Origin of the sequence: Candidatus Kurthia intestinigallinarum, from assembly GCF_003991225.1 — a bacterium.
GTDB lineage: Bacteria > Bacillota > Bacilli > Bacillales_A > Planococcaceae > Kurthia > Kurthia populi.
The window spans coordinates 1-84,350 of the sequence record NZ_JTFC01000012.1 but is presented as its reverse complement, the minus strand read 5'-3'; the positions used below and the strand labels follow the sequence as shown (position 1 = coordinate 84,350).

General features: G+C 37.9%; 92 protein-coding genes. 54 read left to right on the top strand and 38 right to left on the bottom strand.

Annotated elements, in window-relative coordinates:
- Nucleotides 1–799: 799 nt before the first annotated feature.
- Complete coding sequence (locus QI30_RS04350; protein WP_126989729.1) at nt 800–1,477, bottom strand: DUF5776 domain-containing protein; 678 nt, start codon at nt 1,475–1,477, stop codon at nt 800–802.
- A gap of 194 nt (nt 1,478–1,671) precedes the next feature.
- Here QI30_RS04350 and QI30_RS04345 point away from each other — a divergent pair, with 194 nt between their 5' ends.
- Nucleotides 1,672–2,919 (top strand): hypothetical protein, encoded by a 1,248-nt coding sequence (locus QI30_RS04345; protein WP_126989728.1) that lies wholly within the window; start codon nt 1,672–1,674, stop codon nt 2,917–2,919.
- Nucleotides 2,920–2,940: 21 nt separating this feature from the next.
- Here QI30_RS04345 and QI30_RS04340 read toward each other — a convergent pair whose 3' ends face one another.
- The gene (locus QI30_RS04340) at nt 2,941–3,345 is read right to left on the bottom strand and encodes an Ohr family peroxiredoxin (protein ID WP_126989727.1); all 405 of its coding nucleotides are present in this window, start codon (nt 3,343–3,345) and stop codon (nt 2,941–2,943) included.
- Between the two features lie 108 nt (nt 3,346–3,453).
- On the opposite strand from QI30_RS04340, the gene QI30_RS04335 reads away from it, so the two are divergent.
- Together QI30_RS04335 and QI30_RS04330 are read left to right on the top strand one after the other, a co-directional pair.
- Entirely contained in the window at nt 3,454–3,876 is a 423-nt protein-coding gene (locus tag QI30_RS04335) for a MarR family winged helix-turn-helix transcriptional regulator (RefSeq protein WP_126989726.1), read from the top strand.
- Between the two features lie 120 nt (nt 3,877–3,996).
- The gene (locus QI30_RS04330) at nt 3,997–4,554 is read left to right on the top strand and encodes a GNAT family N-acetyltransferase (protein WP_233600516.1); all 558 of its coding nucleotides are present in this window, start codon (nt 3,997–3,999) and stop codon (nt 4,552–4,554) included.
- A 340-nt stretch (nt 4,555–4,894) separates the two neighbouring features.
- Here the strand turns inward: QI30_RS04330 and QI30_RS04325 are convergent, their stop codons facing one another.
- Nucleotides 4,895–5,227: a GNAT family N-acetyltransferase gene (locus QI30_RS04325; protein WP_126989725.1), complete on the bottom strand. Its 333-nt coding sequence runs from the start codon at nt 5,225–5,227 to the stop codon at nt 4,895–4,897.
- Between the two features lie 36 nt (nt 5,228–5,263).
- Nucleotides 5,264–5,458, bottom strand: coding sequence for a DUF4362 domain-containing protein (locus tag QI30_RS04320; protein WP_158620959.1), 195 nt, complete (start codon nt 5,456–5,458; stop codon nt 5,264–5,266).
- Between the two features lie 902 nt (nt 5,459–6,360).
- Here QI30_RS04320 and QI30_RS04315 point away from each other — a divergent pair.
- Nucleotides 6,361–6,783, top strand: a complete 423-nt coding sequence (locus QI30_RS04315; RefSeq protein WP_126989723.1) for a hypothetical protein — start codon at nt 6,361–6,363, stop codon at nt 6,781–6,783.
- A 115-nt stretch (nt 6,784–6,898) separates the two neighbouring features.
- On the opposite strand, the gene QI30_RS04310 is transcribed toward QI30_RS04315, so the two are convergent.
- On the bottom strand, nt 6,899–8,284 hold the full coding sequence (locus QI30_RS04310) for an NAD-dependent succinate-semialdehyde dehydrogenase (RefSeq protein ID WP_126989722.1): 1,386 nt from the start codon (nt 8,282–8,284) through the stop codon (nt 6,899–6,901).
- A gap of 3 nt (nt 8,285–8,287) precedes the next feature.
- Entirely contained in the window at nt 8,288–9,589 is a 1,302-nt protein-coding gene (gene gabT / locus QI30_RS04305; protein ID WP_126989721.1) for a 4-aminobutyrate--2-oxoglutarate transaminase, read from the bottom strand.
- Nucleotides 9,590–9,688: 99 nt separating this feature from the next.
- Here gabT and QI30_RS04300 point away from each other — a divergent pair, with 99 nt between their 5' ends.
- The 4 genes from QI30_RS04300 (at nt 9,689) to QI30_RS04285 (ending at nt 13,273) form a co-directional block, all read left to right on the top strand.
- Complete coding sequence (locus tag QI30_RS04300) at nt 9,689–11,101, top strand: PLP-dependent aminotransferase family protein (RefSeq protein ID WP_126989720.1); 1,413 nt, start codon at nt 9,689–9,691, stop codon at nt 11,099–11,101.
- A 147-nt stretch (nt 11,102–11,248) separates the two neighbouring features.
- Nucleotides 11,249–12,178 (top strand): M23 family metallopeptidase, encoded by a 930-nt coding sequence (locus QI30_RS04295; RefSeq protein WP_126989719.1) that lies wholly within the window; start codon nt 11,249–11,251, stop codon nt 12,176–12,178.
- A gap of 37 nt (nt 12,179–12,215) precedes the next feature.
- Nucleotides 12,216–12,632, top strand: a complete 417-nt coding sequence (locus QI30_RS04290; RefSeq protein WP_126989718.1) for a hypothetical protein — start codon at nt 12,216–12,218, stop codon at nt 12,630–12,632.
- A gap of 113 nt (nt 12,633–12,745) precedes the next feature.
- On the top strand, nt 12,746–13,273 hold the full coding sequence (locus tag QI30_RS04285) for a DDE-type integrase/transposase/recombinase (RefSeq protein ID WP_126989717.1): 528 nt from the start codon (nt 12,746–12,748) through the stop codon (nt 13,271–13,273).
- Between the two features lie 159 nt (nt 13,274–13,432).
- Here QI30_RS04285 and QI30_RS04280 read toward each other — a convergent pair whose 3' ends face one another.
- Nucleotides 13,433–14,200 carry a sporulation protein gene (locus QI30_RS04280; protein WP_370323581.1) on the bottom strand — a complete coding sequence of 256 codons (768 nt, stop codon included), beginning with the start codon at nt 14,198–14,200 and terminating at the stop codon, nt 13,433–13,435.
- A gap of 98 nt (nt 14,201–14,298) precedes the next feature.
- Between QI30_RS04280 and QI30_RS04275 the strand changes: the two genes are divergently transcribed.
- Nucleotides 14,299–14,781: a GNAT family N-acetyltransferase gene (locus QI30_RS04275; RefSeq protein WP_126989715.1), complete on the top strand. Its 483-nt coding sequence runs from the start codon at nt 14,299–14,301 to the stop codon at nt 14,779–14,781.
- 58 nt (nt 14,782–14,839) lie between these two features.
- Nucleotides 14,840–15,652, top strand: a complete 813-nt coding sequence (locus tag QI30_RS04270; protein WP_126989714.1) for a hypothetical protein — start codon at nt 14,840–14,842, stop codon at nt 15,650–15,652.
- 37 nt (nt 15,653–15,689) lie between these two features.
- Here the strand turns inward: QI30_RS04270 and rbsK are convergent, their stop codons facing one another.
- Nucleotides 15,690–16,592, bottom strand: a complete 903-nt coding sequence (gene rbsK / locus QI30_RS04265) for a ribokinase (RefSeq protein ID WP_126989713.1) — start codon at nt 16,590–16,592, stop codon at nt 15,690–15,692.
- A gap of 574 nt (nt 16,593–17,166) precedes the next feature.
- On the opposite strand from rbsK, the gene QI30_RS04260 reads away from it, so the two are divergent.
- Together QI30_RS04260 and QI30_RS04255 are read left to right on the top strand one after the other, a co-directional pair.
- Nucleotides 17,167–17,553, top strand: coding sequence for a DUF485 domain-containing protein (locus QI30_RS04260; RefSeq protein WP_126989712.1), 387 nt, complete (start codon nt 17,167–17,169; stop codon nt 17,551–17,553).
- Entirely contained in the window at nt 17,550–19,097 is a 1,548-nt protein-coding gene (locus QI30_RS04255; protein ID WP_126989711.1) for a solute symporter family protein, read from the top strand. The genes QI30_RS04260 and QI30_RS04255 overlap by 4 nt, the downstream gene beginning before the upstream one ends.
- Before the next feature lie 47 nt (nt 19,098–19,144).
- Here the strand turns inward: QI30_RS04255 and QI30_RS04250 are convergent, their stop codons facing one another.
- The 5 genes from QI30_RS04250 to QI30_RS21200 all read right to left on the bottom strand — a co-directional run bounded on the left by QI30_RS04250 (nt 19,145) and on the right by QI30_RS21200 (nt 22,172).
- Nucleotides 19,145–20,560 carry a phospholipase D-like domain-containing protein gene (locus QI30_RS04250; RefSeq protein ID WP_126989710.1) on the bottom strand — a complete coding sequence of 472 codons (1,416 nt, stop codon included), beginning with the start codon at nt 20,558–20,560 and terminating at the stop codon, nt 19,145–19,147.
- A 243-nt stretch (nt 20,561–20,803) separates the two neighbouring features.
- Entirely contained in the window at nt 20,804–21,343 is a 540-nt protein-coding gene (locus QI30_RS04245; RefSeq protein WP_158620958.1) for a DUF1697 domain-containing protein, read from the bottom strand.
- 51 nt (nt 21,344–21,394) lie between these two features.
- Nucleotides 21,395–21,676, bottom strand: coding sequence for a GNAT family N-acetyltransferase (locus tag QI30_RS04240; protein ID WP_126989708.1), 282 nt, complete (start codon nt 21,674–21,676; stop codon nt 21,395–21,397).
- The gene (locus tag QI30_RS04235; RefSeq protein WP_126989707.1) at nt 21,677–21,919 is read right to left on the bottom strand and encodes a (4Fe-4S)-binding protein; all 243 of its coding nucleotides are present in this window, start codon (nt 21,917–21,919) and stop codon (nt 21,677–21,679) included.
- Between the two features lie 76 nt (nt 21,920–21,995).
- Nucleotides 21,996–22,172, bottom strand: coding sequence for a GNAT family N-acetyltransferase (locus QI30_RS21200; protein WP_370323582.1), 177 nt, complete (start codon nt 22,170–22,172; stop codon nt 21,996–21,998).
- Between the two features lie 529 nt (nt 22,173–22,701).
- Between QI30_RS21200 and QI30_RS04225 the strand changes: the two genes are divergently transcribed.
- The 5 genes from QI30_RS04225 (at nt 22,702) to QI30_RS04205 (ending at nt 27,118) form a co-directional block, all read left to right on the top strand.
- On the top strand, nt 22,702–23,625 hold the full coding sequence (locus QI30_RS04225) for a DUF4097 family beta strand repeat-containing protein (protein ID WP_158620957.1): 924 nt from the start codon (nt 22,702–22,704) through the stop codon (nt 23,623–23,625).
- Between the two features lie 95 nt (nt 23,626–23,720).
- Complete coding sequence (locus QI30_RS04220; RefSeq protein ID WP_126989705.1) at nt 23,721–24,581, top strand: hypothetical protein; 861 nt, start codon at nt 23,721–23,723, stop codon at nt 24,579–24,581.
- A 253-nt stretch (nt 24,582–24,834) separates the two neighbouring features.
- Nucleotides 24,835–25,713, top strand: a complete 879-nt coding sequence (locus QI30_RS04215) for a hypothetical protein (protein WP_126989704.1) — start codon at nt 24,835–24,837, stop codon at nt 25,711–25,713.
- A gap of 125 nt (nt 25,714–25,838) precedes the next feature.
- Entirely contained in the window at nt 25,839–26,693 is an 855-nt protein-coding gene (locus QI30_RS04210; protein WP_126989703.1) for a putative zinc-binding metallopeptidase, read from the top strand.
- Nucleotides 26,690–27,118: a GNAT family N-acetyltransferase gene (locus tag QI30_RS04205; RefSeq protein ID WP_126989702.1), complete on the top strand. Its 429-nt coding sequence runs from the start codon at nt 26,690–26,692 to the stop codon at nt 27,116–27,118. The genes QI30_RS04210 and QI30_RS04205 overlap by 4 nt, the downstream gene beginning before the upstream one ends.
- Before the next feature lie 77 nt (nt 27,119–27,195).
- On the opposite strand, the gene QI30_RS04200 is transcribed toward QI30_RS04205, so the two are convergent.
- Nucleotides 27,196–28,335 carry a hypothetical protein gene (locus tag QI30_RS04200; protein WP_126989701.1) on the bottom strand — a complete coding sequence of 380 codons (1,140 nt, stop codon included), beginning with the start codon at nt 28,333–28,335 and terminating at the stop codon, nt 27,196–27,198.
- 305 nt (nt 28,336–28,640) lie between these two features.
- Between QI30_RS04200 and QI30_RS04195 the strand changes: the two genes are divergently transcribed.
- From QI30_RS04195 to QI30_RS04180, 4 genes are all read left to right on the top strand, one after another.
- The gene (locus QI30_RS04195) at nt 28,641–29,045 is read left to right on the top strand and encodes a hypothetical protein (RefSeq protein ID WP_126989700.1); all 405 of its coding nucleotides are present in this window, start codon (nt 28,641–28,643) and stop codon (nt 29,043–29,045) included.
- Nucleotides 29,046–29,114: 69 nt separating this feature from the next.
- Nucleotides 29,115–29,609, top strand: a complete 495-nt coding sequence (locus QI30_RS04190; RefSeq protein ID WP_126989699.1) for an NUDIX hydrolase — start codon at nt 29,115–29,117, stop codon at nt 29,607–29,609.
- Nucleotides 29,599–30,348, top strand: coding sequence for a GNAT family N-acetyltransferase (locus QI30_RS04185; protein WP_126989698.1), 750 nt, complete (start codon nt 29,599–29,601; stop codon nt 30,346–30,348). The genes QI30_RS04190 and QI30_RS04185 overlap by 11 nt, the downstream gene beginning before the upstream one ends.
- Nucleotides 30,349–30,436: 88 nt before the next feature.
- Nucleotides 30,437–31,225, top strand: a complete 789-nt coding sequence (locus tag QI30_RS04180; RefSeq protein ID WP_126989697.1) for a hypothetical protein — start codon at nt 30,437–30,439, stop codon at nt 31,223–31,225.
- 139 nt (nt 31,226–31,364) lie between these two features.
- Here the strand turns inward: QI30_RS04180 and QI30_RS04175 are convergent, their stop codons facing one another.
- The 4 genes from QI30_RS04175 to QI30_RS04160 form a co-directional block, all read right to left on the bottom strand.
- On the bottom strand, nt 31,365–31,913 hold the full coding sequence (locus tag QI30_RS04175; RefSeq protein WP_126989696.1) for a GNAT family N-acetyltransferase: 549 nt from the start codon (nt 31,911–31,913) through the stop codon (nt 31,365–31,367).
- A 167-nt stretch (nt 31,914–32,080) separates the two neighbouring features.
- Complete coding sequence (locus QI30_RS04170; protein ID WP_126989695.1) at nt 32,081–32,608, bottom strand: hypothetical protein; 528 nt, start codon at nt 32,606–32,608, stop codon at nt 32,081–32,083.
- 12 nt (nt 32,609–32,620) lie between these two features.
- Entirely contained in the window at nt 32,621–33,811 is a 1,191-nt protein-coding gene (locus tag QI30_RS04165) for a ParA family protein (RefSeq protein ID WP_126989694.1), read from the bottom strand.
- 197 nt (nt 33,812–34,008) lie between these two features.
- A complete protein-coding gene (locus tag QI30_RS04160) occupies nt 34,009–35,517 on the bottom strand; it encodes a primase C-terminal domain-containing protein (RefSeq protein ID WP_233600515.1) in 1,509 nt (502 codons plus the stop codon).
- A gap of 749 nt (nt 35,518–36,266) precedes the next feature.
- Between QI30_RS04160 and QI30_RS04155 the strand changes: the two genes are divergently transcribed.
- Together QI30_RS04155 and QI30_RS04150 are read left to right on the top strand one after the other, a co-directional pair.
- The gene (locus QI30_RS04155) at nt 36,267–38,120 is read left to right on the top strand and encodes an XRE family transcriptional regulator (protein ID WP_126989693.1); all 1,854 of its coding nucleotides are present in this window, start codon (nt 36,267–36,269) and stop codon (nt 38,118–38,120) included.
- A gap of 184 nt (nt 38,121–38,304) precedes the next feature.
- Complete coding sequence (locus QI30_RS04150; protein WP_126989692.1) at nt 38,305–38,859, top strand: hypothetical protein; 555 nt, start codon at nt 38,305–38,307, stop codon at nt 38,857–38,859.
- 130 nt (nt 38,860–38,989) lie between these two features.
- Here the strand turns inward: QI30_RS04150 and QI30_RS04145 are convergent, their stop codons facing one another.
- From QI30_RS04145 to QI30_RS04130, 4 genes are read right to left on the bottom strand one after another with little or no spacing between them, the layout of a single operon-like run.
- Nucleotides 38,990–39,916, bottom strand: a complete 927-nt coding sequence (locus tag QI30_RS04145; RefSeq protein ID WP_126989691.1) for an ABC transporter permease — start codon at nt 39,914–39,916, stop codon at nt 38,990–38,992.
- Nucleotides 39,894–40,805 carry an ABC transporter ATP-binding protein gene (locus QI30_RS04140; RefSeq protein ID WP_126989690.1) on the bottom strand — a complete coding sequence of 304 codons (912 nt, stop codon included), beginning with the start codon at nt 40,803–40,805 and terminating at the stop codon, nt 39,894–39,896. The genes QI30_RS04145 and QI30_RS04140 overlap by 23 nt, the downstream gene beginning before the upstream one ends.
- The gene (locus QI30_RS04135) at nt 40,806–41,504 is read right to left on the bottom strand and encodes an ABC transporter ATP-binding protein (RefSeq protein WP_126989689.1); all 699 of its coding nucleotides are present in this window, start codon (nt 41,502–41,504) and stop codon (nt 40,806–40,808) included. It abuts the gene before it with no gap.
- A gap of 51 nt (nt 41,505–41,555) precedes the next feature.
- The gene (locus QI30_RS04130) at nt 41,556–42,332 is read right to left on the bottom strand and encodes a hypothetical protein (RefSeq protein ID WP_126989688.1); all 777 of its coding nucleotides are present in this window, start codon (nt 42,330–42,332) and stop codon (nt 41,556–41,558) included.
- A gap of 311 nt (nt 42,333–42,643) precedes the next feature.
- Between QI30_RS04130 and QI30_RS04125 the strand changes: the two genes are divergently transcribed.
- The 6 genes from QI30_RS04125 to QI30_RS04100 all read left to right on the top strand — a co-directional run bounded on the left by QI30_RS04125 (nt 42,644) and on the right by QI30_RS04100 (nt 49,670).
- The gene (locus QI30_RS04125) at nt 42,644–43,306 is read left to right on the top strand and encodes an acetate uptake transporter (RefSeq protein WP_126989687.1); all 663 of its coding nucleotides are present in this window, start codon (nt 42,644–42,646) and stop codon (nt 43,304–43,306) included.
- Nucleotides 43,307–43,697: 391 nt separating this feature from the next.
- Complete coding sequence (locus tag QI30_RS04120) at nt 43,698–44,324, top strand: stage II sporulation protein M (RefSeq protein WP_126989686.1); 627 nt, start codon at nt 43,698–43,700, stop codon at nt 44,322–44,324.
- Nucleotides 44,325–44,422: 98 nt separating this feature from the next.
- Nucleotides 44,423–45,340: an ABC transporter ATP-binding protein gene (locus QI30_RS04115; RefSeq protein WP_126989685.1), complete on the top strand. Its 918-nt coding sequence runs from the start codon at nt 44,423–44,425 to the stop codon at nt 45,338–45,340.
- Complete coding sequence (locus QI30_RS04110) at nt 45,315–46,544, top strand: ABC transporter permease (protein ID WP_126989684.1); 1,230 nt, start codon at nt 45,315–45,317, stop codon at nt 46,542–46,544. The genes QI30_RS04115 and QI30_RS04110 overlap by 26 nt, the downstream gene beginning before the upstream one ends.
- Before the next feature lie 1,100 nt (nt 46,545–47,644).
- Nucleotides 47,645–48,811, top strand: coding sequence for an IS200/IS605 family element RNA-guided endonuclease TnpB (gene tnpB / locus QI30_RS04105; RefSeq protein ID WP_126989683.1), 1,167 nt, complete (start codon nt 47,645–47,647; stop codon nt 48,809–48,811).
- Between the two features lie 319 nt (nt 48,812–49,130).
- Complete coding sequence (locus tag QI30_RS04100) at nt 49,131–49,670, top strand: PadR family transcriptional regulator (protein ID WP_158620956.1); 540 nt, start codon at nt 49,131–49,133, stop codon at nt 49,668–49,670.
- Nucleotides 49,671–49,749: 79 nt separating this feature from the next.
- Here the strand turns inward: QI30_RS04100 and QI30_RS04095 are convergent, their stop codons facing one another.
- Complete coding sequence (locus tag QI30_RS04095) at nt 49,750–50,622, bottom strand: MerR family transcriptional regulator (RefSeq protein WP_126989681.1); 873 nt, start codon at nt 50,620–50,622, stop codon at nt 49,750–49,752.
- A 181-nt stretch (nt 50,623–50,803) separates the two neighbouring features.
- Here QI30_RS04095 and QI30_RS04090 point away from each other — a divergent pair, with 181 nt between their 5' ends.
- The 5 genes from QI30_RS04090 to QI30_RS04070 are packed head-to-tail and all read left to right on the top strand — an operon-like array spanning nt 50,804 to nt 56,143.
- Nucleotides 50,804–52,354, top strand: a complete 1,551-nt coding sequence (locus QI30_RS04090; protein WP_126989680.1) for a phytoene desaturase family protein — start codon at nt 50,804–50,806, stop codon at nt 52,352–52,354.
- Complete coding sequence (locus QI30_RS04085) at nt 52,341–53,069, top strand: carotenoid biosynthesis protein (RefSeq protein ID WP_126989679.1); 729 nt, start codon at nt 52,341–52,343, stop codon at nt 53,067–53,069. Before QI30_RS04090 ends, QI30_RS04085 begins: the two co-directional genes overlap by 14 nt.
- Nucleotides 53,050–53,652 (top strand): lysophospholipid acyltransferase family protein, encoded by a 603-nt coding sequence (locus QI30_RS04080; RefSeq protein ID WP_126989678.1) that lies wholly within the window; start codon nt 53,050–53,052, stop codon nt 53,650–53,652. The genes QI30_RS04085 and QI30_RS04080 overlap by 20 nt, the downstream gene beginning before the upstream one ends.
- Complete coding sequence (locus tag QI30_RS04075; RefSeq protein WP_126989677.1) at nt 53,646–54,731, top strand: glycosyltransferase; 1,086 nt, start codon at nt 53,646–53,648, stop codon at nt 54,729–54,731. Before QI30_RS04080 ends, QI30_RS04075 begins: the two co-directional genes overlap by 7 nt.
- Nucleotides 54,728–56,143: a phytoene desaturase family protein gene (locus QI30_RS04070; protein ID WP_126989676.1), complete on the top strand. Its 1,416-nt coding sequence runs from the start codon at nt 54,728–54,730 to the stop codon at nt 56,141–56,143. Before QI30_RS04075 ends, QI30_RS04070 begins: the two co-directional genes overlap by 4 nt.
- Before the next feature lie 198 nt (nt 56,144–56,341).
- Here the strand turns inward: QI30_RS04070 and QI30_RS04065 are convergent, their stop codons facing one another.
- The gene (locus QI30_RS04065; RefSeq protein ID WP_126989675.1) at nt 56,342–57,646 is read right to left on the bottom strand and encodes a putative sensor domain DACNV-containing protein; all 1,305 of its coding nucleotides are present in this window, start codon (nt 57,644–57,646) and stop codon (nt 56,342–56,344) included.
- Nucleotides 57,647–57,861: 215 nt separating this feature from the next.
- On the opposite strand from QI30_RS04065, the gene QI30_RS20320 reads away from it, so the two are divergent.
- Nucleotides 57,862–58,029 (top strand): hypothetical protein, encoded by a 168-nt coding sequence (locus QI30_RS20320; RefSeq protein WP_158620955.1) that lies wholly within the window; start codon nt 57,862–57,864, stop codon nt 58,027–58,029.
- A gap of 51 nt (nt 58,030–58,080) precedes the next feature.
- Here QI30_RS20320 and QI30_RS04060 read toward each other — a convergent pair whose 3' ends face one another.
- On the bottom strand, nt 58,081–58,263 hold the full coding sequence (locus QI30_RS04060; protein WP_126989674.1) for a hypothetical protein: 183 nt from the start codon (nt 58,261–58,263) through the stop codon (nt 58,081–58,083).
- Nucleotides 58,264–58,378: 115 nt separating this feature from the next.
- On the opposite strand from QI30_RS04060, the gene QI30_RS04055 reads away from it, so the two are divergent.
- On the top strand, nt 58,379–58,648 hold the full coding sequence (locus tag QI30_RS04055) for a hypothetical protein (RefSeq protein WP_126989673.1): 270 nt from the start codon (nt 58,379–58,381) through the stop codon (nt 58,646–58,648).
- Nucleotides 58,649–58,818: 170 nt separating this feature from the next.
- Here QI30_RS04055 and QI30_RS04050 read toward each other — a convergent pair whose 3' ends face one another.
- The 4 genes from QI30_RS04050 to QI30_RS04035 form a co-directional block, all read right to left on the bottom strand.
- On the bottom strand, nt 58,819–59,661 hold the full coding sequence (locus QI30_RS04050; RefSeq protein WP_126989672.1) for an SDR family NAD(P)-dependent oxidoreductase: 843 nt from the start codon (nt 59,659–59,661) through the stop codon (nt 58,819–58,821).
- Between the two features lie 173 nt (nt 59,662–59,834).
- Nucleotides 59,835–60,947 carry a YcjF family protein gene (locus tag QI30_RS04045; RefSeq protein WP_126989671.1) on the bottom strand — a complete coding sequence of 371 codons (1,113 nt, stop codon included), beginning with the start codon at nt 60,945–60,947 and terminating at the stop codon, nt 59,835–59,837.
- On the bottom strand, nt 60,948–62,822 hold the full coding sequence (locus QI30_RS04040; RefSeq protein ID WP_126989670.1) for a GTPase domain-containing protein: 1,875 nt from the start codon (nt 62,820–62,822) through the stop codon (nt 60,948–60,950).
- A 102-nt stretch (nt 62,823–62,924) separates the two neighbouring features.
- Entirely contained in the window at nt 62,925–63,389 is a 465-nt protein-coding gene (locus QI30_RS04035) for a hypothetical protein (protein WP_126989669.1), read from the bottom strand.
- A 180-nt stretch (nt 63,390–63,569) separates the two neighbouring features.
- Between QI30_RS04035 and amaP the strand changes: the two genes are divergently transcribed.
- Nucleotides 63,570–64,103, top strand: coding sequence for an alkaline shock response membrane anchor protein AmaP (gene amaP, locus QI30_RS04030; protein WP_126989668.1), 534 nt, complete (start codon nt 63,570–63,572; stop codon nt 64,101–64,103).
- 24 nt (nt 64,104–64,127) lie between these two features.
- Nucleotides 64,128–64,559 (top strand): Asp23/Gls24 family envelope stress response protein, encoded by a 432-nt coding sequence (locus QI30_RS04025; protein WP_126989667.1) that lies wholly within the window; start codon nt 64,128–64,130, stop codon nt 64,557–64,559.
- Nucleotides 64,560–64,606: 47 nt separating this feature from the next.
- On the opposite strand, the gene QI30_RS04020 is transcribed toward QI30_RS04025, so the two are convergent.
- Entirely contained in the window at nt 64,607–64,984 is a 378-nt protein-coding gene (locus tag QI30_RS04020) for an MFS transporter permease (protein ID WP_126989666.1), read from the bottom strand.
- Nucleotides 64,985–65,083: 99 nt separating this feature from the next.
- Here QI30_RS04020 and QI30_RS04015 point away from each other — a divergent pair, with 99 nt between their 5' ends.
- The 6 genes from QI30_RS04015 to QI30_RS03990 all read left to right on the top strand — a co-directional run bounded on the left by QI30_RS04015 (nt 65,084) and on the right by QI30_RS03990 (nt 70,941).
- Complete coding sequence (locus QI30_RS04015; protein WP_126989665.1) at nt 65,084–65,647, top strand: TetR/AcrR family transcriptional regulator; 564 nt, start codon at nt 65,084–65,086, stop codon at nt 65,645–65,647.
- Nucleotides 65,648–65,805: 158 nt separating this feature from the next.
- Nucleotides 65,806–67,800: a catalase gene (locus QI30_RS04010; protein ID WP_126989664.1), complete on the top strand. Its 1,995-nt coding sequence runs from the start codon at nt 65,806–65,808 to the stop codon at nt 67,798–67,800.
- 103 nt (nt 67,801–67,903) lie between these two features.
- A complete protein-coding gene (locus QI30_RS04005; RefSeq protein WP_126989663.1) occupies nt 67,904–68,356 on the top strand; it encodes a MarR family winged helix-turn-helix transcriptional regulator in 453 nt (150 codons plus the stop codon).
- A gap of 10 nt (nt 68,357–68,366) precedes the next feature.
- Nucleotides 68,367–68,882 carry a GNAT family N-acetyltransferase gene (locus tag QI30_RS04000; RefSeq protein ID WP_126989662.1) on the top strand — a complete coding sequence of 172 codons (516 nt, stop codon included), beginning with the start codon at nt 68,367–68,369 and terminating at the stop codon, nt 68,880–68,882.
- A 153-nt stretch (nt 68,883–69,035) separates the two neighbouring features.
- Nucleotides 69,036–70,241 carry a glycosyltransferase gene (locus QI30_RS03995; RefSeq protein WP_158620954.1) on the top strand — a complete coding sequence of 402 codons (1,206 nt, stop codon included), beginning with the start codon at nt 69,036–69,038 and terminating at the stop codon, nt 70,239–70,241.
- The gene (locus QI30_RS03990) at nt 70,225–70,941 is read left to right on the top strand and encodes an HAD-IIB family hydrolase (protein ID WP_126989660.1); all 717 of its coding nucleotides are present in this window, start codon (nt 70,225–70,227) and stop codon (nt 70,939–70,941) included. The genes QI30_RS03995 and QI30_RS03990 overlap by 17 nt, the downstream gene beginning before the upstream one ends.
- Nucleotides 70,942–71,088: 147 nt before the next feature.
- Here the strand turns inward: QI30_RS03990 and QI30_RS03985 are convergent, their stop codons facing one another.
- On the bottom strand, nt 71,089–71,358 hold the full coding sequence (locus tag QI30_RS03985) for a hypothetical protein (RefSeq protein WP_126989659.1): 270 nt from the start codon (nt 71,356–71,358) through the stop codon (nt 71,089–71,091).
- A gap of 453 nt (nt 71,359–71,811) precedes the next feature.
- On the opposite strand from QI30_RS03985, the gene QI30_RS03980 reads away from it, so the two are divergent.
- On the top strand, nt 71,812–72,084 hold the full coding sequence (locus QI30_RS03980; protein ID WP_126989658.1) for a hypothetical protein: 273 nt from the start codon (nt 71,812–71,814) through the stop codon (nt 72,082–72,084).
- Nucleotides 72,085–72,099: 15 nt separating this feature from the next.
- Nucleotides 72,100–72,327, top strand: a complete 228-nt coding sequence (locus QI30_RS03975; RefSeq protein WP_126989657.1) for a hypothetical protein — start codon at nt 72,100–72,102, stop codon at nt 72,325–72,327.
- A gap of 148 nt (nt 72,328–72,475) precedes the next feature.
- Here the strand turns inward: QI30_RS03975 and QI30_RS03970 are convergent, their stop codons facing one another.
- The gene (locus QI30_RS03970) at nt 72,476–73,201 is read right to left on the bottom strand and encodes a 3-ketoacyl-ACP reductase (protein ID WP_126989656.1); all 726 of its coding nucleotides are present in this window, start codon (nt 73,199–73,201) and stop codon (nt 72,476–72,478) included.
- Between the two features lie 157 nt (nt 73,202–73,358).
- Here QI30_RS03970 and QI30_RS03965 point away from each other — a divergent pair, with 157 nt between their 5' ends.
- Together QI30_RS03965 and QI30_RS03960 are read left to right on the top strand one after the other, a co-directional pair.
- Nucleotides 73,359–73,538 (top strand): hypothetical protein, encoded by a 180-nt coding sequence (locus tag QI30_RS03965; RefSeq protein ID WP_126989655.1) that lies wholly within the window; start codon nt 73,359–73,361, stop codon nt 73,536–73,538.
- 266 nt (nt 73,539–73,804) lie between these two features.
- A complete protein-coding gene (locus tag QI30_RS03960; protein ID WP_126989654.1) occupies nt 73,805–75,223 on the top strand; it encodes a hypothetical protein in 1,419 nt (472 codons plus the stop codon).
- A gap of 79 nt (nt 75,224–75,302) precedes the next feature.
- Here the strand turns inward: QI30_RS03960 and QI30_RS03955 are convergent, their stop codons facing one another.
- Nucleotides 75,303–76,481 carry a hypothetical protein gene (locus QI30_RS03955; protein WP_126989653.1) on the bottom strand — a complete coding sequence of 393 codons (1,179 nt, stop codon included), beginning with the start codon at nt 76,479–76,481 and terminating at the stop codon, nt 75,303–75,305.
- Nucleotides 76,482–76,612: 131 nt separating this feature from the next.
- On the opposite strand from QI30_RS03955, the gene QI30_RS03950 reads away from it, so the two are divergent.
- Nucleotides 76,613–77,026 (top strand): hotdog fold thioesterase, encoded by a 414-nt coding sequence (locus QI30_RS03950; protein ID WP_233600514.1) that lies wholly within the window; start codon nt 76,613–76,615, stop codon nt 77,024–77,026.
- A gap of 47 nt (nt 77,027–77,073) precedes the next feature.
- Here QI30_RS03950 and QI30_RS03945 read toward each other — a convergent pair whose 3' ends face one another.
- The 3 genes from QI30_RS03945 to QI30_RS03935 all read right to left on the bottom strand — a co-directional run bounded on the left by QI30_RS03945 (nt 77,074) and on the right by QI30_RS03935 (nt 78,643).
- Nucleotides 77,074–77,751 carry a hypothetical protein gene (locus QI30_RS03945; protein ID WP_126989652.1) on the bottom strand — a complete coding sequence of 226 codons (678 nt, stop codon included), beginning with the start codon at nt 77,749–77,751 and terminating at the stop codon, nt 77,074–77,076.
- Nucleotides 77,744–78,253 carry a sigma-70 family RNA polymerase sigma factor gene (locus tag QI30_RS03940; protein ID WP_126989651.1) on the bottom strand — a complete coding sequence of 170 codons (510 nt, stop codon included), beginning with the start codon at nt 78,251–78,253 and terminating at the stop codon, nt 77,744–77,746. Before QI30_RS03940 ends, QI30_RS03945 begins: the two co-directional genes overlap by 8 nt.
- A 135-nt stretch (nt 78,254–78,388) precedes the next feature.
- A complete protein-coding gene (locus tag QI30_RS03935) occupies nt 78,389–78,643 on the bottom strand; it encodes a hypothetical protein (protein ID WP_126989650.1) in 255 nt (84 codons plus the stop codon).
- Nucleotides 78,644–79,184: 541 nt separating this feature from the next.
- Between QI30_RS03935 and QI30_RS03930 the strand changes: the two genes are divergently transcribed.
- The gene (locus QI30_RS03930; protein ID WP_126989649.1) at nt 79,185–79,649 is read left to right on the top strand and encodes a hypothetical protein; all 465 of its coding nucleotides are present in this window, start codon (nt 79,185–79,187) and stop codon (nt 79,647–79,649) included.
- Between the two features lie 177 nt (nt 79,650–79,826).
- Nucleotides 79,827–80,609 carry a class I SAM-dependent methyltransferase gene (locus QI30_RS03925; RefSeq protein WP_126989648.1) on the top strand — a complete coding sequence of 261 codons (783 nt, stop codon included), beginning with the start codon at nt 79,827–79,829 and terminating at the stop codon, nt 80,607–80,609.
- Between the two features lie 40 nt (nt 80,610–80,649).
- Here the strand turns inward: QI30_RS03925 and QI30_RS03920 are convergent, their stop codons facing one another.
- Nucleotides 80,650–81,426, bottom strand: a complete 777-nt coding sequence (locus tag QI30_RS03920; protein WP_126989647.1) for a serine hydrolase — start codon at nt 81,424–81,426, stop codon at nt 80,650–80,652.
- A 125-nt stretch (nt 81,427–81,551) separates the two neighbouring features.
- On the opposite strand from QI30_RS03920, the gene panB reads away from it, so the two are divergent.
- From panB to panD, 3 genes are read left to right on the top strand one after another with little or no spacing between them, the layout of a single operon-like run.
- Complete coding sequence (panB, locus tag QI30_RS03915; RefSeq protein ID WP_126989646.1) at nt 81,552–82,391, top strand: 3-methyl-2-oxobutanoate hydroxymethyltransferase; 840 nt, start codon at nt 81,552–81,554, stop codon at nt 82,389–82,391.
- On the top strand, nt 82,391–83,224 hold the full coding sequence (gene panC, locus QI30_RS03910) for a pantoate--beta-alanine ligase (RefSeq protein ID WP_126989645.1): 834 nt from the start codon (nt 82,391–82,393) through the stop codon (nt 83,222–83,224). Before panB ends, panC begins: the two co-directional genes overlap by 1 nt.
- Before the next feature lies 1 nt (nt 83,225).
- On the top strand, nt 83,226–83,615 hold the full coding sequence (panD, locus tag QI30_RS03905; RefSeq protein WP_126989644.1) for an aspartate 1-decarboxylase: 390 nt from the start codon (nt 83,226–83,228) through the stop codon (nt 83,613–83,615).
- A gap of 341 nt (nt 83,616–83,956) precedes the next feature.
- Here the strand turns inward: panD and QI30_RS03900 are convergent.
- Nucleotides 83,957–84,350: LPXTG cell wall anchor domain-containing protein (locus QI30_RS03900; protein ID WP_233600513.1), on the bottom strand; the 394-nt coding region annotated here is incomplete at its 5' end.

The window sequence follows — 84,350 nt, the reverse complement described above, 5'->3', positions numbered from 1 at the left end:
TGTCGTACTTTGTGGGAAACTGTTAAAGATTTTACATGCCTTGTGCAAAAAGAAAGTGATGTTCGATGAACATCAGATGATGACAGACTTTACGGTTCTCAAAGCAGCTAGCTGATTACATTTGACTGAAAGTCTAAGCAAAAGGATAACACGGAGAAGCCAGCACTATTCATCACCTTCGACCTTTCACTTCATGAATGAGTCCCTATAGGAGCATCGCTAGCCTCTGCCTTATGAACAGACCGAACGAAGGAATGTACGCGCAATTAGACGCCTAGAGATATGGGAGGGTTCGTCGTCATAAGCTACGCAGAGATCCAAAAGTGTATCATATAAAAATAGTCTCTTCTTTAGCTTAGCATCTCGATGAATTAACATAAATATCAATTAATACAAAATTAAGTTATTTATGCGTGTCAAAAAGATATTTTTTAGCACTCAAAAATGGCGTGAGCCATTGATATATCAACATTTATAGAGGGAGGAATAAAATGCTAATAAACATTATAGGAATCAGCTCAATTTTAATTTTATTAGTTATGATCATCTTAAATATGTCTCTAAGCAAGATTATCACTGTATTATTTGTTAGTTCTATATTTTTATTTATAGTACGATTATTTATAGAAGGTAGTAAATTATCAAGTGCTTTTACAGAATCTTTTGGGATTTTAAGCATTGTAGGATTTATTTGTGTAGTTATTCATTTTTTAAAGAAAAAAACTTCAACTAATTAATAATATGTATAAAAGACCCCATTATCTTCTACATGATAATGGGGTCTTTAGCTGATTAGAAATTAATCATCTAAATCATATTCATATATAGGGTTCAAAAGCATTAGAACAAATACAATAAAGTTGTTATGACCATCAGATTCGTCTATTTCTTCTATTCCATCTTCAGGTTTGAATTTTTTTCCTTTGTTTTGTTGAATAATATCAAGATATTTTTCAACAAACTTAGAGGATGCTGTAATATAAAAACCGCTTTTTAATAGATACATATCGCCGACTTTTTTAACAACAGTGAAAACTTCATCTTTATTTACTTGTCCATCTGGATTCGTCCAACGTGCTGTATCATAATAATTCAAGTCGTCCACAAGTACTTTGATTGTGCCGATAGATGTATGATAGCCTTTTACATTTTTCTTGTTTGCAGTGATGTAGCCTTTAGCTGTTTTCAAGCGTGGCGTTTTTCCATCGTACTCGATACCAGTAATCGTAAGTCGCGTACCTTCTGGATAACGTTTAATCGTTTTCTTCAATGTAACATCTTCATACAAACCGATTTCTCGCAGTGTGACGACGCGATCTGGTGTATACGTATAAAATTTATCGCTCGTGGTATCACCTTTTAATTTACGTGCTACTTCATTTTTAAAACGTGTCCAATCACTTGGACGTGCAACGAATGGTGCCGGACAATTCTTGGCTGTTACATCGTAGTGACGATATAAATCATGTTGATTCAAACCATATTTTTACACAATTCTACGACTACATCGACTGTACGATTAAATGTCGCTGTTGCGATAGAACTATCTTTTTCTAGACACATCTCAACGCCTATGGCTGTCCAAGCATCTCATCACCTCCTCGTATTCTTTACCCTATTTTTACCATAAAAATGTTATGCTGTAAGTAGATACCATCAAGGAGGGGTTCTATGTATTACGCTTATGCGTTTATGAATGTCATTGTATATATTATTTACGCTGTTTTTCTTATCATTGGTGCACATATGACACAGCCACTATTTGGACTGCTACCACTGCTCGTCTTTTACACAGCGAAATATACGGGTGGCTTCTTTTGGTATAGCTTTGCAAAAATGCGCACCACACAATTATTTAGATGGCTCATTGTATGCGCCGTAGTCGGTTGCATACTGGGTGTTGCCTCACTAAAATATCCAGCCCTTCTTAACATCTCGGCCATTTTATTAGGACTATGTTGTAGCGTATTATTACCTACATACACGACCGTTTTGAAAACTCAAAAAGGTTCAAAAAAATCACAGATGCTCTGGTCAGCGCTTCTTGCCTGCTGCTGGTTACTCATCTTAGTGCCCGTCATTACATCTAAACAGTTTTCCTTTGTCTTTTTGTGGATTGGTCTCGCATTCTTTTTCCTACTATTTCTACCCATTAAAAATGTGCCAAAGATCATTACACCGACTCGTCCAGCACAGCGCTACACTGGGCTTATTGCCTTTATCGTCTTGAGTGCAATGCTATTCATCGTCAAATTTGTCCGAACCGTTGAATGGCAAACTTACTTTTCAAGCATCGTTTTAGTCATACTCTTTTTAGTGACTTGTGCGATTATGTGGTACTCATGGCATCATGTACGCGCCTTTTCTACAACACTGCATCTATATAGCTATGCAGATGGCTTACTCGTTGCCTTTTTCTTTATGGTCACTGTATTTGAACACTGGCTGACGGCAGCATCCACCCTTCATGTCGTGTACATACCTTATATTATCGGTGTGCTCTTGTCCTTCATTTTGCCGTTCAAGTTCTCTCGCAACACCTTACTACTCATCGTTTTACTATGTAGTTGGGGATTAGTGTATGAACCATTAATCACCGTCGTAGCAATTGGTATCGGTTACAGCCATACAAAATTTGCGGCGGATTTAAATGGGGATTATTACAAAGCAGCTATTCCGGCATTAAAGGAGAATGCGTTATTAATTAAAAATCGTTTTTATCGTCTTGGCGGTATTTCGATACAGGTCCTCATTGTGGCATGCATCGTGAGCCTGTCATGGCAGCGCGCTATTGATCTTCCCGAAGTTATGCACACCGTAATTCCAACAATTCTTCCCGTTATCACTATTGGCTTTAATAGCTTGATGACCATTTTTATTGGTTGGCTCGTATTAAAAAACCGCCCATCTAGCAACTAGAAGGGCGGTTTTTTATATAATTTAAACGGCTTTAATTGTTACATCAATATTACCAGCAGTTGCTTTTGAGTAAGGGCATACTGTATGCGTTAATTCTAAAAGCTCCTGCGTTTGTTCACGTGGCAGACCATCAATATGTCCGACAATCTCCACTGCTAAAATAAAATCAAATGGTGCTTTTTCAAATAAGCGTACAGTCGCTGTAATTGATGATTTTTCTTTAATCCCTTTTTGACGCTTAATCAAATCAAGCGCGCTATTGAAGCAGGCACTATACCCTGCAGCAAATAATTGCTCTGGATTTGTCGCATCTGCTACGTTTGAACCTGGAGGCGCAATCTTCACTTTAAATGATTTATCATCAGCAATCGATTCACCACTGCGGCCACCAACATTTAACATTTTCGTTGAATAAATTTCTTTCATTTCTTTACACACTCCTTTTAGTTATGAACAATTAGATTGTACACAATTTAATTGTGTTTGACAAGTAATTGGCTTCTTTCTAAAATAGAGTGGACTGGAGGTTTTACGATGAATGCAAGTTTAGATAATCAGCTTTGTTTTTTATTGTATGTATCATCAAAGGAAATTATTAAAGACTATACTGCTCGCCTGAAGCAATATGATTTAACATATACAGGCTATATCACAATGCTCGCATTATCCCATGAGGAGCCAATGACGATTAAAGAGCTTGGTAGTAAACTCTTTTTAGATTCGGGGACACTTACACCACTGCTAAAACGCTTAGAAACACATGGCTATGTAACACGCGCGCGCTCAAAAGAGGATGAACGAAATTTACTCGTTTCACTTACAGATGAGGGATTCACATTACGAGAGGAACTTGGCTGTATCGGTGAAGATGTGTTTGAAAAGTCTTCTTTAGATACAGAGCAGGCAAAAGCATTACATGCGATGTTAAGCCAATTTGTAGCAAGCCTAGACAAGTAAAAAAAAGGTGCCTTCGTGCGCCTTTTTATTTTACCTAAAAATGGCTAAATATATATTTAAAGGATATTCTGTGTTATGCTATGAAAGTGAAAATACGAAAAGAAAGTTAGAGGAAGTACTTTGAGTAATTATCAATTTTTAATGGCAAAGCATGCCTGCATGGAAAGTGAGCGTTTATTTCTACGCCCCGTTACGATGCATGATGCAGTGGATATGTTTGACTATACGTCAGACGAAGAAACGACACGCTTTTTGTATGAGCCGCATACGGAGCTGCAACAAACAGAAAAAATGATTGGCAACTATTTTATGAAAGAACCTATCGGCAAATATGCACTCGTTTTAAAAGAGTCTGATAAGATGATTGGTGCTATTGAGTTTCGGGTAGATGACTGGAATAAGAGTGGGGATTTAGGCTTCACCTTAAATCGCCGTTTCTGGGGAAATGGCTATATGACAGAAGCCGGGAATACCTTACTTCATTTAGCATTTACAATTTTAGAGCTAGAGCGCGTACATGCTGCCCATGACGTCAATAATCCGATGTCCGGAAATGTATTACGCCGCTTAGGTATGACACAAGAGGGGATACTGCGTAAAAGTGAAATGATTCGTGGCACACTTGCAGATAGTGCGTACTATTCGATTTTAAAAGAAGAATATACCATCCGTTTCTAGCGCTTTTATGCGAGCCGAAGAAGCTGATATTAAGCGATATAAAAAGGATAGCTGAACGGAGAAATTCCTTTAGCTATCCTTTCTTTATGTATTTTAATAATTCGCTTAGCTATACCGCATCTAAATATTTAAGCACCCATATACCTACACCTAGAGCTACAAACACATAAAATGCGATTTTCGTTTTATTACCCGATTTCTTTTCTTCCATCTAATGACGACCTCTTTCTAATTATGATTATGTTAAATTATACCTTAACAAATCAATGATAGAAGGAATACCCCAATATTTCAGTACAATTCTTACTTTAAATACACATTTTTCGAATAAAACAACTTATCACAGCAACTTTTTTTCAAGCACTATTTTATGTAGCCCATTTTTATCTGTATATGTGCTCATCACATCAAATCCACTTTTAATATTTAAAATTAGCATATTCCGCCATTTATTCATTGTTTTCGTTTGGACAACATGACAGCCCTGTTCCCTTACATACTGATGCTGGATTTCCATTAGCTTAGAAGCAATACCATATTTTCGATACTTTATTTTCACGCCGCCTAGCCAGCTATAAAATGTATAAGTATCGAGTTCATAGCCAATCTTATAACCAATCACTTGATTTCCTTCCATTGCCGTAACAACGACTAAACGAGGCTTGCTTGTCATTTTATTAATTAACTCATCCGCTTCGCCGTAGCTATCCTATTTATTATCAATCGTCACCTGGATTTTGTTATTTTCAAACGGATAATTATATAAAATAGGATTACTCTCTATCGTATAGCGCACAATTCTAATCGTATCGTCTTTCCCCTGTTGTTCATGTTCAAAAAATTGTTCAAAACGTTCCCTACTGTCGATTTCACCATGTAATTCAACAATATCACTCTCTTTCACAACATAAGCATTTGTGGCATCATCACTACACCCTGACAGTACAAATAAAGAGCTTAGCGCTAAGAAAACAATCGATTTTTTAACATATGTAGCTCTCCTTTATTTTCCAATTCCAACCACAATACCATATAACATTTGAAAACACTATTTGATTGAAGGCATTAAGATTTATTTTACAACGGTAAATTTTATGTGTGCATCACAAATCATTAAATCTAAATCACCAATCACCTCAAGAAGCGTGTTTTGACTACGACATATTTCTAGATATGTGCCAACTGCATGTCATTTGGCTTGTTGGATTAATAAGCATTTGTTCACCTCACACATTATCACAAATACATATCATTTCTTTGGCGATAGTTGTGATGCTTTGTTAACCACTTCATTAAAAAACAGCCCGTTTCTAACCCGTTTTGCCGTATTTTGGGTTCATTTCGGCGCTCCGAGGGGCATTTTCCAAACAGCGCTCGTTCAGTTTTGGATCTTTATGTCGCATTTTTTTATTACTTGAATAAATGACAGCACACACGCTTTTTTGAGCAGTATATAATCAAAAACAGCCCGAAATTCACGAAAATGGGTTGATTTTCGGGCTCTAGCGGCTAAAATACGCCTTTTTCGCTTCTTAAAAATAGTCCTTATTTGCGCTGAAAATAGTAAATAAAAATTTTCATTGACAGCATATGCACGATGGTTAATACCCTTCTTTCTTTACGTATGCAATTTGCCCTTGTTTGGCACTTATTTTCAATTATGTTGTAGCTAAAAGACGCTTCCTGAGCAAATAACGATTTTCTAACTGCTTTATTTTTCTCGTTCCAAACAAATGAGGACTCTAGTAAATTTCCCGATTTATGATATGCTGTTAGCATCAACTAACAACGAAAGAGTGGAATTTCATGAAACAGATTACAGCCTTTGATTTTATTTTAAAAAATGGTGAGCGTCTTCATTTTGATGCGGATGATTTCCGTATGATGCACTTTGATCATATCGAACAGCATCAGGACGAACAAATCGTTCAAAATGTCAGCGTCTTTCTTTACCATAATGCCAATCGTTTTGAATCCTATGTCCACCAGCTAGCAGAAGGTGAACAGATTTTACCGTTTGATCGTATCCAACAAACATGTGATATTGCGAAAATTGCTCTTACATACGATGATGATGCACATGAGATCTATCATATCGGCTGGCATGCAGATGCACAGTCAAATAAATACCAAACGAGTATTGTACATCCACGCAGCGGTGATTTATTGATTACCATTAATCCAGATAAAACCGTGACACAGCAATTTGCAGAAGTATTAATGCCTTAATTTGATTTCGATTCGTAGCAGCTGACGCGTTCAGCTGTTTTTTTAACGACAAAAAGAGCCACGCAAATACTCGCATAGCTCTTTTTCACACACGCTGCTTAGGGGGCAAACGTTGTTATAAAGACATCGACACATATTTCGTTTCTAAATATGGCTCGATTCCCTCTGTGCCGCCTTCGCGACCCATGCCCGATTCCTTCATACCACCGAACGGAGCATGTGCGGCTGAAATAATGCCATCATTCCAGCCAACGATACCGTAATCTAAGTTTTCGCTTAAATACGTACCTGTTTTATAGCTTTCTGTAAAGAAGTATGTTGCTAGTCCGTATAATGAGTCATTTGCAATAGCAATCGCCTCATCTAGTTCCTTGAACGTCACAATCGGAATCACAGGACCAAATGTTTCTTCTGTCATAATTTTTGCATCTGCTGAGACATTCGTCAGTACAGTTGGCTCAACGAAGTAGAACCCTTGCTCTTCATCGACGTTATGGCCACCACCTACTGCTGCATCCGCGCCTTTTGATAAGGCATCCTGGATTTGGTCCTGGATTTTATCAAAGCCTTTACGGTTAATGACCGGGCCAACACTGACATCCGCTTCCATACCATTACCTACCTTCAGCTCTTTTACCTTCGCAACAAGTGCTTCTGTAAATGTAGCTGCAATATTTTCATGCACAATAAGACGGTTTGGCGACACACAAGTTTGCCCTGCATTACGATATTTTGCAATAATCGTCTGCTCCACCGCTACTGCAATATTTGCATCCTCTGCCACGATAATCGGTGCATGACCACCAAGCTCCATCGTCGCATGCTTCACTGTTTGCGCGCACTGTGATAATAATAATTTACCGACAGCCGTACTGCCTGTAAATGTAATTTTACGCACCGCCTTATGCGATGTGAAAATTTCACCGACCATTGGCGCATCCGCTAGCACATACTGCACCGCATCCTCAGGAATCCCTGCACGATGCGCAAGCTCAATCAGACGAATCGTCGTAAGGGGTGTTTCCTCTGCCGGCTTCACGATAAATGTACAGCCCGCCGCAAGTGCTGGTGCTGCTTTACGTGTCATCATCGCCGCTGGGAAATTCCATGGGGTAATCGCCGCAACGACACCGATTGGCTGACGTGTCACAGATAAGCGCTTATTTGGTACATGTGTCGGAATCGTGCGACCATAAATACGCTTCGCTTCCTCCGCATACCAATCAATATAGCTCACCGCATAATCCACCTCACCAAGTGCCTCTGCAAGTGGCTTACCGTTTTCAAGCGTAATTAATTCACCTAGCTCCTGACGATTTTCACGAATCATTGCAGCCCAAGCTATCAATAATTTCGAACGATCATACGCAGTTAATGCCTTCCATGAAGGAAATGCAAGCTGCGCCTTGTCCACTTTTGCGGTTACTTCCTCTTTTGTGCTCGTTTGAAGTGAATGAATAATTTCACCCGTCGCTGGATTACTTACATGTACAACACCCATGGCCTACACTCCTTCTGCAAATGCTTTATCTAAAATCGCAAAGCCTTTTTCAAGCTCTTGATCTGTAATCACAAGTGGTGTTAAGAAACGAATAACATTGCCTTTAATACCAGCTGATAATAGTAATAAGCCATTTTCATTCGCATACTTTGTAATGCGTCCTACCGCTTCTTTATTCGGCACCTTGCCATCTTTCACAAGCTCTACCGCCACCATTGCGCCAAGACGACGAATATCACCGATGAAGTCATATTGCGTACGGTATGTTTCAAGCTTCGCCTCAATTTTTTGGCCGATTGCTTCTGCTTTTGAATTTAAGTTTTCTTCTTCTACAATATCAATAACCGCTAATGCCGCTTCACATGCAACTGGGCTACCAGAATATGTGCCACCTAATTCCCCAACATCTGATACTTCCATTATTTCTTTACGGCCAACAACACCACTTAATGGAAGACCTGCTGCCATTGATTTAGAGACCGTCATTAAATCCGGTACAACATCAAATTGTTCAATCGCAAATACGGTACCTGTACGGCTGAAGCCTGTTTGAATTTCATCTGCTACGAACACGATATCATTATCCTGACAGAATTTCGCAACCGCTTGAACGAATTTCTTCGGCGGTACGATAAAGCCACCCTCACCTTGTACAGGCTCCATTACAACACAAGCGACCATTTCTGGTGCGATTGTTGAGATGAAGAAATCGTGGAATTGCTCAATAATGTAATCCACATACTCTTCGTCTGTTAGGCTATCTGGTTTGCGATATGTGTATGGAAACGGTGCTTTATAAATTTCCGGCGCGAAAGGACCAAAACCAAGCTTATACGGCTTCACTTTTGATGTCATACCCATTGTTAAATTTGTACGCCCGTGGTAGCCATTTGTAAATGCGACTACTGCTTGTTTGCCTGTATATTTACGTGCGATTTTCACAGCATTTTCAACCGCTTCAGCACCTGAGTTTAATAAAATCACTTGTTTTTCATGTGTTCCCGGTGTGATTTCCACAAGTTTTTCAGCAAGCTTCATATAAGAATCGTACATAATCACGTTGAAGCCTGGGTGTAAAAACTTTTCTACTTGTGCTTGCACTGCTGATACTACCTTAGGATGGCTATGGCCAACATTAAGCGTACCAATAGCAGCTGCAAAATCGATCCATTCATTGCCCTCTACATCGATAATTGTGGCACCCTTCGCTTCTTTTGCAATTGCTGTACAGCCGTTACTAACACCTTTCACCACGTATTTTTGGCGTTTGTCATTTAATTCATCAGTAAGGTTTGTCGTAAGCATTGTTAAGTCCTCCCTTGTTTCTTTTTTTCCTATTATGAAGGATTTTGGTACAATAAAAAGCACCAAGATTTCAAAAAAAAGGTACCAGGGGTGAACAGTATGTTGATTCAATTAGACAGAACACAAAAAGGCCGCTTCCTTTATCAAGAAATTTATCGTCAAATTAAACAGCTGATTTTAAATAATGAATTACGTGCCAATACAAAGCTTCCACCAAAGCGTGAGCTCGCTCAGATGCTCGATGTTAGTACAAATTCCATTGCAAATGCTTATGAGCAATTACTTGCCGAGGGCTATATTTATACGATTGAGCGCGTCGGTTATTTTATTGAAGAAATCGAGCAGTTTGATATTAACCCAAATGTCACAACCGCTTTTCCGACTCATTTACGTGAGCAACCAGAGCCACCTAAAACTTGGCTGTCCCTCTCTCATATGAATAGTAACGCACGACTTTTCCCGATGCGTAAATGGTTGAGCTGTGAGGCGAAGGTATATGATCGCTATATCGAAGAGCTTGGCGAAATGGCACATACACAGGGCCCCTATGTGCTACGAAAAAATATTGCCGAGCTTATTTATGCAACGCGTGGTGTCAAATGTGAGCCGGAACAAATTGTCGTCCATGCGACGAGCCAGGGTTTATTGGAGCGCCTTATTCGGATTTTGCCGGAGAATCCATCGTTTGCGGTAGAAAACCCCGGCTATGCGCGCTACTATCAATTATTAAAACGTCACCATATTCAGGCGCATCTTGTTCCACTCGATGATGCGGGTATCGATGTCCATCATCTCGAGCAGCTTGATGCCCAGCTCGTGATTGCTACCCCGTCGCATCAGTTTCCAACCGGAACCATTATGCCAATTTCTAGACGTGTCGAATTGCTCAACTGGGCTTCGCGACAGGAGGACCGCTATATTATCGAGGACGATTATGATAGTGAATTTAAATATGAGACGAATCATGTGCCATCCCTTCAAAGCATGGACTACAATCATAAGGTCATTTATATGGGCACCTTCTCAAAAACGCTACTTCCAGGGATTCGCGTGAGCTATATGGTGTTACCAGTAAAATTACTTGAGAGCTACCGCGAGATGTTTCCACTTGAAATTCAGGCGGTCAATACATTGGTACTCTATACATTAAATGAATTTATTGAAAGTGGTCAGTATGAAAAGCATCTCCGTAAAATGACAAAGCATTTTGAAGAAGTGCGAAGCTGCTTAGTCACGGAGTTAACGAAGCAGCTCGGCGACCAAATTATCATTTCAGATGTTCCTGCTGGGCTTCATTTTTTAATTGAGGCAAAAAGCGCGCGTAGCTATGATGAGATTGAGCAGCAGGCGGCGAAGCATAATGTAGAAGTGTATACATTAAAGCGTTTTTCATTAAATCCATATCCGCTTATTCGCGAAAATCGCTTTATTATTATTGGCTTTGCGTATATCGACATGAAAGATATACCAGAAGCAGTACGTAGACTTGGATGTGTATTGTTTGATGAATAGCTTTTATAATTAGAAACCGTCGGATTATACCAGTTCTATTTTTTCACTGCATACGATGTTTTTGTATTTTTTTAAGGAACGTGAAACTTTTTATCGCACTAAACCGTATTAATAGGTAATAGTCTGTTCACTTAAGGAGTGACAACGATGCAACCACAACAGCTTATTTCATCTATTAATGACGGTGCTTTTCGCGCCATTTACAATGCGACGATACCCGAGTATCGTGCGACCTATTCATTTGATCAATTTACGGCCATTGCACAAAAAATTCAACACGATACATATACATTACATTATACGATTTCACTGCCACCGCTAAAAAAAATGGTGTGGCTTGATGAAAAACGCAGCAATGCGATCGGTGCCATTTTTGACTCAAAGGGCTATATTCATTTTTTAACGATGAAGCCTTATTTGAGATTTCCTGAGGCCGATCAATGCTTTTCTACAACGCAGTTTGAGCTACCTGTGCGCGGTGAATGGCAGGTCGCTCAGGGCGGAATGAATGAACTCATTAATTATCATTATCCTTTCTCTAGTCAGCGCTATGCCATTGATTTAAAACGGGTCAAAAATAAGCGTTATTTTGAGAATATTGGCAATATGTGTGAAGATTATTATGCCTTTAATGAAGAAATTTATGCCCCAGCAGCCGGCAAGGTAATGGCTATCGAGGATAACATTAGTGACCAACCACCTGGAGAACGTAATGAACTAAGCACGTTTGGTAACTATATTATTTTGAAGCATGGGCATAGTGAGTATAGTTTGCTCGCTCATTTACAGCAAAATTCGATTCATGTGAAAAAAGGAGATTCCGTACAGCTTGGCGAATTAATAGCGTATAGTGGAAACTCTGGCGATACGACTGCGCCGCATGTTCATTTTCAAGTGATGAATTCGATGGATTTAAATAAAGCGAAATCTTTACGCATTCGCTTTAAAAACAATCTACTTCCAATACAAGGCGATATTATCACTGGCACAATCGAGCCTAAAGAACATATCATTCCCCCTGAAAAACCATTTCTAGGTGGTATTCGTACAATTTTACAATTGTTTAATCGTAGTTAATGATACTTGTATAATTTAATAAATGGTGGTGATACGAATGAAAAAATACATTTTATTGCTTCCTTTTGTTTTTCTATTAATAAGTGGCTGCGCGCAGCAACCGAAAAATATGAATGTCAATGTTGTCGTCGAGCGTTATGATACGATTCAAGAGGACTACATTAAATTCATGACAGTGAAGGACCAGCAACAAATAAAAGAAGGTAAAAAATTCGTTAAGGACTTAACGTGGTCAAACGAAGCGCCACCTAGAACGATTCCGAATTATCGCTTTTACGATGTAGCAGAGGACAGTGCAGATTTTGACATAAAGCCAGTCATGTATTATGTATGGTTTGATGAGGAAACAGCTACTGCCATCATTTCAAAAGATGACAAAAAAACAGCTGCAGCACTAGACAATGCGCAAGTAAATGCCATGTATGATTTATTAGTCACTTCATCGAAAAAATAAAAAGAGGCTTGGGTTCTCGAACTGACCTAAAAATCTGAGATAACATAAAAAGAAAAAGACACTTTCAAGGGTATACAATCTTTGGAGGTGTTTTTTGATGGGCAAAAAACTTATTGAACAGAGATTTCACAGCGAAGCGCCCACTTCAAAAGCTCGTAACCGATGTGACCTACTTACCTTTTAGGGATAAACTATTCTATCTTTCAATTATTATGGATGTATTTAATCGAGAAATTATTGCGTATACGATTCATGATAAACGAGACACCACGTCCACATTGGATACGTTAAACCAGCTACAAGATCTATCACCAGGTTGTGTACTTCCTAGTGATCAAGAATCGGTATATACTTCGCATGAATACCAGCAAACGGTCAAAGAAAACGGCGTTATCATGAGCATGTTCCGTAAAGGCACGCCCGCTGATAACACCATCATTGAAACTTTCCACGCCAGTTTAAAATGCGAAACGTTTTATCTTGAAAGGCTTTTGAGAACAACAAATGACCTTGTCGTTCAAACCGTTCAAGCATACATCAACTACGATAATCATACGCGAATTTTGGCAAAGTTAAACCACCTTTCTCCAGTTCAGTACCGGAAAAAGGTGGCGAAACAAGAATTTGACGGCGACTCCTAGGGGAGCCCCTAGCATGAATGGAAGACCCCGCAGTGAGCTTGCGAGCGAGGAGGCTTCCGCCATGCCCCAGGAAAGCGTCCGTCAAATTCAGCTGAAAGAATGTGTCTTTTTCTTTGTCTCACTTTCGTGGGTCAGTTCCTATGCCAAAGCTTCTTTTTATTATAAATAATCTTGAATTAATCGACGTAAATCCTCTTGTAATGTAGGTAAATCCTGCTCTGTAAATGTGAGCCCCACATACGATTCATCCATATCAAATGCTTCCGATAAAAAGCTCGTAAATCCACGTGCCTTGCGGTCAACTTGGAATAATACTTCTACTTTATGCGATGTTTGATTCACAAACACGACTTCTAATTCATCTAAATAGCCGCGGAAGGGCCCAGTTGTTGGCACAAATTCATATTCCTGCACGAAAGAATGACGTGTATTCATACGTAATCCAGCCTTTTCACATTCTACCTCACGTAGGCGGAATCCTAAATTTTTCACTGCATCAATGACCGCACCCGCTAGACGTGTTGGACGAATCGCTACTGCATCCTTATCACTTGGATCAACGGCGTGCTTAATATCTAATCCCGTATTTAACCAAGCACGTGTACGGCCAACTGTTGCGGGGGCATCATATGGTAAATTAAATGAAAATAGTAATGATTTTTCCTCGCCTGCTTGAATACTGAAAGGCTCCGTTATTTTCTTCTGAAATATCGTTGCGGTATCCTCATATTCTTTATCACCTGATTTATTCGTAAAATTAATATGAAGGGATAAATAAATGGCATCAATACGTTGTTCCACATTGCCACCTTTAATATGAATGTCACCCTGTACTAAATCACCCGCTGTATACGTGTCATGGTCTAATACAGTATCAACTGTCGCAGCACCTACCCCAAAACTCGCTAATGCCTTGCTAAAAATCATTATTTTTTCCTCCTACATAATCGCTGTTTCTTATTATACGGATGAGCTTTTGAAACGTTTCAAAAATTACGCTATAATGCGAAAAAGGAGTGAATTTTTTGAAAATTAGCCAATTAACAACTGAATCGGTCGAACAAGCAGCTCGCTTATTAAATGAGTACCGCGTAACCTTTCATCAGCCAACTGATTTACCACTTGCCCGCTGGTTCGTGAAGGAGCGCTTAAAGCAAGATGAGTCGATTGTCTTTTTAGCCTGGCTCGGTGAGGAAGCGGTTGGGTTTGTGCAGCTCTATCCGATTTTTTCGACCATCAGCCTAAAACGCGCTTATATTTTAAATGATTTATATGTAGCGAAAGAAGCTCGAAAATATGGTGCTGCTACACAATTAATTGAAGCCTGCTATACGTATGCGAAGGCGCATAATGCACGCTTTGTCGCCCTAGAGACCGGTACAGAAAATGACAATGCCCAAAAGCTCTATGAAAAAATGGGGTTTATAGAGGAAACGGATGTTATGCATCTCATTAAATATTTTGACGAACACGAGTCACCTTCGCCGAATGTAGTCATTAAAACTTAACAACAAACTAAATTCAGCGTAAAATAGAACTATATTGGACAGCTAGAAGGGGTGCCGCATGGAAGGGATTATCAGTATTATTACAATTACTGCCTCGCAATTATTTCAACTACTAGGAGTTATATTTTTCTTCGGCTTTTTATTAAAATGGCTCGGTGAACAATCATTGGCTCATTATACATATGGTAGTAAGCTTTTTAACTTTATGTCTTTTATCGGTACACCTGTCCATGAATTTGGGCATTTTATTATGTGTAAAATTTTCCGCTATCAAGTAGAGGAAGTCATTTGGTATCAAAAACCGAATAATAGTGGCACACTTGGCTACGTTAATTTTTCGTATAATCCAGGAAGCATGTATCAGCGCATCGGAAAATTTTTCGTTGGCGTTGGTCCCCTATTTTCAGGACCTGTCGCCATTTTTCTACTGCTTTATTTTTTACTACCTGACGCCTATCATGCAATCTCTACTCATATTGGTATGATTTCAACAACCTGGAGCCTTCATACATTTGAGCAAATTTTGCAACTAAGTTGGACATTCCTTGTTGCGCTTTTTAATGTCCACAATGCGTTAAGCTGGCAATTCTACGTTTTCATCGTATTAGCTTGCTCGATTGCCGTTCATATTCGGTTAAGCAAACCGGATTTAGAGAGTGCAACAAGTGGCATTGTTGCCATTACCGTTTTATTACTACTATTAAATATTGTGTCGCAATTTTTTCATCTATCGCTATCTAATCATATTTTGATCTACGTTGCGCATTTTAATGCTTTTTATATTTCGATTATGATTGTGATTACCGTCATTTCGTTACTCTTTTTTATGACGAGCATCATTTGGGGAACGATGAAAAATCGTACAGCATAAAAAGAGGATGCTAATAGGGGCATCCTCTTTTTTGTGCTTAATAATGTAGAAACGCTTCTTTTGTTGGGTATGATAATTGTGTCCCACGTTTTTGTACGGCCTGTGCCGCATAGAAGTTTGCCTTTTTCAGTGCTTCTTCTATTGATGTGCCTTTTGTAATATAATGCGCAAAGCAACCAATAAATGAATCCCCGGCACCTGTTGTATCGACGGCTTGGATTTTTTCGCCCTCAATTACGTGGCTCTGTGTCGCTGTCATCCATAGCACCCCTTTGTCTCCTAATGTAACGATTAGATTTTGAACGCCTTGATCGATTAACGTTTGTGCCGCTTCTTTAATTTCCTCAAGTGTCGCAACCGGCATATTCGTTAAAATACCTAGCTCTGATTCATTTGGCGCAAAATACGTGCACTTCGTTACATAATTAATATCAAGCGCTGGATTCGCTGGTGCTGGGTTTAACAGAACCGGAATATCGAATGCATTCGCGATATCGATCGTTTTATAAATCGTTTCAAGCGGAATTTCTAATTGTAAAATGATTAACTTCGCTTCTTTTAATTTTTCCTTATAGCCTTCTACTACATTCTGTGTTAACTCACTATTGGCACCTTGAATGATTAAAATACGATTTTTCGCATGTGGATCAACAAAAATAGGTGCAACACCACTCGTTTTTGTGCCAACCTCAACGGCTTCTGTGCGAATACCGTTTTTCTTGAAATTTTCAATGGTATTTTGACCGAATAAATCATTTCCTACTTTTGTAACCATTAAAACATCTGAACCTAGGCGAGCTGCTGCGACTGCTTGATTCGCACCCTTACCACCACAGCCCATTTCAAATTCAGGCGCTTCTAATGTTTCGCCCTCTTCAGGCATACGTTCTAAATACGTGATTAAATCCACCATGTTTGAGCCTACTACTGCAATATCCATTTTAACTTCTCCAATCTGTGATTATTTCATGCTGAAAAATTATTCATTTTTTTAATTTGTTAAAAATATGATTTTAAGAAGCATTTTACCTTTTCTTAAAAAATTATTTAATAAAAAACAGCGAAATTCTTCCATAATCCCCTATTTATTAAAATTGTATCATACATTCATTTTTCATACTCCATCAGTATAATCTCATATTCCGTGCTCAATTCACTAACATCCTCTTTTTTTAAAGCTACTTTTTTATTGTTTTATCAAATAAAACTATATCTATTGACTATTATTTTTTGATAAGATACATGTCTTTTTTTACATTATGACTTTAATTTTTTTACTTTTTCAGCAATTTACTTTTACAGAAAATGATAATATTTTTGCATCAAAACACTATAATGACAGTGCTTTTCATAGTTGAAAAAATACGTTTTTTGTAGATTTTAATTATCATAAAGTAGAAAATTTTATTTTTTTCGATAAAAAATGTTGCTTTTTGGTATACTTTCAAATATTATTACATCAAGAGGACGTCACAAATCCTTCACAACCACACAAAAAAAAGGGGGGCAACCTTATGGAACAAAATTTAGACCGTCAACTTCTAAAAGAAGAACAAGAAAACAAACAGGCGGCAACGGGGCAAACAAGTTTCACGGAACAAGAGTATGTTAATATTTCTGAAAGCTCAGAATTTAAAACGCTTTCAAAACGTAAACTTGGCTTCATCGTACCGATGAGTATTTTATTCTTCGTTATTTATTTTACACTGCCATTATTATCATCATTCACTGGCGTATTAGACGGAAAAGCAATTGGAGAGGTTACATGGATTTGGATTTATTCACTAGCTATCTTCATCATGGTATGGACATTCACTATTATCTATGTAAAAAAAGCCGCTTCATTTGATAAAGATGCAGAGGCTATCAATGATAAGGCAAAGGCTGGTGGATATAAATGAGTATTATCGGGATTTCTTTCTTCGTCGCAATCGTAGGTTTAACACTTTTTGTGACATACTTAGCTTCAAAGAAAAACAATTCAGCAGCTGACTTCTATACAGCAGGCGGCGGCTTAACTGGCTGGCAAAATGGTATCGCTATCGCAGGTGACTACCTATCTGCCGCTTCATTCTTAGGGATCGCGGGTGCTATCGCCTTATTCGGTTTCGATGGTTTCTTCTATAGCTTAGGATACTTAGTAGCATACTTAGTAGTACTTTACATCGTGGCTGAGCCATTACGTAACCTTGGTAAATTCACATTAGCAGATATGATTACTGCACGTTTTAATCAAAAGAAAATCCGCGCAACAGCAGCTGTTAGCTCAATCGTAATCGTATTATTCTACATGATTGCACAGCTTGTAGGTGCCGGTGCATTAATCCAATTATTATTAGGAATCGACTACAAATATGCAGTTATTTTAGTAGGTATTATGATGACAATCTACGTATTATGGGGCGGTATGGGCGCAACAAGTTGGGTTCAAATCATCAAAGCCGTATTACTAATGATTGGTACAGTTATTATCTCCGTGTTAGTTTTAGCAAAATTCAACTTCAACATTTTAGAAATGTTTGCAACGGTTTCTGAAACAAATGGTAATGGTGGTGCCTACTTACAAGCTGGCCTGAAGTATACAAATGGTATTGATACAATGTCAATGATGATTGCATTAGTACTTGGTACAGCTGGTTTACCACATATCTTAATGCGTTTCTTCACTGTAAAAGATGCAAAAACAGCTCGTTCTTCAATCAACTGGGCAACTTGGATCGTAGGTTTATTCTACATCCTAACAATCTTCTTAGGCTTCGGTGCTGCGGCATTCGTTGGCTCTGAAAAAATCTTAGCTGCAAACCCTGCAGGTAACATGGCTGCGCCGTTATTAGCACAAGCTTTAGGTGGCGACATCTTAATGTCATTCATCTCAGCAGTAGCCTTCGCTACAATCTTAGCGGTAGTAGCAGGTCTTGTATTATCAGGTGCTTCTGCATTCGCACATGATATTTACGGCCAAGTTATTAAAAAAGGTAATATTACGGAGAAACAACAAATGGTTGCAGCTCGCTGGGCATCAGTTGGTGTATCAGTATTCTCAATCATCTTAGCTTTATTCTCTCAAACATTAAACGTAGCATTCTTAGTATCACTTGCATTCTGTATCGCAGCATCTGCGAACTTACCAGTAATTATCTACACAATCTACTACAAAAAGTTCAATACAACTGGTGCGATGTCAGCAATGTTATTCGGTTTAATCTCTGCGCTTGTATTAGTAGCAATGAGCCCGAACGTATGGGCACCTGAAGCTGGTAAAGCCATCTTCGTCGGCGACCCACTATTCCCACTAACGAACCCAGCAATCATCTCGGTGCCACTTGGCTTCCTAGCAGGTTGGATTGGTTCAATGATTGGTGAAAAAGTAAATGCTCGTAAATACGCTGAAGTTAAAGTCAATGCAACAACTGGCTTAAACGTAAGTGATTCAGTAGATCACTAAACAAAAAAAAGAGGCTTTGGGGATTTCCCCAAGCCTCTTTTTTTTGTTTAGAATGTCGATAACCCCGTAAATTCTTGAATACGATACATTGCGGTTTTCCATAAAGAGCCGTCCGCAAATTCCTCGTAATCAACAGTATATATGCCGTCTTGATTTGTCCACAAACGCTCAAAATAAGCATTCATATCACGCGCTGTCTCTTTTTCTTTTGGCATCGTCATATATAAATCGGTTTCTAAATTATAGTCATCGATATTACGACGTGTAAAGTTGGCCGAGCCACCAATTGCTGTAAATGTATCTGCTTGATTAAGCATTAAAAACTTACTATGATATTGCTCACCCTGCGTATCATACCAACGCACTGTAATATTATCTTCTTTCATTAGCTCATGTGCTACAGGCCGATTTGGCACACCATTTTTCTTAATACCAAATGCATCACGGTTCGCATCTAAAATCATTTGGATATTGACACCGCGCTTGGCAGCATCTTTTAATGCATGAATAATCTCACGTTCTGCAATGTAGAAAACACCAATTTTCAATGTATCTCCTGCTTTTGCCTGCTTAATTGTTTTAGTTAAAGCTTGTTGTATTTTTCCTTCTGTAACTAGCTTCACATTAATATCTCCTGCTGGCTCATCTGCTACAAATGAAATATTTTTTGGAAGCTTTTTATCTGACATATGCAAGATTGCATTTTCTGATTCATAAATATCTTTCACAATAGCGCCCTTTACAACAAAGCCAATATTGGAGTGAAGGCTACTGCCATCATGCGAAACATTCGCCGATATGACCATTGCTTCTTGTTCATTTAAGACAATTTTCCGGTGGTTCGCTTTAAAGTTCACTAAATCTAAATAGGCACCAGCAGACATTTTATCACCATCTGGGTTAAATAAATTTGGTAAAAATCCATTTGTTGATACTGGCCACCATTGTAGATAAGAGCGCCACACACTTGAATAAAGCGGATTCGAATCTCGTAACGGTGTTAAATTTGTTGTTAATACCTCAATATTTTGCGCTGTTAAATCTTTAAAGAATTGTGGATAAATCGAGCCATAGCCAGAATTTACATTGTCTGTAATAACCTGTATCGGCATGTCCGGCTGCTCTTTACGTTTTTCGATAAGCGCTTTTGTTAATTGCTCTGCACGATTATCATACGTCGCTTTTTGATGATTATAATCATCATTATATAAAAATAAATCAATCACTAGAACTTCTTTTGCCTCATCAATTATTTGAAGCGTACGTTCAAAAAGTTGTTGTTCCATTACAGCTTTATCATTTTTTTCATACGTAATATCTGTTAAAAATTCTACATTGTCAACCTGGTGAAACTTCCCATCAACGGACATCCCTTGTGGTAAAGCCTTTTGCGTATGCCAGTTCCACGCGAATAGCGAAATCAATATGAGAATACACAAAATCACCTTCATTCGTTTTTTCATTCTTTTCCCCCTTTGAATCGTCTTTTATAGTATACCATTATTACCAGATACTAATATTAGTGTTTTATCATAATTAAAAACACCTCTCGTAAAGTAAAAAAACGCAACCAATTTTGCTGCGTCTTTTTTTCTTTCCGTTTATATTTGAATATACGTTAAAAATGGGTTCGCCATCTATTTATTTAGATAAAACATAATTGACTTTACCTTTAACGCATTTTATCATCATTACTCTCACTTTAATTAATTTCTTTCAATCAATTCCCGTAACTTCAATGCCGTATTACGATTTCTCACAGTCAAATGGCGATAAATAGCCTGCTTCATTAGTTTAGACCACATCGTTTTACTATAATGAGTTGTAAAGGAACTACTCCAAAAAATGGCATTACCACAAACTTTGCAGTGCTCATATTCTGAATTAATCTGCGCGGTTAAAGCACGTAAATCCTCCGCTGTATAAGGTGCTAGTACAAAAGCAAGATTATGGCGCCATTCTTCATTTTCACCCCACCAGGAAGGGGCCAATTCGAGCATTTTTTTATACTGCACTGTATCAAGTAGCACAAAATCGAGTTCAAAAAAATGCGACTTAAAAAATGACTGTAGCGCATCGATACAAGCCTGCTTTTCAAGTGCTGATGATATTAAAAGATTGCCACTGTTAATATAGCTTGAAACATTTTCAAAGCTTTGTATAATAAGCTGCTCCTTTAATTCCGTCATACTAATTTTTCTGTTTCCCCCTACATTAACACCCCGCAATAACAAAATATAATCCACACAGATTCCTCCTAAAAAAAAATAGGAACCCGTTAGGATTCCTATTTTCCACTATGATTTTTTATACCACACATCTGCATATTGCTCGTTTTCCATAAAGCTTTTTTTAGCATATGGACAAACAGGAACAATTTTCAATCCATCATGACATGCTTTATCGACTACTTTATCAACTAATTGCTGGGCAACACCTTGTCCTGAAAGTTCTTTTCGAACACCTGTGTGAAGAATAACATAATAGTCTTTTCCTGCAGGTCGTGTAAAATCAATCTCAGCTAACTTATTATTTTCTTCTCCTACATAAAAGCGGCCTTGTTCATTAAATGCTACCACTTACGCATCCCCTTTACGAATATAATGCAGTGCACCAGATGGGCATGTGTCAATAACGCGTGCCACTTCATCAGCACTCGCATTATCTGCTAAAATCCACGGTTTTCTTTTTGTATTAAAGACATCTCCATTGCCTTTTACACAGTTTGCAGAATGCTCACAAATCGATGCGTTAAAAAATACATCAATATTCTCGCCTGAATATTTACGATATCCTTTATCCAATAATTGTTGTTCATTCATCATTTTTCCCCTCTAATAGATTGAATCTTATTTTCGCCAAAAGAAACAATCTTAATTTCCTTTTCTAGCATATCATTTATTTGCGCCAAACGTCCGCATATTCTGGATTACGCTCAAATTGTCCTTTCGCAAATGGGCATAGTGGAATAATTGTTTTATGATCTTCTCGTGCCTTATCCACCACAGCTTTTACTAATTGATTCGCCACACCCTGACCACGTAACTTATCATCTACAAATGTATGATCAATAATAAAAAATTCATCATTTGGTTATGTAAATGTAATCTCAGCTAAGGTTTCACCTTGATCCTCTACGAAAAATCGTCCTTCTTCTTTTGAAACATTCATGTTTATTCCCCTTTCATGTCGAATTTGCATACTATCAGAACCATGCAAATTCGTGTACATTTTTAAATTACCCGCTTTACAAACAATTTATGCGTGAAATGATTTTATTGATTTGCCGGTCTATATAAATAGGAAGAAATATCAAAACAACAATTAAAAATCAACGATAAAGAGGGTCCAACGTATATCTCTGCAAAATATATCGACTGGATTGTACCAAAATAGGAAATAGGAGGCTAGGACATATGTGTAAAAACAACCGCTCATGGGAGTATAAGAAAAAACGAAATCACGCTGTGGCGCGGTTCCAGTTTTTCGTTGCGAACGCTAAAAAGGAAAAATGACGTATTTTGTCCCAGTCTCTATTTTTTGTGAATTTGCAATATTCTTTATTTTTATATACACTGAAAGAAATGATAAGGATGTGATGACTTTGCGAAAAACATTGGGTCTTAGTATGGGGGCCATTATTTTACTCGTAATGATTGGTATTTACACTTTTACATTCTTTAATAAGAGCCAAACTACCTCATTTGCAGATGCAGTACTTCACACGTTTCAACTAGATGTCTCAAGTGCAGATATTTTTGTCGAGCAAACTTCTTCAGATTCCATTGAAGTAAAGACCACGGAGACAAGAACCTCAAAATTTGATATTCGTGAAAAATCGAATGGCCAGTTAGCCATCCAACAAAATACAAAGGGTTTTCTATCATGGCTGTCCTTTGGGAGCAAACCTGAAGTGCATATTAGCTTACCAGCTACACAATACGACAAACTAAAAATTCATGCATCAAGTGGGGATATTAAACTGAAAGATATTACTGTAACATCCGTGCAAATTGAAGCATCAAGTGGCGATATTAAAGCAAATGATTTAAAAGCAGAAACCTATGACTTGAGAACTACTAGTGGCGACATGGAGCTTGGTCAACTAGGTAGTGACGCGAAAGAAGTTTCCATCCGTTCTTCAAGCGGCGATATTTTGGTTAAGACATTAACGACTGACACCTTACTTGCTGAAAGCACAAGCGGGGATATATCATTTGATACCATCACACTTGGACGCGGAAAAAGTACGGTGACAACTACAAGTGGCGATATTCATATCACGCCGATTTTCAGTGAGGATACTTCTCTTTCTATTTATTCTTCAAGCGGCGACCAAATACTCACTAACAAAAATGACAATCACTTTTCATTTACAATTCGTACATCAAGTGGCGATATTCGCGTGCCATCTAGCTATACTTTAACAACAGAGAAAGATCATGAAGTCACTGGCACAACAGCGACTACTTCCTCAAATACACTAACGATGGAAGCAAGCAGTGGCGACGTGAAAATTAAAGATTAAAAAAGATGATGCGCAGGCATCGTCTTTTTAGTTTCATTTATAGAACCTATCACCAACCCTGGTATACTAGCTATGAGCGAAAAAGGAGGAATACGATGTGGCATAAAACAACAACCCATAAACAACTAGACATTAATGGCATGACATATAATGTTACACAAATCGAGGCTAACGAATCATTCACCGTTCAAAATAAAGAAATTACGAAAGGAACACTTGGTGGTTTTATTGATGATGCCAGTAAATTAAGCCCAACATTTTTTTGTGATGAAGCGACAATTATCGTCGATAGTGAGATTCAAGGCTCGGTTTACTTGCAACAAAGTATGCTCATATCCAGTCATATCCAAACAGATGGTTTACTGACAAAAACGCAGCTTTCATTTTGTACACTCAAATCGGACTACGTATCAATTGAAGCTACGACACGGCTACAATTACTCGCACTCCGCACAACGGGCGAAGCATTTCGATTAAAAAGTAATGGTCAACTAAACGATTGTGCATTTCATGGTGACGTCGATATTCAGACAACAACGATCACATTGGCCTCTATGGAATGGTCTGGGAAAAAATTTGTCGCAACTGGCACACTTCATATCCAACAAAGTGATTTAGCAACTGTTTACTGGACAAGTCATGACACCACCATAAAACGTTGCTCGGCACAACTACATACCTTGTCATTAAACGTGGGAACATTTATAAATTGTGCATGCCAAGGCATTAGTTTTAACCTACAGTCTGCAACTTGGCATGACTGTGACATGTCGATACAGTCACTTCAACTGACAATGAGTGAACTAGATAATGTCACTATTTTTTCACCACTTGGTCAGCTTTTAATAAGCGCACCTTTCATTTCTGGGGAATCTTTTTCACTTCATTTCGAAAAAATAAACAAGCAGCTGAGCAGTGACAGCCCACTTTTATTATCAAAAGATTTTTTAATATAAACGTTTAAATAAAAGGTTTTTATACAATTATTATTTTATCTATTTATACGTATATAATCGCCAATTACCTAAAAAAATCGTATTCGATTCCGTATAATTTACTGTTTTCTTTTGATTTCGTTTACGATAGAATGCACAGGGAATGAGTATCCTGTAGGTGTGGTTCCCTTTTGCGCAATGTTTACTTTCTTCAATGCCTCTTAGCATATTGAGGCATACATGCTATACTAACGAGCAGAGGAGCTGAATTCTTATGAAAAAAATAATTCTTTATGGTTTTGCACTACTTCTATTTTTCGCACTTCCTACACTAGACGCAAATGCGGCAGCAAGCACAGCAAAAGGTGACGCAGCACTTGCACAATTAAAACAACGTCATGGTCAATTTGTAAACATTGTTCCTTCGCATGTAGCTGATACAGAATCTGAGAAAATCATTATTAAATATCGCGTAAAAAATGGTCAAATTTATGCGCCCCATGCGGGAAATACAGCGACCTATAAAAAAATTGCACAAGATGGTAATTTACACAAACGTCTATGGGAAAAATTTATTGTAACGGTCCCTGCTAGTAAACGTCAGCAAGTAACAAACTTTACGGTTTTCACAGATGGTCATAATAATGACCAGGCATTTGTGCAACCAAATGATAGCACATGGAAAACATGGACACTTGCAGTCGATTACAAAGATGCACTTGATCAACCGAATAATTTCTTCGCAACACTTGTCCATGAATCAGCACATCTTGTGTCACTAAATAAAAAGCAAACAAATAATGCAGGGGCGAATTGTAAAAACTTCACATCAAATGGTGTTTGTATGAACAAAGATTCGCATTTAAATCGTTTCTATCAATTATTCTGGCAAGGACCGATTCATAATGATTGGGTAAAAACAGGTAAACAAGCGAATCAATTATATTTAAAATACCCTTCATCATTTGTAGACCAATATGCAGCTGCTTCTCCTGAGGAAGACTTTGCAGAATCATTTATGTACTTTGTGTTCAGTGAACGCCCAACAACAGCAAAAACGCGTGCTGAGCAAAAAATTGCATTCTTCTATAAATATGATTCGATGATTCATTTCCGAAATGCCATCTTAACAAGATTAAATAGCTATTATTAAAAAACACAGACCATCTCACAAAAAGATGGTCTTTTTATATAAATTTATATTTACATAATTGTATAATTCATTGATTTGGAGGGATTAAACTGCTTAGATTTATTTTTTTCATTTTATTATTGGGGTTGATTTGCTTTATCCCTCATACAGAAATTGCACCGAATCCTGCACACGGTGATGCAGCATTAAAGAAGATAAATGACCGGCATAGTGGTACGATGTTTAGCTCGAAAGAATATCCGTATTACGATATAGAGGATTTCAGTTCTTTAAAAATCTATACTGTCAAAGATCATACACAGCTCATTCATCCTGAAAATGGGCTCGGTTCAAAACAGCATCCGAAACTCACAAAAAAAGTAGGCACGCATGAAAAATTGTGGCAGCGCTTCAAAGCAGTAATACCTGAACCTATTCGTGAAGATGTGAAAGAATTTGAAATATTCACTGATGGCCATGGTGAGTATTACGGCTATGTATCTCCACTTAATTTTATTCAAACACAGTGGCGCCTATCATTTGATATCCAAGATTTCACCTATGATAAAAAACTTTTCTATTACGGCATCATCCACGAATCGGCTCATTTAATTGGCTTTGATGATAGTCAGCATAATGATACTGCAAAGAGCTATTGTACGAACTATCAAATTTTAGAGCGCTGTGCAAATGATAATTCATATACACAGTTATTTTACGAGCAATTTTGGACGAAAGAAATGGTGGAAGAAGCCTATACATACGCTTACGATTCCGTAGAAAACCGTAGCTATGCCTCGACCAAAAATTTTGTTACACCTTATGCAATGAACAATGTGGATGAGGACTTCGCAGAATCATTTAGCTATTTCATTTTTAGTAAGCGCCCTACTGATCTCAAAAAAATAAAGCATCAAAAAATCGAGTTCTTCTATCAATTTGAAGAACTTATCAAATTACGCAATGAACTATTACACAATATCGAGAGGGATTACCGATGATTAAACAAACAACAAATTATCCATGGGCGCTTTTATTACGCGCAGACCCAGATAAAAAAACGATTGAACAGTATATTACTACAAGTAAATGCTTCGTACTCGATCAACGAGGTGTCATTGTGCTACAACAAGTTACACCGACAATACTTGAAATTAAAAATATTGCGGTGGACGCAGCGCATGAACAAATGGGCTATGGCAAGCAACTGCTACAGTTTGCGATTGATTTTGCAAAAGAGCATCATTATGAACAGCTGGATGTTCGCACAGGCAATTCGAGTATTTCACAATTAGCCTTTTACCAAAAAGCAGGTTTTCGTATCGTTGAAATCATTCCAGATTATTTTACGACACATTATGAAGAACCCATTTATGAGGATGGCATTCCTTGTATAGATCAGCTTAGATTGTCTACAATGCTGTAATTTATACAATTATGATTTTATGAAAACATACAAAAAGCAGCAACCCTAACGAAATGGATTGCTGCTTTTTTTACATATTAATCTTCTAACACTTTTTCTAACTTCGTATATTGTTCATCTGTTAAATACGGTTTGTATTGTTCTAGCGCTTGTTTTCGTTGTGCTTTAGACATCGATGCTTTTGATGATTTCGCTTGTTTTAATAGCGTTTTGAATTGTTCATCCGTAATCGTCGTGCTACCTGTAGTATCTGTTGTGTCTGTACCTGTTGCTGCACCCATCGCTTCATTCAACTGCTCCTCTGTCGCAAGCTGGTCACTTGTCGGAACAGTTACCTCTTTCGCTTTATCAGAAGGCGTTGTTGAAATGGTGAATTTCACCGCATCGATATTGTTTTTTGCAGAAGCAATATCGACATCATATGTTTGCTTCTTTGTTTTTGAATCAATAACTGTTTGAATATTGACCTTATCTAGCTCTTTTAGCATATCCCCAATATTCGCCTTAAACTGTTCATAATCCGGATTATCCTTCGCTAATTTTGCTTGAATATCATCAAGCTTCGCGATATCGTCTTTATTCATTGTAAATGACAACTTGCCATCTTTTTCTTCAAAACGTTTGTCATCCACATCGTCTTTTAAATACTTAATAAACTCTTTTTGTAAATCCTTTTGATATGCAAGTAATTGCTTCATATCTAAATTTTCTACATCTGCAGTGACACTAGAGCCTGTTGTCTCGGCACTATCCTTTGCAAATTGCTGTAAGTCGATATATTTACCATCTAGCTCTTTTAATTTTGATGTATCAACTGCTGCAGAGCTACCACTAAGTGACTGTGTAATATCCATAACAGCTGATAAGAAAGCTGTTGATAAATACATGGCTTTATCGTCACCAATGACGTTAAATGGAATTTCTTGTCCCATCGCATTTACGTTTACATCTACTGCATATTTTGAGTCATCTGGCATTGAATACGAACCGCTAATTTTCATATCATTTAATTGGCTTTTCACCATATTAATCATCGTCGTCGTTTGACTATCGCCACCTGATACAGCGATGTCCTTAAATTTCATATCAAAAGTGCCTGCTTTTGCATCGCCCGCATCTTCCATTGCACCAATATATTCATCTTTTGGCGATTGTCCACATGCTGCAAGTAATGTCGTTGCTAAGGCAAGACTTGCTAGCTTCACCATTGTCTTCATTATGCCCAACTCCTTACTATTCTAATAATTTCCTATTCCTATTTTTCTATATTTATAAACGAATTTTCACTAAAATAAGTCCAAGGGTGAGCGTTTTAGCTTATATGATGAATCGATATCCTTAAATTCATTATAAGTAAAAAGTATTTTTTCCTTATTCCTTTGGTTTACTATGTTTGTATAATGGCTATATATAAAGTTGTGTTGCACAACAGATATCGAAATTATCTGACTATATCTTTATGATTGTTTAATTATTTCGGAAAATGGTAATATATATGTAGTAATGAAAGAGGGCGATTTTTTTGAAACGTATTATTCGACATGCAACATTAGATGACGCAGATCAGATTGCGGCGATTCATACCGTTTGTAAAGCTGATTTGACGAAGCCGATTACGAATCAAAACAGCCAACGTTCTAACACTGTCGGGACGGGCGGTACACCTATTCGATTTGAATATGATATCGCATTATGGAAGATTTATTTACAGGACCCTGCATATAAAGTAATGGTCCTACAAGACCGTATTATTATCGGCTTCATTGTAGCACATCAACCTGCACATACGGATTCATGGCTTATTGCAGATGCTGTTGTATTACAGGAGTATGCAAAACCACATGATCGAGAGATGTTGTATGAATCATTAATGAAGGAAATTTATCCTGCCGTTAATCATCCTCCGCAATTAGTGGAGTCACTATAAGAAGTACGAAAAGAACTGCCTCGTTGCGGTTCTTTTTTATGTTATATTTTAACTATTAGGAGGGATTTCATGGAAAAAGATTGCTGTTTTACAGAGGGGTCAAATTGGTTCCGTTACCGCGCAGCCGCGATTATTATCGAGGAGGGCTGTGTATTAGTCGCCGGCAATGAAGTGGCTAATTATTATTATTCTATTGGTGGTGGCGTTCAGCTTGGTGAGACCGCAGAACAGGCTGTTGTACGTGAAGTATTTGAGGAAACGGGTGTCCATTATGACATTGATCGACTTGCTTTTATTCACGAAAACTTCTTTCCGGGCGATGGCTCAATTGAAGGATTTTCATGTCATGAAATTGCCTTCTACTTTTTAATGAAACCTCGTGGTAAAAAACAAGTGAACAGTACCGGCTACTGCACCGAAGGGAAGGAAGAAGTCTATTGGATTCCAATTGATGAACTAGCTAAGCATGCTGTTTTCCCAACGTTTTACGCAGAGAAGCTACGTGATTTACCACAAGTAGTAGAACATATTGTAGCGAAAGAGGTGGATACAATTGAATTTTAAAGATACATATATAGATGCACCTCTGTATGAGGAGGATTCTATTATAAAGCATTATTATGATGCTGAAATGCCATCTCGCTATAACAGTAATTTTATGCTCTTTAAGCACATGCCAACGCTAGCAGAGTTTCAATATTACGAACAAAAACAACTTGATTTTCATCAGACACATCAGATGAAGCATCGCCGTTTTCTGTTTCCGGAAAATCAGCAACTTCCAACTGCATTGCTCGCCTATATTGAAGCACAACACTATGTCGTTGGCTCACTTGAATTATACGCGATGTTGCCGATTGAATTTAATGGCTCCTCCTTTAATGAGGAGGTAGTTATCCAGTATGTAGATGACGCATTGTTTCCTTCTTTTTTGGCATTCCAATATATGACTGACCTCACATATGGCGAAATTTTTGCCACAGAGAAACAGCATCTACTCAAAAAACAATTTAACGACTCATCAATTCAATTTGTTGTTGCTTTACTTGATGGGCAAATTGTTGGTTCATTACTATTATTTTTAACAGCTGATACGGTAGAGCTAGATAGCTTCGTTATCATCGATTCCATGCAACGACGTGGAATTGGCTCAACCATGCAGCAATTTGTTATGAATCAGCATACAGAGCAAACAATTTTACTTGTGGCAGATGGCGAAGATACGCCGCGCGAAATGTACGCTAAACAAGGCTATCATTACTGTAGTGCCTGGCATGAAATTGTCTTTGTACCAAAAGAATAATAGTTGAGACTTTACTTTCATTTTCATAAGTCTCTATAATGAGCATAGTCAATACTTTGTCACATTTTAAAATTGAAGGTGTGTAATTATGATTCTAACTGAAACAATGCTCAAAGACGTATCATCAAAATTTCGCGCTGCGCATTATCATGAGGCCCTCCTGTTAATTGACGATTATTTGTTATTAGCACAGCAGTCAGAGGATGTCGATGCGCAGTGCTACCTTTACTATATTGCCTTAAATATCGATGCAAACTTAGCCAATGATGACAATTTACAACGCCGTTTTGCACTTTACGAACGGCTGATTCAACAAAGTCCAAGTGTGCTTGAGCGATTGAAATTTATTCATGTGGCAGCATTGATGCAAATGAAAATTCACCAAGACTATGAACAAGCGAAAAAAACGCTACTACGCTTATTAGCACAAATGGAAGAACATGATTTTGAGCAACAGTATCCGAATATTTATATTTCAATCTACGCACATTTAATGGAATGCTTTATGCACCTAGAAGAAGTGAATCATGTTTTGAAATACTACAATATTATCGACCGCATTTATGTGCAAAAATTACTTCATTTAGATGCAACAACGTATTTTGCGCTTCATAGTGTGTTAGCACAAAGCTATATTGAACAAAAGCAATTAATAACAGCTGAAATGATTATTGAGGACTGTTTATCATTACCCCAAATTGAACAAAATTTAAAATCGAAAGGCACATTTTTAATTTTAAATTCTGCTCTTTATGCGCTGCGCAATGATTTTAAAACTTCTAACAAGCTGTATGAAGAAGCTATGTTGCTCGTTTCACCAAATGTCAGCCGGCATATTTTAAATGAATTATCGACAATATTCATTCATTATTTATAATTGTATAATTTGATAAAAGTAAAAACTAAATTTTGATATATAAAACCCCCTTTAAAGCCTCTTTAAGAGGTTTTAAAGGGGGTTTTATGTTTTTTTCATAAATGAAAGAAAAAACGTTTAAATTGTATTTAAATACCTTTTAAAACGAAGATTCATTGAACTTCGCATAAAGCGTTACATCATGAAAGATGCCATTTAAATAAAAATGACGCTTTAAAATGCCCTCAATGTTCATATTTAGTTTCTGCAATACACGATGGGTTGGATAATGTTCAATAAAACATTTCGCTAGTAATTTATTAAGTCCAAGCTTATCAAATACGAAGTCAATGACACATGCCACGGCCTCCGTTGAAAAACCCTGCCCCCAATAATCCTCTGCCAACAAAAAACTAATCTGAGCATGCCGATGAATTTGACTCACATTACTTAGATGAATACTGCCAATTAATGTATTGTTTGGCTGTAAATAAATACCCCATAAATAGACTTGTTTATCGTTCTTTAACATGTCTGTAATATACTCAACTGTATCTTGAATTAAATAATGTCCCCCTAAAGGGATAGATGCATTTGTAGCTGAAGAAGCATGATAATGAATACATTGCTGCTCTTCTAGTGTCATTGGTTTAACAACTAAACGCGGTGTTTGAAAAGTAAGGCAATCCTGTGAAATCGCTCGCATCATTTTAAGACCCCTCCTCTAACAAATATGCTTTATATATCTTCATTATAAGTTAATTAGTCTAAATATACTACTTATTATTTTTCGTTTTTTATACTTTATACTTATTATTGTAAAATAAACGTAAAAAAACACTTTCAAAGAAAAATCTCTTTAAAAGTGTTTTTTTATTAATCCATTGTCATAAAACGGTCAACATATTCTGTAAACTGACTTGCACCTTGGTGATCACGATAAACATCGACCATCATTTGTGATAATTCACGAATCGTTAGCTTATGCACACGTGCATTGTGACGGATCATGCGATAAATATTTGGATAAATGTGTATCGCACGCGATGTTGTCGTTGCTTTTGCAATATCTTCTGCATGAGGACGATATTTTTCAATAAGCTCCTCTGATTGATGATCCTCAAAAAATAAGGCTAAGACCGCGACCATCATATTAAATTTTACATCATGGTCTTCTGCAATTTCTGCGATTTCATCTTTCGTATCAGGAGACACGCCAATTGGGCGACGTACATCTGATGTATAACGTGGGCGTTCTGCATGATAATTTAAATTTGGAATTTCACGCTTTGACATTTTTTTCGTTAATGTATTTTGTGTTGAAGAAACCTCATCATCTTTTTTAGCCTGAGGTTTTACTTTCTTAATATTCAATGACGTGTTGGGTTTTAACCAATCGGCCATGAATGCCACCTCCTAAACAATCTCTAACGCTTTACGATGCTTACGAATTAAACGCTGCATCGCGCTAATACTATATGCTGTAGGCTCTTTTGCAAGCCATTTCTCTAACTGAATGAATTGTTGCTCAAATAACGCCTCATCGTCTTTAGAGCCTGTAAATAGACGAATCATATGCGTTTGTAATGTTTTACGCGGATCACTTGATTTATAACCTCGTAAACGGAGGGATTCGATATTTTGTAATCCCTTACCTTCAATGGCTTCTTTCAAGCGAAATAACTGTTCATCTGTAAAATATTCTTGTAATGGCATTAAAATTTCCTGTGTTGCGACACGTACTGTATCTTCAGGTAATGCCTGCATACGAATTAATAATTCCTGTGTAACCTCTTCAAACATTTGTAAGAAGTCATGATTCTCCTCAGTATCTTCAAAGAATAATGATGGCATGCGTTCATGTTCACGAACGACATCTGCACGACGAATTTTTGAGTCAAAAATTAGATCCCCAAAAAAATCCTGCGCAGCATCGGCTACATATTTTTCTTCTTGTAGATTTTGTGTAACAAAATACATGACGACACCTAAATTTTGTGCAACATCATAATCTTGTAAAAATTGCTGTGCACGTACACTATGTTCATTACACATATCAAAGAAGGGTTGTAGCTTGCGGAATGCTTTTTTCTCCGTCGACATAATCCCTACATAAAAATCTGATGCGATAATAACATTTGTTACAAGATGTCCTGCACTTGGTGGAATATCAAATAAAATGAAATCATAATCATCCTCAATCGTTTCAAGGACATTACGAATATAGGTTGTACCCTGAATTGATTCTGTTGTTTTCATCCGAGAAAGGAATGTTGAAAATTCTTCTAACAATGAATTAGCTGGAATAAACGATAATGAATCCGTCACTGGAACAATTGCTTTATGAATTGCTTCAGGATTATTGTTCTTTGCATAATCTTGAATGGCATCATAAATTGTAAACATAGAGCCATGCTGTCCTTGCTCCATACCTAAATCAATATTGAAATAATCACAGAAGAAGTCCGTAGAATCCCCCTGATGGTCACAATCAATAACAAGAACACGTTGATTATATTGTGTGGCTAATATATAGGCTGTCATATCAGTAATTGTTGTTTTACCAACGCCACCTTTAACATTTCCGAAAAAGAGTTTAATTGCCATAATTGCACCTTCCTATGTACATTTGTATAATTTCTTAACTATTCGTAATTTGTATAAACCTTAATAAAATAAAGCTATACAGCTCATTATAGGACTATACATAGTATACCATGTTTTCAAAAATCAATGTGCTACCAGGTTGAATATAGTAAAACATGTTTCACGTGGAACAAACCAGAGATGACCTTAAAATATGTTTAGGCACTGTGGACCAATAAGTGATGCCTTCGCCTTCGTTCGATTTGAGATGCTGTTTCGTGAATAAATGACAGTAATGGTAGAAGTGCTACTGGTGCGATAATTGTGTAAAGCTGTGCAGCTGCAAATGGAATAAATGTTGATGATTTTTTATTGGCGATAAATGATGTTACTAAATAAGATTTGAATAATGTCGTTGTTGAAAATTGTGTAATAGCGCCACGTCCTGCACCAGATACTTTACGAATAATTGTTGATGATGCATTTAATAATTTATTCAGTGTACTTTTGGCGATACCTAAAGCCTGACATAATTCACTTTGTGATAATTGAACAAATGGTTCTTCAATTGATGTACGTGCTTCAATAAACGCAATGACATCTGCTTCCCATTCCTCAAGATGTGAACGGACGCGGTCTTTGCGCTCTTTTTTATGCTTGTACCAGCTACCAATAGCTAATTGCGGTAATTCAATTGATGCATCAACATATTCAACGATTAACTGTTCAATATACATCTTTTGCGGCCCATTATATTTACCTGAATAGGCTGAGCGACAAATTGTTCGCACTTCACTATCTTTTAGCGGTGATTGAAGCGTTGAATTCCACTCATCGAGTAAATCATACGTTTTTTCAAATGACCATTGATCGTGATAGCAAGCAAGTGCAAGCGTGAAAATAGCATTGTTTCGACCGAGTTGACCCTTTTGACCACGAATGTTGTTCGTTTGAATAATTGCTTGGAACCATGGTTGTTCAGTTAAGCGTAAATTATTCACTTTTGGACCACGAATGTAGAGCGGTCGTTCGATATTATCATCTTGGCGTATCGACCAATCAATTAGCGAGGCAATATTATAGACGTGATTCAATTGGCAGAAGCGAATATTTTGTTCGGTTGGCACACGGAAAAAGCCAAAGTCATTACAATATTCATCGGCATCGATGTCACGTAGACTTTGTTTAATATTTTGTGCGATTCGTTTTGCGATATGCAAACTACGTGCTTTATTATCCGTCGATAAGTAAAACGGTGTTTCAAGCATAAAGTACAATTGATAACCGCGTGGTGATTCAATAATTAATGTTGGTAGCCCGATGCTGTTATCCATTGTTGTTAGCAAAATGTCTTCAACAGAATGCTTTTTCGTATCAATATCCACGACAAATGTATTGATTTGCAATAAATGGTCGTCGCTAAAGCCCGTCACATGTGTTCGCGCATGATTTGTATAGCGATAAGACACATAGGGATTCGGTGTAAAGTGCGATAGTGATGCACTATGAACAAGCAATGATTCAATCGATGTTAAAATCATACCCTTTACGCCACCATTTGAAGCAAAATCTTCTTTTTGACGCACCGCAAAAATGCCACCCTGTACAGCATGCTGTTCTGCCTGGTTTGCTAGTTCTTGTAATGAATGCGATGCAGTTGAATTTTTTTGTTTATAACGATGAATAGATACATTAAATAGTTGTTCATAAATCGCTGCCATGTTCATAGTCTTTCACCTCCGATTTCAGTATAATAAATAAAATCGCAGTGAATAATGAATAATCATTTTTGAATAATTCTCTGAGCCTTAGAGCCACAAGGGCTGAAGGTACTTTTTTTTATGGTAAAAAGAGGCCTTATCCGACACTTGTGGGCCACTTTTTGAGTGAATTGAATAATTTCTGTGGATAATTTAACGTTAAAGAACCCTTGATATAACAAAGTTTTTGACTTATCCACAGGAAATCGAGCGACACTTGTGGCGAGCGACACTTGTGGCGAGCGACACTTGTGGGCCAAAAATGAATAATCCAAAACCTTTTGAATAACTGATATGACGCGATTCACATTTTTGAACAATTCAATCGAGCGACACTTGTGGGCCAAAAAAAATTTTGAGCGACACTTGTGGGCCAGAAATGAATGACTGTCGCGGAAATCGAGCGACACTTGTGGGCCGGAAATGAATAATTGAATCATTTTGAGTGGCATTTATGGGCTGGAAATGAATAATTGACAATTCGAGCGACACTTGTGGTTGAAAATTGAATAATTTTGGGTTTTGAGCAACATTCGTGGTTGATTGTTGAATGGTGAATAGAAATCGAGCGACACTTGTGGTTCATATTTGAATAACTGAATTACATTAAAATAACAAAATCGAGCGACATTCGTGGCTGATTTATGAATAATTACATGAATATGAATAATTTGCTATACTACAAGTAACGAAATGATTCAGAAAGGCGGTACATCATGAATTATGAACAGTTGCCACCAACGTTATTAATCAAAAAAGAATGGAAGCCGCTAGCCATTTGTGAAATTGTGCAGCCCTATTTTGTAGCGAGCTATCCAGAACAAGTAATTGAATGGTCCGAAGATGCTTATATGTTAAGCGTAGACGAGGAATATGAATCGTCTGCGAGCTTTAAGAAGCTTTTAAAAGTCATTAATGAGGACTTTTTTGAATTACAGCCCTATAATAAGGCAACTTTGATTGAACGCGTTGAGAAAAATAGTGAATATGTGCGTATGAAAATTGAACCTTTGTTAAAGCAAAGTGATTCAGCGCGACAAAAGCCAGTCAAAAAAGCAGAACCTGTTACGAAAGTGACTGAACCACCAAAAAAAATCAAAAAAGAAACACAAAAGTCGCTCGTTGAATCACAAATTAAAGAAATTTCTGATCCGCTTGTTAAAAAGGCGGTCGAAATGATTCAAAAAGAAGAGATTCCTGCAGATTTAGTACATGTTGAATTAGAGCAACCGATTGAGCGCATTATTGAAAAAGAGCATTTATATTCAAATTCAAGCTCGACATTTCAAATCTTGCGAGATTTAGTAACAAAACCGGATTTCACGAAAAATGAAAATGGTACGTATTCAAAAGATATTCTTGGAATGGATGGTAGTTTACAGGGGCAAGCAGAAATTAGGACGAATGAAGAAATTCAGCGCCTCCCTGCTGATACAGTAGAGAAAAAGAAAGTATGGTTCTCACTTATGGAGTCTGCCATTACGTCACTTGATGAATTATCAGCGGATTTATTCGATTTGATTTCATACTTATGGATGGTGAGCTCTAAAAATTCAGAAGGCTATATTCATTTTGAAAGTGATGAGGCTTTGAAATTGAAATATGCGGACCCGTATCGTCAAAATTTCAAAACGCGTGAACGTGAACGTTTTGCTATTATGCAACGTGTAGCCGCATTATCAAGTGTGTGGATTGCCGTTGAAAATGATGATTTCATTATCGTCAATGAGGCGAACCTTGAAGACCGTACAGAATATGATTTGACGAATTTCCAGCCAATGTTCCAAATCGGTTCACTTGAAATGGCGTATGATAAAAAGACTGGTAAGGCAAAAGGGATTTATTCATTAACGATTAAGCCATCGTCATTACTGGCATATTATTTAACCGATAATACGCAAGCATTTGGCTATCTAGATTACAAAGTATTTCAGTACAATTATTATCAAAAACGACCGCATAAGCGCCTTGTTCGCTTTTTGAATTATGAATGGAAAGTACGTACAGAAGATTTATTGGAGCCATTTACGGTAGAAGCCTTAAATCATGCGATGGACTTGAATCCACGCTATACGGGCTCGAAAAATCGTGAAAAGCTTGAAACCGTATTGGATGAATTAATGCAGGACTCGGTTATTAAATCATGGTATTATGAAACACAATTTACTGATGCAGAAATAGCCGACCAGCGTTATTGGTACAAAAATGAATGGCAGAAAGTACAAGTCGTTATTTTACCACCCGATGTCGTTGTAGAGGAAAATCGTAAATTGTTGATTCCTCAAACGATTTCAAATGAAATTTATACAGAGGCTAAGCAAGAAAAAGAACGTCGTACATTATCACCTGAAATGTTAAAAGAAATTAAAGAGGTACGAAATATTCCATTGTCTGTTATTGCGGAAGAAGCGAATGTATCGTATAGTGCCGTGCAACGGTATTTAAAAACGGCGAAGCTGCCGAAGAAAAAAGAAACGGTGCAGCAACTAGAGCAATGGGTGAATGAATGGTATGTCTTAACACAAGAGGCAGAAATCATTGAAGAAATTGAAGTGCTAGAAAATAAATAAAAGTTGAATGCCTGCAGAAGAAAGTATTGCTAAAGGCATTCAACTTTTTTACATTTATCAAATTATACAATTATCAAAAAGACAACGATTAATACTGCGTACTATATAATAGGAAGAAACTCAAAAAAATATAATTGTATAATTCTATATTTTAATGAAAAATTGTTTAGATAAGAGGTGCCTTATGAAGTGTCAAATTTATCAATCATCGCTTAATGAGTGGAAGCCTACGCTATTTCATTTAAATAGTAAAGATGCTTGTGTCTATGAGTTAGCTTTTCCAGATACAGAGAAATTACCATTTGAAGTAATTGAGGTAGTGATGAAACAGAGTCAGTCATTTCCATTGTATGTTTATCTGGAAACGTCGGAATCATTTGTTGAGCTTTTTGATGACCTGCGACTGCAGTATGACATAACTTATTATAAAAAAACACGAGCTAAAGATCGTTGGAAGATAATGTTTAAAATTAATGATAGTCAACAATTTCAAGGCATGTCACCACTAGTGGAGTTACTTAGTAATATGGAAGATCTCGTATTTTGGTCAACAAATAAACAGCAATTTTTGACGAGGAATCGCTGGCAGGGTTCTGGCGTTCATGTAAATTTAGAGGAGGGCGAAACGCTTTACTATTTACCTAATGCGGGAACAGCACTCGCTATTTTTTCAAAAAATACGTCCTTTTCAACAACTGAAAAGGTACGCGCATTGTTGCCCCCAGAAAGGATTAAGTGACAAAAAATTATACAATTATTAATTTATCATTTTATCAAAATATAAAATGATTGATTTATAAAAAAGCTCCAATGCTTTAAAGCATTGGAGCTTTTTTCATAGTAGTCTAGTTCTAACCGTTCTCTTTAAACTATGCGGTGATATCTGATTTCATAAACGTGATAAAAGCGATGACTAAAAAGATAATCGCATAAATGATTTGAATCATGATAGCAAATGGGAATGAGACATCGAGTATGCCTTGCCCATGATAAATGCCTTCTAAATCTTGCACTGCAAACCAAATAAATTTGATAAATTCGTATTTTGTTAAGAACAATGTAATGGTTGTTGATAATAGTGAAATAAAAATAGTTAATCCAATTGCAAGGCTGCTTGAACGGAATACCACACCTAGCATAAAGGCGAATAACATACTCATGATTATGGCGATAAATTGGAAGCCAAATGACATAAAGATACTTTTCCAAATATTCACTTCTGTTACTTGTCCATTATCCATTATTAAATTTGCACCGGTCGCATTACCGAAAAATAGTAGCGCAACAATATAGTTTAAAACGATTGTGACAATTGATAATAGCACAGCGAATTCTACAACGGCTAATAGTTTTGATAGTAGAATTTTAAAGCGAGATACTGGACGTGTCAGTAACATTTTAATTGTGCCCTTTGAAAATTCACTTGAAACAATGCCACCGGCTACAATGACAACAAACAGTAGCACAAACATCATAAAATATGGCGCAGCTTGCATATGACCTTGCACGCTTTCTGAGCTAAGTGGTGCCACATTATTGTCTAAGCGATATTGTGAAATGGCAATAGTCTCTTCGAGGTCTTTCTTCGTGGTCTCGTCAATACCTTCCTCATCTAGCATTTCTTTGTTAGCAGCGATTGTACTTTGTTCGTCTGCTTTCCAGTTACTCGAATCACTTGCAATAGAATTTGATAAAATGCCGTAGCCGACAATTGCTAAAACAAGAAGTGCCAGCATAATCCAGCTACCTTTTTTAGCCCATATCTTCATGCGTTCATTTTGTATGAGTTGGAACATGCATGTCACCTCCTGTTACTTGTAAGAATTGATCTTCGAGTGATTCCTGATAAGGAGTTACTGCGTAAATGGCGATATTTTTTTCGACGAGCTGTGCAATAAGTGCTGGAACTTGGTCGCGTTCGATATCAACAATTGTAAAGTTTTCTAATTGTGTAAATGTATAATTGTATGAATTCAATATTTCTAGACCTTCATTTTCAATATCGAAGCGGTAACGACTTTGCTGCGATGCACGAATGTCACGTGTTTCAACAATTTGTCCTCGTTGAATAATAATGATACGGTCGCACATTAATTCAATTTCAGTTAATAAGTGACTTGATACTAATACCGCCACGCCTTCTTCATCAGCTAATTTCCGAAGTAATACGCGTAGTTCACGAATACCAGCAGGGTCTAAGCCATTTGTTGGTTCGTCCAAAATTAAAAATTTTGGCTTATGCAGTAGTGCCTGTGCAAGGCCGAGACGCTGACGCATACCAAGTGAATAAGTCGAAACTTTTTCGTGAATTCGGTCCGTTAAACCAACTTGATCGATAATGCGTGCAAGCTCGTCTTTTGATGCCTTATCATGCATACGTGCAAAATGCAGTAAATTTTTATAGCCTGATAAATAGCTATACATCTCGGGATTTTCAACGATAACTCCAACTGGGCGAATAGCTTCGCTGAAATTTTTCTGCATCGAAATACCACCAATTTCGACCTCGCCACTTGTTGGCTTCATAAGACCGGTCATAATACGAATGGTCGTTGTTTTACCAGCGCCATTCGGTCCGATAAAGCCTGTAATTTGTCCAGGTATTAAATCAAAATTAATTGCTTGAATAATTTGTTTGCCACGAATCGTCTTTGATACGTTTTTGACGCGTACGAATGGCTCCATTTAGTCCACCCTCTCATATTGTGATTTCATCCAGCTAACTGCGTCCTGTTTCCATTCTTTTCGAATGTCCTCCATTGCTTCGTACGATAAAATTTTGCCGTCATGGAGCAATAGCAAACCATCAGTAATACGCTCTACTTCACTTAATTCATGTGTAGATAATAAAATAGTTTGCTTTGAGAGGTCTGTAAATTCCATTAACCCGTCAATTAATTGAGCCCGGACAATTGGGTCAAGTCCACTGAATGGCTCGTCTAGTAAATAGTAGGGCGTATTACGTGCAAGCACGACAGCCATTTTCAAACGTCCACGCTGGCCTTTTGATAAATCTTTGATCAGTTTTGAGCCATCGATTTTCAAAAATTCAGCAATTTCATAGGCTTTATTTAAGCAAAAATCATCGAAAACCGTATCATAAAATTCAAAAACCTGATCACCTGTGCGTTTTAAAAAATAGTTATCCGTGTCGGGCATATAGCTTACATGTTTTGAAACCAGATTTGTCACTGGATGCTGATTGTATGAAATTTTGCCGTTTGTGGGCTGCATTGTGCCCGCAAGGAGACGAAGCAGCGTTGACTTCCCGCTACCATTCTCACCAGTAAGCGCAATGACCTTCCCAAGTGGTAATGTAAAGGATATGTTCGATAAAACGGTTTTCGAACCATAGGCATAACTTAAATTTTGAATGGTATACATAGAAACCTCCTCCTTCTTATAAAGACGTTATCGTTGCGCACCACGTTCCACTTACTTCAGCATAATGCGTTTTGTCCACATCAGCCCTCCGAAGAAACAAGCTAGGGAAATAATGAAAAGAAAGGTGTCCTCAAAAATATGCACATTCGTATAAAAATTTTCAATGTTCAAAAATCGGTGGCTATTCACTTCTTTAAATTTAAACAGGCTATTATATGTCGGTCCGATTTCTATAAAATGCTTGTAGACATAACTTTGCTCAAAACGGTAAAACAATACGGTTCCTACGATAAGTAACACTAAAAAGACGAGATAACACCATTTACCGATATATTTTGTACAAATATGCCATAGTGGGAAAAGAACTAAGGACACCGCGAGCATCGTTAGTAGCGCATAGAGTAGTACAAAAAACATCAATGTTAAGACGGCTGTGATTAGTTGCAGTGAATACGCATCATCATGCAATAATGCAAAGAGCATGGATGAAAGAATGCCGATAAGCGCAAGTGAACTAATGCAGAGCTCAACAAGCAGACGACTACATATGATTTTCCAAATTGGAATAGGTAAGTAAAAAGAGAGGTCCCGTTCATTATATAAGCGTTGTAGCTCGCTTAGTGTATGGAATAGTGTTTGAACTAATATAAGAAATAACGCGACTAAGCAAATAATAAATGAAATCTCTGACACGTCGAGTTGTTGAATAACAAAATGATGCATTAAAAATGGTAATAACCAAATCAAAATAAGCATCGAAAAAAGAAATGACATCGTATACGATATGTTTTTCAACCATTGCTCTCGAACAATTTCCAGAAAGATCAAGATAGATCACCTCACAATCTTTAGTCTATAGGACCATCATATACTAACTGTATTACTATAAGAAATAAAAAAGATAAAAAATGGATTTTTTTGTTAATTAATATCCTATCTGTTATAGTACACAAATACGCTCGTTTAAATTATTATTTTCTGTTTAGAAACTTTATTTTCTTTTTCAAGTAAGTAATCTTTTGAGAAATGTCGAAAAATCGCTTATTTGTGTCAAAATTGTGTATTGTTTGATGAAAACGGTTAATATTTGTTTTAGAAAGAAAAAAACAGCACGAAACAGCAGTCAGGGGGAACTACATATGAAAAATATTACAACAGTACGTATGCCTATTGCAGACCCATCAGGAATCGGTTTATTCGGTCTAGCAATCGTAACATTCGTCGCATCAACACAAAAATTAGGATGGACAGAGGGTCTTGGATTCGTTTTACCATGGGCGATTCTTCTTGGAGGATTTGCACAAATATACGCGTCAATTCTAGATGCAAAATTAAATAACACATTCGGTGCGACAGCCTTTGCCGCATACGGATTTTTCTGGTTAGCAGTTGGAGGTAGCTGGATGGCACAAGCTGGCTTACTTGGCGAATCATTTGCAGCCGTTGATCCAAAACAATTAGGTGTCGTTTACTTAGGTTATTTAGTATTTACAATCTTTATGACAATCGGTGCACTTGAAACAAACAAAGTGTTATTCTTTATCTTCTTCATGATTAACTTCCTATTCCTAGGCTTATCACTAAGCTCATTAGGTATCATGGAGCACGCAATGCATGAAGTAGCAGCTTGGTCTGAACTGATTGTGGCATTACTTGGCCTATACGGTGCAGGTGCTAACACATTAAACAAACATTTCGGCTTTGCATTCTTACCACTAGGCAAACCATTTGGCGTTATCACACGTGAGCGCTATGCTGCAAAACATGGTGAGCAAGCAGCAGAACAAGCATCATCACACTAATTATGTAGAAGCAGGAATCGCATATGATTCCTGCTTTTTTCTATCTAAGCGTGTATTTGATAAAGGTCTATCTATCAGAATGAATTGGTACATAGGAGAGCGCTAGCATAGACTATTTGAATAAAAGTATAATTATATAAAATCATAATCGTACAAAAAACTAGATTAATAATAGATAGGCATTCTTTTTTTGATAAGTATGAGCCTTTTCAATACGCTACACGCTATCGTATAACAAACTGCTAATAAACGCTTTTGACTATGGCATGATTGGTGACTGCAAACATGATATGATAGGAATAGCTATAAGTAATAGTTAGTTCACATATGTTAGACATGGAACGAAAAAAAAGTATAGTTGTATAAAATGATAAATCTATAAAAGGTTGTGATGACAATTATTCAAAGTACATATCAAGATTTAAAAGGGCATTATAAGAAGGCAATTATTCAATTTGGGATTATTGGCGTCATTATCGCTGTTGCGACTTATGTTGGTTTAAGCGTCGGTAAAGTAGATGTCATGAAAATTATGGAGCAAATCATGGATATGCTTGGCGGCAAGGAAGCTGTCGAGGAGCTATCAAAGCAAGAAAGGCATGAAACGTTTTGGCATATTTTCTCGAATAACTGGATGGTTTGTGCACAGGTATTGTTACTAGCACTCATTCCGCTACCGCTATATATGATTACATTTGCGGTTAATAGTGCGATGATTGGTATGGTAGCCTACATTATGCATGGTACAGGACAGGGTGTTTTCAAAAGTTTTGTGCTAGGTATTTTACCACATGGTATTATCGAGCTACCGATGATTATTATTGCGATTGCCATTGCCATGAAAATAAACAATGCTATCTACAAATGGATTTTTTCGAAATTCCAGAATAACCAAATCGGTACAGAAATTAAAAAAGCATTGCTGCAACTCATTTTCGTTTTAACACCAGGAATGCTTGTAGCAGGACTTATTGAGAGTTATATTACCCCTATTCTACTTGCATGGGGTTACCGTTAATAGTAACAAGGGACTTTTTTCATAAAGTCCCTTTTTTTGTATGGATATAACGGGTATAGTTAAACAGAGTATGTGATTTTAAAAGGAGGGATAACCCCATGACACTCGCATTGTCGAACGTTACGAAGAAATACCGTGATTTCGTCGCTGTGGACCATATCGATTTTACGATTAATCGCGGCGAGATTTTTGGCCTTATTGGACAAAATGGTGCTGGTAAGACGACAACATTCCGGATGATTTTGAATTTGCAAGATACGACGGAAGGTGAAATTTTATGGAATGGCGAATCAGTGAATAACTTGAATCGTGATTTTCTAGGCTATTTACCAGAAGAGCGCGGCATTTATCCACAAATGAAAGTAGAAGAACAGCTTTACTTTTTCGGTGAATTACACGGGAAAAGTAAAAAGGAGCTAAAGCCACGAATTGATTACTGGCTTGAGCGTTTTGATTTAGAGGAAAAGCGTAAGGTCAAAGCAGAAACCTTATCGAAAGGGAATCAGCAAAAGGTACAGCTGATTGCGAGTTTTATTCACGAACCACAATTTTTAATTTTAGATGAACCGTTTAGTGGACTCGATCCGGTGAATCGTGAATTGTTAATGTCAGCGATTATTGAGCTGCGCGATAAGGGCGTGACGATTTTATTCTCTAGTCACCAGATGGATAATGTCGAGGAGCTATGTGACCGTCTATGTATTTTAAAACGAGGGAAATCGCTGTTTTCAGGAGATTTACAAGAATTAAAAGAGCAATATGGTAAGGTGAATTTACGTGTGCGTACGGCGATGACGAAGCCGGAGCTTGCGGCACTTGATGGCGTTGTAAATGTAAAACAAACGAATGACGGCTATACACTGCGCCTAGAGAATGAAACGCATGGGCCAGCGCTATTTGAGCGAATTGGGCGTGGACAGTATATCGAAAAATTCAGTATGGATTATTTATCGCTTGATGAAATCTTTAAATTGAAAGTAGGTGGCAAAGATGGACAGAACACTCCTGCTCATTAAGCAAAACTACTTGCAGAAGGTGAAGGCGAAATCATTTATTTTAATGACGCTATTATACATGGCAGTCATCTTAGTAGCTGTCAATTGGACATCGATTAAAGATGTATTTTCAGGTGATGATCAGGTAAAGGTCGCGCTCGTTGATGAAACGAAGCAACTCGGTGCGACATTCCCTGAAAAGGGGGATGTGGAATTTGAGGCAACAACGGAAGACCGGAAAACACTTGAAAAGAAAGTGAAGGATGGCGATTATGACGGCGCATTGATTTTAACAGGTAAGGATTCAAAATTAAATGCGCAGTTTATCACTTATGATTCACCCTCGCTAGCGACACAGCAAACGGTTGAAACACATGTGGATACAGCCAGTAAATTATATGGTATTCAGCAGTTAAATTTATCATCCGATGAGGCAGAAACGTTATTAAATGCACAAACGGTCATTGATGAGGTTTCATTGAAAAAGGATGACAGTGGAAAAAGCTCTGCATCGAAAATGATTGGGATTGGCGTATCATACGTCATGGGCTTCTTAATTTACTTATTCGTTATCACATATGCATCCATGATTACAACCGATATTGCATCGGAAAAAGGCTCACGTGTGCTTGAAGTACTAATGGCGTCAATTCGCCCAAATCAGCATCTAATGGGCAAAATCGTTTCGGTATTCTTACTAGGTTTTACGCAAATTGTCATTTTAGTCGTTACTGCACTTGTTGGCTTAAAATTAGCTAAGGCTGATCTATGGTCGACTGCGGCGGATATGTTAAAGGATTTATCAGGCGCGTACATTTGGATTGTCATTGGCTTCTTCCTATTAACAATGCTGCTGTATTTAACACTAGGTGCATTGATGGGGTCCCTCGTATCAAAAGTTGAGGAAGCAGGGCAAGCAACAATGCCACTTATGATGCTTATGATGGCGGGCTTCTTCAGCCTTGTATATGGTATGACAAATCCAGATACCATTCTTGTGAAAATCTTATCATTCGTACCATTTACTTCAGGGATGCTGATGCCGCTTCGCTATAGCTCAACGGATTTAAGTTTGAGCATGGCTATCATCTCACTCGCTATTTTATTCATCACATTGGTAGTCGTATTTATGGCGACTGTGGCACTTTATCGCCGCAGTGTACTGACATATAGTACGGGTAGTATTTGGACGAAATTTAAAAATGTATGGAAATTTACGACGTAATAATAGAGGGAATCGCAAATAATGCGGTTCCTTTTTTTTATATTTGTATAATTTGATAAAAGAATAAAAATCAATTTTAACAGGCATTGGTCATTGAATGAAATAAATTTGCTTCATGAGTATGAAGAGAGAGAGGACACGGAGTTAGATTTTTTGGTGAGCCAGAAAAAAATCGCGATAAGGCTAGAAAGCGTGTTTTGGCTACGACATAATTGAAAATATGTGCCAAACAAGGACAAAACACGTACATAAAAAGCCTATACTTACTAAATATCCTGCATATGCTGTCAACAAAAATTTTTATTTACTACTTTCAGCGCAAATAATCACGATTTTTAAGAAACGAAAAAGGCGTATTTTAGCCGCTAGAGCCCGAAAATCGACCCATTTTCACGAATTTCGGGCGATTTTTAGTTGTATGCTGCTCAAAACAGCGCGTGTGCTGTCATTTATTCAAGTCATACAAAAAATGCGACATCAAGCCCCGAAATGAAACAAGCGCTGTGTGGAAAATATCCCTCGGAGCGCCGAAATGAACCCAAAATGTGGCAAAACGGGAAGATAAGAGCCGATTTTTTAATGAAGTGGTTAACAAAGCATCACAACTATCGCCATATAAATCGTATTTATTTGTGATAATGATTAAACAAAGCGGATGCTTAGTACATCAGTAAGCAAAATGACATACAGTTGGCGCATATTCAGAAATATGTCGTAGCCAAAACACGCTTCTTGAGATAATCGGTGATTTAGGAGAAATCATTTTACGGTGATGATTTAAAATTAGAAGCTGTGTTTTTTTAAGTGGAATTAGTGAATCGTAAAAAATAATGTAGCATTTTTTAAATTTGAATTTCCACACAATTATAGGTTCCGTGCAATTCCTTTGGAGTTAGTATTAGATAATTTTAAGTGAGACTTCTATATAGTAAATTTATTAGGAAGCATTGTATTTTATTTGTTTTCCCTCAGAGTATTTTTCCTCAAAAAAAGCATTGGGTAGGAATCGGATGAGTGCGAATGTCATAAAGATTTCAAGGTGAATTATTTGATTAAGAACAAATGTTCCTGTTAAAATAGTAAAAAAGGAGGTGTTTGTTATGCCATATAAAGCCTATAAATTTCGTCTCTATCCGAACAAAAAACAACAAGCACTCATTCATCAAACGTATGGTCATTGCCGTTTTGTCTACAACCATTTCCTTGAGTTTTGGAATACGTCCTATAAAGCGGAAGGAAAAGGATTGAACCGTTCTTTGATGTCTAAATTACTAACAAAAATGAAACAGCAAGATGATACCGCTTGGCTACGAAATGTAGATAGTGTGGCATTACAAGCCTCCTATGAAAATCTATTCGCTGCATTTGAACAGTTCTTTAAGAAGCAAAATAACTACCCGCGTTTTAAAAGTAAGAAAAACCCTGTTCAAAGCTACACAACAAAGAATATAAACAACAATATCGCGATTGTCAGCAAACGAATCAAACTGCCGAAGCTCGGGCTTGTGAAATTCAAACAAACCTGTAGATTAGAAGGTCGCATTATGCGCGCAACCATTAAATACAATGCGAGTGGTACGTTTTACGTGTCTGTCCAATGCGAAGTACCAGACTTTAAGCCATTGCCTCAAACAAAGGAAGCTGTAGGAATTGATTTAGGTATCACCGATTTTGCGATTCTGTCTAATGGACGTAAAGTGGATAACCAACGCTTTACGAAGAAGATGGAACAGAAATTAAAACGGGAGCAGCGTAAATTATCACGTAGGTATGAACAAGCAAAAAAAGATAATCGAGATTTAAAGAAAAGTAAAAACTATCAAAAACAACGCATGAAAGTCGCACGATTGCGCGAACGTGTGGCGTTTCAGCGGGAAGATTTCTTGAACAAACTATCAACGGAACTAATTCGTCAATACGACATTATCTGCTTAGAAGATTTACACATCAAAGGCCTGTTGAAAAATCATAAACTAGCGAAAGCGATTAGTGATGTTTCCTGGTCCTCTTTTGTGCAAAAACTGATGTATAAGGCAAAATGGTACGGACGTGAAGTCGTGAAGGTTTCACGCTTCTACCCATCTAGTCAAATTTGTCATGCATGTGGTCATTATGATTGTAAGAAGTCACTCGATATTCGTGCATGGACTTGCCCATCTTGTTTTACGACATTAGACCGCGACATCAATGCAAGTCGTAATATTTTAGGAGAAGGGCTAAGGATTTTAAATAACCCAACCGTAGGGACTACGGGGATAGCCTACTAAAAAAAGTGAAGCCACTGTTTCGAGCAGTTGGAAACAAGCAAGCACTGTTCGTAGGAATCTCCCACTTCAAGCACGTTCGTTAAAACGGCTAAGTGGGGTTGTTCAACTGAACATAGTGGGTTTTAACGCCCGTTACTAAAAATACGTATCTTCCAACTACTTCGAATTCATGGAATTCTTTAAAGTAACGCATCCAAATCCTTATATGCAAATCCTCTGAAAGATATGTCATTTGTCATGAAAATAGCTCCCTATGTATATATTTGATGAAAAGCGGGTACTATCAATTAGATATATCATGAAAATAGGAGGGTTTGTGTTGAAAAGATATAGTGCAACGACTTATGCCATCCTTGGTTTGCTGACGACGCATTGTCGCACCGGCTATGATATAAAGCGCATGATTGATACGAGTTTGTCTCATTTCTGGAAAATAAGCTATGGACAAATTTATCCGTCATTAAAGCTATTAGTAGAAGATGGCTTGATTGAGCGTCATGATCAGACAGGCAGTACAAAAGTCGAACGTGTGGAATACACATTGACTAATGAAGGTCAGGAATTGTTAAAACAATGGTTGCAAGAGCCAGTGGAGAAATTTTCGAATGAAAAAAATGAAGTGTTGCTGCGCTTATTTTTAAGTGATGAAGAACAGACCACTACAACAATTCAGCAAATAGAGAAGTATCGCGCTGTACAGTATGAAAAGCTTGAAACGTATGAATTAATCGAGCATAGCTTGCGTACAGGGCCAGTGACGATGCATCGAAAGCGTGGACTGCTAACTTTACAGTTTGGTAAAAAAATGTCGCGCGCAATTGTTGAATGGTGTGATGAAACAATTACAGAGTTACGCTAATTTTCTATGAAAGTGTTTAAAAATATAAAATAATAATTGTATAAAAAGCTGACACTATATAGTGTCAGCTTTTTTGGCGTTATAAAATATGGGGCCAAATTGTCTCTAGTGATTGTGCAATTTGAATCGTTTTGGGTGAGATAGAAGAGGATGCGGCACCTTCTCCACCAATGAAAAAATGAGTAGCTGGATGCTTATTAGCGAATTCATCCAGTTGTTTTAGATACGCTATATCTTCTAGAGGAAGTCTAGTCGTTGCAGAAAGAAGTACGACTCTTGGCTTAAATTCTTCGACAAAATCTTCAATGGTTCCAGGAGCAGGTAATTGACCAATTAAAAAAATTCGAGCTCCCTTTAATTGAATTTGTAGTAATAGAATATGCAAAGGTAGTTCATGTTGCTCATTTGGTAAACAGGCCCCCATCACCAACTTAGCATTTGGTGGAACGGGTATTTGGTGACTAAGCTCAATTAAATGATGCTGTAGTAAGGTAGAAGAAAATTTCTCCTGATATTCAGCCCATTGTTTAGTCGCCCAACGATTTCCTACTTCTTTTAAAAAAGGTTGGACAATTTCTTGCAAGTAGGTCACTAAACCACATTGCTGATGGGCTTGATGAAGTGTGTAGGAAAATTTTTCTTCATTACACTGCGCACCATAGGCAAGTAATTTAAAGAAAAAAGAGTGACTTGGAAGTGCAGAGGTATCCTTCATATAAATTACGTCATTGGTCGCATCAATTGCTTTTTTTAATGATAATCCCTGCTCCATTTTTTTACTTAAAGTGTATAAAAATGCTACTTGATGATTCGAATATCGTCGATAACTATTTGATAGTCTCATTGGTTTCAAAAAATCATAGCGTTCCTCCCATTTTCGTAATGTATCTTTTTTAATCCCCGTAATTGCTGAAACATCTGCAATAGTGAAATGTTCTAAAGAATCATGCATACAGTTGCCCCCCTTGTGAATTCTAATTATAGCTGGAATTATTCTTTTGTCCAATATTTTAAAATAAAGGTTTGACAAAAATGAAATAGCGGTATACTTTAATTATACTGAGTAGTATAAATAAATTAGACTCATACAAGTGTTTAAGTATAGAAAATATATTTTTTAGGAGGCCATTTACGTGAAAAAAATTTATGTTATTGGTGCAGGTCCTGGTGGATTGACATCAGCCATGTTGTTAGCAAATGCAGGGTATGAGGTAGAGGTATTTGAAAAAGAAAATTTTGTTGGTGGACGAACGAGTGCAATTCAAATAGGGGAGTATACATTTGATCGCGGTCCAACGTTTTTAAATATGATGTATTTAATTCGAGAAATTTTTGAATTAACGGGCCGAAAGCTAGAAGATTATGTGGAGCCAATTGCACTCAAGCCTTTATATGAGCTTGTATATGCAGATAAACGTTTTACGGTGAGTTCAAACTATGAAGAAATGATGAATACGATTGCTACTACTTTTCCCGGAAATGAGCATGGTTATACACGTTATTTACAAGAAACACATAAAAAATTGGAGGCGCTATCGCCACTCCTACAACGAAAAATGGATAGTGTAACCGATTTAATGAGTCCAGAGGCAATTAAGGCTTTACCAGAGCTAGAATTTGGGAAGTCGTTAATGGACAAATTAGGGGAGTATTTTAATGATGAGGAATTGCAGCTTGCCTTTACATTCCAATCAAAATATTTAGGGATGTCTCCGTGGAGCTGCCCGGGCGCCTTTTCAATTCTCTCTTATATTGAGCAAGCATATGGCATTTATCACTTAAAGGGCGGTTTGAATCAATTAACGAAAGCGATGGCGACAGTTCTTGAAGAAATGAATGTCAAAATTCATTTAAATACACCAATTCAAGAAGTAGTTCAGTATAAAAAACGTATTGAGGGCATTCGTCTTGAATCAGGTGAATTACTTCATTGTGATGATGTCGTCATCAATGCAGACTTTGGCTATGCGATGACGAAACTCTTAAAAAATACGAAGAGTCGCCAGTGGTCACCGCAAAAAGTTGAGAAAAAACAATATTCTTGCTCGACATTTATGCTGTATTTAGGCATTGATACGCAGTATGACTTACAGCATCATACGATTTTATTTGCGGAAGATTACCGCAAAAATATGGAAGAGATTTCAGATACAAAATTATTGTCAAAAGACATGTCCATCTATGTGCAAAATCCTGTTGTAACAGATGATTCACTTGCACCAGAAGGGAAATCAACATTATATGTATTAGCTCCTGTACCGAACAATTTCAGTGATATTGAATGGGAAGAAGTGAAGCATGAGTATCGCGCGCTATTATTGAAAACATTAGAGGAGCGTCTAGGTTTAACAGATTTAGAGGCGCATATCGAAGAGGAAATGATGTTCTCACCAGTTGACTGGGAGCAGAAGATGAATGTTTATAAGGGCGCAACGTTTAATTTAGGGCATCAGCTAAATCAAATGATGACATTCCGCCCGCATAATCATTTCTCACCATATGAGAATTGCTGGTTAGTAGGTGGTGGTACACATCCGGGTAGTGGTCTGCCAATTATTATTGAGTCTGCGCGTATTTCGGCGAATTTAATTTTAGAACGCGATGGTGAGAAAACGTATCCAATCAAGCCGCTTCCAAAGGAACTCGACTATCGTATTACGGAATTGAGCCATGCGGTGCTATAAGTTATACATCATTTGGTTTTTAGTTGGCATGATTCTGGTCGGCTTTGATTTAATTCCAAGTTGGCTAGAGTGGGCGAATAGTGTCTTTCTCATTCTTGCGGGTTGTGTAGCAGTTGGTTATGCGATGGAAACCTTTGGGAAAAAGCGAGGGCTTATCGCAAGCATTCTTATTGGTGTAGCAACCTTCACTATTGAAGGCATGAGCGCGCATTTTGATATTTTTTTCGGGAGCTATGATTATACGAATCGCTTCCCACCACTCCTATTTGGTGTACCCATTGGGATTGGTTTTGCCTGGATTGTCATGATTATGGCTGGACATGCGCTAACACTATCGTTTAAAACCCGTCTAGTTAAGGCACTCGTCGCTGCGCTGTATGTTGTCGTACTCGATTTAGTGCTCGACCCCGTAGCATATGTTGTGAAGGGGTACTGGTTATGGGATAGTGAAAGTGCGTATTACGGTATACCGTTTAGTAATTTCTTTGGCTGGTTTTGCATTGCCTTTGTCGTGCAGCTGCTATTGCCGCGCATAAAACAATTACCGTCAAAACAAAGTATTCACCGCATGAAGATGGTGTTTTGGACAATTGTTGTGTTATTTATTTGGATTGCGCTATTAGCAAAACTCTATATGGCATGTATTGTCGCCGTGATTAGTTTTAGTCTACTTCAGATAGGAAGGAGATTTTATAATGGAGCGAAAAAAACTTAGCTATTCCATGTTTCACATCGGACAGAAACTATTTTTAAGACGCATGTTTCGTTCGATGCGCGTGAAGCTTAGTCGGATTGAACAGCCATCGATCATCGTTGTTAATCATAGTAGTTTTTATGATGCACTCGTATTATTTGAATTAGACCGGCGTGGGTATTTACCGAAAAATCGTATTGTCGGGATGAGTGCAGCTGGCTTAAAGAAATTTCCGATTTTTAAAAAGCTTGGTACTGTTCCAATTTCACAACCGATTAAACTTTCGGAGTATAAGGAATTACTGCGTCTTGCACAGACACATACGATTATATTATTTCCGCAAGGGGTCGAAGAGCATGCGGAGAAGCGGCCGCTGACGATTCAACCAGGAGTGGAGCGCTTGATGAGTCGATTTCCAAAATATAAGCTGCTTTTTATCTCCATTTATTATTCCTTTACAGATGGCGTACGTGGAGATATTGCATGTCAGCTGACGCCAAAGGTACAGCCTGTAAATATACAACAAATGATGACAACAGAAATTGACACATTAAAGGCAAGTGTTATCACAAATGATCTGAAGGGCTTTACACGCCTATGGTAATCATACTGCCATTTATTATTGGTGTTTTATGGTTAGTTATAAATGTGCAATTTTTGCGGCGTATGACGATTCAAAGCCATTCGAATCCTTCCATTAGCGTATTAATTCCGCTTCGAGATGAGGCAACGAATGTCCAACGTCTAATGAAAAACCTGCATAACATAGACTATGAGCAGGCAGAATTTCTTTTTTATGATGATCAATCGACGGATGGCACGGCCACGCTTCTTCAAGAAAATCAGTCACTCGACACGCGTTTTCGTCTATTATATGGTGATGCCTTACCAAGTGATTGGCACGGGAAGCCGCATGCCTGTCAGCGTTTGGCTGAGCAGGCAACGGGTGATATTTTCGTATGGATTGATGCCGATGTGACGCTTCATCCAAAGGCGCTTTTGGCAACTGCGACGATGTTTGAACGGCCAATTGATGCACTATCAGGTTTTCCGCGCTTTGAGATGCGAAATTGGCTCGAAAAATTACTGACGCCATTGCTTCATTTTTTTGTTCATGCGCATTTACCAATTTATTTGGCGAATCGTCAGTGTATGCCAGCAGCGACTGCGGCAAGTGGTGCCTTTATTGCGGTTCGCCGGGATGCCTATTTTGAAATAGGTGGGCATACAGCGGTGAAGAATGAGGTAGTCGAGGATGTCGCGCTGTTTCGAATGTTAAAAAAATCGGGCAAGCGCGCTATGCTCTACAATATTACCGATTTTGTGTCGTGTGCGATGTATGCAACGATTCGTGATACATGGCATGGTTTTCAAAAAAATTGCTTTCGAGGTATTCAGCATTCCTATGTCCTTGGTTGTTTGCTCATTCTTTTTTATAGCATATATTTTGTGATGCCTGGTGTATTATTCATTATTGGGCTTAGTACACAGCATCTTTTATACACATTGCCATTCATCTGCATTACCGCTATGCGCCTAGTCAGTGATTATGTTGCAAAGCAGCTATCGATTTTTAGCTTATTGATGCCGGTCAGTGCATGCGCGTATTGTGTGTTATTAGGTACGACAATGATTCAAACTGCACGTAAAAAATCGATGTATTGGAAGGGGCGAAAGCTATGAAAAAACGTGCCATTATTATTGGTGGAGGGCTAGGGGGAATGGCTGCGGCACTCACGCTTAGTCGTCACTATGATGTGCATATTTTTGAGAAAAATGCTTGGCTTGGTGGCAAAATGCAGTCGATTCAAGTCGGGGAGCATCAATTTGATTATGGTCCTAATACACTGACGATGCCACGTTACTTTTGGGAATTGGTTGCACCGTTTGGTGATGCAAAAAAGCTACTGCCTTTTAAAAAGCTCGACAATGCCACGAAGCATCAGTGGGGAGAGCATGAAGTAACCTTTACGACGAATCGTCACAACATGCAACAACAGCTTGCGGCCATTGATCCGGTAAGTGCCGCGAATTATCCTGCTTTTTTAGAGGAAGTGACGCGCCTTTTCAAGTTAAGTGAAAAAGCTTTTTTAACGAAAACCTTTTTTTCAATCAAAGATTATGTAAAGCCAAGTCTCCTTTATCATTTAGTACAGGCACATCCTTTTGAAACATTGGACACCTTTTTAGCGCGCTATTTTCCGCATCCTACAGTCCGTCAGTTATTCGGCCGCTTTGCAACGTATATTGGCTCATCGCCCTATGCTTCTCCGGCGACTTTTGCGATGATTGCCTATTTTGAATTAGTAGATGGTACGTATTATTTAGACGGCGGAGCAACGACGATTGCACGTGTGCTAGAGGAATTACTATTAGAGCAGGGTGTACATATTCATATTAATGAGCAAATTGAAAAGTTGGCGATGGCAAATAACGAAGTAACATTTTGTGAAACTGCTAAAGGACAGTACAGCGCAGATATGATTATTAGTGATATTGATTATGCAGTGGCGCAGACATTATTAGGGCGACAGCCACGCACGTATGAGTTATCGACATCAGCTTATGTCGAGCTTATTACACTCAAAGAGCCGGTGCCGCTGCATTATCACAATGTATTATTTAGCGATGATTACAAGGCGGAATTTCAATTTCTTCGAAACTCTCAATTAGCAAATGAGGCGACGGTGTATAGCTGTTATCCATATGCCGCTACTAAAGAAGGGCATCCAGGATTATTTGTATTAGTAAATGCCCCTGCAAAAACAGCGCTGTCGATGAAAAAAGCACAGCAGCAAGTCAACGAGGCACTAACGCGTTGGGGGATTAATACTTCACAAATCGAAGCACGAAAACAGCTACCACCAAGCTATATTGCCGAGACATTTCATGTGATGCAAGGCGCAATTTATGGTCAGGCATCCAATTCATTACGCGGCAGTTTTTTCAGACCAGCAAATAAAGACTCAAGACTTAAAAATGTGTATTTTGTTGGCGGGACAGTGCATCCAGGTGGCGGCTCACCAATTGTTGTAAAGGGTGGCTATGAGGTAGCTAAACGTATTATTGTAGAAAATAATAATTGTATAAAATAATTAAAAAGACTTTTTGTAAAATAGTAAAATAATACAATTGTATAATTTTCTGTTTTGATAATATAAATAGGCTTTGACATACGTGTAAAAACACTCGCTCCTAGGAGCATAAGAAAAACCGGAATCGCGCGGTGGCGCGGTTCCGGTTTTTCGTTGCAAACGCTAAAAAGGAAAATGACGTGTTTTGTGCCAGTTTATTTACGTTAAGCGAATACCATCCCAAAGGTAGGTGATGCCTTCATGTTGTTTCACCGCTTTAACACGACCATCTTGTGAAATCACAAAAACGATAGCTGCCGGATTGTATTTTGCGTAGCGAATAGCAGAGCGGTGTCGCGTACCATAGGACGTAATTTTTAGAACACGTGATTCTCGCGCATGCGGAGATAGTGCTTGCTTGATCGAGCTCAATTTGTCATTCGTTAGGCGGATTTCTGTACCAAAGCCAAGCACCTCTAAATGATCATTCATCACGACAGCGCCGTCAACCTCTGATAGTGACGCAATGAAATGCTCATGCTCGGCAATTCGCTCATTTGCCTCTTTTACATGAAATACTTTGTCGACCATATTCATTGGTTGTTGCTGCCCAAGATAGGTTGAGAAATCACTTGCTAATGTTTTCGTCAATTGACTCATCTCAGGCATGGCTTTCATTTTATGAAGCCAATTTAAATGTTCAACGGTGTTGACAAGTTTTGGCCAAATCGCCGGTCCACGCATTTCATATTTCATATCGAGCGCATGGGGATCAGCCGTAAAGGTGGACGGGACAATAATGAGTGTACCACCATGACGTTCTTTTTCAATAAGTTTCAACATATTACTAAGGGTTCTAAAGTATACTTTTTTCGCTAAATTTCTTGAGCCTTTTCCGGCAATAAATAATTCCGTTAAAACCTCTTCAAAATGCTGTCCGATAATCCCTTCACTAATTGTTCGAGCCGGATATTTTACAAGCTGGCCACCACTTAGGCGATACAATTCCTCACTTCCGGCACTCGCAATCAGTTCACCCGGCTCGAAAACACTGAGTGTAAATAAATGAGAGGACGGGGCCACAAGCGACAGCATTTCATCTTTAATGCGCGAAAATGTATTTTCTACAGGAAGTACACCCCATACGACAAGTTCGTCTGAGTTAGTTTGTGAGATATGCTTTTGCGCACAAATAGCCAAAATGCTTTTTTCCGGATCAAATGCCGGACAGAGCCGCTTGATTTCACTTTTTGTGAAGGGAATTGGATGATCAAAAAACGTAGGTGCTTTCGTATCACTAAGTACAGACGACAGCTCATGTGGATTCAAATAGGTCACCTTTGCGGTACTCGGTCGCGCCTCTTCCTTCGCAAAACTTAAATGATACATGATATGTAGCATAGTAAGTAATTCATCATCATTTGGAAAATGCACGATTGGCTCAGGTAAATCATGTGTTTTTAAATAATGCTGCCAGTCACTCTTGGTTCGTTCAACGAGGTCTGGTGGATAAAGGTAGTTCATAGAACCCCTCCTTTTTCTTCAGTATAACGTATTAAAAAATCAGATGCGATAAATGGTTTTTATAAATATCTGTAAATATTTTACACTGTAGTAGGGATGCAGAACATGAATGAACAAAAAAATATATTTATTGATACAGAGCCATTAGGACTTGCTGGGGAAAAGTAAAAAGTGCATATGCAGGAAAGGACTGTTTAGGTTATCTAAAATATCCATTGGTTCCAAAAGGAAAAGATTTTCGTTATGAACCGGATATTTTACTATTAGACCGTGAATATGGGGCGATTATTAACGAAGTAAAAGGCATTCAAATTGAGCAACCGGTGACGATTAATGGCCATCAGTGGGATCATCAAAATTTTTATACAGCAACAAGTCAATAAAATAACGTATAAAAACAGCGCCTATTTCAAAAGTAGACGCTGTTTCTTTGATTAAGCTATTAATTTTTGAACGAATGACCATGTAATAATGAATGTCGTTAAAAAACCTGTAGCTACGAGAGTGATTAATTTTTGCTTATTCAGTTGTTTCGTAGGTTTCAGTAGCTCCTTTGACACAACAATCCAAATAATAATGGAGAACATAGCAATGACTAGTAGTAAGGGACTGGACATACAAACAACTCCTTTTTACATTAATTTACCATAAATAAGCCAATTTAGTTCTCAAAAGCTATTTGCTATGAAAGTTTATTGTATTTTGGTAAAATATAACAAAGGAGGTTGTGCTTTGAACAGCATATGGTTCAAAATTATAGTAGCTTGTCAAAACGTACGGTATTTGGGAAGTGTCGTCTTTTTAGAGGCACTGCTTTTAATTGGTGATATGTCATTGTTTGTGACATTTCCAGGGTTGTTTTTTGCATTAATTGGGCTGAATATCTTTGTGGTATTAAAGAAAAAAATCACATCTAAATTGTTTGATTTGGCGGTGGCGTCGCCTTTCCTATTACCTATTATGGTACAGCTATATGAGGAACTAGCGATGATCACGTATTAAAAAACTGAAAATTGAAATAATAAATCTAATTTAGAGGTTTAATGCGCGATCAAGGTCTCGCTCAGCTATGTATGCTCGTATCAGTTATCTTAAAAACAGTATAGTACCTAATCAGGCAGCACACTTTTCCAATAGAAAAAAACAGCCGGTGTCAGCTGTTTTGACTATATTTATTCGCCATAGCCTTCTGGGGGTGGCGTTGCTTTTTCAGCATGGCGACTTGCCGGTTCCCATTCACGCCACGTATGGATTTTTTTCGTCGTATGGTCGAGTGCGGCATCAAAGACCATGCTTCCTAAAATGAAACGAAGCGGGGGATTTTTTGCTTGCACGATCTCCCATAATGCACTAGCCGCAAGCTCCGGTGCGCTATCGACAGATTGGTTTTCTTGCTGACTAAGTTCCTCACGATAAGAATCATAACCGGGTAGCTGCTCTGCGAATTGTAGCTTTAAATACAAATTGGTCCAGTAGCCACCCGGTTCGACAATCGTTGTATGAATGCCAAAGTGAGCGGCTTCGTGTGCCAATGCTTCACTAAAGCCCTCAAGCGCAAACTTACTAGCACTATACATACTCGTCATCGGTCCGGTGACAACCCCCCCAATACTTGAGATTTGAATAATATGCCCGCTTCGCTGTGTGCGCATGATTGGCATCACCGCCTGTGTTACCCAGACAGCACCAAAAAAATTCGTCTCCATTTGATCGCGTACTTGTTGCTCTGTAAATTCCTCTGCCATCCCAAGCATCATCGAGCCTGCACTGTTCACAACAATATCAATATGTCCGAAATGCTGGTGAACTTTTTGAATAGCTTGTGTGATTGCTTCTTTTTGCGTGACATCCGCCACCATATGGAATAACTGTGTCGGATAATCCTGCCTAAGCTCCTCTAATGTTTCAATATGACGTGCTAGTCCGGCTACGTTATCGCCTGACTGGAGTGCTTTTTTTGCAAAGGCATAGCCAAGACCACTACTAGCGCCTGTAATTAACCAAACTCGTGTCATTTGCAAAACCTCCTTCCATTATCTTTACCCAAAAGGTGCAAAATCATTCAATGAACAGAAGGTATTCTGCGCATAATAGATGATAAATGTTGATATGATAACTTTTTATTATTTTATTAAATTATACAAATATAAAAAAGCAGAAGCCCTATGATGAAAGCTTCTGCGTATTTTTATTTTTTCTTTTGATTATCCATTTCTTTTTTCAAGAAATCATCAAACATTTTTTTCACTTCATCACTTTTTAATAGATCCGTCATAAACTCGGTTACGTCCTCACCACGAATGTTTTTCTTCGCAATACGGTAGCAAATTTCGGATACCGTAAAGCCAAGTGATACGGTAATTGCTGTCGCAACCGAGCCGTTAATAACCGAGCCTGCACCTGGAATAAATTTTGTAAGCTGTGCTACGAGGTAGCGTCCAAGATTGCTGACAAGTGTTCCTGCACCGAGCGCACTGACGATAACCGAAATATTTTCGAAGTCACTATCTAAGCCATATTGCTTCATAATGCGACCAATCATCGCGCTTTGGTTCGCTAATAAAAGGGGACCATCTGCAAATGGAATCGGCGTAAAGCCGACCGCAAACGAAGCGGCCGCATGCTGACGGATAGCTTTATTCACTTCTTTTTTCACAAGGTCGACATTCGTACGCTGAGCACGTAAGAATGCATATTTCACAGACGGCTCGATCTGCTCGTATGTCCAAGTGATGAGCTTGCTAAGCTCGAAATTATCGCCTGCATCATATACGGTTGAGACATAGAAATGAGGGATATTCGCCTGCTGTAAAATGGCCATCATCGCACGCAAATCTTCCTCAGCCGCCATATCAGCCTTTGTTAGCACAACAGCAAGGGGCTTACCCGTTTTCATAAAGCGCTCAATCATCGCGATATCCATATCGGTTACGCGGCTATTTGGTGCGGCAATGCAGTACCACACCATATGAATTTGGTCCGCTGGTTTGGTTTTGCTATCTTCCATATAGAGCTGCATTTCATTTAAAAATCGAGTATGTTCCTCAGTTGCGAGTTCATAGCCTTTCGTATCAAATAGGGTGATCGGCATATTCGGAATCGAATATTTCGTTGTTTCCTGTGTGACAGGCTTTCCATTACCGACCTTTGTAAAATCGACATCAAACACTTTGTTGACAAGTGCTGATTTACCAACACCTGTTGCGCCTACAACGAGAATATTGGCATTGCCATCCTCTTTTAAAAATACTTCGAGCGCTTTTTCAACTTGCTCGGTCATCTGATAGTCTTCCTTTGTCATCTATAATTCCTCCTTGTCAATCGCGGCACTTGCACGTGCAATAGTTTGGCGTGTTTCATTTTCAATACGAGCGCGATTTTCCGTCAAATACCGCTCCATTTCTTTTTGAAATTTGCGTCCTACTTGTGGCGGGGCCTGCATTAGAATCGTTGAACGAAATGCCTCTTCTAATTTACTAAAGGCCACATCTAATGCCTCAATGCGCCACTCATTATCGACGTGTTTCGTGCGATTTGTACGGCGTGCCGGACGAGTCACATCAAGTGTACTTGCATACGTAGTCATTGCGGCATGCACCTCTCGCTCCATTAATAGATTTAAATCTTGGCTTACAAAGCGCTCAGATAGCTGCTTCGCAAGTGCAACCGCTTCCTTACTTGATGGACTTTCCTCGATACGTCGGCGGTACTCACCAGCCACTTTACGATTTGCTAAATAGAAAATACGCTCTGGTAGTCGCTCATTTAGCATCTCTAAATAATTGACACGAATATGTGCGGTAATCTCTTCAAGACCCTGCTGTTCAATGACCTGGCCCGTCATCAGTTTTTGTGCCACACTATTGACTGGGATAACGGTAACGTCCTCACGCGTCGCATCGTGTATGGTCTCTGTTAGCTCAGCGATGACTTGCGGCGATACGAGCGAAGCCTTTGTTAGCGCCACAATAACATGGATTTTTTTCTCCCGTAGCATATCAATTACTTTTAAATCAAAATCCTGCACGCGAGCAGAGGCGCCTGAAATACAATAAATGGCGATATGCACCCATTCTGCAACGGCTGCTTTATAGCCGCGTGTCTCAAGGAAATGATTAAAGTCTGCTAACCATACCTGGTCTTTGCCCTGCTCAATGCCCCATGAATCAATTAGCGATACCGGAATGCCATTTAATACGAGCTTTTCCTCAAAAAAGCCTTGCTCGGTCACAGGTTTTCCGGCACCAGTGGCACGTTTTGGCGCATGAAATAAATAGTTGATAAGGGACGATTTACCAACGCCTGTCTGCCCTAAAATCGCGACATTTACAGATTGGCGAGCACGTGTTGGTAGCATGGCCTCTTTCACTTGTGAAATATAGCTCTCGACTAAATCTGCTACATCACGATTTGTGCGAAGCTGCTCTAAAATATAGTGTTCAAAGGCATCCGCTACATGAATTGACGACTTATTGACAATGGCACGTGCTTTTTTCGATGTTTTGCCAATCAGTGTTTTGAAGCGCCCAGGTTTTTCTTCGACTTCTTCAATAGGACCGCGTAGCTGTTTGAAGAATGCAGATACATTTGATGTAAATGTATCTAGTGACAGCTTTTGTTCAGGCCGCTCCTCGAAAAAAGCAATTTTAGGTGATAATGGCAGTAAGAGTTCCTCAGCCACCTGATGCAAAATAGGCGGCAAATCCTTTGTTAAAAATTGTGCAGTAAATTGCTCAGCCTGCTGCTGTGCATTTTTCGTGCGCCATATTTTTTCAACTTTTTCCTTATACGGAATCAATGCTTTTTTCGCATACAGCATCATTTTCGCGCGGAAGTAAGCGCGAACGACGCGTAAATAGCCCTCAAATAATGCATCTTCTAACATGATGACATCATCTGCATTTGTTAACGTCACATTCGGTGGCAGTGTCATATCCAAATCAATGGGCCCCTCTACATGACGAAGTGCAATAACAACCGGCATTTTTTTCGCCGCCTGTTGAATCGTAAACAATTCATCCGCAGTTGGCCCTTTTGCATCCATAATATAGAGCATGACATTTGCTGAGTGATTGCTATTAATAATTGGAATATCGCCTACTTGCGTCAAGGGGAATGTAAAATCCTGCGTACTAGGTTGTTTATATAATAAAATATTGAGCTGTGTTAAATCCACGTCATCACCATCTTTTTCTAGAATGTACTATAGTATACGGAATACCCGAAAAAATGTTCCATCGAACACAAAAAAACCGAGACAATCGCCTCGGGTTTGATATTATTTCAACATTTTTTTGTAGTTGCTACGTTGAATGCTCGTAAAGTTAACATGATCGAGCGACGTTTTTTTACCATCTAAACGGAAATAAATTGTTTGTAATTTAGGCATGTTTTTAAAGAATGTTACAGCGATGCGATCCGTGAAGAATTGGCCACCAGTAGAGCCTTGCACGACTTGGCTAGTTGCTAGAGATGATTTGAAATTAAGCGTAATCGTTTTTTCTGATTTTGATACAGCATACCCTTTTACATAATGTGTATAGTGTAGCTCATGCATTAAAAATTTTGTCATTGAACCATTTTTAGCGTAGCTATAAGGCGACTTATGCTCAACGACTAATTTCGTCGCCATTTTATTTGGAGCATAGATTGTGAGTTGTTGTGAGGCATGTGCTGCAAGTGGAGCCGTCATAAGTGATAGCGCAATCATCGTTGCAATGAATGGCTTTGTCCATTTCTTCATTGTGAATCACACCTTTCATTTTAAGTTATAGTTATCTATTCCCGCTGCAAACAGAAAAAATGCTAGGGAAAGGGACTTATTAGGCTTTTAGGTATGTATGACTACAAATGAATCAGGCGTTTATTTTTGAGGAATAGTGGAAGAATGACAATAAAGAAATAATAGTAGGAGGTGCATAAATTGAAGCGTCTTATTAGCTTTTTAATAGGGCTCATTGTTTTTTTAGGCATAGGCGCGCTTGCGTTGATGGTGTTTGACATTCCCCAGTTGTCGGATATACAGCGACAACTAAGCGGTTATGAATGGTTTGAGCCTACGCTCTATATTTTGACTGCGCTTATTGTCTTCATTGCGCTTATTTTTCTTCTGTTTGCCTTTTCTACATCATATAAAAAACGTGGTATTTATGAGCGCTTTGAGGATGGCGACATCTATATTACGAAACAAACGATTGAAAATCATGTGAAGCAGGCCATCGAAAAATATGATGATGTACGGCAGCCAACTGTTGCGGTGAAATTACATCAGCGTTCAAAAGATTCCTACCTCGATATTATGATTGATATGTTCGTAACTCGCCCTGATACACAGGTATTATTTGAACAAATGTATAGCGATATTAAAGCCAGTACTGAGCAGTTTGCAGAGATGCCTGTGCGTCATTTGAAATTTCAGCCGATTGATCAAAAAGAATTACGCCGTCGTGTGATTTAATTTACTAAAAAGGAGTCGATTATAATGAATGAAGAAAAAGTATACAATGACCAAGCAGGAGTAAATGAAGCACTTGAACAGCCGAAACATGAAAATTCATTAACATTTGATGATGGTGTTATTGCAAAAATTGCGGGGTTAGCAGCACGTGAAATGAATGGCATTTTAGATATGAAAGGCGGTTTTACAGATCGCTTTAGCTCGAACAATGTGGCACGAGGTGTGTCGGCAGAGGTTGGAGAAAAACAAGCCATTGTCAATTTAAACGTGATTTTAGAGTACGGTCAAAGTGCACCAACTATTTTCAAAAAAGTAATTGATCTTGTAACGGAGCAAGTAGCTTATATGACGGGTATACATGTTGTCGAAGTAAATATGCATGTTAGCGACGTTATGAGTGCCAAGGAATATGAACAAGCAACTACGAAAGAGAAAAACACTGGAAAGTTAGCGTAATATAAAAAAGAGGGTGCTGCCTTAATGGCTGACACCCTCTTTTTATGTTAAAAACGTACACGAACCTTTTCGTATACGTGACCATAAATAATCGTGAAAAAAATAACGCTCGCAACAGTCGTAATTATACAAGGAACGATAAATGAGCTATCCATTGCGAAAATAATATCCTTACGGAACCAATTTTGAAATGGTAATCCAAATCCTAATAATATAATGAAAAATAAAATTTTGAAGCCGATATGCTTACCCCGCATTTTTTTAATGGCGCCGTTCACACCAAGACGTAAAAGCGCGAGACCTAGTCCAACCGCAACGAAAATGAGTAAATAAAATTTCACTGCATCATTAAAAATAAAGGCTTTCCCAATCAAGACGACTAAAATTGCTGCAGCAATCGTTAAAAAAATGGTACTTTTTTTCATACAGAACTCCTTTTAAGATGATGTAACTATCATAAGATGCGACGTATACTATAGCAATAATCACTATTTAACAAAGTGTTGAATGGTTTGGAGGGTATTATGACAATTTATAATGAAATGAATGCTGCAACTAGGCAAAAAATTATGAATGCACTGATTACATTATTACAGCAACGCCCACTATCAAAAGTATCGGTTCAAACAATTGCCGACCAGGCAGAAGTCAACCGTGGTACAGTGTATGTCCATTTTGTAGATAAGTACGCCATCCTAGAAACAATTGAAAAACGTTTAATTGAGGGCTTAGAAAAAGCTATCAAGCCGCTTCAGCCAGCGTCGATTTTAGCAGAAGCCAAACAAGGCATCGTGTCGCCATTTTCTACACGAGTATTTCAGTACATTGAAGAACAGCAAAAAGTATTTCGTACACTATTACTTCAGGATGTCGAATTTACAAAGAAGCTACGCGATTTTTTTATGAATCAATTTATTGAAAAAAAGGCGTTAATAATTGAAAATGTGCCCATTTCCTATACGGCCGCTTTTGCTGCATCGGCATTTTTAGGTGTGGTGGAACAATGGCTGACAGCACAGGAGATTGATGGCCAGACGGCGGCTACTTATTTTATTAAAATTATTTTAGGTTTAAAAAAAATAAATTAGCTTATTATTTTAGTCCTTTCGTTTGAAATTAAGAAACTAAACCTTTTTACCTGTTAGAAATTCATCTTATTGGGCAGTCTACTACATAAGGGTGTCCAATAAAAAAACATGCATCCGATTCATTCAAAAACCTGTTAATTCAAAGGAGGAAAATGAACATGGAGCAAGAGAACAAGAAAAAACAACAATTAGAGGACTATACAGTAGAGGATCGAGATAAGGCGCTGACAACGAATCAGGGCTTGAAAATGAGTGAAGATGAATTTTCATTAAAAGTTGGAGATCGTGGACCGACGATTATGGAGGATTTTCATTTTCGTGAAAAAATGACACATTTTGACCATGAGCGAATCCCAGAGCGCGTCGTCCATGCACGCGGAACAGCTGCACATGGCTATTTTGAAAGCTACGGGGATGCGAGTGATATTACGATGGCGAAGTTTTTAAGTGAAAAAGGAAAGCAAACGCCTGTTTTTGTACGTTTTTCAACAGTGGCAGGTTCTCGTGGGTCGGCTGACAGTGTACGTGATGCACGTGGCTTTGCGACGAAATTTTACACAGAGGAAGGAAATTATGACCTAGTCGGTAATAACATTCCGGTATTCTTTATTCAAGATGCTATTAAATTTCCAGACTTTGTCCATGCAGTGAAGCCAGAGCCGCATAATGAAATACCACAAGCACAAAGTGCCCATGATACATTCTGGGATTTTGTAGCGAATAACCAAGAAGCTGCGCATATGGTGATGTGGCATATGTCAGACCGTTCCATTCCACGAAGCTATCGTATGATGGAGGGCTTTGGTGTCAATACGTATCGCTTTGTCAATGAAGATGGTGTGGCACACTTCGTTAAATTGCACTGGAAACCGGTACTTGGTGTTCACTCATTTGTTTGGGATGAGGCACAAAAGATTGCCGGGAAAGATCCAGATTTCCATCGCCGAGACTTATATGATGCTATTGAACAGGGCAATTATCCAGAGTATGAATTAGCGGTGCAACTGATTCCAGAAGAACAAGAATTTGCATTTGATTTTGATATTTTAGATCCAACGAAGATTTGGCCTGAGGAACAAGTTCCGCTTCGAAAGCTTGGAAAGATGACGCTTAATCGTAATGTGGACAATTTCTTTGCAGAAACAGAGCAAGTGGCCTTCCATGTAGGACATGTTGTACCAGGGATTGACTTCTCAAATGATCCGTTATTGCAAGGTCGTTTATTCTCTTATACAGATACGCAGTTGATTCGTCTTGGTGGTCCTAATTTCCACGAGATTCCAATCAATAAACCAGTTTGTCCATTCCATAATAATCAACGAGATGGCTATAACCGTCAAACAATCAACCGCGGTCAAGTAAGTTACCACAAAAACAGTTTGCAAAATAATACACCAAACCCTGTTCCACGTGCTAATGGTGGATATGAGCATTACCAAGAAAAAGTAGATGGTCGAAAAATTCGTGCACGTAGTCAAGGCTTTGAGGATCACTTTTCTCAAGCACGTCTATTTTGGAATAGTATGACACCAATAGAAAAAGAACATATTACGAAGGCATTCTGCTTTGAAGTAGGGAAAGTACAAAGTATGGATGTGCGTAAACAGGTTGTAGAAATGGTGGCACATATTAGCCATGACCTAGCAAAAACTTTAGGTGAAAAAGTGGGCGTTACTGCGACAATTGAGACCATTCCAGAAGAGACAGAAACGAAGCAATCACCAGCTGTAAGTATGTACACGAATCCAATTCGTTTTGTAGAAACGAAAAAAGTTGCGGTCATTATTCAAAAAGGGGAGGAAGCAAAGCCACTTATTGAAGCACTAGAAGCAGCGGGTATTGTCGTCGAAATCGTTAGTGATCGACAAGGAACGTTAGGAGACGTTATAAGTGACCATACATTTGATACAGCTTCTCCGGTATTATATGATGGTTTAATTGTTGCGACGAAGTTTGAAGATGCGTTAACACAACGCAAAGTCGAAACATTTATTGATGAAGTATACAATCACTATAAAGCGATTGGCTATACGGATGAGGATGTTATTCAAGTTGCTTATAGTAAAGCACCTGGCGTTGTGAAAGGATTAGAAGCCTTTATTGATGCACTCGCAACAGATCGTCATTTTGATCGTGAATACGCGATTGGCTAACTTAAGAGAAAAAGTAGGGACAGCTTCCCTGCTTTTTTTTATTGCTTTTTTTGTTGCAAATACAATATAATAATGTTGTATTTACAACAAAGTGAGGTGTAATATGACAACGATTTTACGGGAAATTGGGATGATTGCGCGTGCGCTGGATTCGATTAGTAATATCGAATTTAAAGAATTAAATATGACGAAGGGTCAATATCTGTATTTAATTCGTATTTATGAACATCCGGGTATTATTCAAGAAAAAGTGGCAGAGATGTTAATGGTAGACCGTACGACAGCTGCGCGTGCTGTACAAAAGCTTCAGCAACAGGGGTTCATAGAGAAACGTGATGATGCTACAAATAAAAAAATTAAAAAGTTGTATGTGACAGAGAAAGGTGCTGCGGTTTATCCATATTTAAAGCGGGAAAATGATTATTCTGATGATGTCGCATTAGAAGGCTTTACGATAAAAGAAAAACAATTACTACAAGACATGCTTGAAAAAATGCGTCATCAAGTAGAAGTAGAATGGGATTTTGTGAAAAAGGGAAATAAACGACAGTATTAGGAGGTATTTTATGAAATTTGTACAGTGTACGCCAGCCGATGTAGCAACTTTACAACAAATTAGCCGCGAAACATTTTACGATACATTTGTAGGGACGACGCCAGAAGAAGATATGACCAATTTTTTAGATGAGGCTTACGCAGAGGAAAAGCTCGTAGCTGAACTACGCAATCCACAGTCCACTTTTTATTTTTTAAGAAATGATAAAGAGCAGGTAATGGCATATCTAAAAATAAATGTAGGGGATGCCCAGACGGAGGATATGGGTGAGGATACATTAGAAGTTGAACGGATTTATGTGCGTAAAGCATATCAGAAGCAGGGGTTAGGTAAGTTATTAATAAATGAAGCATTCAAACAAGCTGAATTGAAGCACAAAAAGAATGTCTGGTTAGGCGTATGGAAGCATAATACAAATGCCATTGCTTTTTACGAGAAAAAAGGCTTTCAAAAATTTAGTGAACATGCCTTTGTTATTGGTGACGACACGCAAATTGATTGGCTAATGAAATGTGCAGTAGAGTAGAATAAATGGAGTAGGAATCTTTCAAGATTTCTCTTTTTTTATTTTTAAGTAAAAAATCTTATTTTTATAAGTAGTTCTAAAAATATGTTAAAGCATCTTTTAGATGGGAAGACTATTAATAAGAAACATCTATGACATAAGGAGGAAATGGTAATGAAAAAAATTTTATTTATTTCAGAACATGGAGATCCCCTAGCACCACTTGGTAGTAGACAGGCTGGAGGTCAGAACAATTATGTCAAACAATTAGCATTAGAACTGGATAGCTTAGGATATGCTGTGGATATTGCTACGCATTGGTGTAACACATCCGCACCACAAATCGAGAAAATTGGGCAACATAGTTATGTACATCGCTTCGATGCAGGTGTCCATGGCTATGTTGATAAAAATGAGATGCGTAGTTTGATGGGTACTTTTTATAAAGAAATTGTAGAAGCGCTACCTATTTCATCGTATGCCATTATTCATACCCATTACTGGATGTCAGGCCTTGTGGGATGCGAGCTGAAGAAAAATTATGGAATTCCATTTATTCATACTAACCATTCATTGGCACTTGCTAAAAAAGAAGGAAGCGGCGAACTAGACCGTTTCCGCTTAGCATGTGAGCGACAAGTGTTAATTGAAGCGGATACGGTACTTGCTACAACAAAGCAAGAAAAAGAATTAATAGAACGATGTGCCCCAAAAAGCCGTGTAGAAGTCATTCCGATTGGTGTTGCACCAATTTATTTAACAAAATCAATTGACGTTTCACATGTAAATACAAATTATTATTTTTATGCAGGACGTCTCGTTAAAACAAAAGGAATCTTTGAATTGATTGCGGCTTTCAAAGAAGTAATAACGAAACCTGATGTACCGAAAGACGTTTTATTAATTGTAGCAGGCGGCACAAAGGCAAGCATTAATCCGAAGACACAATTACCGCGTAATCGAAAAATATTAAAAGCCTTACAGGGCATAGAAGACCGTGTACTCTTTATTGGACCGCAAAATGCGAAGCAGTTAAAAGTCTTATATGCAAATGCCATTGCAACAATTATGCCATCTTACTATGAATCATTTGGAATGGTGGCAGCAGAGGCACAAGCGACGGGATGTCCCGTCATCGCGACAAATGTCGGGGGACTTCAAGAAGTAGTCGTAGATAATCGTACAGGCATCCACGTGCCAAAAGCATCACCAAAGGCCTTGGCGTCTGCGATGCGTGAGTTATTAGTAAAGAAAACAACGCGCCTAATGATGAAAAAGCAAGCAAAAAAACGTGCTATGACAACATTTAACTGGAAAGAAATTGTGACAGATATTACTGCATTGTATAAAAGGAGTTTGACATATGTATCCAAATCTTAAGGAGCAAGTGCTTGCAACCGATCTTGACGATACGCTTGTAAGCGAGAAGATTTCACATGAGCAGTTATGGACATATTTTGGTGACAATCGTCCCTCACTTATTTATATAACAGGTCGGTATTTTCAATCAGCCTATCAGCTCATACAAGAAAACAATTTGCCGCAGCCAGATATTTTAATTTGTGATGCAGGCGGCTCTATCTATTGTGGTGAAACATTTAATGAAGATTTACTCTGGAGTGCGGCATTTCAAAAAATGCCTGTGAAAGCAATTGAGGAAATTGCGAATGAGTTAGATATTGAATGTCAGCAGGTTGATGCTAATAATCGTTTGGCACTGAATGCGACACCAGAAACTTATAAATTATTCAAATATGCACTACAAGCTCAAGGCATTGAAGCGACAACGATTTTCAGTAATGAAAGCCAACTCGATGTGTTAGCACCTAATGTGAATAAAGGAACAGCATTGCATTATGTTCTTGAAAAATGTCAGCATACGAAAAATGTTGTGGTAGCGGGTGATTCTGAAAATGATGTGCATCTCATTGCAGCTGGCTACCCGGCAATTATTGTTGGCAATGCTTGCGAGGAGTTAAAGCTTCTTGAGGGACCTTTGATTTACCATGCAGAAAAGAGTGCTGCTGAAGGGATTATTGAGGGTTGGCATTTCCATCGTCATCAATACGATATTGTTTAATAGATAAAAAGAGGTTGGGACATACGTATAAAAACAACCGTTCATATGAGCATAAGAAAAACCGGAACTGCGCTGTAGCGCGGTTCCGGTTTTTCGTTGCGAACGCTAAAAAAGGAAAATGACGTGTTTTGTCCCAGCCTCTTTTTATTAGGTTCTTTTTAAAAAATAAATTGGCACTAGTAACAGCGTACCAATAGCTCCACCGAAAAAAATACTACCAAATAATAAGAAATAGAAAAATGCTGTAAAACTACCTTCAATGGATAAAGAAATGGCGATGCCAATGAATGCCAATAGCCCAATACAAGCGCCAGGTAATAGGAAAAAACGGCGACTTCCAAAAAGTTTCATCGCAAGTCCAATAAATAGCACAATGGCCATTGTTAATATCGCATAGGTTACGAGTGGATTTTCCATACTATCACCTCTTTCATTTTTCTGATACCCCTTCATTAAATAGTTATGTGTAGATTGAAAAGAGTTAACAAAAGATTTACAAATGGTTATTTTGTTTACATATACTTGAAAATCAATATAAATTATACTTCATTATATATTTGGGTATAGATAATGGGTATATTATACAAATTTTATTTAAAAATATCTTATAATTTTTCATTAGTTTTTTAGGACTTAATAAATAAAAAAATCAGCAATTCTATTTCTGAAAGTAAATATAGAAGTCTAATGAATCTATTTTATATTCAGTATAATAATAAATTATTATACTGAATATAAAATAATAGAAAAATGATAGATAAACAAAAAAATAATGATTTTGAAATTATAGTTTAAATAGTTTACACTATTTATGTAGTGTAAAGTATTTAAAAATAATTAAATTAAATGGATAAAATGGAGGTTTTATTTATGAATTCTATAGCAAATAGTGTTTATAAAAGTTACTTTTATTATCATTTAACAAATTTGAAAGCACGGATAGACGCGTGGCCTTCTACAACAATGAAACATGATCTGCTTCAAAAATTATTGTACATTGAACAAACAGCAAAAATAACAGAAGCTGATTACATTGACTTTGTAAATAGATTAAAAAAGATGAAATTACAAGTACTTGAATTTGATTTATGTCTCTATTGTTTAAAAGGACTCATCGCATATAGTTTTGAAAAAAGCATTTAAGGAGAGATTAGCTATATGGGAATTGATAATTATATGACGGTTCAAGAAGCGGTAAAGCGATGGGAAATTACATTGTATCGCTTGAATAAAAAGCTATCTGATAATGATTTAATGAGACGAGCCGTAGATGATAAAATTTTAAAAAACTTTAAAGTAGATACAACAGATAAAAATAACTGGATTATTTCAAAAAAATTTATGGAAATGTGGTTTGGACCAGAACCTATAAATGAGCGCAAATAAAAAGGAACGAGGACAAAATAGGTCATTTTCCTTTTTTAGCGTTCGCAACAAAAAACCGGAACCGCGCCATCGCGCGGTTCCGGTTTTTCTTATGCTCATAGAAAAGGCTGTTTTTACACGTATGTCAAAGCCTCTCCTTTGTTTGTTCTTAGTATGGATTTGTACCAAGAATTGTTGCTTGTTTAATATAAATACGATTAGGCAGTTTTAATTGATTTACAATTACTTCTGCTAAATCTTCTGGTTGCATCATACGTTCGGCTTTTTCTTCGTCAATTAAACCAGATTCACGCGCTAACTCTGTTACGACAGTACTTGGTGCTAGTGCTGTCACGCGAATGTTATTACGGCGTACTTCTTGTGCTAATGATTCAGTTAAGCCGATAATACCAAATTTTGCTGCAGAATAAGCTGTTGATGTTGCGGCACCATTTAAGCCATTTGTTGATGAAATGTTGATGATGTCGCCTTCATTTTTTTCAATTAATTGTGGTAATACTGCATGGGTCACGTAATATGTGCCTTTAATGCCAGTATCGACAATTTTCACCCATGTTTCAGGATCTTGTTCGACTAATTTTCCAAAACCACCCATGCCAGCATTATTAATTAAAATGTCAGCTTTGCCAAGTGCTTTTGTTAATGTAGCGACCGCTTGTTGCACTTCCTCGTTGTTTGTAACATCTGCTGTTGCAAAGGCAGATGTACCACCTTGTGCTTGTATCGCTTCAGATACTTCTTTGACTTGTGCTTCTGTGCGAGCAAGTAGTCCTACATGCACGCCCTCTTTTGCAAGTGCTTCTGCCACCGCACGACCAATACCACGGCCTGCGCCTGTAACAATAGCAATTTTACCTTCTAGTGATTGTACCATTCTACTCATTCCTTTCAATGAACCTTATTTTATTATAAACTTTTTTCCTGATTTTTAAAAAGAAACGTTTTCCATGTTTAAAATGATAGAAAGTTGTCAATAATGTAAAGTAGATAGTACAAATTCGAGACATTTCACTAAAAGGGGGGATTATTCCTTGGATATTCAAAAGTATGATGAAATAAAACAACGAGTTACATTACAATTTTCAGCTGAAGAATGGGGTACGATTTGTCAGTTATTAAAAGGACAACGATATGACCAAACAGTACCTGATAAAATTTTATCGATTGCTTCACATATCGAGATGCAAGAACATTTCTTTACACGACGATAATTTACAAAAAGATAAGGTGAGAGCATGTACTTAAAATCTTATAACCATGACAAGCAAAAAATTCTACTAGAAATGAGCGAAGATGAATTTCAAGAACTATGTGAGTTATTAGAGACACATCAAATGTCGCGACAAGCTATAGATAAATTGAATTTTTTAAAAGAACAACGAGAAGAACAGAGTAAAAGTGGCATATGAGTGTCTAAATGACGCTCTTTTTTTATTGCTCAAATGGTATACTAAAGAGCAAAAGGGAGGCGTTGACGATGGAAGCTACATGGATTCTACATGCGTTTAATGCGCTAGATGGGAAAAACTTACGCCAGGTCTATAGCATGTATGTGGAAATGACCTCGCTTGATTTGTTTGGCTCAGCATGGAATAAAGAATTAGAAGCGGTAATGAATAATCACGTCACACGTTTGGCAAGCTTGTCTGATGATGAGATTCGTTTACAACTAGTATTACAGCTTTTACAGACAACAAATCAACGTGCCGTACATATTGAAGAGACACAAGAATTAGAGCTTGCATACGCCAGAATTTTAGGTGCAACAGGTGAAATATCGATTGAACCATTAATTGAGCGATTCTTTCAACAATTACTAGAGGATACTGAGCATCAATGGCAGCACTTAAAGCCAATTGAACGCTCACATATTGCAAAAGTATTATTCGACTATAGCGCAACATTTAGAGCAGATATTCGTGAACAAGTGCAGCAGGGGCTTGGGATGCGACAAATGACATCACGACATTTAGAGCAGGCACTGACAGAGCGTGGTGTCGCACAGGGGATTGAGCAGCTTTATCAGCAATTTGGCGTGAATATTATACCTCTTATTGTGAACAGCGTGATTGATATTAAAAAAATAGATGTGCCACTTGGCTTTTTCACCTTGGCAACATCAGAAAATGCGCTAGCAGCTGTATCAAGCAGTTTTCTAACGTATCGTATTGCCAATAAATCAATGAAACGTGAAATGATCCCAGCGATTCTTGTACAAGCTGTTTTACCATATATCCTTGCTGGAAAACCGACTGTTGCACCGCATTTGCAAACTTATTCAGCACAGATTGCTACGCATTATCAAACGCTGAAAAAATCGCTACAGCAACTTGAAACACAGCAGCAAGAAGCGCAGCTAGATATTAAAATGTTAACGGATATGACAGTAATTTTAAAAGATAAATTACAACAGGAACGGGTGCATTTACTAGAAGCGGCAGACGCATTGTATTTACGTTTAGAAAAAACGGCGCAACTGCCAGATGTCGCACCGTATACGCAAAATGTGGAGTCGCTACGCCAAGACATTGAACGTTTACAGCGACTGCAAGATACGACCGTAATAAATCAAAGCCTGTTTGATAAGATGAAGGCGGCTACGAAAAAATTAGAGCATCGTACAAAAGTGAAAACAAAAGAACGTGCACTAAGTAAAGAACTAGAAAAAATGGCGATTACCATGTTACAACAGCAAATTCCATTTGATGAGACGCTTCAACTGCCATACACAGCAGCGAAACAACAAACTGCGTCACTTCAGCAGGAACAAAAACTCGTTACTGAAAAATTAGCACAGCGTACGGAAAAAATACAGACCGTGCTTAGGCAATATGACAAGCTAGAGAAGCAAGTATTTGAGTTAGAAACACGTTATCCACATTTACGCACACCCTAAGCCAAACCCGCTCAAAGATTTCTTTGAACGGGTTTTTAACGTAAAAAAGACGCTATCACTCAGATAACGTCTTACGAATTTATGCGGAAGAAACCGCTGATGGCTGTTGAATCGCTGTAATCGCTTGCATCATATGGATTAAATCTATCATCAATTCGTCATCCTCATGCTCAAAATGTGGTACAGCAATTGTCGTTTGGTTTAGCTGGCATAGTCCGTCACGAATCAGGCAATGGTTGATTTTTTCATAGGTTGTGTCAATAGCTTTGAACCAGCGTCCTTTCCCTCGAATGCCGGTCTTTGTGAGCACAAGTATCGGAGATTTACGAACCGTATATGCAAGTAATACCGCTTCCTGTTTTACTTGCTGTGACAAAAAGGGTGTGAGTGTACTACTAAATTGCTCAATCGCTTTTGCAAACGCCACTTCAAGTGTTTGAAAGGCATTTGCTGTGACAAGTGTGAAAAATAACGGATTCTCAATGAGTGCAAGGTGGATGGCCGCATTATGCTCGCCAAATAATGTCGCTGCTGTTTCGCAACTAGGTAATAACTCAATTGCTTCTGTGTAGCCAATTGCTGTTAAAAAATGCTGTAACTCCTCATTATCGTTTCCACACAATGCATAGGCTAGAGCAATATGTGTTGGGTGGTACGGGTCAGCCATTAAAAGCGCAAGCACATTTTCCTTTGTTGGCTGTTGTTGGACAACCTGTAATCGCTTCGGAACTTCTTGCCATTGCTGGAAAGGTAAGTTTTCAAGCGCCCAAGCATTATCATATTTCACATCAGCGGCAAGTTGGACATACACCGTATGTAATGAAATAAAGGTATTATATATCGTTTGGTAATACTGAGCGAGCATTGCTTTCGTGAAAATTTCGTCGTTAATTTTTGCTAAATTATGTGTTTGTTTGGCTTCTTCAAATTGTGTCAAAATCTTCTGTTCAAATGCATTTATTGGTTGCAATGTGACAGCCGCTTGCTCACGAAAAGATACTTCTTCAAGGTCTTTTTGTAGGAGGCGGCCCTGCGAATAATAATAATCAATTTCTTGTGTAGCTAATGCTACGCGTTCTGTACGAATTTTTGAGAAGGCGGCAACGAGATGCAATGCATTTTGTTCGACAAGTTGTAATTTTTTAATGATAGCACTAGCTCGGACAGCCGCAATCTTGCGAATAGCTGCATAATCTTGTGTGATGGTTGGTAAAGTTATTGTGTGACCATATAATGTGAGTGAATGAGTAGTATTCATCGGAAACGCCTCCTTTTTCTACAATAGTATCATATAATTCTATTTTTCGTATACGATAAACTGCTTTATGTATAAAAAAAGTTCATTGTTGTATAGAGGACGTTTATAATAGAAGAAAAGGAGGTTTTTTCATGCAACTAGAACAAATTATGAGCAAAGAACATTTAGAACAAACATTGATTGGTACGCTTGGGATAGAATTTCAAGAATTAACGAAAGAGCGCGTTGTGTGTACAATGCCGGTTGGACCTAAAACACATCAGCCACTTGGATTATTACATGGTGGCGCCTCGGTTGCGTTAGCAGAAACAGCTGCATCCATCGCGGCCTTTTTAAATGTAAATCCAGAAACGCATTATACAGTTGGCTTAGAAATTAATGCTAATCATATTCGCGGCAAACGAGACGGTATCGTGACAGCCGTCGCAACACCTCTTCATATCGGACGTTCAACAATGGTATGGAATATTGATATCGTCGATGAACAACAGCGTCAAATTTGTATTTCGCGCTGTACAATGGCAGTAGTCGAACAAAAAAAATAAGCTACATACAAAAAAAGGCAGCGTATCCATTAGAGGATACGCTGCTTTTACTTATAATAGCGAGGAATAGTAATAATTTCTTTTTTTCCAGAATTGAGCGTTAGTTGAATTTTTGCATTAGAGAGCCATTTAACTTTTTTAATCTGAGGGAAATATTCGGGGATTTCTGGATGGTCCGTAATATCATTTGTATACATAAAACGAAGCGTATCTTGTTTTTTAGTGCGCAGTACTAATGCCACCATTTTCTTATCAGGAGATAAAGCTTCTATTTTAATCGTACCGCTTCCTAAATTATAAATGGAGCCTGTTTTAGCGTTGTCACGTAGTGCAAGAATGCGACAATTTGTTGTTTGGCAGTGTGTTGTTACATACGTATAATCTGTGTAACGAGCGGGCGTGTAAAAAAGCTTTTCCTCCTTTGTAACATTTAATGATGCTAGCACTTCATCATAAAGTAAATCGGAAATGGCCTTTTCATGGCCTGTTTTTTCATCAAACATGACGCCACCAATTTCAACGGCACCTTGTTGTTGAGGTTTATGATCAGGCAATATGAAAAATATAATGAGTAAACAAGCAGCGAGGCTAGCAACACTACCTACCCATTTGAAATTAAGCCATTTTTTCTTTGCTAAGCGTTTTTTCACCCGTACTTGAACCCGTTGCTCCTGCTTCGAGGTATCTCCCATTTTTTGCTGCAATTTTTCACGAATGTTATTCATGGTTCAATAACCCCCATTCCTTTTCAGGTATTTGCTCACGTAATTTTAATTTTGCTTGTGTAAAGCGATAATGTACGGTACTTTCAGGTAAATGAAGTAAAACCGCTATTTCATGAAATGTTAGCTCTTCATAAAAATATAAAATGACTGGCTCACGGTATTTTAAAGGAAGTGCCAAAATCGCATCTGCAATTTCATTTTGTTCTTCATTGATAATAAGAGAATCTTTTGTTGTAATGCTTTGCGTAAAGTAAGTCGTCAGTTGCTGTGTACGATACCGAAAGCTTTTTAAATAATCTTTTGAACGATTAATGGTCATTCTTGTTAAGTAAGTAGTAACAGAAGATTCATGGCGAAACTGCTCATACGTTTCAAAGTATTTAACGAAGACATCTTGTACAATGTCTTCCGCTGCATGCCAATCTTTTACGTATAAAAAGCTTATATGTAATAATTTTTGTGTATGTGTGGTCAATAACTCTTGCCAATGCGGATTATCCACGTGCTCACTCCTTTCTTTTACATTAGACGATTGTAATATTGATTTCTCCAATAATTTAATAAAAAATTTTTATCCACATAAAAAAGCACTCTCTTTTCTTAGAACAGGAGTGATTATTCAATATATATTATGCTATTAATAGCCAGAGATGGTAGTGATTGTTTGCATCGTTTTAAAATTCCCAACACTTAATGTCGTATTACCGTAATAAGATGAAAATCTAACATAATATTTTGAGGTTTTATACAAATTATTAAGCGGAGCGCTGTAAAGATTTTGCATATCTTGCTGTGTGTATGTCTGTTTAAAGTACACTTTATTGATGGCTTGTACTTTTGCCTTTAGCCCTGAATCACCAACAATTTTTTTCTTTAATTCCTTACATGTCATGCCGATTGACCCTTTTGTTTCAGGTAATGTTCCTTTTTTTGTAAATTTATCTAGAGAATTAGAAGGGGTTCCTTTTGTTTTATGGGTGGAAGCCTACGCATTTGTCGTGGAGTTGAGGGTAATAGGTGTGAATAATAAGAAATTACATAGTAAAAACCCAAATGTATATTTCATTTTTTGGCAAGATAAAGCCTTCTTTTTTATATGCTATTAAATTAATAATCTTAAGTAAATAATTTTTGTTTTTAATTTGATTTTAAAGAATCATTTTTTCCTTCTTCATGCAACAAAAAAAGTCCGACCCTGGGGAGGAGTGGACTTTTTTTGTTTAAAATTGAGATGAGTGGAGTGCATACAATTGTATGCAAAAAAATATTCTTATGAAGGGACCTCTTCATAAGCCAACATGCAACAATGTTGTATTTTTAATATATATGAAAATTCTGAATTTTTCAAGAAAAAACATGAATATTTTAGCATATTTTATTCGCCAAATAAGTTAAAATAATTACCGATGGGAGTTTTGAAAGAGGGAATGAATATGAAAAGATGGATGGTACTACTAATAAGCATCGTTGTGCTGTTAGTTGGCTGTAGCGAAAAAAAAGAACCTGAGAAAAAAGTAGATGAAAGTTATAAATATCCACCTACCTTATTTTTAGCTGTGAGTAGTGTATTAATCGAAAAAATAGATGCACAAAATTACTCATGGCGTTATATAGATAAGGAAACTGAAAAAATCGAACAAGTAACGACAGATTCTTTACCACCGACTAAAACGGTCTCAATTGAAAATCCACTTGTCATTAAAGATAAGAAGTATTTGAAGATTGGGTTTCAACCGTTGCCAAAATATTATCGTATTATTTTATGGGATGCAAAAGATCGTGAAAAGGCGACCTATACAAATGTGAAGGATATTAAGAAAAAGGGCACCTATATTATGGAGGTTGAAGCTAATTTTGAAAAAGGAGAAGCACATTATTTTATACCGATAACGTTCTAAAAGAAAAAAGTAGGAATTTTAGTTTGTGTTAGTTAGAAAAAGGAATTATTTTAAATGATGGATATATCTATAGTCCTCTATTCGAATAATTGATTAGGTGGAAGTATGTGTTATTTTTTAAAATGGATAACTTTTCAGCGAAAATGGGAAAAGTACAATGAAATGAGGTGAGGAACGATGGCAATTGATTTTCATGATGAGAAAAATAAAATGACCTATGCTTCACGTAAAGCAAATGCCTCGTGGAGCGAAGATTTAGAGGCGTTGCTGCCACCAGGGAAGCATTTTATCCGTGCAGCTGACATTGGTTGTGGAGGTGGTATTTATTCCAAAGCACTTATTGATGCAGGTGTAGAATCTGTTGTAGGTGTTGATTTCTCGAAAGCAATGCTAGAAGGAGCAAAAGCAAATTGTGAAGACTATGATACAATTTCTTTTCAGCTAGGAAGTGCGTTTGAAACGGGCCTAGCTGATGCCAAATTTGATTTAGTATTGGCGCGTGCACTCATTCACCACTTAGGAGACTTACAACTCTTTTTTACAGAAGCACATCGTATTTTAGAGAAAGATGGGTACTTTATTGTACAAGATCGAACACCTGAAGATGTACTTTTACCGGGAAGTCAGGAACATATACGTGGCTATTTCTTTGAAAAATTCATTAAATTAAAAACGACTGAAACACAGCGACGCCACCGTGGAGAAGAAGTACGTAAGGTTTTAGAAGAAACCGGATTTACACTCGTAAAGGAAGTGCCTTTTTGGGAAGTTAGAGGCACCTATCCGTCGAAAAATCGATTAAAAGAAGAACTGCGTCATCGTATTGGTCGTAGCATTTTGTATGAATTGGATGATTTTGAATTAGAAGAACTGATTGATTATATAGATAGTAAAGTAACAGAGGAACGTAATATCGTTGAGAAAGATCGCTGGACGATGTGGATTGCGCAGAAAAAATAACATAAAAAGGAGGCGCATAAAAATGAGCACCTCCTTTTTATTATGGCTGTATGACACTCTGTAAAAATGTAACACATGCCTCGCCAATATCACTAATGACAGGCGCTGCATAGTCTAGGTTTTGGGTTAAAACGGCAATGTATAAGCGTTCTTGACCGATAGAGAAGATGGCAACATCATGCTCAATACCTGTATTATCACCAGATTTGCTCGCAATTTGAACTTCCCCAAATTCATCAATACGCCCTCCTAGTAAATTTTTAAATTGTTGATCGTATAGCATACCATAAACGTGACGTCTGCTTTCTTCAGTGAAATGTGGATTTGCTTCACCAATTAATTGTAGCCACGTAATCATATCTGCTGCAGTTGTAAAATTATCTCGCATACGATTGAGTGACATAAATTTGCGTAATAGTACAGTAGACGGAGCACCAACTTGTTGTGCTAAAGCATTCACTTCTTCAAAGCCTACTTCGTCGATTAAGAGATTAGAAGCGGTATTATCCGAGACAATAATCGCAAGTTTCATTATGTCATGCAGTGAAAATTCCTTTGCCTGATGAAGATAGGCTAAGATACCAGCACCTTTTACCGTCTCTTTTACTTTACGCGTATCGGTTAATTGAATTTGGTTGTCTTGAATGCGTTTCATGACGGCTAAGACAAGGGGGATTTTAATAATACTTGCAGAAGATACTTCGTTTAGTTCATGAAAACTAAAGCTTTGTTTACCATATGTAATCTTTACGTGTAACCCATCTGGATACGCCTCACAAATAGCTTTTAAACGATTTGTTAATTCTAACCAATTCATACAAGGACCTCCATAGTTTAGTTTTTCTTAGTGTAACTTAATTAATCGTTAAGTGCATAGCAATACGATTTATTGTAAAGTTAATGTAAATTCAACATATCAAAGCAGGCAAGGGGGACCTATTTATGAAAAATGTTGTGAATTTTCTGGAAATGAAAAAATCAGGCGAGCCTATTGTAATGATGACGGCATATGATTATCCATCAGCACGTTTAGCAGAGCAACAGCAGATTGAGATGATTTTAGTTGGCGATTCATTAGGCATGGTTGTCTTAGGGTATGAATCGACCGTGTCCGTGACATTAGAAGATATGATTCATCATGCGAAAGCTGTACGTCGGGGGGCACCCAATACGTTTGTTGTCGTAGATATGCCATTTGGAACGTATCATGTTAGCACAGAGCAAGCTGTACAAAATGCGATTCAGCTATTTCAACAAACAAATGCAAACGCTATCAAGCTAGAAGGGGCGGGCGAGCTTCTACCAGCAATTGAGCGTATTGTCGCAACAGGTATTCCAGTGGTGGGACATTTGGGATTACAGCCACAATCTGCAGAAGTTTTAGGTGGTTATAAGGTTCAAGGTAAAACGACAGAGAGTGCTAAAAAACTCATAGATGATGCAAAAGCATTGGTAAAAGCAGGGGTGTGCGCCATTGTATTTGAATGTATTCCAAAGCAGCTAGGTGAGATTTTAAGAGAGCAAGTATCTGTGCCGATTATCGGTATTGGAGCAGGCGTTGATGTGGATGGTCAAGTGCTCGTATATCATGATCTAGTAGGCTATGGCGATCACCGTGTACCGAAATTTGTTGAGAAATTCAGCGATGTTCACGCAGTAATGTCTACAGGGATTGCAGCATATCGTGATGGCGTAAAAGCACGTACATTCCCGAGTGATGCACAGAGTTTTACGATGAACGAACAACAATTGGATGGACTTTATGGAGGCGTTAAAAAATAATGAAGGTTATTACAACAATTCAAGAGCTGCAAAAAGAATTAGCCTCTTACTATGTGGCAAATCAGACAATTGGGTTAGTGCCAACAATGGGGTATTTGCATGAAGGACATCAAACACTTGCAAAGGCGGCTGTTGCTGAAAATGATGTAGTCGTGATGAGTGATTTTGTCAATCCAACACAGTTTGGGCCGAATGAGGATTACGAGGCTTATCCGCGTGATTTAGAACGTGATGCACGCATTGCAGATGAGGTAGGTGTGGCGATTTTATTTGCACCAAGTGTTGAGGAAATGTATCCACATCAGGGTGGTGTCACATTTGAAGCGGGACCAGCCTCTAAAATTTTATGTGGTGCATCACGACCAGGGCACTTTAATGGTGTCTTGCAAATTGTGACGAAGTTATTTCAAATTGTTAGACCAACAAACGCTTATTTTGGTCAGAAAGATGCCCAGCAATTAGCGTTAATCGAGATGCTAGTGCGTGATTACAATATGCCTATAACGATTCGGCCAATTGCGATTGTACGTGAGGAAGATGGTTTAGCGAAAAGCTCACGTAATGTATTTTTATCTGAAACAGAGAGACAATTAGCCCCAAATTTATATAAAACGTTGCAGGTATTACAGCGAAATATTGCGTCGTTTAATCAGAAGAAAGCAATTGAGCAAATTGAAGCTGCAACAAAAGGACGCGTTGATTATATTGAATTGTTGAGCTACCCAGATTTACAACCTGTGACATCAGAGGATACGCAAGTGATTTTGGCAGCGGCATTGTATTATGAAAATGTGCGTCTGATTGACAATATTATTTTTAAGGTAGGTGAGTAGGATGTTTAAAGAAATGATGACGTCAAAAATCCATCGTGCGACAGTGACACAAGCAGATTTAAACTATGTGGGAAGTATTACAATTGATGAAGATTTAATGGATGCTGTTGGGCTGTTACGAAATGAAAAGGTGCATATTGTGAACAATAATAATGGTGCGCGCTTTGAAACGTATACAATTGCAGGAGAACGTGGAAGCGGCGTTGTATGTGTGAACGGAGCAGCAGCGCGCCTTGTACAGCCTGGAGACATCGTCATTATTATTGGGTATACGTATATGTCGGCTGAAGAAGCGGCCAACTACGCACCAAAAGTAGCAGTAATGGGAGCTGAAAATAAAATTGTTGAAATGATTGGTCATGAGCCAGAAGCAACAATTATGAATTTCTAAATGAAAAAAGGCTTTGATATACGCGTAAAAACAATCGCTCTTATGAGCATCAGAAAAACCGGAATCGCGCTATGGCGCGGTTCCGGTTTTTCGTTTCAAATGCTAAAAAAGGAAAATGACATTTTCTGTCCATGCTCTTTTTTGATATGCGTTTACGTAAAATGAGAATACCATTTAGTAATTTTATAACTCGAGTCCTTTGATTCACTGTCATTTTTATTTTTTATGAATATGTTTATTATTCGCTCAACAAAAAACACTTCCAAAGATTTTGCTTCCTCTGAAAGTGTCTTTTTGGTTGTCTCAGATTTTAGGTAAGTCTGGTTACTGCTAAGTCTTTTTTATTTCTCTGTTTTACGTTTACGTAAACCAAATACGCCAGCTAATGCGCTAAGAGCTAACAACATACCACCCATTAAGCCTGTTTGCGTTGCAGCATCACCTGTTTGAGGGAGCATACTTGATTGTGCAGGATTTTGAAGTGTCGGTGTATTTGAATTTGATGAAGCAGGTTGTACAACTGGTGTAGTAGTTACCATAGTTGTAGTTTTTGGTGGATTACTTACCTGTACAACAGTTGAAGGTGTATTTTCTTCAGGTATTGTATCAGGTGGTGTTACTGGTGTTTCAGGATTCTCTACTTCTTTTGGCGGTTCCACAACAGGTGGTTCCACAACAGGCGGTTCCACGACAGGTGGTTCCACAACAGGCGGTTCCACGACAGGGGGTTCCACA

Excerpts from the sequence above, each read along its gene's own strand:
- gabT (WP_126989721.1), bottom strand. The coding sequence starts at position 9,589 with ATGCTTACGACAAACCTTACTGATGAATTAAATGACAAACGCCAAAAA.
- QI30_RS04120 (WP_126989686.1), top strand. The coding sequence starts at position 43,698 with ATGACAATTATTCAAAGTACATATCAAGATTTAAAAGGGCATTATAAG.
- QI30_RS04325 (WP_126989725.1), bottom strand. The coding sequence starts at position 5,227 with ATGACAAGCAAGCCTCGTTTAGTCGTTGTTACGGCAATGGAAGGAAAT.
- QI30_RS03960 (WP_126989654.1), top strand. The coding sequence starts at position 73,805 with ATGGAAGCTACATGGATTCTACATGCGTTTAATGCGCTAGATGGGAAA.
- QI30_RS04175 (WP_126989696.1), bottom strand. The coding sequence starts at position 31,913 with ATGATGCGAGCGATTTCACAGGATTGCCTTACTTTTCAAACACCGCGT.
- QI30_RS04035 (WP_126989669.1), bottom strand. The coding sequence starts at position 63,389 with ATGAAGAAATGGACAAAGCCATTCATTGCAACGATGATTGCGCTATCA.
- QI30_RS03950 (WP_233600514.1), top strand. The coding sequence starts at position 76,613 with ATGCAACTAGAACAAATTATGAGCAAAGAACATTTAGAACAAACATTG.
- QI30_RS03995 (WP_158620954.1), top strand. The coding sequence starts at position 69,036 with ATGAAAAAAATTTTATTTATTTCAGAACATGGAGATCCCCTAGCACCA.
- QI30_RS04315 (WP_126989723.1), top strand. The coding sequence starts at position 6,361 with ATGAAACAGATTACAGCCTTTGATTTTATTTTAAAAAATGGTGAGCGT.
- QI30_RS04310 (WP_126989722.1), bottom strand. The coding sequence starts at position 8,284 with ATGGGTGTTGTACATGTAAGTAATCCAGCGACGGGTGAAATTATTCAT.
- QI30_RS04075 (WP_126989677.1), top strand. The coding sequence starts at position 53,646 with ATGGTAATCATACTGCCATTTATTATTGGTGTTTTATGGTTAGTTATA.
- QI30_RS04150 (WP_126989692.1), top strand. The coding sequence starts at position 38,305 with ATGAAGTGTCAAATTTATCAATCATCGCTTAATGAGTGGAAGCCTACG.
- QI30_RS04025 (WP_126989667.1), top strand. The coding sequence starts at position 64,128 with ATGAATGAAGAAAAAGTATACAATGACCAAGCAGGAGTAAATGAAGCA.
- QI30_RS04255 (WP_126989711.1), top strand. The coding sequence starts at position 17,550 with ATGAGTATTATCGGGATTTCTTTCTTCGTCGCAATCGTAGGTTTAACA.
- rbsK (WP_126989713.1), bottom strand. The coding sequence starts at position 16,592 with ATGGATATTGCAGTAGTAGGCTCAAACATGGTGGATTTAATCACGTAT.
- QI30_RS04005 (WP_126989663.1), top strand. The coding sequence starts at position 67,904 with ATGACAACGATTTTACGGGAAATTGGGATGATTGCGCGTGCGCTGGAT.
- QI30_RS03930 (WP_126989649.1), top strand. The coding sequence starts at position 79,185 with ATGAAAAGATGGATGGTACTACTAATAAGCATCGTTGTGCTGTTAGTT.
- QI30_RS03945 (WP_126989652.1), bottom strand. The coding sequence starts at position 77,751 with ATGAATAACATTCGTGAAAAATTGCAGCAAAAAATGGGAGATACCTCG.
- QI30_RS04165 (WP_126989694.1), bottom strand. The coding sequence starts at position 33,811 with ATGGCAATTAAACTCTTTTTCGGAAATGTTAAAGGTGGCGTTGGTAAA.
- QI30_RS04335 (WP_126989726.1), top strand. The coding sequence starts at position 3,454 with ATGAATGCAAGTTTAGATAATCAGCTTTGTTTTTTATTGTATGTATCA.
- panD (WP_126989644.1), top strand. The coding sequence starts at position 83,226 with ATGTTTAAAGAAATGATGACGTCAAAAATCCATCGTGCGACAGTGACA.
- QI30_RS04010 (WP_126989664.1), top strand. The coding sequence starts at position 65,806 with ATGGAGCAAGAGAACAAGAAAAAACAACAATTAGAGGACTATACAGTA.
- QI30_RS04170 (WP_126989695.1), bottom strand. The coding sequence starts at position 32,608 with ATGGCCGATTGGTTAAAACCCAACACGTCATTGAATATTAAGAAAGTA.
- QI30_RS04155 (WP_126989693.1), top strand. The coding sequence starts at position 36,267 with ATGAATTATGAACAGTTGCCACCAACGTTATTAATCAAAAAAGAATGG.
- QI30_RS04200 (WP_126989701.1), bottom strand. The coding sequence starts at position 28,335 with ATGAAGACAATGGTGAAGCTAGCAAGTCTTGCCTTAGCAACGACATTA.
- QI30_RS04060 (WP_126989674.1), bottom strand. The coding sequence starts at position 58,263 with ATGTCCAGTCCCTTACTACTAGTCATTGCTATGTTCTCCATTATTATT.
- QI30_RS04140 (WP_126989690.1), bottom strand. The coding sequence starts at position 40,805 with ATGGAGCCATTCGTACGCGTCAAAAACGTATCAAAGACGATTCGTGGC.
- QI30_RS04260 (WP_126989712.1), top strand. The coding sequence starts at position 17,167 with ATGGAACAAAATTTAGACCGTCAACTTCTAAAAGAAGAACAAGAAAAC.
- QI30_RS04095 (WP_126989681.1), bottom strand. The coding sequence starts at position 50,622 with ATGCATGATTCTTTAGAACATTTCACTATTGCAGATGTTTCAGCAATT.
- QI30_RS04080 (WP_126989678.1), top strand. The coding sequence starts at position 53,050 with ATGGAGCGAAAAAAACTTAGCTATTCCATGTTTCACATCGGACAGAAA.
- QI30_RS04020 (WP_126989666.1), bottom strand. The coding sequence starts at position 64,984 with ATGAAAAAAAGTACCATTTTTTTAACGATTGCTGCAGCAATTTTAGTC.
- QI30_RS04205 (WP_126989702.1), top strand. The coding sequence starts at position 26,690 with ATGATTAAACAAACAACAAATTATCCATGGGCGCTTTTATTACGCGCA.
- QI30_RS03955 (WP_126989653.1), bottom strand. The coding sequence starts at position 76,481 with ATGAATACTACTCATTCACTCACATTATATGGTCACACAATAACTTTA.
- QI30_RS04050 (WP_126989672.1), bottom strand. The coding sequence starts at position 59,661 with ATGACACGAGTTTGGTTAATTACAGGCGCTAGTAGTGGTCTTGGCTAT.
- QI30_RS03975 (WP_126989657.1), top strand. The coding sequence starts at position 72,100 with ATGGGAATTGATAATTATATGACGGTTCAAGAAGCGGTAAAGCGATGG.
- QI30_RS04220 (WP_126989705.1), top strand. The coding sequence starts at position 23,721 with ATGTGGCATAAAACAACAACCCATAAACAACTAGACATTAATGGCATG.
- QI30_RS04290 (WP_126989718.1), top strand. The coding sequence starts at position 12,216 with ATGAAAAAATACATTTTATTGCTTCCTTTTGTTTTTCTATTAATAAGT.
- tnpB (WP_126989683.1), top strand. The coding sequence starts at position 47,645 with ATGCCATATAAAGCCTATAAATTTCGTCTCTATCCGAACAAAAAACAA.
- QI30_RS04070 (WP_126989676.1), top strand. The coding sequence starts at position 54,728 with ATGAAAAAACGTGCCATTATTATTGGTGGAGGGCTAGGGGGAATGGCT.
- QI30_RS04065 (WP_126989675.1), bottom strand. The coding sequence starts at position 57,646 with ATGAACTACCTTTATCCACCAGACCTCGTTGAACGAACCAAGAGTGAC.
- QI30_RS04280 (WP_370323581.1), bottom strand. The coding sequence starts at position 14,200 with ATGATTTTTAGCAAGGCATTAGCGAGTTTTGGGGTAGGTGCTGCGACA.
- QI30_RS03935 (WP_126989650.1), bottom strand. The coding sequence starts at position 78,643 with ATGACATGTAAGGAATTAAAGAAAAAAATTGTTGGTGATTCAGGGCTA.
- QI30_RS04215 (WP_126989704.1), top strand. The coding sequence starts at position 24,835 with ATGAAAAAAATAATTCTTTATGGTTTTGCACTACTTCTATTTTTCGCA.
- panC (WP_126989645.1), top strand. The coding sequence starts at position 82,391 with ATGAAGGTTATTACAACAATTCAAGAGCTGCAAAAAGAATTAGCCTCT.
- QI30_RS03925 (WP_126989648.1), top strand. The coding sequence starts at position 79,827 with ATGGCAATTGATTTTCATGATGAGAAAAATAAAATGACCTATGCTTCA.
- QI30_RS04235 (WP_126989707.1), bottom strand. The coding sequence starts at position 21,919 with ATGAATGAACAACAATTATTGGATAAAGGATATCGTAAATATTCAGGC.
- QI30_RS04135 (WP_126989689.1), bottom strand. The coding sequence starts at position 41,504 with ATGTATACCATTCAAAATTTAAGTTATGCCTATGGTTCGAAAACCGTT.
- QI30_RS03970 (WP_126989656.1), bottom strand. The coding sequence starts at position 73,201 with ATGGTACAATCACTAGAAGGTAAAATTGCTATTGTTACAGGCGCAGGC.
- QI30_RS03980 (WP_126989658.1), top strand. The coding sequence starts at position 71,812 with ATGAATTCTATAGCAAATAGTGTTTATAAAAGTTACTTTTATTATCAT.
- QI30_RS04085 (WP_126989679.1), top strand. The coding sequence starts at position 52,341 with ATGCGGTGCTATAAGTTATACATCATTTGGTTTTTAGTTGGCATGATT.
- QI30_RS04190 (WP_126989699.1), top strand. The coding sequence starts at position 29,115 with ATGGAAAAAGATTGCTGTTTTACAGAGGGGTCAAATTGGTTCCGTTAC.
- QI30_RS04300 (WP_126989720.1), top strand. The coding sequence starts at position 9,689 with ATGTTGATTCAATTAGACAGAACACAAAAAGGCCGCTTCCTTTATCAA.
- QI30_RS04270 (WP_126989714.1), top strand. The coding sequence starts at position 14,840 with ATGGAAGGGATTATCAGTATTATTACAATTACTGCCTCGCAATTATTT.
- QI30_RS04145 (WP_126989691.1), bottom strand. The coding sequence starts at position 39,916 with ATGTTCCAACTCATACAAAATGAACGCATGAAGATATGGGCTAAAAAA.
- QI30_RS04015 (WP_126989665.1), top strand. The coding sequence starts at position 65,084 with ATGACAATTTATAATGAAATGAATGCTGCAACTAGGCAAAAAATTATG.
- QI30_RS04045 (WP_126989671.1), bottom strand. The coding sequence starts at position 60,947 with ATGACAAAGGAAGACTATCAGATGACCGAGCAAGTTGAAAAAGCGCTC.
- QI30_RS04250 (WP_126989710.1), bottom strand. The coding sequence starts at position 20,560 with ATGAAAAAACGAATGAAGGTGATTTTGTGTATTCTCATATTGATTTCG.
- QI30_RS04160 (WP_233600515.1), bottom strand. The coding sequence starts at position 35,517 with ATGAACATGGCAGCGATTTATGAACAACTATTTAATGTATCTATTCAT.
- QI30_RS04000 (WP_126989662.1), top strand. The coding sequence starts at position 68,367 with ATGAAATTTGTACAGTGTACGCCAGCCGATGTAGCAACTTTACAACAA.
- panB (WP_126989646.1), top strand. The coding sequence starts at position 81,552 with ATGAAAAATGTTGTGAATTTTCTGGAAATGAAAAAATCAGGCGAGCCT.
- QI30_RS04180 (WP_126989697.1), top strand. The coding sequence starts at position 30,437 with ATGATTCTAACTGAAACAATGCTCAAAGACGTATCATCAAAATTTCGC.
- QI30_RS04345 (WP_126989728.1), top strand. The coding sequence starts at position 1,672 with ATGTATTACGCTTATGCGTTTATGAATGTCATTGTATATATTATTTAC.
- QI30_RS03990 (WP_126989660.1), top strand. The coding sequence starts at position 70,225 with ATGTATCCAAATCTTAAGGAGCAAGTGCTTGCAACCGATCTTGACGAT.
- QI30_RS04295 (WP_126989719.1), top strand. The coding sequence starts at position 11,249 with ATGCAACCACAACAGCTTATTTCATCTATTAATGACGGTGCTTTTCGC.
- QI30_RS04125 (WP_126989687.1), top strand. The coding sequence starts at position 42,644 with ATGAAAAATATTACAACAGTACGTATGCCTATTGCAGACCCATCAGGA.
- QI30_RS04340 (WP_126989727.1), bottom strand. The coding sequence starts at position 3,345 with ATGAAAGAAATTTATTCAACGAAAATGTTAAATGTTGGTGGCCGCAGT.
- QI30_RS04110 (WP_126989684.1), top strand. The coding sequence starts at position 45,315 with ATGGACAGAACACTCCTGCTCATTAAGCAAAACTACTTGCAGAAGGTG.
- QI30_RS03920 (WP_126989647.1), bottom strand. The coding sequence starts at position 81,426 with ATGAATTGGTTAGAATTAACAAATCGTTTAAAAGCTATTTGTGAGGCG.
- QI30_RS03985 (WP_126989659.1), bottom strand. The coding sequence starts at position 71,358 with ATGGAAAATCCACTCGTAACCTATGCGATATTAACAATGGCCATTGTG.
- QI30_RS04115 (WP_126989685.1), top strand. The coding sequence starts at position 44,423 with ATGACACTCGCATTGTCGAACGTTACGAAGAAATACCGTGATTTCGTC.